105 protein-coding genes and 1 tRNA gene (2 of these 106 cut by a window edge) are annotated in these 113374 nt (G+C 60.8%); 53 read left to right on the top strand and 53 right to left on the bottom strand.

Translation table 11 applies throughout. From position 1 onward, the window contains the following. Window positions 1-640: the 3' portion of a patatin-like phospholipase family protein gene (locus tag ABTV87_RS07520; RefSeq protein WP_085605695.1), read on the top strand. Its footprint begins 1562 nt before the window's first position; the window shows 640 of its 2202 coding nt (coding positions 1563-2202); the start codon falls outside the window, past its left edge; it ends in the stop codon at window positions 638-640. Between the two features lie 6 nt (window positions 641-646). Here ABTV87_RS07520 and ABTV87_RS07515 read toward each other — a convergent pair whose 3' ends face one another. The 3 genes from ABTV87_RS07515 to recQ all read right to left on the bottom strand — a co-directional run bounded on the left by ABTV87_RS07515 (window position 647) and on the right by recQ (window position 5248). After that, the gene (locus ABTV87_RS07515; RefSeq protein ID WP_433899206.1) at window positions 647-2422 is read right to left on the bottom strand and encodes a FimV/HubP family polar landmark protein; all 1776 of its coding nucleotides are present in this window, start codon (window positions 2420-2422) and stop codon (window positions 647-649) included. Between the two features lie 127 nt (window positions 2423-2549). Continuing rightward, window positions 2550-2984, bottom strand: coding sequence for a MarR family transcriptional regulator (locus tag ABTV87_RS07510; RefSeq protein WP_039765478.1), 435 nt, complete (start codon window positions 2982-2984; stop codon window positions 2550-2552). Between the two features lie 134 nt (window positions 2985-3118). Then, window positions 3119-5248 (bottom strand): DNA helicase RecQ, encoded by a 2130-nt coding sequence (gene recQ / locus ABTV87_RS07505; protein ID WP_433899205.1) that lies wholly within the window; start codon window positions 5246-5248, stop codon window positions 3119-3121. A 277-nt stretch (window positions 5249-5525) separates the two neighbouring features. On the opposite strand from recQ, the gene ABTV87_RS07500 reads away from it, so the two are divergent. From ABTV87_RS07500 to ABTV87_RS07485, 4 genes are all read left to right on the top strand, one after another. Then, entirely contained in the window at window positions 5526-6113 is a 588-nt protein-coding gene (locus ABTV87_RS07500) for a YecA family protein (protein ID WP_007958400.1), read from the top strand. Window positions 6114-6123: 10 nt separating this feature from the next. Beyond that, window positions 6124-6519, top strand: a complete 396-nt coding sequence (locus ABTV87_RS07495; protein ID WP_064594260.1) for a YbaN family protein — start codon at window positions 6124-6126, stop codon at window positions 6517-6519. 146 nt (window positions 6520-6665) lie between these two features. Next, window positions 6666-9680, top strand: coding sequence for a hypothetical protein (locus ABTV87_RS07490; protein WP_433899204.1), 3015 nt, complete (start codon window positions 6666-6668; stop codon window positions 9678-9680). Window positions 9681-10128: 448 nt separating this feature from the next. Continuing rightward, window positions 10129-10506 (top strand): DUF6124 family protein, encoded by a 378-nt coding sequence (locus ABTV87_RS07485; RefSeq protein WP_433899203.1) that lies wholly within the window; start codon window positions 10129-10131, stop codon window positions 10504-10506. A gap of 63 nt (window positions 10507-10569) precedes the next feature. Here ABTV87_RS07485 and ABTV87_RS07480 read toward each other — a convergent pair whose 3' ends face one another. Beyond that, window positions 10570-18480 (bottom strand): retention module-containing protein, encoded by a 7911-nt coding sequence (locus ABTV87_RS07480; RefSeq protein ID WP_433899202.1) that lies wholly within the window; start codon window positions 18478-18480, stop codon window positions 10570-10572. Between the two features lie 531 nt (window positions 18481-19011). Between ABTV87_RS07480 and ABTV87_RS07475 the strand changes: the two genes are divergently transcribed. The 3 genes from ABTV87_RS07475 to ABTV87_RS07465 all read left to right on the top strand — a co-directional run bounded on the left by ABTV87_RS07475 (window position 19012) and on the right by ABTV87_RS07465 (window position 24082). Further along, window positions 19012-20370, top strand: coding sequence for a TolC family outer membrane protein (locus ABTV87_RS07475; protein ID WP_433899201.1), 1359 nt, complete (start codon window positions 19012-19014; stop codon window positions 20368-20370). A gap of 180 nt (window positions 20371-20550) precedes the next feature. Continuing rightward, window positions 20551-22710: a type I secretion system permease/ATPase gene (locus ABTV87_RS07470; protein ID WP_007956599.1), complete on the top strand. Its 2160-nt coding sequence runs from the start codon at window positions 20551-20553 to the stop codon at window positions 22708-22710. A gap of 10 nt (window positions 22711-22720) precedes the next feature. Next, a complete protein-coding gene (locus tag ABTV87_RS07465; RefSeq protein WP_085605682.1) occupies window positions 22721-24082 on the top strand; it encodes an HlyD family type I secretion periplasmic adaptor subunit in 1362 nt (453 codons plus the stop codon). A 147-nt stretch (window positions 24083-24229) separates the two neighbouring features. Here ABTV87_RS07465 and ABTV87_RS07460 read toward each other — a convergent pair whose 3' ends face one another. Further along, window positions 24230-24823, bottom strand: a complete 594-nt coding sequence (locus ABTV87_RS07460) for a tRNA-uridine aminocarboxypropyltransferase (protein WP_433899200.1) — start codon at window positions 24821-24823, stop codon at window positions 24230-24232. A gap of 4 nt (window positions 24824-24827) precedes the next feature. Next, on the bottom strand, window positions 24828-25721 hold the full coding sequence (locus ABTV87_RS07455) for a LysR family transcriptional regulator (RefSeq protein ID WP_007956593.1): 894 nt from the start codon (window positions 25719-25721) through the stop codon (window positions 24828-24830). A 327-nt stretch (window positions 25722-26048) separates the two neighbouring features. Between ABTV87_RS07455 and speB the strand changes: the two genes are divergently transcribed. From speB to ABTV87_RS07425, 6 genes are all read left to right on the top strand, one after another. Continuing rightward, window positions 26049-26999 carry an agmatinase gene (gene speB / locus ABTV87_RS07450; protein WP_003222717.1) on the top strand — a complete coding sequence of 317 codons (951 nt, stop codon included), beginning with the start codon at window positions 26049-26051 and terminating at the stop codon, window positions 26997-26999. A 10-nt stretch (window positions 27000-27009) separates the two neighbouring features. After that, complete coding sequence (locus tag ABTV87_RS07445; protein ID WP_433899199.1) at window positions 27010-27432, top strand: YybH family protein; 423 nt, start codon at window positions 27010-27012, stop codon at window positions 27430-27432. Between the two features lie 56 nt (window positions 27433-27488). Continuing rightward, window positions 27489-29000: a purine-cytosine permease family protein gene (locus tag ABTV87_RS07440; RefSeq protein ID WP_433899198.1), complete on the top strand. Its 1512-nt coding sequence runs from the start codon at window positions 27489-27491 to the stop codon at window positions 28998-29000. A 160-nt stretch (window positions 29001-29160) separates the two neighbouring features. Further along, the gene (locus ABTV87_RS07435; protein ID WP_433899197.1) at window positions 29161-30540 is read left to right on the top strand and encodes a sodium:solute symporter; all 1380 of its coding nucleotides are present in this window, start codon (window positions 29161-29163) and stop codon (window positions 30538-30540) included. A gap of 84 nt (window positions 30541-30624) precedes the next feature. Beyond that, window positions 30625-31350, top strand: a complete 726-nt coding sequence (locus ABTV87_RS07430) for an MBL fold metallo-hydrolase (RefSeq protein ID WP_433899196.1) — start codon at window positions 30625-30627, stop codon at window positions 31348-31350. A gap of 43 nt (window positions 31351-31393) precedes the next feature. Continuing rightward, complete coding sequence (locus ABTV87_RS07425; RefSeq protein WP_007956577.1) at window positions 31394-31642, top strand: hypothetical protein; 249 nt, start codon at window positions 31394-31396, stop codon at window positions 31640-31642. Window positions 31643-31736: 94 nt separating this feature from the next. Here ABTV87_RS07425 and ABTV87_RS07420 read toward each other — a convergent pair whose 3' ends face one another. Then, window positions 31737-31865 (bottom strand): PA1414 family protein, encoded by a 129-nt coding sequence (locus ABTV87_RS07420; protein WP_003184145.1) that lies wholly within the window; start codon window positions 31863-31865, stop codon window positions 31737-31739. A gap of 142 nt (window positions 31866-32007) precedes the next feature. Next, the gene (gene ptrR / locus ABTV87_RS07415) at window positions 32008-32901 is read right to left on the bottom strand and encodes a putrescine utilization regulator PtrR (RefSeq protein WP_007956575.1); all 894 of its coding nucleotides are present in this window, start codon (window positions 32899-32901) and stop codon (window positions 32008-32010) included. A gap of 104 nt (window positions 32902-33005) precedes the next feature. Here ptrR and ABTV87_RS07410 point away from each other — a divergent pair, with 104 nt between their 5' ends. Beyond that, window positions 33006-34187 (top strand): MFS transporter, encoded by a 1182-nt coding sequence (locus tag ABTV87_RS07410; protein WP_433899195.1) that lies wholly within the window; start codon window positions 33006-33008, stop codon window positions 34185-34187. Here ABTV87_RS07410 and ABTV87_RS07405 read toward each other — a convergent pair. The 3 genes from ABTV87_RS07405 to ABTV87_RS07395 form a co-directional block, all read right to left on the bottom strand. Beyond that, on the bottom strand, window positions 34132-35064 hold the full coding sequence (locus ABTV87_RS07405; RefSeq protein ID WP_221533374.1) for a DMT family transporter: 933 nt from the start codon (window positions 35062-35064) through the stop codon (window positions 34132-34134). The genes ABTV87_RS07410 and ABTV87_RS07405 overlap by 56 nt on opposite strands. A 163-nt stretch (window positions 35065-35227) precedes the next feature. After that, window positions 35228-35617, bottom strand: a complete 390-nt coding sequence (locus ABTV87_RS07400; RefSeq protein WP_433899194.1) for a DUF2177 family protein — start codon at window positions 35615-35617, stop codon at window positions 35228-35230. Between the two features lie 45 nt (window positions 35618-35662). Next, window positions 35663-36499: a CvfB family protein gene (locus ABTV87_RS07395; protein WP_007956570.1), complete on the bottom strand. Its 837-nt coding sequence runs from the start codon at window positions 36497-36499 to the stop codon at window positions 35663-35665. Between the two features lie 351 nt (window positions 36500-36850). Here ABTV87_RS07395 and ABTV87_RS07390 point away from each other — a divergent pair, with 351 nt between their 5' ends. The 3 genes from ABTV87_RS07390 to ABTV87_RS07380 all read left to right on the top strand — a co-directional run bounded on the left by ABTV87_RS07390 (window position 36851) and on the right by ABTV87_RS07380 (window position 38919). Continuing rightward, window positions 36851-37039: a hypothetical protein gene (locus ABTV87_RS07390; RefSeq protein ID WP_016985943.1), complete on the top strand. Its 189-nt coding sequence runs from the start codon at window positions 36851-36853 to the stop codon at window positions 37037-37039. A 216-nt stretch (window positions 37040-37255) separates the two neighbouring features. Continuing rightward, the gene (locus ABTV87_RS07385; RefSeq protein ID WP_007956569.1) at window positions 37256-37972 is read left to right on the top strand and encodes a TorF family putative porin; all 717 of its coding nucleotides are present in this window, start codon (window positions 37256-37258) and stop codon (window positions 37970-37972) included. 77 nt (window positions 37973-38049) lie between these two features. Beyond that, entirely contained in the window at window positions 38050-38919 is an 870-nt protein-coding gene (locus tag ABTV87_RS07380; RefSeq protein ID WP_433899193.1) for a DUF6279 family lipoprotein, read from the top strand. Window positions 38920-38980: 61 nt separating this feature from the next. Here ABTV87_RS07380 and ABTV87_RS07375 read toward each other — a convergent pair whose 3' ends face one another. Next, complete coding sequence (locus ABTV87_RS07375; RefSeq protein WP_007956567.1) at window positions 38981-39373, bottom strand: hypothetical protein; 393 nt, start codon at window positions 39371-39373, stop codon at window positions 38981-38983. Window positions 39374-39550: 177 nt separating this feature from the next. Here ABTV87_RS07375 and ABTV87_RS07370 point away from each other — a divergent pair, with 177 nt between their 5' ends. From ABTV87_RS07370 to ABTV87_RS07345, 6 genes are all read left to right on the top strand, one after another. Further along, entirely contained in the window at window positions 39551-40285 is a 735-nt protein-coding gene (locus ABTV87_RS07370) for a DUF899 domain-containing protein (protein ID WP_433899192.1), read from the top strand. A 113-nt stretch (window positions 40286-40398) separates the two neighbouring features. After that, the gene (locus ABTV87_RS07365) at window positions 40399-40569 is read left to right on the top strand and encodes a YhfG family protein (RefSeq protein ID WP_085605662.1); all 171 of its coding nucleotides are present in this window, start codon (window positions 40399-40401) and stop codon (window positions 40567-40569) included. Further along, window positions 40566-41177 (top strand): Fic/DOC family protein, encoded by a 612-nt coding sequence (locus tag ABTV87_RS07360; protein ID WP_433899191.1) that lies wholly within the window; start codon window positions 40566-40568, stop codon window positions 41175-41177. Before ABTV87_RS07365 ends, ABTV87_RS07360 begins: the two co-directional genes overlap by 4 nt. 96 nt (window positions 41178-41273) lie before the next feature. Next, window positions 41274-41549: a hypothetical protein gene (locus tag ABTV87_RS07355; RefSeq protein ID WP_007956561.1), complete on the top strand. Its 276-nt coding sequence runs from the start codon at window positions 41274-41276 to the stop codon at window positions 41547-41549. A 249-nt stretch (window positions 41550-41798) separates the two neighbouring features. Continuing rightward, window positions 41799-42383, top strand: coding sequence for a papain-like cysteine protease family protein (locus ABTV87_RS07350; RefSeq protein ID WP_207985355.1), 585 nt, complete (start codon window positions 41799-41801; stop codon window positions 42381-42383). A gap of 12 nt (window positions 42384-42395) precedes the next feature. After that, window positions 42396-42995 (top strand): hypothetical protein, encoded by a 600-nt coding sequence (locus ABTV87_RS07345; RefSeq protein WP_221533378.1) that lies wholly within the window; start codon window positions 42396-42398, stop codon window positions 42993-42995. Between the two features lie 63 nt (window positions 42996-43058). Here ABTV87_RS07345 and ABTV87_RS07340 read toward each other — a convergent pair whose 3' ends face one another. Further along, the gene (locus tag ABTV87_RS07340; protein ID WP_085605653.1) at window positions 43059-44399 is read right to left on the bottom strand and encodes a DEAD/DEAH box helicase; all 1341 of its coding nucleotides are present in this window, start codon (window positions 44397-44399) and stop codon (window positions 43059-43061) included. 191 nt (window positions 44400-44590) lie between these two features. Between ABTV87_RS07340 and ABTV87_RS07335 the strand changes: the two genes are divergently transcribed. Then, the gene (locus ABTV87_RS07335; protein WP_433899190.1) at window positions 44591-45889 is read left to right on the top strand and encodes a mechanosensitive ion channel family protein; all 1299 of its coding nucleotides are present in this window, start codon (window positions 44591-44593) and stop codon (window positions 45887-45889) included. A 65-nt stretch (window positions 45890-45954) separates the two neighbouring features. Here the strand turns inward: ABTV87_RS07335 and ABTV87_RS07330 are convergent, their stop codons facing one another. Beyond that, window positions 45955-46596, bottom strand: coding sequence for a hydrolase (locus ABTV87_RS07330; RefSeq protein ID WP_007956548.1), 642 nt, complete (start codon window positions 46594-46596; stop codon window positions 45955-45957). 170 nt (window positions 46597-46766) lie between these two features. Here ABTV87_RS07330 and ABTV87_RS07325 point away from each other — a divergent pair, with 170 nt between their 5' ends. Continuing rightward, complete coding sequence (locus ABTV87_RS07325; RefSeq protein ID WP_262161368.1) at window positions 46767-47672, top strand: LysR family transcriptional regulator; 906 nt, start codon at window positions 46767-46769, stop codon at window positions 47670-47672. Here ABTV87_RS07325 and ABTV87_RS07320 read toward each other — a convergent pair. The 3 genes from ABTV87_RS07320 to ABTV87_RS07310 all read right to left on the bottom strand — a co-directional run bounded on the left by ABTV87_RS07320 (window position 47617) and on the right by ABTV87_RS07310 (window position 49917). Continuing rightward, window positions 47617-48498 carry a carboxylate/amino acid/amine transporter gene (locus ABTV87_RS07320; protein ID WP_085605643.1) on the bottom strand — a complete coding sequence of 294 codons (882 nt, stop codon included), beginning with the start codon at window positions 48496-48498 and terminating at the stop codon, window positions 47617-47619. The genes ABTV87_RS07325 and ABTV87_RS07320 overlap by 56 nt on opposite strands. Window positions 48499-48843: 345 nt before the next feature. Continuing rightward, window positions 48844-49443: an FMN-dependent NADH-azoreductase gene (locus ABTV87_RS07315; protein WP_007956545.1), complete on the bottom strand. Its 600-nt coding sequence runs from the start codon at window positions 49441-49443 to the stop codon at window positions 48844-48846. A gap of 159 nt (window positions 49444-49602) precedes the next feature. After that, complete coding sequence (locus ABTV87_RS07310; RefSeq protein ID WP_011332961.1) at window positions 49603-49917, bottom strand: hypothetical protein; 315 nt, start codon at window positions 49915-49917, stop codon at window positions 49603-49605. A 49-nt stretch (window positions 49918-49966) separates the two neighbouring features. Between ABTV87_RS07310 and ABTV87_RS07305 the strand changes: the two genes are divergently transcribed. The 5 genes from ABTV87_RS07305 (at window position 49967) to aqpZ (ending at window position 55189) form a co-directional block, all read left to right on the top strand. Continuing rightward, window positions 49967-50890 carry a LysR family transcriptional regulator gene (locus ABTV87_RS07305; RefSeq protein WP_007956543.1) on the top strand — a complete coding sequence of 308 codons (924 nt, stop codon included), beginning with the start codon at window positions 49967-49969 and terminating at the stop codon, window positions 50888-50890. Window positions 50891-50904: 14 nt separating this feature from the next. Further along, entirely contained in the window at window positions 50905-51708 is an 804-nt protein-coding gene (locus tag ABTV87_RS07300) for an alpha/beta fold hydrolase (RefSeq protein ID WP_433899189.1), read from the top strand. 3 nt (window positions 51709-51711) lie between these two features. Next, window positions 51712-52275, top strand: coding sequence for a peptidylprolyl isomerase (locus ABTV87_RS07295; RefSeq protein ID WP_093103676.1), 564 nt, complete (start codon window positions 51712-51714; stop codon window positions 52273-52275). An 88-nt stretch (window positions 52276-52363) separates the two neighbouring features. Further along, window positions 52364-54196 carry an ABC transporter ATP-binding protein gene (locus tag ABTV87_RS07290; RefSeq protein WP_102685995.1) on the top strand — a complete coding sequence of 611 codons (1833 nt, stop codon included), beginning with the start codon at window positions 52364-52366 and terminating at the stop codon, window positions 54194-54196. A 297-nt stretch (window positions 54197-54493) separates the two neighbouring features. Then, window positions 54494-55189: an aquaporin Z gene (gene aqpZ, locus ABTV87_RS07285; RefSeq protein WP_064383176.1), complete on the top strand. Its 696-nt coding sequence runs from the start codon at window positions 54494-54496 to the stop codon at window positions 55187-55189. A 15-nt stretch (window positions 55190-55204) separates the two neighbouring features. On the opposite strand, the gene ABTV87_RS07280 is transcribed toward aqpZ, so the two are convergent. Next, window positions 55205-56329 carry a GNAT family N-acetyltransferase gene (locus ABTV87_RS07280; protein WP_085747187.1) on the bottom strand — a complete coding sequence of 375 codons (1125 nt, stop codon included), beginning with the start codon at window positions 56327-56329 and terminating at the stop codon, window positions 55205-55207. A gap of 281 nt (window positions 56330-56610) precedes the next feature. Between ABTV87_RS07280 and ABTV87_RS07275 the strand changes: the two genes are divergently transcribed. After that, window positions 56611-57933, top strand: a complete 1323-nt coding sequence (locus ABTV87_RS07275) for a putative porin (protein ID WP_085605637.1) — start codon at window positions 56611-56613, stop codon at window positions 57931-57933. 129 nt (window positions 57934-58062) lie between these two features. On the opposite strand, the gene ABTV87_RS07270 is transcribed toward ABTV87_RS07275, so the two are convergent. The 5 genes from ABTV87_RS07270 to aceK form a co-directional block, all read right to left on the bottom strand. Beyond that, a complete protein-coding gene (locus tag ABTV87_RS07270; protein WP_007956536.1) occupies window positions 58063-58299 on the bottom strand; it encodes an anti-sigma factor family protein in 237 nt (78 codons plus the stop codon). Continuing rightward, a complete protein-coding gene (locus tag ABTV87_RS07265) occupies window positions 58293-58904 on the bottom strand; it encodes an RNA polymerase sigma factor (protein WP_085605633.1) in 612 nt (203 codons plus the stop codon). Before ABTV87_RS07265 ends, ABTV87_RS07270 begins: the two co-directional genes overlap by 7 nt. A 135-nt stretch (window positions 58905-59039) precedes the next feature. After that, a complete protein-coding gene (locus ABTV87_RS07260; RefSeq protein ID WP_007956533.1) occupies window positions 59040-60161 on the bottom strand; it encodes a beta-ketoacyl-ACP synthase III in 1122 nt (373 codons plus the stop codon). A 321-nt stretch (window positions 60162-60482) separates the two neighbouring features. Then, window positions 60483-64394, bottom strand: a complete 3912-nt coding sequence (gene hrpA / locus ABTV87_RS07255; protein WP_433899188.1) for an ATP-dependent RNA helicase HrpA — start codon at window positions 64392-64394, stop codon at window positions 60483-60485. A gap of 188 nt (window positions 64395-64582) precedes the next feature. Beyond that, the gene (aceK, locus tag ABTV87_RS07250; RefSeq protein WP_007956529.1) at window positions 64583-66304 is read right to left on the bottom strand and encodes a bifunctional isocitrate dehydrogenase kinase/phosphatase; all 1722 of its coding nucleotides are present in this window, start codon (window positions 66302-66304) and stop codon (window positions 64583-64585) included. Between the two features lie 407 nt (window positions 66305-66711). Here aceK and ABTV87_RS07245 point away from each other — a divergent pair, with 407 nt between their 5' ends. Continuing rightward, window positions 66712-68337 carry a methyl-accepting chemotaxis protein gene (locus tag ABTV87_RS07245; protein ID WP_433899187.1) on the top strand — a complete coding sequence of 542 codons (1626 nt, stop codon included), beginning with the start codon at window positions 66712-66714 and terminating at the stop codon, window positions 68335-68337. Window positions 68338-68421: 84 nt separating this feature from the next. Continuing rightward, on the top strand, window positions 68422-69330 hold the full coding sequence (locus tag ABTV87_RS07240; RefSeq protein ID WP_433899186.1) for a DMT family transporter: 909 nt from the start codon (window positions 68422-68424) through the stop codon (window positions 69328-69330). Between the two features lie 57 nt (window positions 69331-69387). Here the strand turns inward: ABTV87_RS07240 and ABTV87_RS07235 are convergent, their stop codons facing one another. Continuing rightward, entirely contained in the window at window positions 69388-70251 is an 864-nt protein-coding gene (locus ABTV87_RS07235; RefSeq protein WP_221533387.1) for a DMT family transporter, read from the bottom strand. Window positions 70252-70700: 449 nt separating this feature from the next. On the opposite strand from ABTV87_RS07235, the gene ABTV87_RS07230 reads away from it, so the two are divergent. Together ABTV87_RS07230 and ABTV87_RS07225 are read left to right on the top strand one after the other, a co-directional pair. Then, window positions 70701-71246 (top strand): hypothetical protein, encoded by a 546-nt coding sequence (locus ABTV87_RS07230; RefSeq protein WP_433899837.1) that lies wholly within the window; start codon window positions 70701-70703, stop codon window positions 71244-71246. Next, window positions 71243-71443, top strand: a complete 201-nt coding sequence (locus ABTV87_RS07225; RefSeq protein ID WP_085605617.1) for a hypothetical protein — start codon at window positions 71243-71245, stop codon at window positions 71441-71443. The genes ABTV87_RS07230 and ABTV87_RS07225 overlap by 4 nt, the downstream gene beginning before the upstream one ends. Before the next feature lie 56 nt (window positions 71444-71499). Here the strand turns inward: ABTV87_RS07225 and ABTV87_RS07220 are convergent, their stop codons facing one another. Both ABTV87_RS07220 and cysK read right to left on the bottom strand, forming a co-directional pair. Then, window positions 71500-72438 (bottom strand): aspartyl/asparaginyl beta-hydroxylase domain-containing protein, encoded by a 939-nt coding sequence (locus tag ABTV87_RS07220; protein WP_433899185.1) that lies wholly within the window; start codon window positions 72436-72438, stop codon window positions 71500-71502. A gap of 187 nt (window positions 72439-72625) precedes the next feature. Continuing rightward, window positions 72626-73600, bottom strand: a complete 975-nt coding sequence (cysK, locus tag ABTV87_RS07215; RefSeq protein WP_007956517.1) for a cysteine synthase A — start codon at window positions 73598-73600, stop codon at window positions 72626-72628. A 128-nt stretch (window positions 73601-73728) separates the two neighbouring features. Between cysK and ABTV87_RS07210 the strand changes: the two genes are divergently transcribed. The 3 genes from ABTV87_RS07210 to ABTV87_RS07200 all read left to right on the top strand — a co-directional run bounded on the left by ABTV87_RS07210 (window position 73729) and on the right by ABTV87_RS07200 (window position 77018). Continuing rightward, window positions 73729-74805, top strand: coding sequence for a DUF748 domain-containing protein (locus tag ABTV87_RS07210; RefSeq protein WP_433899184.1), 1077 nt, complete (start codon window positions 73729-73731; stop codon window positions 74803-74805). A 176-nt stretch (window positions 74806-74981) separates the two neighbouring features. Continuing rightward, the gene (locus ABTV87_RS07205) at window positions 74982-75827 is read left to right on the top strand and encodes an AAA family ATPase (protein WP_007911294.1); all 846 of its coding nucleotides are present in this window, start codon (window positions 74982-74984) and stop codon (window positions 75825-75827) included. Between the two features lie 12 nt (window positions 75828-75839). Next, window positions 75840-77018: a vWA domain-containing protein gene (locus tag ABTV87_RS07200; protein ID WP_016771218.1), complete on the top strand. Its 1179-nt coding sequence runs from the start codon at window positions 75840-75842 to the stop codon at window positions 77016-77018. 119 nt (window positions 77019-77137) lie between these two features. Here ABTV87_RS07200 and ABTV87_RS07195 read toward each other — a convergent pair whose 3' ends face one another. From ABTV87_RS07195 to ABTV87_RS07180, 4 genes are all read right to left on the bottom strand, one after another. Beyond that, window positions 77138-78055 (bottom strand): biotin-dependent carboxyltransferase family protein, encoded by a 918-nt coding sequence (locus ABTV87_RS07195; protein WP_433899183.1) that lies wholly within the window; start codon window positions 78053-78055, stop codon window positions 77138-77140. Then, window positions 78052-78756, bottom strand: a complete 705-nt coding sequence (locus ABTV87_RS07190; RefSeq protein ID WP_221533390.1) for a 5-oxoprolinase subunit B family protein — start codon at window positions 78754-78756, stop codon at window positions 78052-78054. The genes ABTV87_RS07195 and ABTV87_RS07190 overlap by 4 nt, the downstream gene beginning before the upstream one ends. Continuing rightward, a complete protein-coding gene (locus tag ABTV87_RS07185) occupies window positions 78753-79505 on the bottom strand; it encodes a 5-oxoprolinase subunit PxpA (protein WP_433899182.1) in 753 nt (250 codons plus the stop codon). The genes ABTV87_RS07190 and ABTV87_RS07185 overlap by 4 nt, the downstream gene beginning before the upstream one ends. Window positions 79506-79566: 61 nt before the next feature. Then, window positions 79567-80853, bottom strand: coding sequence for an MFS transporter (locus ABTV87_RS07180; protein WP_179692340.1), 1287 nt, complete (start codon window positions 80851-80853; stop codon window positions 79567-79569). Window positions 80854-80999: 146 nt separating this feature from the next. Between ABTV87_RS07180 and ABTV87_RS07175 the strand changes: the two genes are divergently transcribed. After that, window positions 81000-81914 carry a LysR family transcriptional regulator gene (locus tag ABTV87_RS07175; protein WP_433899181.1) on the top strand — a complete coding sequence of 305 codons (915 nt, stop codon included), beginning with the start codon at window positions 81000-81002 and terminating at the stop codon, window positions 81912-81914. 81 nt (window positions 81915-81995) lie between these two features. Here ABTV87_RS07175 and ABTV87_RS07170 read toward each other — a convergent pair whose 3' ends face one another. The 3 genes from ABTV87_RS07170 to ABTV87_RS07160 are packed head-to-tail and all read right to left on the bottom strand — an operon-like array spanning window position 81996 to window position 83845. Continuing rightward, window positions 81996-82538: a DUF2937 family protein gene (locus ABTV87_RS07170; protein ID WP_007956487.1), complete on the bottom strand. Its 543-nt coding sequence runs from the start codon at window positions 82536-82538 to the stop codon at window positions 81996-81998. Window positions 82539-82551: 13 nt separating this feature from the next. Beyond that, window positions 82552-83328 (bottom strand): class II glutamine amidotransferase, encoded by a 777-nt coding sequence (locus ABTV87_RS07165; RefSeq protein WP_011332933.1) that lies wholly within the window; start codon window positions 83326-83328, stop codon window positions 82552-82554. A 16-nt stretch (window positions 83329-83344) separates the two neighbouring features. Further along, complete coding sequence (locus tag ABTV87_RS07160; RefSeq protein WP_039772625.1) at window positions 83345-83845, bottom strand: hypothetical protein; 501 nt, start codon at window positions 83843-83845, stop codon at window positions 83345-83347. Between the two features lie 99 nt (window positions 83846-83944). Between ABTV87_RS07160 and ABTV87_RS07155 the strand changes: the two genes are divergently transcribed. Next, complete coding sequence (locus ABTV87_RS07155) at window positions 83945-85999, top strand: S9 family peptidase (RefSeq protein ID WP_433899180.1); 2055 nt, start codon at window positions 83945-83947, stop codon at window positions 85997-85999. Between the two features lie 215 nt (window positions 86000-86214). Continuing rightward, a complete protein-coding gene (locus ABTV87_RS07150; RefSeq protein WP_007956482.1) occupies window positions 86215-86688 on the top strand; it encodes a cyclic nucleotide-binding domain-containing protein in 474 nt (157 codons plus the stop codon). On the opposite strand, the gene ABTV87_RS07145 is transcribed toward ABTV87_RS07150, so the two are convergent. Continuing rightward, a complete protein-coding gene (locus tag ABTV87_RS07145) occupies window positions 86685-86969 on the bottom strand; it encodes a hypothetical protein (RefSeq protein ID WP_039772629.1) in 285 nt (94 codons plus the stop codon). The genes ABTV87_RS07150 and ABTV87_RS07145 overlap by 4 nt on opposite strands. A gap of 80 nt (window positions 86970-87049) precedes the next feature. On the opposite strand from ABTV87_RS07145, the gene ABTV87_RS07140 reads away from it, so the two are divergent. The 4 genes from ABTV87_RS07140 to ABTV87_RS07125 all read left to right on the top strand — a co-directional run bounded on the left by ABTV87_RS07140 (window position 87050) and on the right by ABTV87_RS07125 (window position 89284). Then, window positions 87050-87736: a hypothetical protein gene (locus ABTV87_RS07140; RefSeq protein WP_085605596.1), complete on the top strand. Its 687-nt coding sequence runs from the start codon at window positions 87050-87052 to the stop codon at window positions 87734-87736. Window positions 87737-87785: 49 nt separating this feature from the next. Then, window positions 87786-88157, top strand: a complete 372-nt coding sequence (locus ABTV87_RS07135) for a YajD family HNH nuclease (RefSeq protein WP_007944009.1) — start codon at window positions 87786-87788, stop codon at window positions 88155-88157. A 197-nt stretch (window positions 88158-88354) separates the two neighbouring features. Continuing rightward, window positions 88355-88825: an RNA methyltransferase gene (locus tag ABTV87_RS07130; RefSeq protein ID WP_007958066.1), complete on the top strand. Its 471-nt coding sequence runs from the start codon at window positions 88355-88357 to the stop codon at window positions 88823-88825. Window positions 88826-88906: 81 nt separating this feature from the next. Beyond that, complete coding sequence (locus ABTV87_RS07125) at window positions 88907-89284, top strand: YgaP family membrane protein (RefSeq protein WP_007958064.1); 378 nt, start codon at window positions 88907-88909, stop codon at window positions 89282-89284. 3 nt (window positions 89285-89287) lie between these two features. Here the strand turns inward: ABTV87_RS07125 and ABTV87_RS07120 are convergent, their stop codons facing one another. Together ABTV87_RS07120 and ABTV87_RS07115 are read right to left on the bottom strand one after the other, a co-directional pair. Further along, a complete protein-coding gene (locus tag ABTV87_RS07120) occupies window positions 89288-90517 on the bottom strand; it encodes a hypothetical protein (RefSeq protein ID WP_433899179.1) in 1230 nt (409 codons plus the stop codon). Between the two features lie 20 nt (window positions 90518-90537). Next, window positions 90538-90987, bottom strand: coding sequence for a YcgN family cysteine cluster protein (locus tag ABTV87_RS07115; RefSeq protein ID WP_007958058.1), 450 nt, complete (start codon window positions 90985-90987; stop codon window positions 90538-90540). Between the two features lie 279 nt (window positions 90988-91266). On the opposite strand from ABTV87_RS07115, the gene ABTV87_RS07110 reads away from it, so the two are divergent. After that, window positions 91267-91860 carry a nitroreductase family protein gene (locus ABTV87_RS07110; protein ID WP_085605592.1) on the top strand — a complete coding sequence of 198 codons (594 nt, stop codon included), beginning with the start codon at window positions 91267-91269 and terminating at the stop codon, window positions 91858-91860. A 120-nt stretch (window positions 91861-91980) separates the two neighbouring features. Here ABTV87_RS07110 and ABTV87_RS07105 read toward each other — a convergent pair whose 3' ends face one another. From ABTV87_RS07105 to ABTV87_RS07090, 4 genes are all read right to left on the bottom strand, one after another. After that, a complete protein-coding gene (locus tag ABTV87_RS07105) occupies window positions 91981-92913 on the bottom strand; it encodes a D-2-hydroxyacid dehydrogenase (RefSeq protein ID WP_085605590.1) in 933 nt (310 codons plus the stop codon). Window positions 92914-93019: 106 nt separating this feature from the next. After that, the gene (locus tag ABTV87_RS07100; protein WP_007958052.1) at window positions 93020-93313 is read right to left on the bottom strand and encodes a YcgL domain-containing protein; all 294 of its coding nucleotides are present in this window, start codon (window positions 93311-93313) and stop codon (window positions 93020-93022) included. Continuing rightward, a complete protein-coding gene (gene rnd, locus ABTV87_RS07095; RefSeq protein ID WP_007958043.1) occupies window positions 93310-94443 on the bottom strand; it encodes a ribonuclease D in 1134 nt (377 codons plus the stop codon). The genes ABTV87_RS07100 and rnd overlap by 4 nt, the downstream gene beginning before the upstream one ends. Window positions 94444-94573: 130 nt before the next feature. Continuing rightward, the gene (locus ABTV87_RS07090; protein ID WP_433899178.1) at window positions 94574-96223 is read right to left on the bottom strand and encodes a phosphoethanolamine transferase; all 1650 of its coding nucleotides are present in this window, start codon (window positions 96221-96223) and stop codon (window positions 94574-94576) included. 297 nt (window positions 96224-96520) lie between these two features. Between ABTV87_RS07090 and ABTV87_RS07085 the strand changes: the two genes are divergently transcribed. Both ABTV87_RS07085 and ABTV87_RS07080 read left to right on the top strand, forming a co-directional pair. Then, window positions 96521-97705, top strand: a complete 1185-nt coding sequence (locus tag ABTV87_RS07085; protein WP_433899177.1) for a cyanate transporter — start codon at window positions 96521-96523, stop codon at window positions 97703-97705. Window positions 97706-97914: 209 nt separating this feature from the next. After that, complete coding sequence (locus ABTV87_RS07080) at window positions 97915-98850, top strand: LysR substrate-binding domain-containing protein (protein ID WP_433899176.1); 936 nt, start codon at window positions 97915-97917, stop codon at window positions 98848-98850. Window positions 98851-98853: 3 nt separating this feature from the next. On the opposite strand, the gene ABTV87_RS07075 is transcribed toward ABTV87_RS07080, so the two are convergent. The 6 genes from ABTV87_RS07075 to ABTV87_RS07050 all read right to left on the bottom strand — a co-directional run bounded on the left by ABTV87_RS07075 (window position 98854) and on the right by ABTV87_RS07050 (window position 104434). Next, a complete protein-coding gene (locus ABTV87_RS07075) occupies window positions 98854-99219 on the bottom strand; it encodes a 5-carboxymethyl-2-hydroxymuconate Delta-isomerase (protein ID WP_221535240.1) in 366 nt (121 codons plus the stop codon). A 57-nt stretch (window positions 99220-99276) separates the two neighbouring features. After that, window positions 99277-100203, bottom strand: a complete 927-nt coding sequence (locus ABTV87_RS07070; RefSeq protein ID WP_045121852.1) for a LysR substrate-binding domain-containing protein — start codon at window positions 100201-100203, stop codon at window positions 99277-99279. A 72-nt stretch (window positions 100204-100275) separates the two neighbouring features. Beyond that, the gene (locus ABTV87_RS07065) at window positions 100276-102372 is read right to left on the bottom strand and encodes a DUF6311 domain-containing protein (RefSeq protein WP_433899175.1); all 2097 of its coding nucleotides are present in this window, start codon (window positions 102370-102372) and stop codon (window positions 100276-100278) included. Beyond that, on the bottom strand, window positions 102369-102755 hold the full coding sequence (locus tag ABTV87_RS07060; RefSeq protein ID WP_221535242.1) for a GtrA family protein: 387 nt from the start codon (window positions 102753-102755) through the stop codon (window positions 102369-102371). The genes ABTV87_RS07065 and ABTV87_RS07060 overlap by 4 nt, the downstream gene beginning before the upstream one ends. Then, window positions 102752-103462, bottom strand: coding sequence for a class I SAM-dependent methyltransferase (locus ABTV87_RS07055; protein ID WP_433899174.1), 711 nt, complete (start codon window positions 103460-103462; stop codon window positions 102752-102754). The genes ABTV87_RS07060 and ABTV87_RS07055 overlap by 4 nt, the downstream gene beginning before the upstream one ends. A 3-nt stretch (window positions 103463-103465) precedes the next feature. Then, window positions 103466-104434, bottom strand: coding sequence for a glycosyltransferase family 2 protein (locus tag ABTV87_RS07050; RefSeq protein WP_433899173.1), 969 nt, complete (start codon window positions 104432-104434; stop codon window positions 103466-103468). Between the two features lie 277 nt (window positions 104435-104711). On the opposite strand from ABTV87_RS07050, the gene ABTV87_RS07045 reads away from it, so the two are divergent. Together ABTV87_RS07045 and ABTV87_RS07040 are read left to right on the top strand one after the other, a co-directional pair. Further along, on the top strand, window positions 104712-104903 hold the full coding sequence (locus ABTV87_RS07045; RefSeq protein ID WP_007958030.1) for a YegP family protein: 192 nt from the start codon (window positions 104712-104714) through the stop codon (window positions 104901-104903). Between the two features lie 241 nt (window positions 104904-105144). Then, window positions 105145-105906 (top strand): hypothetical protein, encoded by a 762-nt coding sequence (locus ABTV87_RS07040; protein WP_085605572.1) that lies wholly within the window; start codon window positions 105145-105147, stop codon window positions 105904-105906. Window positions 105907-106076: 170 nt separating this feature from the next. On the opposite strand, the gene ppk2 is transcribed toward ABTV87_RS07040, so the two are convergent. Beyond that, window positions 106077-106901, bottom strand: a complete 825-nt coding sequence (gene ppk2 / locus ABTV87_RS07035; RefSeq protein WP_039772662.1) for a polyphosphate kinase 2 — start codon at window positions 106899-106901, stop codon at window positions 106077-106079. Between the two features lie 257 nt (window positions 106902-107158). Here ppk2 and ABTV87_RS07030 point away from each other — a divergent pair, with 257 nt between their 5' ends. Next, the gene (locus ABTV87_RS07030; RefSeq protein WP_258713037.1) at window positions 107159-108559 is read left to right on the top strand and encodes a DUF3300 domain-containing protein; all 1401 of its coding nucleotides are present in this window, start codon (window positions 107159-107161) and stop codon (window positions 108557-108559) included. Further along, on the top strand, window positions 108556-109452 hold the full coding sequence (locus ABTV87_RS07025; RefSeq protein ID WP_433899172.1) for a DUF2950 domain-containing protein: 897 nt from the start codon (window positions 108556-108558) through the stop codon (window positions 109450-109452). The genes ABTV87_RS07030 and ABTV87_RS07025 overlap by 4 nt, the downstream gene beginning before the upstream one ends. A 78-nt stretch (window positions 109453-109530) precedes the next feature. On the opposite strand, the gene ABTV87_RS07020 is transcribed toward ABTV87_RS07025, so the two are convergent. From ABTV87_RS07020 to dapA, 6 genes are all read right to left on the bottom strand, one after another. After that, complete coding sequence (locus ABTV87_RS07020) at window positions 109531-109815, bottom strand: hypothetical protein (protein ID WP_045121851.1); 285 nt, start codon at window positions 109813-109815, stop codon at window positions 109531-109533. Between the two features lie 573 nt (window positions 109816-110388). Beyond that, window positions 110389-110478, bottom strand: a tRNA-Ser gene (locus ABTV87_RS07015). An 83-nt stretch (window positions 110479-110561) separates the two neighbouring features. Beyond that, window positions 110562-111275, bottom strand: a complete 714-nt coding sequence (purC, locus tag ABTV87_RS07010) for a phosphoribosylaminoimidazolesuccinocarboxamide synthase (RefSeq protein ID WP_007958019.1) — start codon at window positions 111273-111275, stop codon at window positions 110562-110564. 28 nt (window positions 111276-111303) lie between these two features. Continuing rightward, on the bottom strand, window positions 111304-112062 hold the full coding sequence (locus ABTV87_RS07005) for an MBL fold metallo-hydrolase (RefSeq protein ID WP_433899171.1): 759 nt from the start codon (window positions 112060-112062) through the stop codon (window positions 111304-111306). Window positions 112063-112066: 4 nt separating this feature from the next. After that, window positions 112067-113182, bottom strand: coding sequence for an outer membrane protein assembly factor BamC (bamC, locus tag ABTV87_RS07000; protein WP_011332910.1), 1116 nt, complete (start codon window positions 113180-113182; stop codon window positions 112067-112069). Window positions 113183-113199: 17 nt separating this feature from the next. After that, window positions 113200-113374: the 3' portion of a 4-hydroxy-tetrahydrodipicolinate synthase gene (gene dapA, locus ABTV87_RS06995; protein ID WP_007958015.1), read on the bottom strand. 704 nt of this gene lie beyond the right edge of the window; only the last 175 of its 879 coding nucleotides appear in the window; its start codon lies beyond the right edge, outside the window — the gene reads right to left on this strand; the stop codon is at window positions 113200-113202.

Below are 113374 nucleotides of genomic sequence, written 5' to 3'. Positions count from 1 at the left end.
AGTGCGTTTCGGCGTCGGCGAGGCCTGGGGCAAGGCGGATGTGCGAATCGGCGATCAGGATCTGCCGAGCGAAAACTTCAACGAAGGGTTCTATGCGCTGAAGTATTCCTTCGACTCGCTGGACAACGTCTACTACCCCCACGAAGGCGAAGACATTGGCCTGACGCTGGTGCAGTTCGAGCCGAGCCTGGGTTCCGACACGCGCTACCGGCAGTGGGAATTCAAACTGGACAAGGCCATGAGCAGTGGCCCGGATACGCTGATTCTGGGTGGCCGTTACGGCCGCACGCTGGACGATGCCAACGTGGTGACCTCCAGTTTCCTGCTCGGCGGCGCCCGGCAATTGTCCGGTTTCCGCGAGGACGCGATCTCTGGGCAGAACGTCAGTCTGATGCGCGCGGTGTATTACCGCCGCCTCACGCCGCGCTCTTACCTGCCGCTGGACTTCCCGCTGTACGCCGGCGCCTCGCTGGAACGCGGCCGGGCCTGGAACAACGACAATGAGTTCGACAGCGGCTACATCAACGCGGCCAGCGTGTTCATCGGCTTCGATACGCCGCTGGGGCCGTTGAATTTCAGCTATGGCCTGAACGATGCGGATGAACAGGCGGTGTACCTGAACCTCGGGCAGACCTTCTGACGGCAGTCAACGAATCCCCGCCAACAGCGTGCGCGCCGTTTGCCTGAGGGGTTCGTCGGCTTCCTTGAGCAGTTCGTTGAGCAAGGCAATGGCGCTGTCGATATCGCCGTCGTCGATGCAGGTCTGGGCCTGTTCGAGTTTGCCGGCGTTGGCGGTGTCCGAGGGTTCGGGTTCCGGGGCTTGTAGCTCCAGTGGTTCGAGCGAGAGCGACGTGCCGGGATCGCCAAACTCGTTGAGGAAGTCCTCGTCCAGCGGCTGCGTTTCCGGTTCGACGATCCATTCCAGCTCGGCGGTTTCGGCGTCGTCGGGCAGGGTTTCCGGCAATTCGAAATCCTGTGGCAATACCTGCAGATCTGAGCCGAGCGTTGATGGCGGCTGTTCAGGTGCTGTGGTGGCCGGGCGAGTTTCTTCAAGATCCCAACTGGAGGCCATCGAGAGTTGATCCAGATTCAGTTCGAAATTGTCTTCGGGTTCCGGCTCCACAGGGGGTTCGATCGGCAGCGCGGCAATCACCGGGGCCGCCGCCACCAAAGGCGCGGCGCTGACCAGTTTCGGGTAGCGGGCGCGAATCTCCTGCAAGCGCTGATCCTCGACCCCGAGCTGGCGCAGACGATTTTCCTGCTCGTCATAGGCCGGGGTGTCGCCCTGCCGCCCCAGCACTTCAAGCAATTGCACGCCGAGGTCGATGCGCTCCGGTTCCCGCTGCAACGCATCACGCAACAAACCGGCGGCCTCGCCCAAGCGTCCGTAGGCCAGATAAATACCGACCGCTTCCAGCACATCGCCGTTGGCGTGTTCCTCGCGATGTTCGAGCGCACTGTGAACGGCACTCGGCTGCATCGGTTCGGCGTCGTCGACCAGGGGTTCGTTTCGTACCGGCAGGAACGGTGTCGGCGACTCAGACCCTTGCGCCTGCTGGCGTTGCCGGCGCACATACAGCCCTGCCACCAACAATCCCAGTACCAGCAGCAGTCCGCCAAGCAGCGGCCAGTTGAGTGAATCCTCCTGAGACTCGACCGGGACAATGACCGGCGCTGGCGCAGGTGCCACGGGCGCTACCGGTGCCGGCGGCGCCTGTTGCACTTCAATCAGCCGGGCCTGCAAATCACCGAGCTGTTTCTTGCCGTCAGCGATCAGCACTTCCTGGGCCTGAAGCTTCACGTTCAATTCATCGATGGTTTTTTGCAGTTGCTGGTTCTGCACAAGGCTCGCCGCCAGTTGCTCGGCCTGGGCGTCGGCGACCGGAGCCGGCGGCTGCACCGGCGCAGCAGGTTTGGCCGGCGTGGTTGCGGAGGGCGCCTCGGGGGTCGGGAATTCCGACGATTGCGCACGCGCAGTTGGCTCATCGGTAGCCGGGACAATCCCCGGAGTACCCGGCGGATCGATCAGCACGGTGTATTCGCGCAGCAGGTGGCCATTGGGCTGATCGAGCTGCACGAGGAAATTCAGAAAGGGTTCGTTGACCGGTTTGCTGGACGTCACCCGAATCATGTTGCGATTGCCACGCAGGATCGGAGTGAACTTGAGGTCATTGAGAAAGAACACGCGCTCGATGCCGGCGCGGCCAAACTCGTCCGCCGAGGCCAGACGAACCGCCAGTTCGCTTTCGCCGACGCCCCCGACATCCACCAGAGCGATGTCAGCCTTGAGCGGCTGATTGAGGGCTGAATGCACGGTGATGTCACCGAGCCCCAGCGCCAATGACGCGGTGGACCAGGTGAGAACACCGGCCACCAACAGCGAGTTGGCGCAACGCAGTACCACGTGCCGACTTCCGAGCATGAGCATCCCTTAAATAAGCAAAACCGACTTCTATGCGTTCGCACATCCGGTACGAACACGATATTGCCCAGTAGTTCTTATAGTCTGCCCAGCGCGATCTCTCAAAAAAACGGCACGCGGTTGTGCCTCAAGACTTTTCCAGATTGGCCAGAATGTGCCCGTGTACCCGCATGCACACCTTCAGATCCGCCTCGTCGACGCCTTCGAACAATTCCTTGCGCAGTTGCGTGGCGATGGTTTCGATCTGTTCGATCAGCGGCAGGGCCGGTGCGCACAGCACGATTTTTTTCGCCCGGCGGTCTTCCATCACGGACTGGCGTTGCACCAGGCCCTGGCTTTCCAGGCTGTCGAGCAGACGGGCCAGGGTCGGCCCTTCGACGCCGACGCTTTGCGCCAGCTCCCGCTGGGTCGGCGCCTCTTCGAAGCGCGCCAGATGCAGCAGCACCAGCCAGCGTGCCTGGGACAAGCCCAGACCGGCCAGCCGGCGATCCAGTTCGGCACGCCAGCCACGCGACATCTGGGCCAATTGCATGCCAAAACGGTGTTGATCGGTTAACGGCATAAAACACTCATGATTAGACTGAACAAATAGAGAAAAACTAATTATTAGTCAGCTAAGCATGACATTTGGCTATAGGCAAGAGGCGTCCTGTACTGAATCGTTACAACCGTATAACGGTTGGCACAAACGCCCTCTTACATTTCAAACTCGGATTGCAGCGCAGCCCGCACGCAGTAAAGCACGCCCTCCGGTACGCGACCGGCAAACAGCTCGGCCACTTCGGCGACCGACGGCAACTCGCCTTCGCCGTCGAGGAACGCGTCCTGGATTTCCCCCATCAGGTCTTCCGGCAAATCCAGCGCTTGCTCGAGCGACAGCTGCTGCTTGCCGATGGCTTCGGCGAGCATGGTGTAGACGTTCTTTTCCGAGCACTGCAACTGACCGGAGATCTGCAACGGCGTCATGCCGGCGCGGGCCAGGGTGATCAGTTCGTGGCGCACGTCGGCCACCACTTTCGGCGCCTCGGCCTCGCCGCCGAGCACTTCGAGGAAGGCCTCGCCGTAACGCTCCAGCTTGCGCGCGCCGACGCCGCTGACCCGTGCCATATCCGCCAGCGAGGTCGGCTGGCTGCGGAGCATTTCCAGCAGGGTCGAGTCGGGGAAGATGACATACGGCGGCACGCCATGTTCTTCCGCCAGTTTGCGCCGCAGGGCACGCAACGCTTCCCACTGTTCGCGCTCTTCGCCGCGCACCAGTTGACTGGCCGGGCTCTTGCTGCCGCTCTTGGCGCTGACTTGCGGTTTGAGGTCGCGGCGCAGCTCCAAGCTCACTTCGCCCTTGAGCAGCGGCCGGCAGGTGTCGCTCAGGCGCAGCCCGCCATAACCTTCGTGATCGACATCGGCCAGACCGCGGGCAACCAGCTGACGGAACAGCGAGCGCCATTCGCTCTCGCTCAACGCCTTGCCGACGCCGTACACCGACAGGTGCTGATGGCCGAAGCTGCGGACCTTTTCGTTGTCCTTGCCCAGCAGCACGTCTACCAGATGGCCGACGCCATAACGCTGGCCGGTGCGATAGATCGCCGACAGCGCCTGACGCGCAGGCTCGGTGGCGTCCCAGGTCTGCACGCCGTCGGTGCAGTTGTCGCAGTGGCCGCATGGCTCCGGCATGTCCTCGTCGAAATACGCCAGCAGCGCCTGACGGCGGCAGCGGGTTTCTTCGCAGAGCGAGAGCATGGCGTCGAGCTTGTGCTGCTCCAGACGCTTGTGGCGCTCGTCGCCTTCGGAGTTCTGCAGCATCTGCTTGAGCATCACCACGTCTTGCAGACCGTAGGCCATCCACGCGTCCGCCGGCAGACCGTCACGGCCGCCACGTCCGGTTTCCTGGTAATACGCCTCAAGGGATTTCGGCAGGTCGAGGTGAGCGACGAAGCGCACGTTGGGTTTGTCGATGCCCATGCCGAACGCCACGGTGGCGACCATGATCAGGCCTTCCTCGTTGAGGAAGCGCTTCTGGTGATAGGCGCGCAGATCGTTGGGCAGACCGGCGTGGTACGGCAGCGCCGGGAAGCCCTGCTCAGTGAGAAACGCGGCCACCTCCTCCACCTTCTTGCGCGACAGGCAGTAGACGATGCCGGCGTCGCTGCGCCGCTCGGCCAGGAACGCCAGCAACTGCTTGCGCGGCTGCTCCTTGGGCACGATGCGGTAGAAGATGTTCGGCCGGTCGAAGCTCGACAGGAAACGCTCGGCGTTCTGCAGGTGCAGGCGGGTGACGATTTCTTCGCGGGTACGTTTGTCCGCGGTGGCGGTCAAGGCGATGCGCGGCACGTCGGGGAACATTTCCGCCAACTGCCCCAGTTGCAGGTATTCCGGGCGGAAGTCATGGCCCCATTGCGACACGCAGTGCGCTTCATCGATGGCGAACAGCGCGATGTTCAAGCCTTGCAGGAACGACAGCATGCGCGGCTGCACCAGACGCTCCGGCGCCAGATACAGCATCTTCACTTCGCCGCGCTTGATCCGGTTGGCGAGGTCGCGCTGTTGTTCGGCGCTCAGGGTGGAGTTCAACGCGGCGGCAGCCACGCCCAGCTCTTCGAGGGTGGCGACCTGATCGTCCATCAAAGCGATCAGCGGCGACACCACCACCGCCAGGCCGTCGCGCAACAGCGCCGGCACCTGGAAGCACAGGGACTTGCCGCCGCCGGTCGGCATCAGGACAAGGGCATCACCGCCACTGGCTACGCGCTCAATGATTGCACCCTGACGGCCACGGAAACTGTCGTAGCCGAAGATGTCCTTGAGGACGCGTTGAGCCTGTTCGAGCATAAAAACTCCAAAAATCCACCGAAACATCCCTGCACAGGCTGGTTCAAGACAGCCGAGGCTGCTTTAAACAAAACGTAAGCGCGCATTGCATCGCGCCCTACACAATCAGCCGCGACACCGGCAGGGATCGCAAAGCGCGGCAGTATACCCGAGCCCTCCCCGGCAAAGGGCACCGCCGATAAGAAGCTTGTGCGGGCAAATCTGCCGTGCGGCTGGCTTGAGGGCTCAAGAAGGCCTAGAATTCCCGCATTGTTTATTCCCCCAAGGTAGCCCTTTAATGTCCTTCGCCGAGCAACTAACCCGCCTGCAAGTCTTCCTCGACGCCGACGAGCTGCATGAAGAGGCGCTGGACTACGTGGCCGCTCACGGTTACCTGACTGCGCTGTCGATCTGCGCCGACGTGGTGCCGGATCGTGAGTGGATCGACGCCCTGTTCGCCGAAGAGCCGCATTACAGCAGCGAAGCCCAGCGCGAAGAGATCGAAGCCACGCTGATCGGCCTCAAAGCCCACATCGCCCGCCAACTGGCCTCCGATGAAGAATTCGAGCTGCCATGCGAACTGGACCTGGGCGACGACCCGGACGATTCCGAACTGCGCGGCTGGTGCATCGGCTTCATGGAAGGCGTGTTCCTGCGCGAAGCGGCCTGGTTCGAAACCGCCGAAGAAGAAGTCAGCGAGATGCTCCTGCCGATCATGGTCGGTTCGGGCCTGTTCGACGAACAGCCTGAGTTCGAAGACATCGCCAAGGACGCCAACCTGATGGACGACATGATCGTCCAGATCCCGGAAGCCCTGACCGCGCTGTACCTGCTGTGCCAGGCGCCCGACGAAAAACCGGCGATCCTCAAGCCACGTCACCACTAAGATCCGGCCTATGGACAACCCCATAGGCAACCGCCCCCTGATGTTGCGCTACATCCTGCTGGCCATCGGCTGGCTGAGCGTGGCATTGGGGGTGATCGGGATATTCCTGCCTGTTCTCCCCACCACCCCCTTCCTTCTGCTGGCAGCCGCGTGCTTCGCCCGCAGCTCTCCGCGTTTCTATCAATGGCTGGTCGAGCATCCCCGGCTCGGGCCATGGATCCGCGACTACCTCGACGGCAACGGCATTCCGCTCAAGGGCAAGGTCTACGCGATCGGGCTGATGTGGGCGAGCATCCTGTTCTCGTGCTACCTGGTGCCGCTGGTATGGGCGCGTGGGTTCATGCTGACCAGTGCGGTGTTGGTGACGGTTTATATCTTGCGGCAGAAGACGTTGCGTAAATCCTGAGCCGCTCCGCCCGGTGACCGCTCGTCGAAAACCCTCGTACCCCTGTCAGATCTGACAGTAGGCAGCTAAACGCTTCAGCGCTCTAATCCTTCGTCAATGGTGCCGGCATTCAGACATTCGGACACCCCTTGCGAAGGTGCGCGTACATGAACAGTCCTCTTACAGCGTCCGGTTCCACGCCCAACACGACCGTTGTTTTTCCACCCGACCGCAGCGGCATCGGTACACTCGCCGTCCCACGGCCCTATCCGGTCGGATACAAACTCCTGCCGAATGACGTCCTGGGCGTCAACATCAACATGGTGTATAGCGACCGCGACGGCTTGCTAATCTACATCCTCGCCTATCAGTACATGGCTCTCGGCGACTGGATCAAAGTCTACCTCGCAACGAAAAACAAGCCCGTGGTGGAATTTCCGGTTACCGAAGCACATTTCGAAAGCAACGGGGACGCAAAAAACATCCCCTGTTATATCCCGGCCGCTGACATGGAAAGCAATTTTGCTCCCCTGCTAGCGGAAACGAAGGATATCTGGGTCAAAGTTCGCCGTATCAGCGACAACTCTACGGAGGACTCGCCGCATGCCCAGCTGTGCTACAAACCTACCCGCCCGGGCGAGCCTGACACGGATGGCGGCAAGCCATTCAATCAGGGTCTGAAATTGCCGGTCGCCTCGGAAACGATCATCGATCAGACCGTAATCAACGACGGGATGTTCGTGACCGTACTGGCGTACTTCAATCAACAGATCGGCGACATCGTGGTGCTTGCTTTCGGTTCGCTGCTCCTCGAACAAGAAGTCACCGCACTGGGCGATGTCGTGTTCGAACTGACGCCGGAAATGCTCGCCACCCTCAAGCCCACCACCATAATTATCGTGCGCTGGGGGGGCTTCGATGTGGTGGAGAACTCCAGTGGCTGGTCGGATGCACTGGAGATTGTATTCAAGCCCGGCATCGTATTGCTGGTTGCCCCCATTTTCGAACTGGCCGATATCGACAACGTGGTGCACCACGATTGGCTCGCGGGCGGCCCTCTATGGATATTGATCACAGGCATTTTTGCGGCTGGCGATGAAGTGGAGCTTTTACTTGTGGGCGTCACCGAAGGGGGTGACACCGTCAGCCACAGTTACCTGATACCGGTGTCGGCCGCCACCCGCTCGCTGAGGCAGGATGTCGCAAACGACTTTGTGCGAAACCTGATCAGGGGCAGTTGCCGTGCGATCTACAAGCTGATCCGAGCCGGCAAGACTCATGATTCAAAGCCGGCCGATGTCACCTTTACCGGTGGACTCTTCAAGCTGGGTCCGCCTACTGTCACTCCACTAGTCAATAACGACACCTTACCGGTGGATACCCTCAAGGGCGTGGTGCAGTTCGCCAAATATTGGCCCCTGAAGAAGGGAGCGATAGTCCAGTTGCTCTGGCAAACCGTCGACGACGCCGGGGTTCCGGTACTTTTCATCTTCCAACAAATCGTCACCGACGAGACGCTGACCATCGCCTTCGAAATAATCGCCAAATATATCGGTAAGTACCCCAGCTCATCGCTGGTGGTGCAATGCGTGATCATCAATCCGAACAGAACAAGGGTCGTGTCCGAACCGTTGCAATTGAAGATCGGTGACGAAAAAGCCATCGTGCTTGATCCGCCGATGCTGGTGGGCACTCCCGCACCGATTGACCCTCTGGGCGCCGCTCGAACCATGCGGGTCGAATATCCAGCGAAGATTGCAGGCGACCGGGGACGATTGGTGCACGTGAAAGCACCCACTGGTTCCATGCCGTACGCGCTGACAGTTCTGAACCCGAACAACCGCGCCAACTGGATTCTCGACAATATCTTTCTGGTTGCATTCAACGGCCAGACCGTTCCGTTTCGCTGGATTCTGAATCGCAACAACCAGAAGATCGCTTCATCGAAAGGTGTAGACATTGAGATCATGCCTATCGCCCCGCAGGACGCCCGGCTGCCGCTGGTGAGGATCAGCGGAGTGGAAGGGGGGGTCGTGGACACTCAAAAACTTACGCCGGCAAACCGGTTGGTGGCACATCCCTGGATCGGTCAACGCAAGGGACAAGCACGGCATCTGCAGCTGCGAGGTACGGACAAAAGCGGAAAAGAAACGGTTTTCGACGTTCTCAAGGGTGAACTGACCGGAGACGAATCAGGCCTGGACGAAGACCTGCCAATCACTTGGCTTAAAACGCTGAAAGATCTCTCTACGGTGTATATGGCTCTGTGGGTGAACGTAGACGGCACTACTGACCTGACCTCGGCCCTGGAGTTTCCGAAAAACTCCAAGGTAGTCGATACGCTGGATGAGAAACAGACGGTCATCACCTCTGTAAGTGACCCTCAGGGGCGTGAGGTGACCCAGAATTCCGAAACCATTGCAGCCACCGTCACTGTTCACGTCAACGGCACACCGCTCGAAAACATCACGATTTCGCTGAACGGCGTGGCGCAAACAACGGTCACGACCGACGCCGCCGGCAACGCTTTCGTCAACATCAACGCAGGAAACTTCGACGCCAATAACACTGTCACCGCCAAGGCAGAGTACGGCCAAGGTCTGATCTCTCCGCCTCGGAGCTGGATCCGTCGCCGGCCTCTGCAAATCGATACAACGCGCAGAATCGTTGACGGATTTCGGATCTATACCGGTTGGCCGGAAACAGGCGCCAAATGGCCGGGTAACTGGCTACAACTAAATCCGCAATATGGTGTGGGCCGGCCTATCTTCAGCTCGAGCAATCCCTCTGTTATTTCCGTTGACGCCAATGGCGTGGTAACCGGCCTTCGCAGGGGGGCTGCCTACATTTATGTTCAGGACCAATTCACCACTTATGCGATCTATGTGGACTCAATCCATATTTATAGATTGGATGTCTATGCTGCAGGTGTGACGCATTATGAGGCCGTGAACTGGATGAACAGCGTTGCAGGTTCGATTCCCTTGACGCTTACCTGGCCCTCCATGTACGTGGTTTATGGTTACAACTGGCCACTGTCAGCAGGATGGATTACGTGGATGTGCGATACCACGGCGTGCCCCGCAGGCACCGTCGGCCACTATGTTCATGGAGGTGGCGGACATGTATGTACCACTGATGTAAATGCTCGTTATTGGGCATGGTGCCTGAGGCCGTATTGAGCAAAAAAAGAGAGAAGGCATTGCATCGTTCCCGCCCCTAAAAACCCGCGTTTCCTTTCAAACGGGAGCGCGGGTTTTGTCGCTGCAACGCCTTCGCGAGCTTTTGTTGAAGAGTGTTGAAGCTTATGTCCGCAAAGCCACGCAACCTTGCGCCTTTGCCTACGCATCCGCCAGAATCCGCCGGCTTGTGCGCCTTGGGGGCGGGTTCTATTGTTTGGCGGTCGCTGAAAAACAGCGATCGGGTTTAGCAGCCCGGATCTACTCTAGACGCACAATGCCGTTCGTTCGTGATCAGGCTCACGCCTGTCCGTTCACGTTATGACGGCTTTGCGTGGGGCACTTCGGTGCGCCGGGTTCTAGAGTCCTGGTCTGCTAACCCGCGTACGGCCGTCACCTCTTTTGTTTAGCAGCGAAGTGTGGCGCCTCCACTACTCTAGAGACTTTACCCATGATCAAACCCACGCCAAACCCGCCCGAAGTCGATTCGACTTCCCCCTACAAAACCCTCGACTCCAAGAAATTCCACGAAGCCGCCGAGCGTGCGCTCGACCATTACCTCAATCCCCTCCTCCCCCGAAAACCGCTGCTCAAACCCAACACCCGCTACCTCATCGCCCCCGGTATCGACAGCGAAGAACTGCTGGCCGACGCCTGCGAAACCCTGACTTCGGCCAAGACCATGGCCAATGACTTCGCCGGGCTGGTAGATGGCTCGCACCGGCATGTGTTGTTGGGGATTGCGCAACTGATCATGTTGGGGGAGCTGGCGGTGAATCGGGTGCTGGATAATCTGGAAGTGAAGGTTGAGGCGCCCGCTGTAGCCTGAGCAAAGAAAAACCCGCCGTCCCGTTTGATCGGGACGGCGGGTTTTGTCGTTTCAGCGTTCAGATCAAACCGTGTCCACCTTCAACGAATGATCATTCAACATCCCGTTGATGATCGTCGCCGTGTCATGCCCGCTGGCGATCAACCCACCCGCCCCCGGCGTTACACCGTAGTGGCTGGCCAGGTTGACGCCGGCCAGGTCGATGGTCTGGTTCGGGGTGGCGCCAGCCATGGCGCTGACGTCGATGCTGGTCATGACCGAGGCGCCGCTGCCGGTGACGGTGAAGTGCAGGTAGTCATCCAGTGACGCCGACGTGCCGTTTTCACCTTGCAGCAGTTGCGACAGGTCGAGCTTGTCGGTGCCGGGGGTGAAGTCGGTGACGAGGTCGTGACCGCTGTTGCCCTTGAGCCACTGGAAGGTGTCGGCGCCCGGTCCGCCGGTCAGGGTGTTGTTGCCCATCCCGCCGATCAGCAGGTCATCGCCCCCGCCGCCATTAAGGATGTCGTTGCCCAGGCCGCCGTTGATCACGTTGTTATTGTTGTCGCCGGTGAGGGTGTCGTTGAAGTTCGAACCGACGAGGTTTTCGATGCCGGTCAGGGTGTCTGTTCCGGCGCCAATGGTGTTTTGCGCACCGAGCAGGCCGAGGTTGACCGTCACCCCGGCGGTCGCATGGGCGTAGCTGGCGGTGTCGATGCCAGTGCCACCGTCGAGCAGGTCGTTGCCCGGGCCGCTGTAGAGCAAGTCGTTGCCGGCGCCGCCGTGCAGTTCGTTGTTACCGGAGCCTGCGGTGAGCACGTCGTTGCCGTCGCCGGCGTTGATGATGTTGTCGCCGGTGCCGGCCACGAGGACGTCATCGCCCGAGGTACCGGTGAGGGTGTGGCCGTCCTGATAACTGATGGTCACGTTCGCCGTGTCGCTGCCGCCGTGATTGTCGTTGGCGGTGTAGGTGCCGTGGTAGTCCGGGGTGATGTCGTGGGCCCCGGCGTAGTTGAGGGTCATGGTCAGCTGGTAGTTCTCCGCCGCGTTGACGTTGTTGCCCGTGGTGTTGCTGATGTTGGTGATGTGGATCTGGTAGACGCCGTCGGACGTGGCGGTCAGGGTCTGGCCGTCCGCGAGGGCGATGTACGCGCCGCCGTTGATCGAGTACTCCATGGTGATGTGACCGGCCGCCAGGTTGTGGTCCAGGTTGAGGGTTTCGCCCTGGCGCAGGTTGACGGTGATGCGGTCTTCATCGTTGGCGTTGGTGTTGGTCACCGCGCCGAGGTAGCCGCTGACCACCAGCACGGCGGTCATGGTCGCGGCGTTGGCGCTGAACGAATTACGCACGTTGGCCAGGTTCTGGTTGGCGGCGGTGTTGGCGTTGGTGCCAGTGAAGCTGATCGCGCCGGTGCCGGTGAAGTCCGCCGACTTGGAGATCCAGCCGGTGTTGAACGAGGTTGGCGTGGCGTTGAGGGTGTCGCCGTTCGGGTCGGTGTCGTTGGCCAGCAACAGCTCGCCCGGCACCACGATGTTGCCCGACAGCACGTTAGTGATGACGTGGTCGTCCGCCGCCACCGGAGGCGCGTTGGGGATCACTTTCACGGTCAGGGTCGAGCTGGCGAGGTCGCCGTCGTTGTCGCTGAGGGTGAAGCCGATGTTTTCGGTGATCACCACGGCGGTGGTTTTCTGCGAGGTGTAGCTGTAGTCACCGGTGTCGAGGTTGACCACCAGGGTGCCGCTGTTGTTGGTGGCGATGCTCAGGGTGTTGTTCACCGTGTTGAACGTGCCGTGGTTGGCGCCGCCGCTGGCGACCAGTGAGCCCTGACCGCCGTTGGCTTTCGGGTCATAGGTGTAGGTGGTGCCGTCGACCACGATGGATTTGATGAACCCGCCATCGGCGCCGAACGTGCCGCCCTCGCCCAGCAGCGAACCGGTAACCGGCGCGCCCTGCACAGTGCCGGACAGCACCGAGTTGAGCTGGTTGAGATCGGTGACCACCACCGCGTTGGTGTTGGTGTGCGTGATGCCGTCGTACGCCAGCGGATCGAGGTTGGCGTTGCTCACGCCGCTGCCCAGGCCGATCGCGTAGTTCTTGATGTTGTTGGCATCGAGGAACGCCTTGAGCGTCGCTTCGTCGGCGGTGCCGATGTCACCCTCGTTGGGTTTGCCGTCGGAGAAGAAGTAGCCGACGTTCTGCGCCCCGGTGAGTTTGCCCGAGGTGTTGAACGCGTTGTACATGGTCGCCACGGCCGCGTCGTAGTTGGTGCCGCCGCCCGCGCTGAGGCCGGCCAGTATCGTCTTGGCCGTGGCGACATCGACCCACACCGAAGTGCGGTCAGTGGCGTTGCTGCTGAAGGTGACGAGTTGCACTTTCACATCCCCCAGATCGTCGTACTTGTCGAGCAAGGCGCTGATCGCCTGCTTGGCCAGTTCCAGCCGCGACAGGCCCGGCACGCCGGAGGCGTCGGCCATGCTGCCGGAGATGTCGAGGACGATGAGGATGTTGGAGTCGATCTCCACCGCCGCCACCGAACGATCCGACGCCACCGCTTTTGGCACGTCGTCGACGATGTTGACCACGATGGTGCTGGTGATGCTGTTGCCCAGCGCATCGGTGGCCTTGTAGGTGAAGCTTTCGCTCAGGGTGTTCGGCCCGTCGTTGGCGTTCGGCGTGGTTTTCGGCGCCGAGGTCAGGGTGTAGGTGTAGGTGCCGTCGGCGTTGAGCTGGATCTGCCCGTAAGTGCCGGTGGCACTGCCGACCAGGGTGTAAGTGATCGCCCCGCTGCCGCCGCTGACCGAACCGACCAGTGTGCCGCTGGCAGTTTCGCCGGTGTTGGAAGGATCGCTGCCGGTGACCGTGCCGGGGGCCAGGTCTTGCCCGTCCTTGGTCAGGTCGAGGGCTTTTTCGTAGACGGTCACGTCCTGATCGGTCGAAGCCACGAGTTTGCTGTCGGCGACGTTGACGGTGATGGTGGTGGTGCTTTCGTCGCCGTCACTGTCGCGGATGGTGTAGGTGAAGGTGTCGGTGGCGCCCGGCGGGCTCACCGAGTTCGGATTGCTGTGATAGACCGCGTTGCCGGCCGCATCAAGGGTCAGGTAACCGTAGCTGCCGTTGATGTTGTTGCCGAGGCCACCGATGGCCGAGGTCGCAGTGTTACTGCCGGCGCGCACGCCGACCACGACCGCCGCGCCATCCGCGCCGCTGATGTCATTGCCCAGCACGCTGATGTTGACCGTGCCGCCCTCCGCCACCGAGCCGGTGTCGGCCTTGGCAGTCGGCAGGTCGTCGATGATGTTGACGTTGATCTGCCCGGTCGCCGTGCTGCCATCGGTGTCCGTCGCCACCACGTTGAAGTTCTCGGTGATGCTGTTGGCACCGTTGGCGTTCGGGTGGGTTTCGTTATCGACCAGGGTGTAGCTGTAACTCACCACGCCGGTGGTCGGGTTGTAACCGGTGATGGTCAGCGTGCTGCCCAGCGGAGTGACGGTCGATTGCGGGAAGCCGGCGGCCACGCCGTTGGTCATCACGGCGATGCCGCCCACGGTCAGGGTTTGCAGACCGTCGAGCACGGTGACGGTGAAGGTGCCGCTCTGGGTCAGCGCCGGGATGTTGGGGCTGGTGCCGTCGCTGAGGTTTTTCTCGTAGACGGTGAGTTCACCGCCGTTGACGTCGAGGCCGTTGAGGACCACCGGATCGTCGTTGTTGTGGATGTTCAGCACCAGGTTGGCGGTGCTGGTGTCGCCGTCGGCATCGGTCAGGGTGTAGGTGAAGGTCTCGGTGCCATTGCCACCGCCGTGCAGGTTTTTGAAGTCTGCATCGTTGGTGTTCAGCGTGTAGGTGTACGTGCCGTTGGCGTTCAGCACCAGGGTGCCGTAAGTACCGGTGAAGGTGCCGGGGGTGATCGGGCCGGCATTCGGGCCGGTCGCCACCACGTCGGCGCCTTGCACGTCGTTGGTCAGCACGTTGCCGTTGAGGGTCAACTGGGTTTCCGACGCGGTGCTGGCGTTGCTGTCGTTGATCGCCTTCGGCACGTCATCGACGATGTTGACCACGATGGTGCTGGTAACAACGTTGCCCAGCGAATCGGTGGCCTGGTAGGTGAAGGTTTCGGTCAGGGTGTTGGCGCCGTCATCGGCGTGCGGGGTGGTGCTGGCCGGTGAGGTCAGGGTGTAGGTGTACGTGCCGTTGGGGTTGAGCACGATCTGCCCGTAGTTGCCGGTGGCGCTGCCGACCAGCGCGTAGCTGATCGCACCGACCGCGCCGGTGACCGAGCCGACCAGCGTGCCGGACGCGGTTTCCCCGGTGCTGGTCGGATCGCTGCCGGTGACCGTGCCGGCGGCCAGATCTTGCCCGTCCTTGGTCAGGTCGAGGGCTTTTTCGTACACGGTGACGTCGGTGTCGCTGACCGCGCACAGTTTGCTGTTGTAGACGTCGATGGTGATGGTGGTGGTGCTTTCATCGCCGTCGGAATCGCGTACGGTGTACACGAACACGTCCACCGCACCCGGGCCGCTCACGGCATTCGGGTTGCTGTGATAGACCGCGTTGCCGTTGGCGTCGAGGGTCAGGTAGCCGTAGGTGCCGTTGATGTTGCTGTTGAGCCCGCCGATGGCCGAGGTCGAGGTGTCGGAGCCGGCGCGCACGCCCACTACCGCGCCACTGGCTGCCGGGCCGTCGGCGCCGCCGATGTCGTTGTCCAGCACGTTGCCGCTGACGGTGCCGCCCTCCTGCACCGACGTCGCGTCGGGTTTGGCGGTCGGCAGATCATCGATGATGTTGACGTTGATCTGCCCGGTGGCGGAGCTGCCATCGGTGTCGGTCGCCACCACGTTGAAGTTTTCGGTGATGCTGTTGGCGCCGTTGGCGGTCGGATGGGTTTCGTTATCCACCAGGGTGTAGCTGTAGCTGACAACGCCGGTGGCCGGGTCGTATCCGGTGATGGTCAGCGTACTGCCCAGCGGCGTGACCGCCGATTGCGGGAAGCCGGCCGCGACGCCGTTGGTGATCACGGCGATGCCACCCACGGTCAGGGTTTGCAGACCGTCGAGCGCGGTGACGGTGAAGGTGCCGCTCTGGGTCAGTGCCGGGGTGTTGGGACTGGTGCCGTCGCTGAGGTTTTTCTCGTAGACGGTGAGTTCGCCACCGTTGACGTCGAGGCCGTTGAGGTACACCTGGTCGTCGTTGTTGTGGATGTTCAGCACGAGGTTGGCGGTGCTGGTATCGCCGTCGGCATCAGTGATGGTGTAGGTGAAAGTTTCAGTGCCGTTGCCGCCGCCGTGCAGGTTTTTGAAGTCCGCATCGTTGGTGTTGAGGGTGTAGGTGTATGTGCCGTTGGCGTTCAGCACCAGAGTCCCGTAAGTCCCGGTGAAAGTGCCCGCCGTGATCGGGCCAGCATTCGGGCCGGTCGGTACGCGGTCGGCGCCTTGCACGTCGTTGGTCAGGACGTTGCCGCTCAGTGTGAGATTGGTTTCCGAAGCAGTACCGGCGTTGCTGTCGTCCACGCCTTTTGGCAGGTCGTCGACGATGTTCACGTCCAGCGTGGCATTGGCGGTGGTGCCGTTGTCATCGACCACGGTCACGGCGAATTGCTCGTTCAGTACGTTGGCACCGTTGGCAGTCGGGTGAGCTTCGTTGTCGACCAGGGTGTAGCTGTAGCTGACGACGCCGGTGGCGGCATTGAAACCGGTGATGGTCAGCGTGCTGCCCAACGGAGTGACGGTGGATTGCGGGAAGCCTGCTGCCACGCCATTGGTGACTACAGCGATGCCGCCGATGGTCAGGGTGGTGACACCGTCGAGTGCAGTGATGGTGAAGGTGCCGCTTTGGGTCAGCGCTGGGGCATCGGGGCTGCTGCCGTCACCGAGGTTTTTTTCGTAAACGGTGAGCTCGCCGCCGTTCACGTCGAGGCCATTGATGATCACCGGATCGTCGTTGTTGTGGATCTGCAGCACGAGGTTCGCGGTACTGGTGTCGCCGTCGGCATCGGTGATGGTGTAGGTGAAGGTTTCAGTGCCGTTGCCGCCGCCGTGCAGCGCTTTGAAATCGGCGTCGCTGGTGTTGAGGGTGTAGGTGTAAGTGCCGTTGGCGTTCAGCACCAATGTCCCGTAAGTCCCGGTGAAAGTGCCGGCGGTGATCGGGCCAGCGTTTTCGCCGACAGGTACGCGGTCGGCGCCTTGCACGTCGTTGGTCAGGACGTTGCCGCTCAATGTGAGGTTGGTTTCCGAAGCGGTGCCGGCGTTGCTGTCGTCCACGCCTTTTGGCAGGTCGTCGACGATGTTCACATCCAGGGTGGCATTGGCGGTGGTGCCGTTGTCATCGACCACGGTGACGGCGAACTGCTCGTTGAGCACGTTGGCGCCGTTGGCGGTTGAATGCGCTTCGTTGTCGACCAGGGTGTAGCTGTAGCTGACGACGCCGGTTGCAGCGTTGAACCCGGTAATTGTCAGCGTGCTGCCCAATGGGGTGACGGTGGATTGCGGGAAGCCTGCGGCAACACCATTGGTGACCACGGCAATGCCGCCGATGGTCAGGGTGGTGACACCATCGAGAGCTGTGATGGTGAAGGTGCCGCTTTGGGTCAGGGCTCCCGAATCCGGGGCGCTGCCGTCGCCGAGGTTTTTCTCGTAGACGGTGAGTTCACCGCCCTCGACGTTCAACCCGTTGATGACCACCGGGTCGTCGTTGTTGTGGATCTGCAAAACGAGGTTCGCGGTGCTGGTGTCGCCGTCGGCATCGCGCAGGGTGTAGGTGAAGGTCTCGGTGCCGCTGCCACCACCGTGCAAGGCTTTGAAGTCGGCATCGCTGGTGTTCAGGGTGTAGGTGTAAGTGCCGTTGGCATTCAGCACCAGGGTGCCGTAAGTACCGGTGAAGGTGCCGCCGACCACCGGACCACTGTTGGGGCCGACGGGGATCCGGTCGGCGCCCTGGGTGTCGTTCGGCAGCACGTTGCCGGTCAGGGTCAGCAGGGTTTCCGAGGCGGTGTTCGGATTGGTGTCATCGACAGCCTTGGGCACGTCGTCGGTAATGTTGACGTCCAGCGTGCCGGTGGCGGTGTCGCCATTGCTGTCGCCGGCGATCACGGTGAATTGTTCGCTGAGGTTATTGGCACCGTCGCCCGCCGCGTGGGTTTCGTTGCCGTTGAGGGTGTAGCTGTAGCTGACCGTGCCGGTGGCCGGGTTGTAGCCGGTGATGGTCAGGGTGTTGCCCAGTTGTGTGGTGATCGATTGCGGGAAACCGATCGGCACGCCACCGACGATCACGTTAATGCCGCCGATGCTCAGGCTGCTCAGGCCGTCCGGCGCCGACACCGTGAAGCTGCCGGTCTGGGTCAGCGCGCCAGGGTTGGCGGCGGAACCGTCGGGCAGATTGGCTTCGTTGAGGGTCAGTTCGCCGCCAGGTACGGACAGGCCGCCGAGGGTCACCGGGTTATTGACCGGTGGTGGTGGCGGAACAATCGGGGCGGCCTGGCCGTCACCGTTGTCGATTACAGCGTTATGCCGTTCTTCGGGAAACTCGGGGATGCCGTTGAAACCGGCTGTCGGGAAACCGATGACCGGATCGACCCGGCCCGCCACTTCGGTCAGCAACACAAAACTGTGGCCGCCGCCCAGGCCACCTGGCGCGCCACCGGTTGCTCCGGGGCCGGCCGCTGTCGCTTCGGCGGTTTTGGTCGGGTCATCGCCGGCGGCAATGGCTTTCTGGATCTGCTCGACGTCGGTCAGTTGCGACTCGCTCGGGGTCACCGCTTCCGGGGCATTGACGTGGGCGGCCTGATCGGCGAGCAACTGGCCGGTCATGGTCAGGCTGCTGTCGCGACCGAGGGTCAGCTCCTGGCCATTTTGCAGATGGACGGCAACCGCCCCCTCCGCCCCGGTGATCAATTGATCCCCTGCAAACAGCCGATCGCCTTCGACCAATGGGCGGCGAATGCCGTCTGCCGATTGAGCGAAAACCTGACCAATGACTTTAGTGACGATCCCGATGAGCGTTGCCATGTGCATTCCTCCGCTGCCGACCACCGTCGGCGCTGGTTCGCGAAGCAGCCCATGGCTCAAGCGGGTTGTCGGGGCGACGCTCGCACCTCGACAGTTCGTTTCGCAGGTTGCGCAAATCCAGAAACTCCAGCGCCATCAAGCACTTGGAATCTCTGTTCGATGCAGCAGGCCCACTAACGCTACGTAACGGTGGTGAATCACCCGAGTGACAAAAAAATGTCGCTCATCAGCCGCTACGCGTCCCTCCCCTTTAGCAGTACTTCGCCGTATGTCGCAAAGTGAGTGGAACTTTCCTCAAGCCTTTCTGTGCTCCCTAAAGCGCATAAAACAAAGGCTTTCGAGTGGAACAATGTGCTGGATTTGGCGAACCGCATAAGTTTTTTTTGGCATAACCCATATGAAAATTTTTTCTTAGCTACGCTTCAGGATGTTCTTAGCTCTGTTGTTACAGGCATGAAACGCTTTCTACTAAAAATATCGTCAATAAATTGGCGACAGCGGAACACCATCAGGACTCAGGGAGATGCACCCATGCGCGTACTAACCCCCCTCTGCAGCGCGGTTTTGCTGGCCATGGCTTGCACTTCCCAAGCCCAGGCCATGAACCTCACCGAAGCGATCCAGAGCACCATCGCCACCCACCCGGAACTTGCCTCGCGCGTGGACGCGCGCCTGTCAGCTGATGAACAAGTGAAAGTCGCCAAGGGCGGCTTCTATCCGTCGGTGGATCTGAACGCTGCTTACGGGCGCGGCTACAGCGACAACACCAACACCCGGGCCTTCGGTAATCACCACACCGAAATCCTCAATTACACCCAGTCCGAGTTGCGTCTGCGGCAGATGCTGTTCGACGGTTTCAACACTGCCAACGAAGTCGAGCGCACCAAGGGCGTTTCCAACTCGCGCGCCTACTACGCGCAAGGCACCGCCCAGGACCTGGCCCTGCGCACCATCGAGGTCTACCTCGAAGTGCTCAAGCGCCGTGAACTGGTGACCCTGGCCAGGAACAACCTGCAGGCGCACTTGCGCGTCAACGACCAGATCGGCCTGCGCACCGAGCGCGGCGTGGGCAGCACCGCCGACTCCGATCAATCGGTAGCCCGTAAGGCGCTGGCACAGAACAACCTCGACACCGCCGAAGTCGATCTGGCCGACGCCGAGTCGAACTTCTACAGCGTGGTCGGGCGTATGCCGGATGAACTGGAAACCCCCGCCTCGACCCGCGGCGAATTGCCCGCCACCCTGCCCGAAGCCCAGCAGAGCATGGTCGAGAACAACCCGTACCTGAAATCCGCCCAGGCTGACGTGCAGTCGGCCGAGAGCCAGTACGAAGTCGCCAAGTCGCCGTTCTATCCACGCTTCGATGCGGAGGCGGCAGTCGGCGCCAACAACAACGTGCAGGGCGACGAGGGCCACGACAACGAATGGCGGGTCGGCGTGGTGATGAACTACAACCTGTTCCGTGGCGGCAGCGACAAGGCGCGACTGGCCTCCGACGCGCACCAGATCAATCAGGCGATGGACATCCGCAACAACGCCCTGCGCCAGCTCAACGAGAACATTCACCTGGCCTGGAACGCCATGGTCAACGCCAAGAAACAGACCCCGACCGCCCGCGAATACGCCGAAACCACCAAGCGTGTGCGCGCCGCGTATCAGGATCAGTTCGGCCTCGGCCAGCGCACCCTGCTCGACCTGCTCGACAGTGAAAACGAGCTGTACAACGCCAACCGTCGCTACACCGAAATCCGCTACACCGAGGAATACTCGATGTACCGCGTGCTGGCGAACATGGGCCAGTTGTTGAACAAGCAGCGGATCGTGCTGCCGGCCGATGCGATTGCCGCGACCGAGGTGAAGAACGAAGCACGCTTGCCCGAGCTGAAATAACCACGCTGCCGGAGCTGTCGAAAGCTGTGATCTGATCGTTCCCACGCTCTGCGTGGGAATGCAGCCCGTGACGCTCCGCGTCACTGGACGCTGAGCGTCCCTAGAGGCATTCCCACGCGGACGGTTCGACGCCTCGACGTGGGAACGATCAACTGAAGTAGTGCCAGGGGAGCGATCAATATGACCAGCATGCAACCCGGTAACACCGGGATCGATCCGCGGCTGAGTTTCGATGACCCGTTGCTCGACGGTCTGTTGATCCTCTGCAAACTGCATGGCGCGACGGTCAGTCGCGCCAGCCTGAGCGCCGGGCTGCCCCTGGACAAACAACGCCTGAGCCTGGACCTGCTGCCCCGCGCCGCAGCCCGGGCCGGGTTGCAGGCGCGCTTGCTGCGCCGGGAACTCAAAGACATTTCTCCGCTGAACCTGCCGGTACTGTTGCTGCTGGGCAACGGGCGCACGGCGGTGCTGCGGCGGTTTGCCGAAGACGGCAAGGCGCTGATCCTGCCCAGTGAAGCCGACGGCGGCGAGCAATGGGTCAGCCGTGAAGAGCTCACCGAACACTACAGCGGTCAGGCCCTGTTCGCCCGGCCACGGCATGAACTGGAAGACCTGCGTTCACCGTTGGTGCCACGGGTGCAAGCTTGGTTTCGCGACACCCTGAAGCTGTCGAAATGGCTGTACAGCGACGCGATCCTCGCCAGTTTCCTGATCAACCTGCTGGGCCTGATGGTGCCGCTGTTTGTCATGCAGACCTACGACCGCGTGGTGCCCAATCAGGCCACGTCGACGCTGTGGGTGCTGTCGATCGGATTGTTGATCGGCACCGGTTTCGAACTGGTGCTGCGAGTGGTGCGCGCGCACTTGCTGGACACCGCCGGCAAGAAAACCGATGTGATCCTTTCCGCGACTTTATTCGAGCGCATCACCGGCATGTCGATGAAAGCCCGGCCGGCGACCATCGGCGGATTCGCCCAGAGCATTCACGACTTTCAGGGCCTGCGGGAATTTCTCACCGCCGTGACCCTGACCAGCCTGATCGACCTGCCTTTCGTGGTGTTGATGCTGGTGGTGATCGGCCTGCTCGGTGGCTGGCTGGTGGTGATTCCGCTGTTGGCGTTTCCGATCACGATCGTGTTCGCGATGATCATTCAGGCCCGTCTGCGCGACACCGTGCAGAAAAGCCTGAGCCTCGGCGCCGAGCGTCAGGCGTTGCTGATCGAAACCCTCGGCGGCCTGGAAACCCTCAAGGCGTGCAGCGCCGAAAGCGAGCGCCAGCACAAATGGGAAAGCACCCACGGCGCCCTCACCCGCCTCGACAGCCACGCCCGTAATCTCTCGGCGCTGGCCACCAACGGCACGCTGTTCATCCAGCAGTTTTCGGGGATGGCGACGATTGTGGCCGGGGTCTACAGCATCATCGCCGGCAACCTAAGTGTCGGCGCGCTGGTGGCCAGTTACATGCTCGGCAGCCGCGTGCTCGCGCCACTGGGCCAGATCGCCGGGCTGATCACCCGCTACCAGCAAGCGCAACTGACCATGAAAAGCACCGACGCGCTGATGTCCCTGCCTCAGGAGCGCGACGGTAAACAACGGCCGCTGGAACGCACGCAACTGCAAGGCGCGCTGGACGCCAACGCCGTGACCTTCCACTACAACGGCCAGAATGCGCCGGCCCTGAGCAACGTCAGTTTCAGCGTCAAACCCGGCGAGCGGATCGGCATCATCGGCCGCAGCGGCTCGGGCAAAAGTACGTTGGCGCGACTGGTGATGGGCTTCTACGAACCGGAAGAAGGCCAGTTGCTGCTCGACGGCCTCGACCTGCGGCAACTGGATGTCGCCGACCTGCGCCAGCAGATCGGCTACGTCGCCCACGACCTGCCGCTGCTGGCCGGCAGCCTGCGTGACAACCTGACCCTCGGCGCCCGCTACATCAGCGATTCGCGGATGCTTGAAGTGGCCGAACTGACCGGCGTCACCGAGCTTGCCCGACAGCATCCGCAAGGTTTCGACCGGCCGGTGGGCGAGCGCGGGCAACTGCTTTCCGGCGGCCAGCGCCAAGCCGTCTTGCTGGCCCGGGCGCTGTTGCTCGACCCGCCGATCATGCTGCTCGACGAACCCACCAGCGCCATGGACAACAGCAGCGAAGACGTCCTGCGCCAGAAGCTGCACGGCTGGGTGCAGGGCAAAACCTTGCTGCTGGTCACCCACCGCACCTCGATGCTGAGCCTGGTGGACAGGTTGCTGGTACTGGACAACGGCCGGATCGTCGCCGACGGTCCGAAAGAAGCGGTCATCGATGCACTGCGCAAGGGCCGGGTCGGCTCGGCAGCGGTCTAGGAGTTGCCCCATGTCTGCTTCCTCCTCTTCAAAACCGCGCGGCTACTTCGACAGTTTCGGTAAAAGCGCCGAAGCCGAATTCATGCCGGAAACCGCCGGCGCCTCGTTGCAGGATTCGCCGCGCTGGTCGCGCATCACCGTGTGGCTGGCGGCGGCGCTGCTGATCAGCGCGCTGGTCTGGGCCAAGTTCGCCGTGCTTCAGGAAGTGACCATGGGCGAAGGCAAGGCGATTCCGTCGAGCAAGGTTCAGGTGATCCAGAACCTCGAAGGCGGGATCGTCACCGAGATCTTCGTGCGTGAAGGGCAAATGGTCAGCAAGGGCGACACGTTGCTGCGCCTGGATGACACGCGGTTTCTGTCGAACAAGGGTGAGAGCGAGGCTGATCGCTATGCCCTGACCGCGCAGGTCGAACGCCTGTCCGCCGAAGCCGAAGGCCGGCCGTTCAAGCTCTCGGACGAGGTGATTGCCAAGGCTCCGCAAGTGGCCGAGGACGAGCGCTCGCTGTACGAGCAACGGCAACGGCGGCTGGCCAGCGAGCAACGCACCCTCAGCGAACAACTGCGGCAGAAGGCACAGGAACTGGCGGAGTTTCGCTCGAAACAGGGGCAATACAGTTCGAGCCTGGCGCTGCTGCAACAGGAAATGAACATGTCGGAACCGCTGGTGAAAACCGGTGCGGTATCGCCCGTGGAAATCCTCCGTCTACGTCGTAGCGCAGTGGAAATTCGTGGCTCGTTGAATGCCACGACCCTCGCCATTCCCCGGGCCGAATCGGCGATCAACGAGATCAAGAGCAAGATCGACGAATCGGAACAGACCTTCCGCTCCGAGGCGGCCAAAGAGCTCAACGAGAAACGCACCGACCTGTCGAAAATCACCGCGTCGAGCATCGCCATCGACGACCGCGTCAGCCGCACCACCGTGACTTCGCCGGTGCGTGGGGTGATCAAGCAGATGAAGGTCAACACCATCGGCGGCGTGGTGCAGCCGGGCAGCGACATGGTGGAAATCGTACCGCTGGAAGACAACCTGCTGATCGAAGCCAAGGTCCGGCCGCAGGACGTGGCGTTTCTGCATCCGGGTCAGAAAGCCATGGTCAAGTTCAGCGCCTACGACTACACGATCTACGGCGGACTCAGCGCCAAGCTTGAGCTGATTGGTGCCGACACCATCACCGACGACAAGGGCAACAGCTTCTACCTGATCCAGGTGCGAACCGACAAAAACCATTTGGGCGGGGATGTGAAACCGTTGCTGATCATTCCGGGGATGGTGGCGACGGTGGACATCATCACCGGGGAGAAAAGCGTGCTGGATTACCTGCTCAAACCGGTGCTGAAGGCCCGGACCGAGGCGATGCGCGAGCGCTAGCCTCATCTGATCGTTCCCACGCTCTGCGTGGGAATGCATACAGTGACGCTCTGCGTCACCGTCGCGAAGGGACGCGGAGCGTCCCGGGCGGCATTCCCACGCGGAGCGTGGGAACGATCAGGCTGAGTCTGGTCAGGCTGAGTCCGATCAGCCTCCGTGATTCTTCTGGAAAGTCTCTTCCCCCATCGCCGCAATCTGCCCTTCAATCAACGCCTCGAACGGCTTGAGCAGCGGTTCGAACGACGTCGGCGCTTCCAGCGTCTGCAACGCCTGAACAATCGCCTCGATCGTCGACAACGCCCCCGGCCCCGGTGCTTTGCGCAGCCGATACCGGGAAACCCCGCCCTCGGCCAAAGTCACCCGTGGCAACGCCGCCAGCAGCGGATTGAGGTGCAGCATCTTGCGCGCCTTGCGCCACGTGCCATCCGGCACCACCAGCAACAGCGGTTCATCGGACGCGGTGTAAGCCTGCATCGGCTGCGCATCCTCCGCCGGAAACAGCAATCGCGCCCGATACCCCGGCCGGTTCAGCAGCGCGGGCAGATCCTCGAACACTTCGCCGACAATCAGCTCGGCATTCTTCAACCCGAGCGCCGCCAACCGCGCCGTGTTGAGCGCGTGATTGACCTCGCTCGGGTGCTGCAACAGCAACACCCGGGTGCGGCTGTCGAGGCTGGGGATCAGCGGGCAAAGGCAGTGGGTTTGTGGGCGCAGGCAGCGCGGGCATTGGGGTCTGGACATTGTCTTATGCCTGATTGAGCTGCGCTTTGAGCAGGTCGCGGAAAGTCTGGATCAGCGGCTCACGGCTGCGGCCACGGCGCATGATCATGGAAAACGGCGCCTGATAGCCGAAGGTCGCCGGCAGCAGCACCCGCAAATCGCCCTTGTCGGCCCAGGCCTGGGCGTAGTGCTCCGGCAGGTAACCGATGTAGGCGCCGGACAGCACCAGAATCAGCTGCGCTTCCATACTTTCCACGGTCGCAGCGCTGTGTTTGAAACCGTGCCGGGCCAGTTCGGCCTGGCTCCAGTAACCGCGACCGACCATGCGTTGCTGGGTGATGACCTGCTCGGGAATCCGCCGCTCGTTGAACAACGGGTGACGGCTGCTGCAATACAGCCAGTGCTGCTCGCGGTACAGCGGCATGTACACCAGACCACTCATGCGCGTGGAGAATGCGCCGATGGCCAGATCGAGGCGGTTGTCCTGCACGCCGAGTTGCAGTTCATACGGGCTCATCACCGACAGATGCAAATGCACCGCCGGGTGTTCCTGGCTGTAGGCGCCGATGGCTTCGGCGAACGGCAGGGCCTTGTCGCTGACCGTGGAGTCGATCACCCCGAGATTGAGCGTGCCGCGCAATTCGCCCTTGAGCGCGGCGGCGTATTGCTCGAAACCTTCGAGTTCGGCCAGCAGGCGCAGGGTTTCCTGATGGAACAGCTCGCCCTTGCTGGTCAGGCTGAAACCACCGCGCCCGCGATGGCACAGCACCAGACCCAGCGCGGCTTCGAGCTGGCTCATGTAGGTGCTGATCGCCGAGGTCGACAGGTTGAGTTCCTGCTGCGCGTTGGCAAACCCCTGATGGCGCACGACGCTGACGAAGATGCGCAAAAGTTTCAGGTCGGGTAAAGCGTTGGCCATGTCTACTCCAGGATCGTTCCCCATAGATCGTTCCCACGCTCTGCGTGGGAATGCCGCCTTGGACGCTCTGCGTCCGCTTCACGGCTGTGACGCGGAGCGTCACGGGATGCATTCCCACGCGGACGGTTCGACGCCTCGACGTGGGAACGATCAGCGAGAAGTCTATCCATCTCCCTCTCATTAGTTTAGAAATTTCTGAACTAAGTATTTGCCCGTAGCGATTCTTCCCTGCCACTACATTTCGCAGAATCGGCCCACAGCGGTGCCCGTGATCTTGCGAATGCGGTGCGCCGACATAAATAAAACAAAGACGATGAGGCCCTACCCGTGGACAAGATTCTTCACCAACCACTGGGCGGCAACGAAATGCCGCGCTTCGGCGGCATCGCCACCATGCTCCGACTCCCCCATGTACCGACCGCTGCCGGCCTGGACGCTGCCTTCGTTGGCGTGCCACTGGACATCGGTACTTCGCTGCGCCCCGGCACCCGCTTCGGGCCGCGCGACATCCGCACCGAATCGGTGATGATCCGCCCGTACAACATGGCCACCGGCGCTGCGCCGTTCGACTCGCTGTCGGTTGCCGACATCGGTGACGTGGCGATCAACACCTTCAACCTGCTCGACGCCGTGCGCATCATCGAAGAAGCCTACGACAACATCCTCGAGCACAACGTGATCCCGATGACCCTGGGTGGCGACCACACCATCACCCTGCCGATCCTGCGTGCCATCCACAAAAAGCACGGCAAGGTCGGTCTGGTACACATCGACGCCCACGCTGACGTCAACGATCACATGTTCGGCGAGAAGATCGCCCACGGTACGACCTTCCGTCGCGCCGTCGAAGAAGGTCTTCTGGACTGCGACCGCGTGGTGCAGATTGGTCTGCGTGCGCAGGGCTACACCGCTGACGACTTCAACTGGAGCCGCGATCAGGGCTTCCGCGTGGTGCAGGCCGAAGAGTGCTGGCACAAGTCGCTGGCACCACTGATGGCCGAAGTGCGCGAGAAAGTCGGTGGCGGCCCGGTGTACCTGAGCTTCGACATCGACGGCATCGACCCGGCCTGGGCGCCTGGCACCGGCACCCCGGAAATCGGTGGTCTGACGACCATTCAGGCGATTGAAATCGTTCGCGGCTGCCAGGGCCTCGACCTGATCGGCTGCGATCTGGTAGAAGTCTCGCCCGCTTATGACACCACCGGCAACACCTCGCTGCTGGCCGCCAACCTGCTGTACGAAATGCTCTGCGTACTGCCGGGCGTGGTCCACCGCTGAGGGTCGGGTCATGAACGAACGTGATCAGGTTCTGAAAGCGGCCGCCGATCTGGTGTCCGCCTTCGCCCGCAACGATCGCGAAGCCTACTTCGGCGCGTTCAGCGCCGACGCGAGCTTCGTGTTCTACACCCTCGAACAGCCCCTGCTGTCGCGCGATGCCTATCAGGCGTTGTGGGACAGCTGGCGCGCCGAGGATGGCTTCGAGGTGCTGTCCTGCACTTCGAGCAACGCCTTCGTCAATCTGCAGGGTGACGTGGCGATTTTCATCCATGACGTGGCCACCGAGCTGCGCATGCAAGGGGAGCAACACTTCAGCCAGGAGCGCGAGACGATTGTTTTCAGAAAACAAGCGTCGAGCCTAGAACAACAAGGCCTTTGGCTGGCCTGTCACGAACATTTGTCCGCAATGCCGGAAGGGCTGCCATCCCCTTAGCCAAACAGGTGACGCCTCACACGCGATGAGGCGCGCCTTTATGATCGGAGCAGATCATGAATAACAACAACAACGACCAAAGCCTTACGCAGATTGAAACCCACGGGGTCGAACAGATCCCGGACAACGAACGCACCGCCGGTCCCGTGGACTTGTTCCGCATGATCTTTGGCGGCGCGAATACCTTTGCCACCGCCGTGCTCGGCAGTTTCCCGGTGCTGTTCGGCCTGTCCTTTCAGGCGGGCGTCTGGGCGATTGTCTCGGGCGTGCTGCTTGGCTCGCTGATCCTCGCACCGATGGGCCTGTTCGGTCCGCTCAACGGCACCAACAATGCCGTGTCGTCCGGTGCGCACTTCGGCGTGCACGGGCGGATCGTCGGTTCGTTCCTGTCGCTGTTGACCGCCATCGCCTTCTTCTCGCTCTCGGTGTGGAGCTCGGGGGATGCGCTGATCGGTGGTGCAAAACGCCTGATCGGCCTGCCGGAAACCGACCTGACCCTGGGCCTGGCCTACGGTCTGTTCGCGATTCTGGTCCTGACCGTGTGCATCTACGGCTTCCGCTTCCTGCTGTGGGTGAACAAGGTTGCCGTGTGGAGCGCAAGCCTGCTGTTCCTGCTGGGCATCTTCGCCTTCGCCGGTCCTTTCGATTCGCACTACGCCGGCACCGTCAGCCTCGGCCAGCCAGGCTTCTGGGCCGCGTTCATCGGCGCCGCGCTGGTGGCCATGAGCAACCCTATTTCCTTCGGCGCGTTCCTCGGCGACTGGGCCCGCTATATCCCGCGTGAAACTTCGCGCAAGCGGATCATGGCGGCGGTGGTGCTCTCGCAAGTCGCCACCTTCATCCCGTTCCTGTTCGGCCTGACCACCGCGACCATCGTCGCGATCCAGGCGCCAGACTACATCGCAGCCAACAACTACGTCGGCGGCCTGCTGGCGGTGTCGCCGAGCTGGTTCTTCCTGCCGGTGTGCCTGATTGCAGTGATTGGCGGCATGTCCACCGGCACCACCTCGCTGTATGGCACCGGGCTGGACATGTCGAGCGTGTTCCCTCGCCTGCTGTCGCGGGTCAAGGCGACGTTGCTGATCGGCGTGCTGTCGATTGCCTTCATCTTCATCGGGCGCTTTGCGGCGAACCTGGTGCAGAGCGTGTCGACCTTCGCCGTGCTGATCATCACCTGCACCACCCCGTGGATGGTGATCATGATCATCGGCCTGGTGGTGCGTCGCGGCTTCTACTGCCCGGACGACCTGCAAGTGTTCACTCGCGGCGAGCAAGGCGGACGCTACTGGTTCAGCCACGGCTGGAACTGGCGCGGCCTGGGCGCGTGGATCCCGAGCGCGGCGGTCGGCCTGTGCTTCGTCAACCTGCCGGGGCAGTTCGTCGGCCCGCTGGGTGAACTGGCCGGCGGCATCGACATCAGCCTGCTGGTGACCCTCGGTCTGGCCTCGGTGATGTACCTGATGTTGCTGAGCCTGTTCCCGGAACCGGCGCTGGTCTACGGCCCGAAGGATCCCCGGAGCAAAGGCGCGCATGCGCCGGCTGAAGCGGCGCTGCGTCAGGCTGCCTGATTAACCCTGTGGGAGCGAGCTTGCTCGCGAAAGCGATCTGTCAGTCACATCACTTTTGAATGTGCCGACGCCTTCGTCGGATCGCCGCCCGGAGCAAGCTCGCTCCCACAAGAAACCAAACTTGTTTCACCATAAAAAAGACAATCGGAGACACGCCATCATGGCTTTGGATTTATTCGTCGTCCTCATCTACGCCGCCGGCATGCTCTTGCTCGGCTACTTCGGCATGCGCAAGGCCAAGACCAACGAGGACTTCCTGGTCGCCGGGCGTAACCTCGGCCCGAGCCTGTACATGGGCACCATGGCCGCGACCGTTCTCGGTGGCGCGTCCACCGTCGGCACCGTTCGCCTGGGCTACGTGCACGGCATTTCCGGTTTCTGGCTGTGCGCGGCACTGGGTTGCGGCATCGTTGCGCTGAACCTGTTCCTGGCCAAGCCGCTGCTGAAACTGAAGATCTACACCGTTACCCAGGTCCTGGAAAAACGCTACAACCCGATGGCCCGCTCGGCGAGCGCGGCGATCATGCTGGCCTATGCGCTGATGATCGGCGTGACCTCGATCCTCGCCATCGGCACCGTGCTGCAAGTGCTGTTCGGCCTGCCGTTCTGGATCTCGGTACTGCTCGGCGGTGGCGTGGTCGTAGTGTATTCGGCCATCGGCGGCATGTGGTCGCTGACCCTGACCGACATCGTCCAGTTCATCATCAAGACCGTCGGCCTGATGTTCATCCTGTTGCCAATCTGCCTGTACCGCGTCGGCGGCTGGGACGAGCTGGTGCTGAAACTGCCGGCCACCGCCTTCAGCTTCACCACTATCGGCTGGGACACGATCATCACCTACTTCATGATCTACTTCTTCGGCATCCTGATCGGTCAGGACATCTGGCAACGGGTGTTCACCGTCAAGACCGCCAAAGTCGCTCAGTACGCCGGTAGCATCGCGGGCATCTACTGCATCCTCTACGGCCTGGCCTGTGCCCTGATCGGCATGGCGGCGCATGTGCTGATCCCGGATCTGGACAACGTCAACAACGCCTTCGCCGCCATCGTCAAACTGTCGCTGCCGGACGGCATCCGTGGTCTGGTGATCGCCGCTGCCCTGGCCGCGATGATGTCCACCGCCAGCGCCGGCCTGCTCGCCGCTGCCACCACCCTGACCGAAGACCTGCTGCCGAAACTGCGTGGCGGCAAACAGTCGAGCCTGGGTGTGAACCGTCTGTTCACCCTGCTGACCGGTGTCGTGGTGCTGGGTATTGCTCTGGTTGTGAACGACGTGATCAGCGCTCTGACCCTCGCTTACAACCTGTTGGTGGGCGGCATGCTGATCCCGCTGATCGGTGCGATCTTCTGGAAACGCGCGACCACTGCCGGCGCCATCGCCAGCATGGGCCTGGGTTTCGCCACCGCCCTGCTGTTCATGTTCAAGGACGGTCTGGATGCCAACACCCCGATCTACTACAGCCTGGCTGTGGGTCTGGTGAGTTTTGTGGTGGTCAGCCTGTTTTCCCATCGCCCTGCCCCGGTGGCCAGCGCGGTCTAAGCTCGCTATAACGACTTGATGCTTTCTTCGGCGGGTGTGGCGTCGGTTGCCACACCCGTTTTTTTCGTCTCAAGGAAAGTGCTTATGAAGATTGTTTCTCGCGATCAGTGGTTCGAAGTGCAAACCCTGAGCGACGGCATTCGGCTGATTCACGAGCCGTTCATCCGCCCCTTCTATCGCTGCAACCTGTGGCATGTTCAGGGGCGGGACAAGGATCTGCTGCTCGACAGCGGTTCCGGCCTGGTCAGCCTGCGCGAGCAACTGCCGTGGCTGACCGAACGGCCGCTGGTGGCGGTGGCCAGTCATTGCCATTTCGACCACATCGCCGGACATCACGAATTTGCCGAACGGCTGGTGCATCCCGCCGAGGCGGACATTCTGGCGACGCCGGATGGCGAGAATGATCTGAGCCGGGCCTTCGTCGGCGACGACATGTTCGAAGCGCACCCGGATTGCCCGTTGTGCTACGCCGAATACCGGGTCAAGGCCGCGCCGGCCACCGGATATGTCGAGGACGGCGATGTGCTGGACCTGGGCAATCGCACGTTGCAGGTGCTGCACACGCCGGGGCATTCACCTGGCGGGATCAGTCTCTACGAAGCGGCCACGGAGACACTGTTCAGCGGCGACATCATTTACGACGGGCCGTTGATCGAAGACGCCTACCATTCCAACCTCGATGATTACGCCGCCAGCCTGCGTCGATTGCAGGGATTGAAGATCCGCACGGTGCATGGCGGGCACTTCGGCAGTTTTTCCGGAGAGCATCTGCGCGGGATGATTGACGAATGGTTGCGCCGGCACGCCTGAGGCCTGCTGTACTTCAGTCAGACTAACAACACAAAGATCTGCCATGAGAAGAGCTGCCGTGCGTGCTGCCGTGCACCGGTTCATCCTGCGCCTGCTGGAAAATCGTGAATTCGACGACAACACCAGCCTCGCGCAACTGGGGCTGGAAAAAGCGGATATCGAGGATCTGATCTTCCATCTGGAAGATGAATTCGGACTGACGGCCTTCACCGCCGAAGAGGACCGGATGCTCAAGACCGCGAAAACCGCGAATGACCTGAGCCGGTTTCTGATGGAAATCGGGCGTCACTGAAAACAAAAGATCGCACCCGCCCGCCACTCCAATGGAGCGACGGTCGGGTGCGATCTTTTGTCGTTTAAATCCTTTGATCCTTCAAAGCGGGGCATTACCGCCGACGTGGCTGACGCCGACGCTGTTCGTCATCGGTGCGAATCGGGACCGGTTGCAGAGGCGGTTCGATCAAGCCGAGGGCAACACCCAAATCGTGCAGCCAGTTTTGAATTTTCTCTTTCATCGTCATGCCCCCTTCAGGGTGGTGCTGAGCGTCCGGAATTCTGAGGCCGCTTCGCACTGATAATAGTCCGAAGTCCTACGCAATGCTCGGCCAAATCCGCAATGATCTGTTACTGAATTGATCCAAATCCCTGACCGTTCGTTCAAGCCGTTTCCCGCACGTCTTCGCCAGCCACGGGATAGAGCGCCTGCTGCTGTTCAATCCAGGCATTGAGGTTGGCCCCGACCATGCCCCGGCGCCACATGAGCCATGTTGTCGCACTGGCAAAAGGCTCGGCCAGCGGGTGCACCGCCACGCTTTCGCGCCCCGGCAGGCTGGCGAGCATCGACTCCGACATCAGCGCCACGCCGCTGCCGGCAATCACGCAGGCGAGCATGCCCTGATAGGACTCGATCTCCATCGCCCTCCCCATCGCCGCCTGATAGTGGGCAAACCACGCTTCCAGCCGCGCACGATAGGCGCAGCCATGGCGGAAGGTAAATACCGCTCGCCCTTCGACATCCCTGGCGCTGCGTATCGGCGGGTGATCGGCCTCGCTGATCAGCACCAGCCGTTCGTTGCACAGCGGCACACCGTCGATCCCGGCCAGTTGCGGCGGGCCATCCACCAGCGCGGCGTCGAGACGACCGGTGAGCAGGCCTTCGAGCAATTCACCACTGGGACCGGACTGCACCTGAAGATTCACCGCCGGATATTGCTTGTGATAGCGCGCCAGCAGCGCCGGCAAATGGATCGCGGCGGTGCTGTACAGCGTACCGAGCACGAAATCCCCCGCCGGTTGCCCGCCCATCACCGCTGCACTGGCCTGATCGCGCAGGGCGAACAGTTTGCCGGTGTAGTCCAGCAGGACTTTTCCCGCAGGCGACAACTGCAAACGCTGACGCTCACGGACGAACAGTTCGACACCCAGTTGCTCCTCCAGCTGTTTGAGCCGGGTCGACAGGTTCGACGGCACGCGGTGCAAACGTTCGGCGGCGCGGGTAATCGAGCCCTCCTCCGCCACGGCCTGGAAGATCCGCAATTGGCTGAACTCCACAACCTTTCTCCTGAACTGAACAAGTTACTCACTATTATTCAATTTTAAAGAAAGTCAATCAGTCCTAGCCTGACGGTCGCTGAACCTCCAACGGAATCCAGACCATGTCGCCGCTGATTCGCTTATCCGCCTGTTTCATTGCCCTGATGATGGCCATGGGCATCGGGCGTTTCGCCCTCACGCCGCAACTTCCACATTTGATCAGCGAAGGGCAGATCGACCTGACCGCCGCTGGTCTGATTGCGGCGGCCAACTACCTCGGTTACCTGCTCGGCGCGGTGGATACGATGTTTTCCCGTCGGCCGGATCAGGTGCAGCGGCGCCTGCATGGCGGTCTGTGGTTGTGTGTGTTGCTGACGCTGGCGTCGTTCTGGGCCAACGGGTTCTGGTCGCATCTGCTACTGCGTTTCGGCACCGGTGTGGCGAGCGCCTGGGTGCTGGTGATGATTACTGCGCTGAGTCAGCCGCTGGCTGCGGCGGCGGGTCGTCCGAGATTGGGAGCGCTGGTGTTTGCCGGGCCGGGGCTGGGGATTTTTCTGACTGGGCTGTTGGCGCTGTTCTCACATCTGGCGCAGCAGACTTCCGCCACCCTGTGGCTGATCTACGCCGCCGTGGCGCTGGTGATGTTGCTGGGGATCGTACGGATCTTGCCGCAACCGGGCGTCGGTGTGCCGGTCGTGCCGGCTGCCGTGAGTTCATCGAATCGCGGAATTGGGCGTTTGGCGGTGGTGTATGCATTGTATGGCGTGGGCTACATCATCCCCGCCACGTTTCTGTCGCAGATGGCCAACGCGCAATTTCACGGGCAATGGCAGGCGGATCTGTTCTGGCCATGCTTCGGCCTCGGCGCCGCAATTGGCGTGTTGCTGGTGAGTTTGCGTCGGCACGATCCGCAAACCACCCGGCACTGGTTGATGGCGACGCTATGGTTGCAGGCTGCCGGGGTGTTCGCTTGCCTGTTGGGCAGCGGCCTCGGTCTGGCATTGGGCGTGATCCTGTGCGGCACGCCGTTCCTGGCCTGCATGCAACTGGTGATGCAACGCTCCCGGGAACTGGCACCCCACGCCACCCAGCGCAACGCTGGCCTGCTCACCGCATGCTTCGCCGTCGGTCAGCTCAGCGGGCCGTTGCTGGCGGCGGTCAGCAGCCACTTCAGCGGCGGCCTGCAACCGGCGCTGGTGATTGCCGGCAGCGGCCTGCTGATTGCCGGCGGTCTGGCGTGCAAATCGGTTACGGCTGACCGAGGGCTTTGCGCAAACGCCGACGCACCCACTGTTCCGCGCTGACGAAGGTGATGCCGAGCAACACCAGCACCGCGCCGATGATGAAGTTCAGGCTCAGTTCTTCGCCGAGCAGCACCACGCCGAAGGTCACGCCGAACAACGGCGTCATGAAGGAAAACACCGCGAGGTTGGCCGCCAGATAACGGCGCAGCAGCCAGAACCAGGTCAGGTAACTGAAGAACGACACCACCAGCCCCTGGAACAGCACGCTGCCCACGGCCACGACGGTCAGGCTGACGTGGGTGATCTGGCCGCTAAGCAGCGCGATCAGCAACAGGCCGATGAAACCGACAATCAACTGGTAGAACAGGGTCAGCGTCACCGGCGCTTCCGACAGACGCGAGGCGCGCACCACCACGGTGGTCGCGCCCCAACTGGCGCCGGCCAGCACGCCGAGGGCATCGCCCATCAACATCCGGCGGTCGAGGTTGTCCCACGACACGCCGCCGGCAAACGCCACGGCAATCCCGACGAACGCGAGAAAAATCCCCAGCCATTGCACCGGTCGCAGACGCTCGCTCGGCAACAGGAAATGCACGCCCAGCGCAGTGAAGATCGGCGCGGTGTAGAGGAACACCGACATGTGCGCCGCCGTGGTCAACTGCAAGCCTTCGGAGATGAACAGGAACTCGAGCCCGAACAAGGCACCGGCCAGCAAGCCGCCGCGCCAAGTGTTGCCGACCTGATCCCAGCCGCCCTTCCAGCAGATCAGCAGTCCTACCAGCAACGCGGAAATCCCCGACCGCCCCGCCGCCTGCATAACCGGCGCAATGTCGGTCGCCGCCCACTTGATCATCACCTGCTGCACGCCCCAGATCAGGCACAGGCCGATCATCACTTGCAGGGCAAACCCGTCGGCGCTGCGCCGACTGACGCTCACCTCGACACCTCTAACACACACAACATGGCAGTTTTTCCAATGGTCAAACAAAGCCCCGGCTCTTTGTCCGGGGCGAAAAAGGATGGCAGGGATTATCAACCAGTCGGACAGAAATTGCCGCCCGGCAAACACATGCAATTGCCCTGTTGCGTCATGCCCGCCGTCAGCTTCGGCGCGCGGCCCAAAACCCGACCGTACAGGCCAGCGCCGTGGCAAATGTCCCCCAGGCCCAATCCATCAGCGACACCTGCGCCGACCAGCCACGCAATGTCGCCCAATTGGTCAGGTCATAGGTGCCATAAGCGACCAGCCCGAGCAGTGCGCCCATGCGGGTGGCGCGTTGCCAGGTCAGCGACGGCAGCGCCACAAACACCACACAGCCGAAAACGTACAGGCAATAAAAAACCGCTGCTGGCACCAGCAACGGTTTTTCGAGCATCAGCGAACCGAGCAGTTCGCGATAGGTCGGCGCCATCAGCACACCGAGCCAGAGCCCGTCGAGCAGAAGAAACGTCAGCAGCGTGGCGACGTAGGCAATCAGTGCTTTTTTCATCTGCCCGACCTCGAGTGAGCCCATGCAACATGGGCCACGCGAGACTCAGGTTAGTTCAATGCGATCGGCGTGAATGACGATCTTGCCTTCCTTGTACAAGGAACCGATGGCCTTCTTGAAGTTGCCCTTGCTGACACCGAACAGGCTGCTGATCAATGCCGGATCGCTCTTGTCGCTGACGGCCAGGGAGCCATCGTTTTCACGCAACTTGGCGAGGATCTTCGAGTTCAGACTGCTGGCCGCTTCCTGCCCCACCGGTTGCAGGCTCAGGCTGATCTTGCCGTCGGCGCGCACTTCCTTGATGAAGCCTTTCTCGCGCATGCCGGAACGCATGAATTTGAAGATTTCATTCTTGTGAATCAGACCCCAGTGCTTGTTGTTGATGACGGCCTTGAAACCCATGTCGGTGGATTCGGCCACCAGCAGATCAACTTCCTGGCCCACGCTGTAGTTGGCCGGGGTCTTGTCCAGATAACGATCCAGGCGCGCGGTCGCGGTGATGCGGCGGGTGTGCTTGTCGAGGTAGACATGCACCACGCAGTACTCGCCGGCGGTCATCTGGCGTTTTTCTTCGGAGTAAGGGAGCAGCAGATCCTTCGGCAGGCCCCAGTCGAGGAACACGCCGATGCTGTTGACTTCAACAACTTTCAAACTGGCAAATTCACCGACCTGAACTTTTGGTTTTTCAGTGGTGGCAATAAGTTTGTCGTCACTGTCCAGATAAATGAAAACATTGAGCCAGTCTTCATCTTCGCTGGGAATATCTTTAGGAATATAACGGTTGGGCAAAAGAATTTCGCCGTCGGCACCGCCGTCCAGATATAAACCGAAGTTAGTGTGTTTAACCACTTGCAAACTGTTGTAACGCCCGACTAAAGCCATTTCCAATACCCTCATTGCGTGGGCGGCATTCTACCCGGTTTTGCCGGGTTCGTCGGTCGCCAGATCGGACGGCCGAGTGAAAATCTGCGGGAGGCCTTGATTTTCCTGGATTTCGCGCCGCACGCGCGCCACTCGTCAGGCCAGCGTGACGGCTTTCGCCTGATCCCGACACAGGCCGGCATCCTCAAATCGAATAAATGTTGTTATTTAAAACAGCAGGTTAGCGGGATATTTCGAATAATTAATCGAGAATAATCCACCTGCACGCTGGGTTATTCCGGGGGATATTTACCAAGCAATTGTCAAGTTATTCCTGTACGATGCCTGGCCGAGTTACTTTTCTACAGGTTAATGGCCGCCATGCGTGTAAAAGCATCCACCAGCAAAGCAAAGCCAGCTCCAGCCGTTGAAACCAGCGAATCGATCAACGATCAGATCGCGGCATTCCTCAAGTCCGGCGGCGAGATCCAGCAAATTGCCAAGGGCGTCAGCGGCCAGACGTTCGGCCCGTCCAAGCAGATCAGCCTGGGCAAGAAGTAACACCCCGCAGCACACCTGTCCAAAGGCGCTTTGAGCTTCGAAGCGTCTGGACCGGATCCCTCGCAAGACCTCTCTTACGTTTAATCAAAGATTCAAAACAGCAGAAATCGACGAACGGCCTTCGATGCCGATCATTCGCCGGTATCCTTGCACGCGTCTGGATCAAGCGTTTCAGCAGGTTTGTCGCACCTGCGCTCGCTGCTCAAGGAGTGACGCATGCTCAAATCTTCCTGTTTATTGCTTGTAGGCCTGCTGGCGAGCCCGGCGGCGCACGCGCAGATTTTCCAGCGTGAACTCGGCGATTTCGACCTCAAGCTCGGCACCACGCCCAGCCGCAGCATGGCCCAGGGGCTGGTCAAACCTTCGGCGGTCGGCTCGTTCCACGGCGGGCTGGACCTGAGTCACGACAGCGGCCTCTATGTCGGTCAGTACGCACCGAGCATGGGCCTCACGCCGGGGAAGAATCTCGAAATCGATTCCTACGTCGGCTTTAAACAACCTTTCGATCAAACCCTCGGCTACGAAGTCGGGATGATCCATTACAGCTATCCCAAGGTCGACACCCTCGACAGCCAGGAACTGTTTGGTGGCCTGACCCTGCTCGGCAGCCGGATCGGCATCGCCCTGAGCAACGATCCGGATAAACAGAACAACACCCTGTTTGCCGACCTGGGCGGCAATCAGCCGTTCGGCATCGGGATCAGCATGAAATACACCACCCATCAGCTCAACACGCCGGTCTCGGTGGACGGGGGTTATGTCAGCAGTTTTACCGATTGGTCGGTGAAATTTTCCCGGCCGTTCATGGGCATCGACCTCGACCTGATCTACAGCAATTCAAGCCTTAGCGGCAGCGATTGCTCGGCCTATTCCGGGCATAACAGTCAGTGCGACGGGCTGGTCACGCTCAAGGCCGAACGCGCGTTCTATTGATTGGCTGAACTGCCGGGGCCATCCTGCGTTCACATGAGCATCAGACCCTCAAGGCTGGCTTTCGCAAGGACTCGCCCATGTCTAGCTGGTTCAAACGCCTCGCCGTTCTACTGATCCTGACCCTCGCCCTCGGCGCCTGCAGCCGTGTCGGCCTGGCCTATCGCAATCTCGACGTGATCATTCCGTGGACGCTCAGCGACTACCTGGACATGAACGGCGAGCAGAAAGGCTGGTTCAACGAACGCCTTAAGGAACACCTGAGCTGGCACTGCACCACGCAGTTGCCGGGTTATCTCGACTGGCTCGATCGCCTGCAAACCATGGTCGAGACCAATCAGGTCACCGACGTCGCGCTCCAGGCCCGCACCGCAGAAGCCAAGCAGGCGATCGCCGAAACCGCTCGGGAAATCACCCCGTCGGCGATTGAATTGCTGCAAGGGCTGGATGACAAACAGGTCGCCGAAATGAACGACGCCTTTGCCAAAGATTTGCAAAAGCGCCAGCAGGAATACCTTAAGCCACCGCTGTCGCAGCAGATTGCCGAACGTGGCGCGCGCATGGACAAGCGTCTCAACGACTGGCTCGGCCCGTTGAGCGCCAAGCAGGAACAGCGGGTGATGGCCTGGTCGACTGCCTTGGGCGATCAGAACACCCAGTGGATCGCCAACCGCGCCCACTGGCAGAAGCAGTTCAGCGCGGCGGTGGCGCAACGCAACAGTCCCGAATTCCCACAACGGATCGAGACGCTTCTGGTCAATCGCGAACGTTTATGGACAGCGGATTACCAAAACGCCTACGCCAATACCGAGGCGCAGGCCCGTTCGCTGTTTGTCGATCTGATGGCCGACAGTACGCCGCAGCAACGCCAGCGCCTGTTGAAAAAGATCGAGGGGGTGCGCAAGGACTTCAATGATTTGAAGTGCCTGAAGGCCGCACAAAAAAGCTGAGACCACTGCAAAACCCATGTGGGAGCGAGCACGTTCGCTCCCACATTTTTTTGTGCAAACCTCAGGCGATCTGCGCTTTGGAAGCTACCTCATCGAACGTCAGCTCATCCAGCGCGTCCTCCTGATCATCCAGCACTTCGCGCGGATGATCATTGCCGGGAATGCTGCTGTCGATAAGGCTCAACAAGCTGGATCCGCGCGGGGTCAGGCTGAAGTTGTTGCCGGTGCTGCCCTCGTCTTCGCCACGGGGCTGGATGTAACCGCGCAACAGCAACAATTGCTCATAGTCGCAGGCGAGCGTTTTCAGGTGATCCAGATTCTCGATCGGCTCGCCCGCCGCCGCCTTCTCCGCCGCATAGTCTTCGGCAAAAGACCGTGGCGCAAAGCTGTGGCCCGCGCCGTTCTGCACTTCATGCAGCAGGCGTTCAATCAAATCCCAGTTATAAGTCGTCATCCTGATTCAACCTCCGGTGCGCGTGATTTTTTGGCGCGTTCACAGGTTGTGACCGGAGCGCTGCGCCACCGTTCAGGATTATTCGGCGCCCCCACCGACCGGCGGTCTGTCGATTTCCCGGGTGGTTGAACGACTAGTCTGAGACAGACGGTTTCAACCCCCGCAGGAGAAATCATCATGAACGTTGAGAATCATCCGGTGGTGTCGCGCGAAGAATGGCTCACCGCCCGTAAGCAGCATCTGGCCGATGAAAAGGCCTTCACCAAGGAACGCGACCGCCTCAGCGCCAAACGCCGCGCCCTGCCCTGGGTGAAGGTCGACAAGGATTACCGCTTCATGGGGCCGAACGGCGAGTTGAAACTCGCCGATCTATTCGGCCAGCACAGCCAACTCGTCGTTTACCACTTCATGTTCGCCAAGGGCTGGGAGGAAGGCTGCCCGGGCTGTTCATTCCTCAGCGACCACATCGACGGTGCCAACCTGCACCTGGCCCATCACGACATTGCGCTGGTGGCGGTGTCCCACGCACCATTCGCCGAATTCCAGGCCTTCAAGCGGCGGATGGGCTGGACATTCGACTGGGTATCGTCGGACGGCTGCGATTTCAACTACGACTTCGGCGTGTGCGCCCGTGCTGAGGATGTCGAAGCAGGCAAGGCTACGTACAACTACGAAAAGACCGACAGCGGCGAGGAAGAAATGCCCGGGCTCAGCGTGTTTTATCGCGCCGACAACGGCGACATTTTCCACACCTACTCAACCTATGCTCGCGGCCTCGACCTGCTGGTCGGCGCCTACAACTACCTCGACCTCACGCCCAAGGGCCGGAACGAGGATGAGATCATGGAATGGGTGCGGCACCATGACCGCTACGACGGGGCAGCAAAATCCAGTTGCTGCCATGATGGGTAACCCGTCAGCGTGAACGGGTTCAATGGTGCCGCAGGATGTGCGATGCTAGGTCGAACGAGCCGTCACGGCTTCGTTCGACTATAATTGGCACATTCCCGCATCAAGAGGCCGATATGGAAAAGCTGAGTCTGCAAACCAAGAAAGCCTGGTTCGCGAAGCAACGCAGAGCCAATTTCGCGGCCAGTCTGCGCCTGGAAGGCTTTGTTCCATCTCCGACTGATGGCGATATCAAACTTCCCACCAGGGCCGCTGCCTTGAGAGCGATCCAGCTCTTGAAAGCTTGAGCAACGATAAATACGGTTCTGACCAAGCCCCGGATTGTTATCCGGGCACTGACGTTCTTGTCAATTTGCTCGGCTTACGCAATGCCGAAGACCTGGATGAAGCAGAACGCTACATCAACGAAGTCGCCTCTGCGCGTTTGGAATTCATTCCTCCTCCCTACAGTCTTGCAACTTTAAAACGGGTGCACCGCACCTTGTTTGAAGCGATCTATCCATGGGCTGGCGAAATCCGGACACTGGCGATCAGTAAAGGCAGTACGCGATTTTGCAGCCCGGAATACATTGAGCGTGAAGTCGCTAGAGAACTTTCGAAAATGGCGGACGCTGGGTGGTTTGAAGGGTTTTCCCGTCAACAGCTGGTTTCAGCAGTCGCCGCTTCGTATGGCACTCTCAATGTGGCTCACCCGTTCAGGGAAGGAAATGGCCGAACCCAGCGCATCCTGTTTGAATACATCATTTTCAACGCCGGTTATCTCATCGACTGGGGGATGGTCGATCAAGAGGAATGGATCAAGGCATGTATTCACTCCTACCACGGTGATGACGATCTTCTTGTCGATGTATTCAACCGATGCATAGGCATTTCAATTGCCGAGGTCGACTTTTGAACAAGGCATCCCCCTAACGCCAGTCGCAGTGAACTTTTCGCTAGCCAGAACCCTCAACCGGTTAACCCGCCTTAACCGGAACTGAGGCCTGCCCCCATGAAAACCCTGCTCAAGCTCACCCTCGCCGCCACGCTCGCCTGCGCCCTGCCCGTTTGGGCCTGTACGCCGGAGGAAGCCACCGCCAAACGTGAGCAACTGGCCAAGGAAGTCGCGAAGCTCACCGAGCAAAACCCGACCAAGGCCAAAGAGATCAACGCCGAGTTACAGAAAATGGACCTGGGCACTGCCTCCGCCGATCTGCCGGACAAATGCCAGTTGATCGATCAGCGATTGAAGGAACTGGGTTCGGCGGAGAAAAAAACCGAGGGATAACACCCGCTCAGACAACGGCAGGCTTTGGCATCGATCAGGCTAAATCGATACCAAAGCCTGCTTCCTTTTGTCCGGAAATTTGCACTAGTGCATTTTGTTATTTGCACAAATGCATATTCACACCTAGGGTTACCCCGAGCCTGATCGGAACTGGCCATCGGAGATGGCAACCCTTTAGCACCGATCGCTCGGCAATACCGTTACCCCGCAAACGCGGAACGATTGTTTTCATTCATGGAGGATTGAAAAATGTTAACCACTGAAACAACGGCATTCACCGGCAACACCCTGCCCGAATGTCTGATCGGCCATCTGCTCGACCCGCAACTGGTCGAGGTCGAGGCAGCTGTTCAACAGCGCGCCCTGGCTGCTGCCAGCCTGAACTTCACGATGCAGCAACAGACCCAGACCAACTGGTGCTGGGCCGCCGCTTCCGCCTCGGTCGGCAATTATTACGGCACCGGGTCCTGGACCCAATGCGCCGTTGCCAGCGCCGCGCTGGATCGCAACTGCTGCAATCAACCGGGGCCGTGCAACGTGTACGGCTATCTGGACGTTGCGCTGAAGATCACCCGCAGTTTCAACGGCATGAATTCGGGCTCGTTGCAGATGTCGGCCATCCAGAACCAGATCAACATGGGCCGCCCGATCGGCCTGCGTTGCGCCTGGTACGGCGGCGGTGCGCACTTTCTGGCGATCTACGGCACCAACGGCAATTACGTGCTGGTTGCGGACTCGATTTACGGCTATTCGACCCGCGCGCTGAGTTCCTTCCCCGGTTCCTACAACGGCGGCGGCAACTGGACCCACACTTACTTCACGGCGAAAAACTAGGAGGGCGACATCATGCAACTGACTTATCCAAAGGCGCCTTCCAACGGCGTACAGACTTTGCGTCCGGCCCTGCAGGCCGCGTTGCAAACCCAGGGTTTTGGCGTCAATCGCCAGTTCGCCAGTGCTGCGCCCGCCGGGATCAGCCTCAGCGAAGCCTATCGTGGCTACTCGCTCAGTCTGGACGACCTGAGCCAGGGCAAAGGCCTGAAAAACGCCCGAGTGGGCGATTGGCATTACCTGGTGTTCTCAGGCGGGGTGTCGATTGCCGATGCGCAATTGGCCGAAGTACGCGGTCACGTCGAGTTCGCCTCGTTGAACCATGGCAATCTGGCGGCCGCCACGGTCGATGCGCTGAGGCTGGCGGAGCAATCGCCGCAACTGAAGGGTAAAACCGTTGAGCTGCGGATGCTGTTTGTGTCGGCGCTGCACCTTGTAGCGATCTGGCTGCATGCGGCCGGCGAAGACGTACTGATCCCGATCGAGCCAACCCCAAAAGAACTGGCGCTGACCGGGCTGTACAGCGAGGCCGCCCTGCTCGCACAGCTCAAACCGGCAGCCGATCAGGCCAAGCGGCGCTTTGATGCCGACACCACTGGCCTGCTGGGCAGTTGATAAACCCTGGCGATAAAAAAACCCGGACCATGTCCGGGTTTTTCTTTGCCTGCCTGAAACGACTTATTCAGCCGCTGGTGCTGCCGGCTTGCGGCGTTTCAGCGGGGCCATGCCATCGCTGCTCACCAGAGCGTCCGGCTTCGGACGGTTGGCGCTCTTGCGCTTGGTCGGGGTCTTGGCGGCGGTTTTCTTCTTGTCGCCCTTGGCGTCGGTCTTTTTCTTCTTCACGCCGACGGCTTTGCCCGAGGCCTTGACCTTTTTCGGTCCGCCGTAGGTGCCTTTGACTTCCTTGATGGTGCGGCGCTCGAAGCTCTGCTTCAGATAACGCTCGATGCTCGACATCAGGTTCCAGTCGCCGTGGCAGATCAGCGAGATCGCCAGACCGTCGTTGCCGGCACGGCCGGTACGACCGATGCGGTGAACGTATTCGTCGCCGCTGCGTGGCATGTCGAAGTTGATCACCAGATCCAGACCATCAACGTCCAGACCACGGGCCGCCACGTCGGTGGCCACCAGGATTTTCACGCCGCCCTGCTTCAGACGGTCGATCGCCAGCTTGCGATCCTTCTGGTCTTTCTCGCCGTGCAGCACGAACGCCTTGTATTCCTGAGCAACGAGACGACCGTAGATGCGGTCGGCCATGGCCCGGGTGTTGGTGAAGACGATGGCCTTCTGATAGGTCTCGTTGGCCAGCAGCCAGTTCACAATCTGTTCTTTGTGCTGGTTGTGGTCGGCAGTGATGATCTGCTGACGGGTGGTGTCGTTCAGCTGGCTGACCGCGTTGAGCTGCAAGTGCTCAGGGTTGTTCAGCACCTTGGCGATCATCTCGCGCAGGCCGGAACCGCCGGTGGTGGCGGAGAACAGCATGGTCTGCTGACGGTTCGGGCATTCGTCGACCAGACGCTGCACGTCTTCGGCAAAACCCATGTCGAGCATGCGGTCGGCTTCGTCGAGCACCAGCACTTCGACTTCTTTCAAATCGAGGTTGCCGGCGTTCAGTTGCTCGATCATCCGGCCAGGGGTGCCGATCAGGATGTCCGGCACCTTGCGCAGCATGGCGGCCTGGACCTTGAAGTCTTCACCGCCGGTGATCAGGCCGGACTTGATGAAAGTGAACTGCGAAAAGCGCTCGACTTCCTTCAGGGTCTGCTGGGCCAGCTCGCGGGTCGGCAGCAGGATCAGGGTCTTGATGCTGACGCGGATCTTGGCCGGGCCGATCAGGCGGTTGAGGATCGGCAGGACGAAAGCGGCGGTCTTGCCGCTACCGGTTTGCGCCGTCACCCGCAGGTCACGCCCCTGAAGCGCCAGCGGAATGGCCGCGGCTTGCACAGGCGTTGGCTCGACAAATTTCAGCTCGGCCACGGCTTTGAGCAGGCGTTCGTGCAGGGCGAATTGGGAAAACACGGGTGCTACCTCGAAGATATGCAAAAAATCAGCTGCATAGGTTACCGGTTTCGAGCGCTCAGGCCGAGTTTCTTTATGAAATACGCCGTAATCAGTGGCTTTTTTGTTGCTCGATTTGTCTTCAACGGTAATACACAGCGTCTTAAATGCTCTAATCGCCCGTCGCGTCTTACAGAAGAATCGTCTCGCTCATGGATTTCAAACAGCTCTGGCTCAACGCCCAAGACCTCTGGGGTACCCTCGAACAGCACCCGCTCCTGCACGCCGGCCTGGCTTTGGTCCTGCTGCTGGTGATCGCGCTGGTCCTCGGACGAGTGGCGCGTTACCTGATCCTGCATGCCAGCCGCATGCTCGGTCGCCAGCCCGCCCTGCACTGGATCAACGACTTTCGGCATAACAAGGTGTTTCAGCGTCTGGCGCAGATGACGCCGTCGCTGGTGATCCAGTTCGGCCTGCACCTGGTGCCGGAACTGAGCAAGACCGCCACGGTGTTCCTCGGCAACGTGGCGCTGGCGTTCACCATTCTGTTCCTGCTGCTGTCGGTCAGCGCCCTGCTCAATGCCCTGCTGGACATCTACGCCCGCACCGAACACGCCCGCACCCGCTCGATCAAGGGTTATGTGCAACTGGCGAAAATGGTTCTGTACGTGTTCGGCGCGATCATCATCGTCGCCACCCTGATCGACCGATCGCCACTGTTACTGCTGTCCGGTCTGGGTGCGATGTCGGCGGTGATCCTGTTGGTCTACAAGGACACCCTGCTGTCGTTCGTCGCCAGCGTGCAACTGACCAGCAACGACATGCTGCGGGTCGGCGACTGGATCGAAATGCCACAAGTCGGCGCCGATGGCGACGTGGTCGACATCACCCTGCACACGGTCAAGGTGCAGAACTTCGACAAGACCATCGTCTCGATCCCGACCTGGCGCCTGATGTCCGAGTCGTTCAGAAACTGGCGCGGTATGCAGCAGTCCGGCGGGCGACGGATCAAGCGCAGCCTGTTCATCGACGCCAGCGGTGTGCGGTTCATCCGCGACGATGAAGAAGAAAAACTTTCCCAAGTGCACCTGCTGACAGCGTACATGGGCCGCAAGAAAGCCGAGCTCAAGGCCTGGAACGAAGCCCAGGGCAACGTCGCGGCGATGTCAGCCAACCGCCGGCGCATGACCAACATCGGTACGTTCCGCGCTTATGCCTTGGCTTACTTGAAGAGTCACCCGGAGATCCAGCCGAACATGACCTGCATGGTCCGCCAGATGCAGACCACCGCCCAAGGCATTCCGCTGGAAATCTACTGCTTTACCACGACCACGGTGTGGGCCGATTACGAGCGGATCCAGGGGGATATTTTCGATTACCTGCTGGCGGTACTGCCGGAGTTTGGCCTGAGCCTGTATCAGCAGCCGAGTGGTGGGGATTTGCGCTCCGGGATATTGCCGGCAGTCCTTGGCGCGAGCCACATTCCAGAAGCCGAAAAACGTCTGATGTAGAGCTTTCTTTCAGGCAATAAAAAAGACGCAACCCAGGTTGCGTCTTTTTTTGTCCCGCCGATTTATCAGGCCTGCCGCTGCGGTGCCTTGTGCACCATGGTGTAGGCGTAATCGACGCCCATGCCGTATGCGCCGCTGTGTTCCAGCACCAAGTCCATTACCGCCTGATACGTGTCTTTGTGCGCCCAGTCACGCTGGTATTCGAGCAGCACTTGCTGCCAGGTCACCGGCACTGCGCCCGCCTGAATCATCCGTTGTACCGACATGTCGTGGGCTTCTTTGGTAGTGCCGCCGGAAGCGTCGGTAACGATGTACACCTCGTAGCCTTCAGCCAGGGCTTCCAGCGCCGGGAAGGTCAGGCAGACCTCGGTCCAGAGCGCGGCGATGATCAGTTTCTTGCGGCCGGTGGCCTTCACTGCGTCAACCAGCGCCTTGTCTTCCCAGGAGTTCATCGAGGTGCGCTCGATCGGCTTCTGCTCAGGGTGTACCGCCAGCAGCTCCGGCCAGATGTAGCCGCTGAAGCTTTCGGTTTCGACCGAGGTGTAGATGGTCGGCACGTTGAAGATCTTGGCAGCCTTGGCCAGGCCGACGGTGTTGTTCTTCAGGGTCTGACGGTCGATCGACTGTACGCCGAAAGCCATTTGCGGCTGGTGGTCGATCAGGATCAGGGCGGAGTTGGTTGGGTTCAGCAGTTCACGGATAGACATGGCGCGTTCCTTTTGATGTCGATTCAGAAATTTCGATTGGGTAATGGGTGAGTCGAGTGGCTTGCCGTCTTCGGCGTTGTTGTCTCGGCTTGGATGTCACTTTAGGGGCTAGCCGATAAAGGGACAATTCCCTAAAATCGAGAATCATTGATTCTAAAAAAGGGACAATCATGGATCGCATCGAATGCATGCGCGCCTTCGTGGTGACGGTCGGCGAAAACGGCTTCGCAGCTGCTGCCCGGGCCATGGACGTGCCCCGCTCGAAAGTCAGCAAACAGATTCAGGCGCTGGAAGAAGCCATCGGCGTGCAGCTGCTGCAACGCACCACCCGCAGCCTGCACCTGACCGAGGCCGGCGCCGAGTATTTCGATGCGGCGCGGGAAGTGATTGCGGCACTGGACGAGGCCGAGCAGCGAGCGCGGGACGGGGTGGGCGAATTGCGCGGGGTGTTGCGGGTCAACGCACCGATGTCGTTCGGCCTGCGGCGCTTGGGCAAGCTGATTCCGCTGTTCCACGAGCAGCACCCGAACATCGAGCTGCAACTGGTGCTCAGCGACCAGCAGGTCGATCCGGTGCGCGGCGGGTTCGACGTGACGATCCGCATCGCCAGCCTGCCCGACTCGACCATGATCGCCCGGCAACTGGCGCCGGCGCCAAGAATCATGGTCGCCTCCCCTGCTTACCTCGAACGCGCGGGCACACCGCAAACCCCGCAGGATCTGCGCTCACATCAATGCTTGAACTACGGCTATCTGCAGAGCGGGGTCAGCCTGCAACTGTGCAACGGCAAGGAGACCCAGCGCGTCAACGTCACCGGGCCGTTGCACGCCAACAACGGCGACCTGCTGGCGCAAGCGGCCGAGGCCGGCATGGGCATTGCGCTGCTGCCGGACTTCATCGTCGAAGAAGCGTTGGCCGCCGGGCGACTGGTGCCGGTGCTGTGCGAATGGCAAGCCCCGGCAATCACCATCAACGCGGTGTATTCGTCAGCCCGGCGGGTGCCGCAGAAGACCCGGGCGTTTATCGAGTTTCTGGTGGGGCAACTGGCGCCGGCCTGCGAATCCCCAACCGGCTGATCCACACCGCCGCCAGGATCACGCTGCCACCGAGGAACAACCGCCCGAGCTCTTCATGCTGATTCCAGATCAGCAGGTTCAGCAGCAAGCCCACCGGCACGTGCAGGTTGTTCATCACCGCCAGGGTGCCGCCGTTGACCAGGCACGCGCCCTTGTTCCACCAGTACAGACCGAGTGCGGTCGAGACCAAACCGAGGAACACCAGCACGCCCCATTGCAGCGGTGCTTCGGGCAGGAAGTTGGATTTGCCGAACAGCAGGAACGCCGGCAACGCCACCGCCAATGCGCCGAGGTAGAAGAAACCGAAACGCCGGTAGTGCGGCAGATCACTCGGGTGTTTCGCCACTAGGTGTTTGTACAGAACCTGCCCGGCGGCGTAGGTGAAGTTGGCCAGTTGCAGCAGCAAAAAGCCCATGAAGAAGTCCGGGTTGATCCGGTCGTAGCGAATCACCGCCGCGCCGGCGACCGCCACCAGTGCGGCGATCAGCGCCCATGGGTTGAAGCGTCGGTTGAGCGCATCTTCGATCAGCGTCACATGCAACGGCGTGAGGATGGTGAACAGCAGCACTTCCGGCACCGTCAGCACGCGGAAGCTCAAGTACAGGCAGACGTAGGTCACGCCGAACTGCAACGCGCCGATCAGCAGCATGCCGCGCATGAACGCCGGTTCCACCGAACGCCAGCGGGTCAGCGGGATAAACACCAGCCCGGCCAGCACCACCCGCACCAGCACCGCGAAGTAGCTGTCGACATGACCGGCCAGGTATTCGCCGATCAGACTGAAGGAAAACGCCTGGATCAGCGTGACAAAAAGTAGATAGCCCATGCTCGCCTCGATTTCGAATGGCGGCGACGATAGCGTTTTTTGCTTCTGATCGCGAACCCTCCAACAACACAGATCCATGTGGGAGCGGGCTTGCTCGCGAAGGCGGTGTGTCAGGCGATATCAATCTTGATTGAAACATCGCTTTCGCGAGCAAGCCCGCTCCCACAGGGGAGGTGCTGCGTTGCAAAAATCGCAGGCAAAAAAAAGCCCGATCTCGCTAAAGCGTTCAATCGGGCTACAGCACTCAGGAGCAACAAGTGCAAAGGGAGGTTCGATGCGCGTAGAGCCTTGAAGGGGTTGCGCCAGGTCACTAGAACAATCGGCGATTATCTGGCGATTAACATATCAAGCGACCTGGGACAGTTTGGCGTTGGCCTGGTTGAGGCCTTTCTCCTGGAAGTCGCCGCCCAGGTTCATGCCTTCGGCGTGGATGAAGGTCACGTCGTGGATACCGATGAAACCCATCACCTGACGCAGGTACGGTTCCTGATGATCCGCCGGGCCGCCGGCGTAGATCCCGCCGCGAGCGGTCAGCACGTAGGCACGCTTGCCGCTGAGCAGGCCTTGCGGGCCGGTTTCGGTGTACTTGAAGGTCACGCCGGCACGCAGTACGTGGTCGAGCCAGGCTTTCAGGGTGCTCGGGATCGCGAAGTTGTACATCGGCGCAGCCATCACCAGCACGTCGGCCGCCAGCAACTCATCGGTCAATTCGTTGGAACGGTCCAGCGAGGACTGCTCGCTGTCGTTGCGCTGCTCGGCGGATTTCATCCAGCCGCCCAGCAGGTTGATGTCCAGGTGCGGCACCGGGTTCACGGCGAGGTCACGTACGGTGATCTGATCGGCCGGATGCGCCGCTTTCCACTGACTGATAAAGGTCTGGGTCAGTTGACGGGAAACCGAGTCTTGCTGGCGGGCGCTGCTTTCGATGATCAGAACGCGGGACATGTTGTGTAGCCTCCATCCGAGAATGTTGTAAGTCGATGGAGTGAAGGTTAAACAGAGTCGTATCGATGAAAAAGCGCAAATAATTGCTGCAAAGCATCGAAAAATTCGTTTAGATGCAAGCCATACCCTGTGGGAGCCCACCCCCACAGGGCCGTGACGCTATTTCGGGGTGCAGCTCAGCTTGATGCGCAGCTTGATGATGGTCCGGGTGAACTTGGCCGTGGCGTTCTTATGCTTGCCCGCGGCCACTTCGATGTTGCGGGTGCGCGGCGCTTCCGGGCCGTTGGTGAACACCACCTTGCAGGTCGCGTCGACGTCGCCGTAGTTGTTGACCTGGATGGAGCCGATGTCGTTATCGGTGTCGAACGCGTTGTAGTCGATCTTCAGGCCGTTGAGGTCCTTTTCCACATCGATCGGGTACGCAAACGCAGTCAGCGGAAGCAGCGCCAGCAACACACAACAGAATTTTTTCATTCGGCAGTCTCCATGAGGGACCGCCAGCTTAGGACAAGAGGAGCTATTGATGAAAGCGCCCCGCGTGACCCTTGATCAATGGCGAACGTTGCAGGCCGTGGTCGACCACGGCGGATTCGCCCAGGCCGCCGAGGCCCTGCATCGCTCGCAATCGTCGGTGAGTTACACCGTCGCCCGCATGCAGGATCAGCTCGGCGTGCCGCTGTTGCGCATCGACGGCCGCAAGGCTGTGCTGACCGAAGCCGGCGGCGTGTTGCTGCGCCGTTCGCGACAACTGGTGAAACAGGCCAGCCAGCTGGAAGACCTCGCCCATCATATGGAGCAGGGTTGGGAAGCCGAAGTGCGGCTGGTGGTCGACGCCGCCTACCCGAGCGCCCGCCTCGTCCGCGCCCTGACCGCGTTCATGCCGCAAAGCCGTGGCTGCCGCGTGCGTCTGCGTGAGGAAGTGCTGTCGGGCGTCGAAGAAGTGCTGCTCGAAGGCGTGGCCGACCTGGCCATCACCGGCCTGAGCATTCCCGGTTACCTCGGCGCGGAATTGAGCGACGTGGAATTCGTCGCCGTCGCCCACCCGGAACACGCGCTGCACCGGCTGAACCGCGAGCTGAATTTCCAGGACCTGGAAACCCAGATGCAAGTGGTGATCCGCGACTCCGGCCGCCAGCAACCCCGGGACGTCGGCTGGCTCGGCGCCGAACAGCGCTGGACTGTCGGCAGCCTCGCCACCGCCGCCAACTTTGTCTCCAGCGGCCTGGGTTTCGCCTGGCTGCCACGGCACATGATCGAACGGGAATTGAAAGAAGGCCTGCTCAAGCTGCTACCGTTGGATCAGGGCGGCAGCCGCAATCCGAGCTTCTATCTGTACTCGAACAAGGACAAACCCCTGGGCCCGGCTTCGCAGATCCTCGTCGAACTGCTGCGCACCTTCGACACCCTGCCGCTGGACGCACCGTTCGCCGCCCCCGAACAAGCCTGACACGGAGTTCACCGATGGCGTATTTCGAGCATGAAGGTTGCAACCTGCACTACGAGGAATATGGCCACGGCGATCCGTTGCTGCTGGTTCACGGTCTGGGCTCCAGCACCCTGGACTGGGAAATGCAGATTCCCGCATTGGCCGCACATTACCGGGTGATCGTCCCGGACGTGCGCGGTCACGGCCGCTCCGACAAGCCCCGCGAGCGCTACAGCATCGCCGGGTTCAGCGCCGACATCGTTGCCCTGATCGAGCATTTGAAGCTGGGCCCGGTGCACTACGCCGGGCTGTCCATGGGCGGCATGATCGGCTTCCAGTTCGCCGTCGATCAGCCGTGGATGCTCAAGAGCCTGACCATCGTCAACAGCGCGCCCGAGGTCAAGGTGCGCAGCCGCGACGATTACTGGCAGTGGTTCAAGCGCTGGAGCCTGATGCGCCTGCTCAGTCTCGCCACCATCGGCAAGGCCCTTGGCGCCAAGCTGTTCCCCAAACCGGAGCAGGCCGATTTGCGTCAGAAGATGGCCGAACGCTGGGCAAAAAACGACAAACGTGCTTATCTCGCCAGCTTCGATGCGATTGTTGGCTGGGGGGTTCAGGAACGACTTTCCCGGGTCACCTGTCCAACCCTCGTCGTCAGCGCCGACCGGGACTACACCCCCGTTTCGCTGAAAGAAACCTATGTCAGACTGCTGCCCGATGCGCGGCTGGTGGTGATCGCCGATTCGCGCCACGCCACCCCGCTCGATCAGCCCGAACGCTTCAATCAAACGCTGCTGGAGTTCCTTGCCACAGCCGATAATCACCCTCAGGATCACTGACCCATGCTGAAAAAACTCGCCCTCGCCGCCGGCACCGTGCTGTTCGCTGCCAACCTGATGGCTGCCACGCCGGCAAAAGCGCCGCACGTGCTGCTGGACACCACCAACGGCCAGATCGAAATCGAACTGGACCCGGTCAAGGCGCCGATCAGTACCAAGAACTTCCTTGAATACGTCGACAGCGGTTTCTACACCAACACCATTTTCCACCGCGTGATCCCGGGCTTCATGGCCCAGGGCGGCGGCTTCACCCAGCAGATGCAGCAAAAAGACACCAAGGCCCCGATCAAGAACGAAGCCAGCAACGGTCTGCATAACGTTCGTGGCACTTTGTCGATGGCCCGTACTTCCAACCCGGATTCGGCCACCAGCCAGTTCTTCATCAACGTGGCCGACAACGCTTTCCTCGATCCGGGCCGTGACGCCGGTTACGCGGTGTTCGCCAAAGTGGTCAAGGGCATGGACGTGGTCGACATCATCGTCAACTCCCAGACCACTACCAAACAGGGCATGCAAAACGTGCCGGTCGACCCTGTGATCATCAAGTCGGCCAAGCGCATCGACTAAGCTTTACAGGGCATATCGAGCGGCGCTGACCTGATGTCACGCCGCTCACACTGATAAAAGGAGAGCCCGTGCTCCGGGCGGTTATCTGATGCTCTATCGCCGTTTCGAACAACTGATCGACATATTCCGCGACGCCCCGACGGCGTCTCCGCCGGACCGCGTTCTGCCCTTCTATACCTATTACCTGAAGCAGGTCTGGCCGAGCTTCGCCGCCCTGCTGATCGTCGGCCTGTTCGGTGCCTTGATCGAAGTGGCGCTGTTCAGTTACCTGAGCCGCATCATCGACCTCGCCCAGGGCACGCCGAACGCAGACTTCTTCAAAGTGCACGGCGCCGAACTGGCGTGGATGGCCGTCGTGGCATTGCTGCTGCGCCCCCTCTTCCTGGCCCTGCACGACATGCTGGTGCACCAGACCCTGAGCCCGAGCATGACCAGCATGATTCGCTGGCAGAACCACAGTTACGTGCTCAAGCAGAGCCTGAATTTCTTCCAGAACGACTTCGCCGGGCGCATTGCCCAGCGCATCATGCAGACCGGCAACTCACTGCGCGATTCCGCCGTGCAAGCGGTGGATGCGTTGTGGCATGTGCTGATCTACGCGATCAGTTCGCTGGTGCTGTTCGCCGAGGCCGACTGGCGCCTGATGATCCCGCTGCTGACGTGGATCGCGGCCTACGTTGGCGCGCTCTATTACTTCGTGCCACGGGTCAAGGACCGCTCGGTGGAAGCCTCCGATGCGCGCTCGAAGCTGATGGGCCGGATCGTCGATGGCTACACCAACATCGCCACCCTGAAGCTGTTCGCCCACACCAACTTCGAACAGCATTACGCCCGTGAGGCAATCCAGGAACAGACCGAAAAAGCCCAACTGGCCGGCCGCGTAGTCACCAGCATGGACGTGGCGATCACCACCATGAACGGCCTGCTGATCGTCGGCACCACCGCGCTGGCCCTGTGGCTGTGGACGCAGTCGCTGATCAGCGTCGGCGCGATCGCCCTGGCCACCGGCCTTGTCATCCGCATCGTCAACATGTCCGGCTGGATCATGTGGGTGGTCACCGGCATTTTCGAAAACATCGGCATGGTCCAGGACGGTCTGCAGACCATCTCGCAACCGGTCAGCGTCACCGACCGGGAGCAGGCCAAACCGCTGGCCGTGGCCCGTGGTGAAGTGCGTTTCGAGCACGTGGATTTTCACTACGGCAAGAAGAAAGGCATCATCGGCGACCTCAACCTGACCATCAAACCGGGCGAAAAAATTGGTCTGATCGGCCCGTCCGGCGCCGGCAAATCGACGCTGGTCAACCTGCTGCTGCGTCTGTACGACGTCGAGGGTGGGCGGATCCTGATCGACGGCCAGAACATCGCCGAAGTCGGCCAGGAAAGTCTGCGCGCGCGGATCGGCATGATCACCCAGGACACTTCGCTGCTGCACCGTTCGATCCGAGATAACTTGCTTTACGGCAAGCCTGACGCTACCGACGCCGAACTCTGGGAAGCGGTGCGCAAGGCCCGTGCCGATGAGTTCATTCCGCTGCTGTCGGACGCCGAGGGGCGCACCGGATTTGATGCGCATGTCGGCGAACGCGGGGTGAAACTGTCCGGTGGCCAGCGTCAGCGGATCGCCATTGCGCGGGTACTGCTCAAGGACGCACCGATCCTGATCATGGACGAAGCGACCTCGGCGCTGGACTCGGAAGTCGAAGCGGCGATTCAGGAAAGCCTGGAAACCCTGATGCAGGGCAAGACCGTGATCGCCATCGCTCACCGCCTCTCGACCATTGCCCGCATGGACCGGCTGGTGGTGCTGGAGAACGGCAAGATCGCCGAAAGCGGCAACCATGCCGAACTGCTGGCCCATGGCGGATTGTATGCGCGGCTGTGGGCGCACCAGACCGGAGGGTTTGTCGGCATCGATTGAACCGCGCTACTGATCGTTCCCACGCTCCGCGTGGGAATGCAGCCCATGACGCTCTGCGTCACTGGACGCGGAGCGTCCCCTGAGGCGTTCCCACGCAGAGCGTGGGAACGATCAACAGGAAGAAAAAAAACCGCCAGAGCCCTTTAGCCACGGGCTCTGGCGGTTTTTTATCGCCTGCTGGAAATCCACAAAATCCCTGCTGTACTGTGCCAAGGCTCCGGAACGGAACCTGTCGTAAGTCTGCAGGGACGCACCACTCGATGCAGTCTCGATAGCACGTCTATCAAGGACTCTCTCATGTCTCTGTTCAAACGTTCAGTCACTGAGTTGCTGGGTACGTTCTGGCTGGTTTTGGGCGGTTGCGGCAGTGCGGTCATCGCCGCGTCTTCACCTTTGGGTATCGGCGTGCTGGGGGTGGCCCTGGCGTTTGGTCTGACGGTGCTGACCATGGCGTTTGCCATCGGCCACATCAGCGGCTGTCACCTCAACCCGGCCGTGTCGGTCGGTCTGGTCGTCGGCGGTCGGTTCCCGGCCAAGGAACTGCCTGCCTACGTCATCGCCCAGGTAATCGGCGGGATTCTGGCAGCGGCACTGCTCTACCACATCGCCAGCGGCAAGGAAGGCTTCGACATCGCTGCCGGCCTGGCCTCAAACGGTTATGGCGAGCACTCGCCGGGCAAATACTCGATGGCTTCCGGCTTCGTCACCGAGCTGGTGATGACCGCCATGTTCGTGGTGATCATCCTCGGCGCCACCGACAAACGCGCCCCGGCAGGGCTGGCACCGATCGCCATCGGCCTGGCCCTGACGCTGATCCACCTGATCTCGATCCCGGTGACCAACACCTCAGTCAACCCGGCCCGCAGCACCGGCCCGGCGCTGATGGTCGGCGGCTGGGCCATCGCGCAGTTGTGGATGTTCTGGGTCGCGCCGCTGCTCGGTGCGGTGGTCGGCGGCGTGCTCTATCGCTGGCTGGGCAAGGAAGACAGCTGAGGGTGCCGGCGAGGATCAGGCTTGCCGATACGGCAAGGCGCTCCTCGCCTCTTCGGCATAGGCCAGGACACCGGCGCGCTCCTGGTGCAGGAAGTCTTTGACCGCGGCTTTCAAACCGGGATGACGCAGGTAATGCCAGGAATGGGTGATTACCGGTTCGAAGCCGCGAATCAGTTTGTGCTCCCCTTGGGCACCGGCATCGAAACGTTGAAATCCATTGGCAATCGCATAGTCCATGCCCTGATAGAAACAAGTCTCGAAGTGCAGCCGGTCGAACTCGGCCAGGCATCCCCAATAGCGTCCGTAAAAACTGTCGCCGCCCACCAGGCTGAACGCCATCGCCACCGGCCGTGAGCCCTGCCGTGCCAGGACCACGCGGATCGATTCCGGCATGCGCTCGGCCAGCAGGCTGAAGAATTCCCGGGTCAGGTACGGTGCCTGCCGGCGTACCGCGTAGGTGTTGGCGTAACAGGCGTAGACAAAATCCCACTGCGCCTCGTCCAGCTCGCGGCCTTCCAGCCATTCGAACTCGAAGCCCTGCCCCGCCACTTGCTCGCGCTCCTTGCGCATCTGTTTGCGCTTGCGCGAGGCAAGTACGTCGAGGAAATCCTGAAAGTCGCGGTAGCCGCGATTCTGCCAGTGGTACTGACAGCCGATGCGTTGCAGCCAGCCCGGCTGCTCCGCCATGGCGGCATCGGTAAACGCGTCGGTGAAGTTGATGTGGGCGCTGGAGAGCTCTTCGATTTCCAGATACCCCGGCAGGCTCTTGAGCAGTTCGAATCCGTCTTCGACATTCGCTGCCAGCAACCGAGGGCCGCTGACCGGACTGAACGGCACCGCGCTCAAAAACTTGGGGTAGTAATCGATTCCGGCCCGGGCGCAGGCATCGGCCCAGCCATGATCGAACACGTATTCGCCGTAGGAATGCCACTTGCGATATCCGGGCAATGCGGCGATTACGCGCCCCGCTTCGACGTGCAGCAAATGCTCCGCTTGCCAGCCGGTGTGCGGGCCGACACTGCCGCTGTCCTCCAGCGAAGCCAGGAAGGCGTGGCGCAGAAACGGCTGGTTTTGCGGGACCAGAACATCCCAGTCGGACGCTGGAATTTCCGACAGTTTGTGCAGACGTTGCAGCGGCATTTTCCTCTCCACTTTCGGGCGTGAACGCCCGACGAGTATCGCTGATCGGCCCGGCGTTGCCCACGCCAGAATGCGCGACAGCGCTCTAGATCAATAGTTCACGGCAGTTTTGTATCGTCATCAACCTGCCATCATCGTGCCACTGCTCTGTCATAAACCATCGCGATACTGGCGCCTGTTTTTAGAGCGCCGGGTTCTACCCCGGACACTGTTTTCCGACCGTCAAACCGTCGGTTGTGCCCAGGATGGTTCAGCCATCCCCTTCATCTTCGGAGATTGCTATGCGTCTTGCTTCCACAAAAACTGCGGCGGCCCTGTGCGGTGGCCTGTTGCTGGCCATGAGTGTTCCGGCCAGTGCCGCAGTCGACGCCAAACTGCTCGACATGCTCAAGGCTAACGGTTCGATTTCCCAGGCGCAGTACGTTGAACTGCAAACTGAACTGGCCAAGGATCAGAAGGCCCAGCAAATCGCGCAGCAGGCGCAGCAAGAGACCAACGAGCAAATCGCGGCGACCGCGAAGAAAACCAACGAGCTCAGCAGTTTCGACCAGAAACTGGCCTGGGCCGCCAAAACCCAGTTCAAGGGCGACGTGCGTATCCGTCAGGAAACCATCAAGATCGACGGCGAACCGAACAACGGCGGCCGCGACAAGGATCGCCAGCGCATCCGTGCCCGTCTGGGTGCGTACACCGAGATCAACCCGCAAGTCGACACCGGCATCCGTATCGCCACCGGCGGCGGCGACGACGCCCGTTCGACCAACCAGGACCAGGACAACTACTTCGACAAGAAGCAGATCTGGCTCGACCTGGGCTACATCGACTACCACCCGGACCAGATCAAGAACCTGCACATTATCGGCGGCAAGATGCTGCAACCGTGGGTGAGCATGGGCGACGTCATCTGGGACAGCGACATCAACCCGGAAGGTCTGGCCGTTACCTACAAGTATCCATTGGGCAGCAGCGTCGAACTGTTCGGCAGCCTGGGTAACTACAACCTCAAGGACAACGTCGACGGCGACGGCGTGCAGTTCCGTCACGACCTGCGCCTGACCGCCGGCCAGCTGGGCAGCCGCTTCACCATCACCGACAACCTGAAACTGACCCTGGGCGGCAGCGTCTACGCCTACCAGAACGACGAAGACAGCCGTTGCACCGGCACCTCCACGCCGTGCGCCCTGGCCGTCAACGGCAACTCGGCAAACAACGAATTCCGTCTGTACGAAGGCTTCAGCCAGGTCGATATCGGCGGCCTGCCAATGCCGCTGTCGTTCTACGGTCAGTACGTGAAGAACAACGATGCAGTGACCGATCAGGACACCGCCTGGCTGGTGGGTGCCAAGTCGAAAGTCTTCGGTCTGAACCTCGACTACAACTATCGTGACGTGCAGCGCAACGCGGTGGTCGGCGCCTTCACCGATTCGGACTTCGCCAACGGCACCACCGGTTCCCGTGGCCACAAGTTCAAGGTCGGTTACGACATCGACAAGAACTTCGCCATCGGTGCGACTTACTTCCTGACCAAGGCCGACTTCTCCAGCCGTACCCAGCGTGATGCAGACACCAACACCCTGCAGCTGGATGCGGAAGCGAAGTTCTAAGCAACCCGGCAACAGACTTCAAACGATGGATTGGACATCCGGCTCCATCGTTTGAAGAGGCTTCAACAGACTGGCGCGGCCGCAGCGATCCCCATCATCCGTTCGCTGCGGCCGCGCCAGTCTGTGTTTTCAGGATCGATCCTTGCGCCGCAGCTGTGCCAACTGCTCGGCCAACGCGTCCACGCCCTCTTCAGGCTTTTGCGGCATCGCCCGCAACGTCGCCTGCATCAAACGCATCTGGCGAATGAAACGCCGGCAATTGCGGCAGAACATCAGGTGATGACGCACCATCAGTTTCTCGCGAAAGCTCAACTGGCCATCGAGATAATCGCTGGATCGCGCCACTTGCTCCTTGCAGGTCAACATTCTCCCGTCTCCTCAAAATGCTCCACGGTCGCGAAGACCTTCAAACGTGCCCGATGCAGCAGCACGCGGACATTGGAGAGCGAGATCTCCAGAAGATTACAGATCTCCTCCAGCTCCAGACCCTGGCGCTCGCGCAGCAACAGAACGCTGCTTTGCAGTTCCGACAGGCTCAACAACGTGTGTTCGAGGCATTCACGCAGCTCGCCTTCTGTCAGCAACGCTTCGGGCGTGTCCTGGTGCCAGGCGAAGGGTGCGACCAGCCAGTGGCCGTCGCCGGGAGAAAAACGATCGTCGTCGATGGTGCCGTGCGGTGACGGCAGATCATCCAGCAACACTTCGCGACGATTGAGTTTATAGCGGCTCTTGGCCGAGTTGGCGGTGATGGTCAGCAGCCAGGTCTTGAGACTGGAGCGCCCCTCGAAACGGCCGATATTGCGCACCACCGACAGCCAGGCATCCTGCACCACTTCCTCGACATTGCGCTGACCGACAATCGCGTAGGCCACCGCGCGCATGGGGCTTTGATAGGTGCTGACCAGTTCCTTGAAGGCTTTCTGTTCGCCTGCCAACAACCGTTCGAGCAGTTGTGTGTCGTCAACCGCCATCCATCAATCCCCTTTTCCTGACTCCGAAAATGATAGCGGCAGGATCTCTCCTGCCGCCAGTTTCGAAAATTACAGCGTTCGCGCCGATTCGGATGTAGGAAACGTCAGCGCGATTAAGAGGAAATGAACTGGCTCTTAGCGTTTACGCAGAATCACGCTACCAATCGAGTAACCGGCACCGAACGAACTCAACACCGCCAGCGAACCGGCTGCCAGATCGTCCTGATACTTGTGGAACGCGATCACGGAACCGGCGGAGCTGGTGTTGGCGTAGGTGTCGAGAATCACCGGGGCTTCTTCTTCGGTGGCTTCGCGGCCCAGCAGCTTGCGCACGATCAGGTGGTTCATGCTCAGGTTGGCCTGGTGCAGCCAGAAGCGCTTCACGTCGCCGACGTTGAGCTTGTTCTCTTCCAGATGTTCGCCGATCAGCTCGGCGACCATTGGGCAGACATCCTTGAACACCTTGCGGCCTTCCTGCACGAACAGTTTGTCGCGGGCGCCGATGCCCTCTTCCGCTGCGCGGTTGAGGAAGCCGAAGTTGTTGCGGATGTTGTTGGAGAACTTGGTCAGCAGTTTGGTGCTGACCACGTCGAACTGGTGCTTCGACGTCGCCGTATCGGCACGCTCGATGATCACCGCAGTAGCCGCGTCACCGAAAATGAAGTGGCTGTCACGGTCACGGAAGTTCAAGTGACCGGTGCAGACTTCCGGGTTGACCATCAGGATCGCCCGGGCCTGGCCCAGTTGCACGGTGTTGGCCGCTTGCTGGATGCCGAAGGTCGCCGACGAGCAGGCAACGTTCATGTCGAAACCGAAACCCTGGATGCCCAGTGCTTCCTGGACTTCGATGGCGATGGCCGGATAGGCGCGCTGCAGGTTGGAGCAGGCGACGATCACGCCGTCGATATCGGCGGCAGTCTTGCCGGCACGCTGCAGGGCTTGTTCGGCAGCACCGATGGCCATCTGGCAGAGCACCGACCATTCGTCGTTGGAACGCTCTGGCAGACGTGGTGCCATGCGTTGCGGATCGAGGATGCCGTCCTTGTCCATGACAAAGCGGCTCTTGATGCCGGAGGCTTTTTCGATGAACGCGGCGCTGGACTCGGTCAGGGCCTGCACTTCGCCGCTGGCGATGGCTTCGGCGTTGTCCGCATTGAACTGGGCGACGTAGGTATTGAAAGACTGCACCAGCTCTTCGTTGGAGATGCTGTTGGCCGGGGTGTACAGGCCGGTGCCGCTGATGACGACGTTATGCATGGTCGTTTCTCTAATCTGTTCAGGCAGAAAGTGCTGGCACCGACGTGCCAACACGCAAAGGGTCCATTCCCGTATAAGGGACGCAAAAACCTGGCATCGCTTTATTCCGTTGCGCGGCCCGGCAAAGGCTCTGGGACGCGAAAACGGCATTTATGGTGGCGAAGTTTGCCATAACCGTGGCCATTTGGCGTCTTTCTCAAGATCGACGCGCAATGATCGTTCCCACGCTCCTGCGTGGGAATGCAGCCCGTGACGCTCTGCGTCACTGGACGCGGAGCGTCCCCGGAGGCATTCCCACGCGGAGCGTGGGAACGATCAGCGTCACTGTTCTACCTGGCTCCACTGTTTGTTCAGGCGCTTGTCGGAGATCGGCACTTTCGTCCCCAACTGTTGGGCGAACAGCGAAACCCGATACTCCTCCAGCCACCAGCGATACAGCTCGAGCTGCGGATCGCGTTTGCCTTCCTGGGCATGTTTGGCGGCGCGGGTCTGGTATTGCGTCCAGAGCCCGGCGAGTTCGCCGCTCCACACCCGATCCTTCTGCACCTGCGCGCCCAGCTTCTCGAAACGCTGCTCGACGGCCTTCAGATAGCGCGGCAACTCCTTGAGCCAGAGCATCGGCGTTTCCCGCACGAAGCCCGGATACACCAGATGACTGAGCTGCTGCTTGATGTCGTTGAGCGCCACCGCCTGAGCCAGGTCGATCTTGCCCTTGAAGCGCTTTTGCAGACCGTGCCAGAGCTTGAGGATTTCCAGCGTCAGACGTGCCACGCGCTCGGCGTGCTCGGTCCAGCTGCCACGCTTGCGCTCGGCCAGTGCCGCCAGACCTGCGCCGTCACGCGGCAACGGGTCTTCGCCCTCGAGAATGCAGCTGTCGAGGCTGGCCAGCAGAATGTCTTCCACCAGCGCATCGACGCGACCCAGTTCGCGGTACAGCAACCCCATTTCGGTCAGGCCCGGCAACTTGCCGCGCAGGAACTTCGCCGGTTCGGCCAGTTGCTGCATCAGCAGGCGTTGCAAGGCGCGGCGGTGCTGAAATTCGGCTTCGGCCGGGGTCGAGAAGCGCCCTTCCTTGACCGTACCGCCCTCTTCCACCAGCGCCGGATAGACCGTCATCGACAGCCCGGCGATCTTCTGCTGCGTCTTTTCCGCCACCGGCGCGAAGACCTTGGCCTCCACCGGCTGCTGGCTTTTCGCGCTCTGCGGCACGGCCAAAGCAGCCTGGCTGGCTTCGGCGAAACGTGCGGTCAGCTCGGCCAGATCCCGTCCTTCGCCAAGGAACTTGCCCTGGCCGTCGACGATTTCCAGGTTCATCCGCAGGTGGCTTTCAACCTGCTGCGCCGCTTCGGCCCAGGCTTCATCGCTGACCCGCGCACCGGTCATGCGCAGCAGTTCACGGCCCAACGCTTGCGGTAACGAACCTTCGGCAAAGGTCATGCGTTGCAGCGCGGCCTTGATGAAGTCCGGCACCGGCACGAAGTTCTTGCGCAGGGCCTTGGGCAGGTTGCGCACCAGCGCAATGCACTTGGCCTCGATCAGCCCCGGCACCAGCCACTCCAGGCGCTCCGGCGGCAGCATCGGCAACAGCGGCGCCGGCACTCGCAGGGTCACGCCGTCGCGCGGGTGATTCGGTTCGAAGTGGTAACTCAGGGCCAGTTCCAGATCGCCGATGTGCAGCGTGTCCGGGTAATGCTGCGCGGTGACTTCGCTGGCTTCGCGGGCCAGTACGTCTTCCTCGCGCATGATCAGCAGCTGCGGGTCTTTCTGGCTGTTGACGCGATACCAGCTGTCGAAGGTCGCGGTCTGGTGGATCTCCGCCGGCAGCCGCGCGTCGTAGAACGCGTAGAGGGTTTCCTCGTCGGCCAGAATGTCCCGGCGACGGGCCTTGGCTTCCAGTTCGTCGAGCTGTTCGAGCAATTGCTTGTTGGCCGTCAGGCACTTGGCCCGGGACTGAATTTCGCCACGCACCAGGCCTTCGCGGATGAACAGTTCACGCGAGACCACCGGATCTACCGGGCCGTAGTGCACCGGTCGACGGCCGACCACGATCAGGCCGAACAGGGTGATCTGTTCGAACGCGACGACCTGGCCGCGCTTCTTCTCCCAGTGCGGTTCGAAGTGGTTCTTCTTGATCAGGTGCCCGGCCAGCGGTTCGATCCAGTCGGCGTCGATCTTCGCCACCATCCGCGCGTAGAGCTTGGTGGTTTCCACCAGTTCGGCGGTCATCACCCACTGCGGGCGTTTCTTGCCGATACCCGACGACGGGTGAATCCAGAACCGCCGCTGACGGGCGCCAAGATAGTCGCCGTCCTCGGTTTTCTGGCCGATCTGGCTGAGCAGGCCGACCAGCACCGCTTTGTGCAGCGTCGGATAATCCGCCGGTTCTTTGTTCAGGCTCAGCTGCAAGTCGCGGCAGATCAGGCTCAACTGACGGTGGGAATCACGCCACTCGCGCAGACGCAGATAGTTGAGGAAATTCTTGCGGCACCAGTTGCGCAGCGGGCTCGCCGTCAGCGCCTGGCGCTGCTCTTCAAAACCGCGCCACAGATTGACCAGCCCGGCGAAGTCGGAGTCAGCGTCCTTCCATTGGGCGTGCGCCTGGTCAGCGGCTTGCTGACGCTCCGGCGGACGCTCGCGCGGGTCCTGAATCGACATGGCGCTGGCGACGATCAGCACTTCCTGCAGGCTGCCGAGTTTCGCCGCTTCAAGCAGCATGCGGCCCATACGCGGGTCCACCGGCAGACGCGCCAGCTGACGGCCGAGCGGGGTTAGCTGACTGTTGCGATCCACCGCCGAGAGTTCTTGCAGCAGGTTGAAACCGTCGCTGATCGCCTTGCCGTCCGGCGGCTCGATGAACGGGAAATCGGTGATCTCGCCGAGGCGCAGATGGAGCATCTGCAGGATTACCGCCGCAAGGTTGGTGCGCAGGATTTCCGGATCGGTGAATTCCGGGCGACCGAGGAAATCCTCTTCGCTGTACAAGCGCACGCAGATACCCGGCTCGACCCGGCCGCAGCGACCTTTACGCTGGTTGGCGCTGGCCTGGGAAATCGCTTCGATCGGCAACCGCTGGACCTTGGCGCGGTAGCTGTAGCGGCTGATGCGCGCAGTGCCGCTGTCGATCACGTAACGGATGCCCGGCACGGTCAGCGAGGTTTCGGCGACGTTGGTCGCCAGCACCACACGACGGCCCGGATGCGACTGGAAAATCCGCTGCTGCTCGGCCGGCGACAGGCGCGCGTACAACGGCAGGATCTCGGTGTGTTTGAGCTGGGCCTTGCGCAGCATGTCGGCGGCGTCGCGGATCTCGCGCTCGCCCGGCAGGAACACCAGCACATCGCCGGGGCTGCGGCGTTCGCTACGCTCGTACGCGGCGATTTCATCGAGGGTGGCGAGGATCGCCTGATCGACGGTCAGGTCGTCCTCGACGCGGTTGCCCTCTTCGTCCTGCTCAAGCGTCAGCGGGCGATACCAGGTTTCCACCGGAAAGGTACGCCCGGACACTTCGACAATCGGCGCGTCATCGAAATGCTTGGAGAAACGCTCCAGATCGATGGTCGCCGAAGTAATGATGACTTTCAGGTCCGGACGACGCGGCAGCAGGGTTTTCAGGTAACCGAGCAGGAAATCGATGTTGAGGCTGCGCTCGTGGGCTTCGTCGACGATGATCGTGTCGTAGCGTTCGAGGTAGCGGTCGTTCTGGGTTTCCGCCAGCAGGATACCGTCGGTCATCAGTTTGATCAGGGTGTTCGAATCGCTCTGATCCTCGAACCGCACCTGATAACCGACCAGCGCGCCCAGCGGCGTGCCGAGTTCTTCGGCAACCCGACTGGCCACGCTGCGCGCTGCGATCCGACGAGGCTGGGTGTGGCCAATCAGACCATGCTGGCCGCGACCGATCTCCAGGCAGATTTTCGGCAACTGAGTGGTTTTACCCGAGCCGGTTTCGCCGGCGATGATCAGCACCTGGTGCTTTTCCAGGGCCTTTTTGATTTCGTCACGCTTGGCCGCAATCGGCAGGCTGTCGTCGTAACGGATCACCGGCAGGCTGGCCTTGCGCGCCAGCACCTGATCGCAGGACGCCTGCATGCGCGCCACCCACTGGGCCAGCTTGGCCTCGTCGGGTTTCTTGCGCAGCTCAAGCAACTGCCGCCGCAGCCGGTGGCGGTCAGCGAGCATGGCGTGATCGAGGTTTTTCAGCAGTTTGTCGATGGAGGGCGATTCGTCGGTCATCGGGTACGCAATTCGGTCGTCTAGTGGCGCAAGGACGCGATTGTCGCAGATTTTACGACCGCTGCGCGGCCGATCGCGAGCAGGCTCGCTCCCACCCTGAATCTCCAGCGGCCATAAAACCGCTGCACAGCGCGATCAAATGTGGGAGCGAGCCTGCTCGCGATGAATTGCGCAGCAATTCCAGAAAGTCACTCGTTATCGAGGCCCTTTCGCCGATACGGAAAGACGTCGATGACTTTCCCCGCCCGAATCGCCTCCTGTAACCCCTTCCAGTAATCAGCGTTATACAACTCGCCATGCAACTGATCGAACAGTTTGCGCTGCGCCGAATCGGCAAACAGAAACGGCGGAAACTCCTCGGGAAACACGTCCAGCGGCCCGATCGAATACCAAGGTTCGGAGGCCATTTCGTCCTCCGGAGTACGCGGTGCCGGAATGTGGCGGAAATTCGCTTCAGTGAGGAAGCAGATCTCGTCGTAATCGTAGAACACCACCCGGCCATGGCGGGTGACGCCAAAGTTCTTCAGCAGCATATCGCCGGGAAAGATGTTGGCCGCCGCCAGTTGCTTGATCGCCAGCCCGTAATCCTCCAGCGCCTCGCGCACCTGGGCTTCGTTAGCGTTATCCAGATAGAGGTTGAGCGGCGTCATCCGCCGTTCGGTCCAGCAGTGGCGGATCAACACCGTTTCGCCTTCCAGCGACACCGTAGACGGCGCAACTTCCAGCAATTCCGCCAGACATGCCGGCTCGAACTTGCTCAGGGGAAAACGGAAGTCGGCGAATTCCTGGGTATCGGCCATGCGTCCGACGCGGTCGACGCTTTTCACCAATCGATACTTCTCGATCACCGTGGCGCGGTCGACGTTTTTCGACGGGGAGAATCGATCCTTGATGATCTTGAACACGGTGTTGAAGCCCGGCAGCGTGAACACGCTCATGACCATGCCGCGTACGCCCGGCGCCATGATGAACTGGTCGTCGGTGTTGGCCAGATGATTGATCAGGGCGCGGTAGAACTCGGATTTGCCGTGCTTGTAGAAACCGATTGAGGTGTACAGCTCGGCGATGTGCTTGCCCGGCAAAATGCGTTTGAGAAAGCCGATGAATTCCGCCGGCACCGGCACATCCACCATGAAATACGAACGGGTGAACGAGAAGATGATCGACACATCGGCTTCGTCGGTGATCAGCGCATCGATCTGAATCCCCCGCCCTTCACGGTGCAGCAGCGGAATCACCAGCGGCCATTGATCGTCGTTGGTGTAGATGCGCCCGACCAGGTACGCGCCCTTGTTGCGATACAGCACCGAGGAAAACAGCTCGACGCTCAGTTCAGGGTCTTTGCACACCCAGTCCGGCAGGTTCTCGCGCAGCTGCGCTTCCAGGCGATGCAAGTCACCGGGCAGATCGGCGTAGGCCTCGTTGAACCGGTAATCGGCAAAGATGCTCGCGAGCATGCCCGAGATCTGCCCTTGCGGTTTATAGGTGCGGGTTTGCGCGGCCCGGGCCCGACGCAGGCTCGGCCGGGTGGTGTGGATGAACATGCAGCCGTCGCTGATCAGGTCGTGGCTGAACAGGCCGCAGAAAATCGAGTTGTACCAGGTCTCGGACAGCTCATCGTCAAAGCGCAGGTCGATGATGCTGATGTAGGCGCTTTTCACCAGCGGCCAACAGGTGACGTCCATCAAGGTGTCCGGCTCGAAATACTCGCGCAGCCGGGCAACGGTTTCACCGACCTTTTCTTCGTAGAGGTTGATCCGCGCCGCCGACGCGGTTTGCGTGTCCTGCCAGCGGGCCTGCTCGAAGCGCTCCCGGGCGCCGTCGGTGATCCGCCGGAAATGCTCGCGGTAATCGTCAAAGCCATCGAGGATCAGGCGGGCGATGTCGGTGGCTGGCCATTGCTGCGGCATAGATGAGACCTCTGCGGGAATTGGAGAATCTGTGCTCGAAGGCCTGAGCTTAGCCACGGAAGCGGGCGCAGGAGAAGCGCAATTTCTGCCAAATCCTCTTGCGGCTTGTACAGCGACACAGTTTTTATCAAATTTTTTTTAATCGACCGTTCGGTCAATAAACGTCCACTTCGGTTCTCCCCACCACTGGGCGCCAGCCCGCGTTTTCTGTGGGTTTCGGATCCAATTCAGCGGCGACATCTCTAGCCTGCGCTTTTGCCCGAGTTGTTCATGCCTGTCCATTCCCGTCAGCGACTGGTCTTACCAAGATAGTGGCACTTTGATATACAGCCCGCCATCACCCGCCTCACAACAAGATCCTCGGCTCACGAGGACGACCTCTCCCCAAACGCCCAAGGAGCACATTGATGTCTATCCGGAATCTGCGCATCGGTTTGCGCGCCAGTTTGTGTTTTGCCGTTCTGGCCAGTCTGCTGGTGGTGGTCGGCCTGTTCGGTCTGGGCCAGATGAAAACCCTGCGCGAGAGCGCGGCGGTGATCGAGGAATCGTGGATGCCCAGCATCGAAAGCATCCATGACGCGGCGGCAAACATCGCCAGCATCCGCCTCGAGTCCCTGCGCCTGATCACCAGTACTCAGGCTGCCGTTCGCGAGCGCAGCAAAGGCCTTCTCACCGCGCAACGCCAGGAATTGCTCAAGCGCCTCGACGATCACAAGGCCCTGATTGCCAACGATCAGGAACGGGCAATGCTGGAAGGCCTGAGTTCCGACACCGCCAAGTACCTGAGCATCCTCGACCAGATCATCAAACAGATCGACGCCGGACAAAACGACCAAGCCTACGCACGCCTGACCAACGAACTGGCGCCCCAGGGCACGGTGCTCGACAAAACCCTGGAGCAAATGATCAGCCTCAATCAGCAAGGCGCGGATGTCGCGGCCAAGTCCGCGGCGGCGATGTACCAGCAGGCGCTGTGGATCGTCGCCACGATCATCGTCATCGCCCTGATTGCCACGTTGTTGCTGGCCTGGTTGCTGACCCGCAGCATCACCGCGCCGATCAATCAGGCGCTGAATGTGGCACGGCGGATCGCTTCGGGAGACCTCAGCGGTCGCATCGACAGCGACGGCAAGGACGAAGCGGCGCAGTTGCTCACGGCGCTGTCCGAGATGCAGGGCAATCTGCGCTCGACCATTCGTGGCATCAGCGAGTCGGCCCAGCAACTGGCCTCCGCTGCCGAGGAAATGAGCTCGGTTATGGAGCAGAGCACCCGCGGCCTGCAACAGCAGAATGACCAGATCGAGCAGGCTGCCACGGCGGTCACCGAAATGAGCACGGCGGTCGATGAAGTGGCCGCCAATGCGGTGTCCAGCGCCGAAGCCTCCGAAGCCTCGAACGAGGACAGCAAGCACGGGCATGTGCAGGTCAGCGAGACCATCAGTTCGATTCAGGAGCTGGTCAGTGCGGTGCTCGGCGCGTCCGAACAGGCCGAGGGCCTTGCGACCCAGGCCCAGGACATCAGCAAGGTGCTGGAAGTGATTCGCGGCATCGCCGGGCAGACCAACCTGCTCGCCCTGAACGCTGCGATTGAAGCCGCGCGCGCCGGTGAGGCCGGGCGTGGGTTTGCAGTGGTTGCCGACGAAGTCCGCTCGCTGGCCCAGCGCACACAGAACTCCACCGAAGAAATCGAGCTGATGATCAGCAGCATCCAGCAAGGCACCGGTGCCACCGTCGACGCGTTGCAAAGCAGTGCCGAACAGGCCAGCCATACCCTGCGTCGGGCCAACAGCGCCGGCCATGCACTGGAGAAAATCACCGCATCGATTTCGCAGATCAACCAGCGCAACCTGGTGATCGCCAGCGCCGCCGAACAGCAAGCGCTGGTGGCCCGGGAAGTCGATGAAAATCTGGTGACTATCCGTGACCTGTCGACCCAGACCGCTGCCGGTGCCACCCAGACGTCTGCCGCCAGTCAGGAACTGTCGCGGCTGGCAGTCGACCTGAACGGGCTGGTGACGCGCTTCGTGATCTGATCAGACAATTAAATGCCCGATTAGCGGTTGCCATCGCCGGGGCCCTCGGCAACACTCTCGTCCCGATCAAGGAAGGAGTGGCCCGTGAGCCCTGTCGATATTTTCCGCATGTTGTCGCTGGCTGCCATCTGGGGCGCGAGCTTCCTGTTCATGCGCATCATCGCTCCCGCGATCGGTACGGTTCCGACCGGGTTCTTCCGCGTTTCGATTGCCGCCGTCGGCCTGCTGGTGATCCTCGGGCTGATGCGCATCAGCTGGGATTTCAAAGGCAAGCTCAAGACCGTGATGATGCTCGGTGTGATCAACTCCGGCGTGCCGGCGACGCTGTATTCGGTCGCCGCCCAGGTGTTACCCGCCGGTTATTCGGCAATCTTCAACGCCACCACCCCGTTGATGGGCGTGTTGATCGGCGGTTTGTTCTTCAGTGAAAAACTCACGCTGGCCAAACTGGCCGGGGTGTTCCTCGGCCTGCTCGGGGTGGGCGTGCTGACTCGCGCCGGGCCGGTCGCGTTCGATCTGCAGCTGCTGATGGGCGCGGTTGCCTGTCTGCTCGCAACCACCTGCTACGGCTTCGCCGGGTTCCTCGCCCGACGCTGGCTGGATCAGGCCGGCGGGCTCGACAGCCGTCTGTCGGCGCTGGGGAGCATGCTCGGAGCGACCCTGTTTCTGTTGCCGCTGTTCGGTTACAGCGTCATCACTGCGCCGCCGGTGAGCTGGGGCGGCTGGAGTGTCTGGTTGTCGCTGCTGGGCCTGGGTCTGGGCTGCACCGCGTTTGCCTACATCATTTACTTCCGCCTGCTGAGCTCCATCGGGCCGGTGAAGTCGATGACGGTGACCTTCATGATTCCGCCGTTCGGCGTGTTGTGGGGGGCGCTGTTTCTCGATGAGCCGCTGTCGATGGCCCACGTGTATGGCGGGGTGTTGATCGCCATTGCGCTGTGGCTGGTGCTGAAACCGGCGGCGGTGAAACCGGCAGAAATCGCCACTCGCTGATTTGCAGATGCACGAAGGCCCGGGAGTTTCCTCCCGGGCCTTTTTCATGCGCGGCGGTTACGCCGATTTACGGAACACAAATACCAGACCGACGATGATCAACAGCATCCCCAGCACGCTCAACGCCGCCAGGCGATTGCCGAAGATCAGGTAGTCCATCACCGCCGTCACGGCCGGCACCAGATAGAACAGACTGGTGACATTGACCAGATTGCCCCGCGCGATCAGTCGGTACAGCAGCAACGTCGCCAGCACGGAAACCACCAGTCCCATCCACAGCACCGGCACGATGAAACCGGCGCTGTGCTCGAAGTGAAACGGCTGGAACGGCACGAAAATCCCGCACAGCAGCAGACCGGCCAAGTACTGCACCGGCAGCGTGCCGAGGGGATTGTCGGTGATGCGCTTCTGCATGATCGAGCCGAAGGTCATGCTCGCCAACGCCAGCAGACCGAACAGCATCCCCGCCAGCGACATCCCGGCCAGACCGATGCCTTGGTAAACCACCATGATCAACCCGGCCAATCCCAGCGCCAGACCAAACATCCGGCTCGCCGAGCGCTGCCGCTCCATGATCACCACCGTGAGGATCGGCTGCACGCCCATGATGGTCGCCATCACGCCGGGCGTGACCTTCAGGTCCAGCGCCAGTAGATAAAAAATCTGATAGGCCCCCAACAGCACCACGCCAGTGGCCATCGCATACAGCATCGGCCTGCCGCCCTTGGGCAGTTTCAACTTGAGCAACGGCACCAGCAGCACCAGCCCGCACAAGGCAATCACAAAACGGATCAGCAGAAAGGCAAAGGGCGAAGCGTGGGCCAGCCCCCACTTGGAGAAGATCGCCCCGCTGCTCCACAGCAGAACGAACAGGCTCGTGGACGCCGCCGCGAGCGCGGACTTTTTCGAAAGGACAAACATGAATACCACCTGTAGTCAGGCAAATAGCCAACTCAGCCGAAGCTGAAATTCAGTAGGTTTTTTCAGGCGGGCAAAGGGGTCAGCAGAAAACGCCGATCAGCCCGAAACACCAACGCCCGGCGGTGATACGACTGCGCACACCGGCGTGCTACTGACAGGTGGAGGGTAATGACTGATCTGCACAGGCTGCTGATTCCCGCACGGCACGACGCCAGCGTTGACCGCTGAATCGACTACCGCGTTGATAAGGGATGCAGGCATCTGGGCTGATCTTTTTTGAAGGGTTGAAAGGTGAGTCATACGACTCACGAGCGCCGACTATAACCAGCCCGCGACATGGATTGCAATGACTTGGACAAAGGGCCAGTAGCGACAGGCAGGAGGCAGGCGCATAGGCTCGTTTGCAATTGCAACGACCATTGATGGGGATATGGAATGCGCGAGATCACATGCCAAGGGAACGGAATCATCTGCGGTATCAGTTGTACAAATCGCAAGCCAGGAAGCTTGCCCGCCTTGCCACGACTCAACTCCAGATTGACCTGGAGATGGCTGGCCCCACAACGCTTGACCTTTCGAAAGTACGTTTCGAACCCATCGACTCGTTGGCACTGAGTGCTTTTGAGTGTTGGGAGAGCCCGCATTTTTCATGTGAAGAAGTCATTGGATGGAAAGCGCGCGAACCTCTCGCACTCGATATCGCAATCTGGTTTGAATCTGAACTGTGCGGACTTTGCTTTGCCAACCCGAATAAAAGTCGACAACGCATCCGAATCGTACGACTGGAGGGGCGGCCAAGAGAAACACATCCATTGAAGAACCGTGTTGCACCGCTATCCGTTCTGGCAATTGAGCAATACGCCCGCATCATTGGCAGTAGCTTGATCGAGGCTCAAGAACCATTCCAGGGAGCAATACCAATTTACGAACAACTCGGCTTCGGTTTGGATAACGAGGGTCGCCTTGTCAAAACAGTAGGGAGCCTAGTATTGTGAAAAACGCTCAAATATTGATCAACCAAGGTGGGAATATGCGCAAAGAAATAAAAAAATCCCCCAGAAAGAAAAAAGCGCATGCAATAAGGGGTGAATCTGATCCAACGGTTCTGACAGCCAGTCAACGACGGCTCTTACAGATCATTGCAACCGGCACCGCTATCGATGAACCAAGCTTACTGGCTGGCCGTCCCTGATTCTGAAAACAAAAAACCGCTCAAACGAGCGGTTTTTTTTACTTCGAAATCCAGCCTCAACCAAACAGCCAATACCCCAGCAACGTCAACACCACCACCGCCAGCACCGGTCGCATCACACGGTAGGCCTTTGGATTGCGGCGTTTCCACTGCTTGACCCCACCGCTGAACTTGTCGCTGAAGTTCTTGCTCCACGCGTAAGCCTGGTTGATCCCGCCGACGCGCTCGTCGTCGAGGTTCTGCGGTGCCGTGGCACGGCCCAGCCAGGCGCTGATGAAGCGGTTGATGCGAGTCATCAGGCGATTGCTCAGCGGACGCTCGATGTCGCAGAACAAGATGACGCGGGTCTTGTCGGTTTCGTTCTTGACCCAGTGCACGTAGGTTTCGTCGAACATCACGTCTTCACCGTCGCGCCAGGCGTAGACCTGACCGTCGACGAAGATTCGGCAATCGTCGGAGTTCGGCGTCGACAGACCGAGGTGATAACGCAGGGAACCGGCGAACGGATCGCGGTGCGGGTTCAAATGGCTCCCGCCCGGCAACAGGGCGAACATTGCGCCTTTGACGTTGGGGATGGCACTGACCAGCGCCACGGTTTTCGGGCACAGGGTTTCGGCCGAAGGCAGCGGTTTGTCATACCACTTGAGGTAGAAACGCTTCCAGCCTTTCTTGAAGAACGAGCCGAAACCGGCGTCGTTGTTCTTCTCGGCGGCGCGAATATAACCCTCGTCGAACAGGTGCATCGCCTCGTCGCGAATGGTTTCCCAGTTATCGCGCAGCACATCCAGTTCCGGAAACTTGCTGCGATCCAGATACGGCTTGGACGGCACGCCAGAGAACAGGTACATCAAGGCGTTATACGGAGCGAACAGCGCCGAATGGTTGACGAACTGACGCAGCACCGGCAAACGCGCCTTGCCGCGCAAATGCACATAGAGCGTGCTGCCCAGAAACAGCAACAACACCAACGCCTTGGCGACAAACGGAAAGGTCATCAACAACTCCTTGAAAAAAGACAACACTGCGCAATGTCATTTACCCGACATGGCGGCCGGCCATGATAAACACTACCGGCTCCAGGAAAAACCCGCCCGATTCAGGATTCAGTGTTAAAGATTGCGCAACAAAGCACTTCTTAACATAACGATCCTGAACCTTGGCTGACCTGAATCAACACGCCACTTACTGCTGGTTCTCCTGATCGGTGAACAGATCGCTGAAGAGCATGCTCGACAGGTAACGCTCACCGGAATCCGGCAACACCACGACGATGGTCTTGCCCTGCATTTCCGGAGTTTCCGCCAGGCGCACCGCTACCGACATGGCCGCACCACAGGAAATCCCGCACAGGATCCCCTCTTCCTGCATCAGGCGCAGGGCCATGGCCTTGGACTCGTCATCCGTCACCAGCTCGACCCGGTCAACCATCGACAGATCCAGGTTCTTCGGCACGAAACCGGCGCCGATGCCCTGAATCTTGTGCGGGCTCGGCTTGATCTCTTCGCCCGCCAGCGCCTGGGTAATCACCGGCGAGGACACCGGTTCCACTGCCACCGACAGAATCGGTTTGCCCGCCGTATTCTTGATATACCGCGACACGCCGGTAATGGTTCCGCCGGTGCCGACGCCTGCGACCAGCACATCAATGGCGCCATCGGTGTCGTTCCAGATTTCCGGGCCGGTGGTTTTTTCGTGGATGGCCGGGTTGGCCGGGTTATCGAACTGGGCCGGCATGAAATATTTGCCCGCATCGCTGGCGACGATCTCCGCGGCCTTTTCGATCGCGCCTTTCATGCCCTTGGCAGGCTCGGTCAGCACCAGCTCGGCACCCAGCGCCTTGAGCACCTTGCGCCGCTCGATGCTCATCGAGGCCGGCATGGTCAGCAGCAGTTTGTAACCGCGAGCGGCAGCGACAAAGGCCAGGCCGATGCCGGTGTTGCCCGAGGTCGGCTCGACGATGGTCATGCCCGGCTTGAGTTTGCCGCTGCTTTCGGCGTCCCAGATCATGTTGGCGCCAATCCGGCACTTGACCGAGTAGCCCGGGTTGCGACCTTCGATCTTGGCCAGAATGGTCACGCCACGGGGCGCGATGCGGTTGATCTGCACCAGCGGCGTGTTGCCGATGGAGTGGGCGTTGTCAGCAAAAATACGGCTCATGGCTGGGTCCTTGTGCAGCGTTGAATTCAGCTCTCCAAGGTAAGCCTGTTGCCCCTCTCAGTCCAGTCGGGCCGAACGTCTGCGGCAGGCGGCAGTCAATCGCTTTACACCGTTCGGGATTTGCTGCCATGAAGCGTCGCTACCGCTGGCCGTTGTGGATTCTCGCCACTGTTGTGGTGTTGCTGGTCGCCCTGCACATCGCCCTGCCCTACCTCGTGCGTGACTATCTGAATGACAAACTGGCCAACATGGGCGACTACCGCGGCCAGATCACCGACGTTGACCTGGCGCTCTGGCGCGGGGCCTACAAGATCAACGGCCTGAAGATCGTCAAGGTCGACGGCAAGGTGCCGGTGCCGTTCGTCGATGCGCCGCTGATCGACCTGTCCGTCAGCTGGCACTCGTTGTGGTACGACCATGCGGTGGTGGCGCAGGTGAAGTTCTTCAAACCGCAGGTGAACTTCGTCGATGGTGGGGCCAACAAGCAGAACTCCCAGACCGGTCAGGGCACCGACTGGCGCGCGCAGTTGGGCAAACTGCTGCCGATCACCCTCGACGAAGTTCAGATCAACGATGGCCGCATCAGCTTTCGCAACTTCAACTCAAAACCACCGGTGAACATGAATGCGACCAATGTCGACGCCAGCATCTACAACCTGACCAACGTGGTCGACACCAAGGGCAAACGCGACGCCCGCTTCGAAGGCAAAGCCCTGCTGCTGGGCCATGCGCCGCTGGAAACCAGCGCCACCTTCGACCCGCTGAGCAACTTCGAAGACTTCGAATTTCGCCTGCGGGCCCGGGATATCGAACTCAAACGCATGAACGACTTCGCCTCGGCCTACGGCAAATTCGACTTCAACGCCGGCCACGGCGACGTGGTCATCGAAGCCGCAGCGAACAAGGGCCAACTCAAGGGCTACATCAAACCGCTGCTGCGCGACGTCGACGTATTCAACTGGCAGCAGGATGTCGAGAACAAGAACAAGGGCATCTTCCGCTCGATCTGGGAAGCGCTGGTCGGCGGCACTGAAACCGTGCTGAAAAACCAGGGCAAGAACCAGTTCGCGACCAAGGTCGAACTCAGCGGCAACGTGCACCAGCAAGATATCAGCGCGTTCGAAGCGTTTTTGCAGATTTTGCGCAACGGATTCATCCAGGCCTTCAATGCCCGGTATGAACGGCCGAAGCCGGATGCGGGTTAGCGCACTTGCTCAACTCGCTCTCGGCCGAAACTGAGTCAACATGTGACGCCCCATTCAGAGACTGAATAAGCCGTCTGCGTTCACAGTCGACCGGGCCGCGCGTTATAGTCGGGCATCCGATTATTTCGCCCCCGCCCTGCCCGTTCAGGTCGGCGTTACCGTTCGAGGATTAGCAGATGAAGTTCGAAGGCACCCAGGCCTACGTCGCCACCGATGACCTGAAGCTGGCGGTCAACGCCGCCATCACCCTGGAGCGGCCGCTGCTGGTCAAGGGCGAACCGGGCACCGGCAAGACCATGCTCGCCGAGCAACTGGCCGAATCGTTCGGCGCCAAGCTGATCACCTGGCACATCAAGTCCACCACCAAGGCCCATCAGGGCCTGTACGAGTACGATGCGGTCAGCCGTCTGCGCGACTCGCAACTGGGCAATGAAAAAGTCCACGACGTGCGCAACTACCTGAAGAAGGGCAAGCTCTGGGAAGCGTTCGAGTCTGAAGAACGCGTCATTCTGCTGATCGACGAAATCGACAAGGCCGACATCGAGTTCCCCAACGACCTGCTGCAAGAACTCGACAAGATGGAGTTCTACGTTTACGAGATCGACGAGACCATCAAGGCCAAGAAGCGTCCGATCATCATCATTACCTCCAACAACGAGAAAGAGCTGCCGGACGCTTTCCTGCGCCGCTGCTTCTTCCACTACATCGCCTTCCCCGACCGCACCACCCTGCAGAAAATCGTCGACGTTCACTACCCGGACATCAAAAAAGATCTGGTCAGCGAAGCGCTGGACGTGTTCTTCGACGTGCGAAAGGTGCCGGGCCTGAAGAAGAAGCCTTCGACCTCCGAGCTGGTGGACTGGCTGAAATTGCTGATGGCCGACAACATCGGCGAAGCGGTGCTGCGCGAGCGCGATCCGACCAAAGCCATCCCGCCGCTGGCCGGTGCGCTGGTGAAGAACGAACAGGACGTGCAACTGCTTGAGCGCCTGGCGTTCATGAGCCGTCGTGGCACCCGCTAAGAGGCTGACGCCATGTTGCTCAACCTGTTCAATGAAATGCGTGCAGCCAAGGTGCCGGTGTCGGTGCGCGAGCTGCTCGACCTGATCAACGCGCTGAAACAGCGCGTGACCTTCGCCGACATGGACGAGTTCTACTACTTGTCGCGCGCGATTCTGGTGAAGGACGAACGGCATTTCGACAAGTTCGACCGTGCGTTCGGCGCCTACTTCAATGGCCTGGAAAAGCTCGACGATCACTTGCAGGCGCTGATTCCCGAAGACTGGCTGCGCAAGGAGTTCGAACGCTCGCTGAGCGACGAGGAACGCGCGCAGATCCAGTCCCTCGGCGGTCTGGACAAGCTGATCGAAGAGTTCAAGAAACGCCTGGAAGAACAGAAGGAACGCCACGCCGGCGGCAACAAATGGATCGGCACCGGCGGCACCAGCCCGTTCGGCTCCGGCGGTTTCAACCCGGAAGGCATCCGGGTCGGCGATGCCGGCAAGCGCCAGGGTAAAGCGGTGAAAGTCTGGGATCAGCGCGAGTACAAGAACCTCGACGACTCCGTGGAGCTGGGCACCCGCAACATCAAGGTCGCCCTGCGCCGCCTGCGCAAATTCGCTCGTCAGGGCGCGGCGGAAGAACTGGATATCGATGGCACCATCGACCACACCGCCAAGGACGCCGGCCTGCTGAACATCCAGATGCGCCCGGAACGGCGCAACACGGTGAAGCTGTTGCTGCTGTTCGACATCGGCGGCTCGATGGACGCCCACGTGAAGATCTGCGAGGAACTGTTCTCGGCCTGCAAGACCGAGTTCAAGCATCTGGAGTACTTCTACTTCCACAACTTCATTTATGAATCCGTGTGGAAGAACAACATGCGCCGCACCTCCGAGCGCACGTCGACCCAGGACCTGCTGCACAAGTACGGCGCCGACTACAAAGTGATCTTCATCGGTGACGCGGCGATGGCGCCCTATGAAATCACCCAGGCTGGCGGCAGCGTCGAGCACTGGAATGAAGAGCCGGGTTACGTGTGGATGCAGCGCTTCATGGAGAAGTACAAGAAGCTCATCTGGATCAATCCGTACCCGAAAGATACGTGGGGCTACACCTCGTCGACCAACATCGTGCGGGACTTGATCGAGGATCAGATGTATCCGTTGACCCTGCGCGGGCTGGAAGAAGGGATGCGGTTTCTGTCCAAGTAAGCGGATCGTTCCCATGTCGAGGCGTCGAACCGTCTGCGTGGGAATGCATCAAGTGACGCTCTGCGTCACTGGGACGCGGAGCGTCCCGGGCGGCATTCCCACGCGGAGCGTGGGAACGATCAAGTAAAGCGCTTCAGATATTCGACATGCTCCCGGTATGCAACTTCTTGCACCACCGGGCGCAATCTGACCTTCGCTCCCGGCAGACACTGTGCCAACCGGGCCAGCGCCAACGGCGTCAACGCTCCCAATCGCGGATAACCGCCAATCGTCTGCCGATCATTGAGCAACACGATTGGCTGTCCGTCCGGTGGCACCTGCACCGCGCCCAGCGGAATGCCCTCGGAAATCATCGGTTTGCCCTGATACTGCAACGCCGTGCCCAACAGACGAATACCCATGCGATCGGCACGACTGTCCAGCGTCCAGGCGCTGTTGAATGCATCGAACAGGCTCTGCCCGCTGAACTGACCGATCTGCGCGCCCAACACCAGATCGAGCGGCGCGTCGAGGCGCAGGTCCGGTCGATGCTCCGCCGGGACCTCACGCACCAATAAGGTTTCGCCCTGATAACTCAGCGAAGCGCCCTTGGCCAATGGCAAGCCAAAACCATCGAGGCCACCGAGCTCCTCGCGTACCACCGTGGCACTGCTGCCCAGCACTTTCGGCGCACTGAAACCGCCGGGCGCTGCCAGATAGGCCCGAGCCCCGAGCAACGGCTGGGTGAACTTCAAGGTCTGTCCTTTGCGCAGTTTGAAACTGCGCCACGGTGCCAGCACTTCACCGTCGAGCTGCGCGCCAAGATCGGCGCCAGCCAATGCCAGCAAGCAATCTTCTTCAGCCACCACTGTGAACCCGCCGAGGGTGATTTCGATCACCGGCAAGTCCAGGCCATTGCCCAGCAGCCAGTTGGCCCAGGCCATCGACCGCCAGTCCGCCGCGCCGCCCTGGGTCACGCCCAGATGGCGCACCCCAAACCGCCCGGCATCCTGCAACAGGCACAGCGGCGTGCTTGCTTCAATCGTCAGTCGGCTCATGCCAGGGCCTCCAGAGGCGTGTCGTCACCGCCGAGACGGATGAATTCGGCATGGCTCACCGCTTCGAAACGCACGGTATCGCCGGGCTGCATGAGGCTGTAGCCATCGCGTTCACGGTCGAAAAGTTTTGCCGGCGTGCGGCCGATCAGGTTCCAGCCACCGGGAGACACCACCGGATACGCCGCTGTCTGCCGCTCAGCGATGCCGACGCTGCCGGCGGCGACTTTCTTGCGTGGCGTATTCAGACGCGGTGCTGCCAGGACTTCTTCCACCAAGCCCATGAAGGCAAACCCCGGTGCGAATCCGAGCGCGAACACCTGATATTCACGGGCGCTGTGACGGCGGATCACTTCTTCCACCGACAAACCGCTGCGTTGCGACAGCAGGCTCAATTCCGGTCCGACGCTAAGGTCGTACCACACCGGTAGCACATGACACTGGCCGCCGGTGCGCGCATTCGGCGACAGGTCGATCAAGGCTTCGGCGATCAATTCCCGAGCCTGATTCGGGTTCAACGCGGTCAGGTCGTAATGCACCATCAACGTGGTGTACGACGGCACCAGATCGATCAGATGTGCGCCGAACACCGCGCGCAGCCGCTCGCTGGCGGCGAGCATCCACGGCATGTTGGTTTCGGCGATTTCATCAAACAGGCGCAGCATCAGGCAATCCAGCGCCACCACTTCCACCCGCGGATTCATGGCGCGCTCTGCTCGTTCAGGGCCTGACGAATGCGCTGCACGGCCGCCACTGAACTGGCGTTGTCACCGTGCACGCACAGCGTGTTGGCTTGCAGGTGCAGCGCGCTGCCGTCGCTGGCGGTGAGGTTGTCGCCACGGGCGATGGTCAGCGCTTGCCCGATGATGGTTTCGGAATCGTGGTGCACCGCGCCGGGGAGTTGTCGCGAAACCAGTCGGCCGGCGCTGTCGTAGGCGCGATCGGCGAAGGCTTCGAACCACAGGGTCACGCCGTATTCGTCACCGAGTTGTTGCGCGGCAGTGTTGTCGCGGGTAGCCATCAGCATCAGTGGCAAGGTCCGGTCGTAAGCGGCGACTGCCTGGATCACGGCCCGCAACTGCGCCGGGTTGGCCATCATGTCGTTGTACATCGCGCCGTGGGGTTTGACGTAACTGACTTTGCCACCCTGGGCACGGCAAATGCCGTCGAGGGCGCCGATCTGGTAATGCAGGATGTCTTGCAGTTCCTGTGCGGTGTAAGCCATGGAGCGACGGCCGAACCCGACCAGATCCTGATAGGCCGGATGCGCGCCGATCTGCACGCCGTGGCTCAGGGCCAGGCTGACGGTCTTGCGCATGATGCCCGGGTCGCCGGCGTGAAAACCGCAGGCAATGTTGGCGCAATCGATGAAGGGCATGACTTCCGCGTCCAGACCCATGGTCCAGCTGCCGAAGCTCTCGCCGATGTCACAGTTCAATAGCAGGCGGCTCACGGTGAACACTCCTGTAGCTGATGTCTTTTTATGCTGTAGGACAGTTGTCGCAGGTTATCAGTTACTGCGCGTCCAGTTGCTTGCCACGGGTTTCCGGCAGGCTCAACGCCGCGAGGATCACTACGCCGTAGGACACCGCCGCAAAGGCACCGATGCCTACGCTCAGCGGCACTTTCTGGCTGAGCAGCCCGATCAGCAGCGGGAACAATGCCGCCAGCGCCCGGCCGATGTTGTAGCAGAAGCCCTGCCCCGAGCCACGAATCCGGGTTGGAAACAGCTCGGTGAGAAACGCCCCCATGCCACTGAAAATTCCCGAGGCGAAAAAGCCCAGCGGGAAACCCAGCCACAACATCACGCCGTTGCTGACCGGCAATTGGGTGTAGAGCAGAACGATGGTGAACGAGCCGACCGCGAACAGGATGAAGTTCTTCTTGCGGCCCAACAGGTCGGTCAAATAGGCGCTGATCACATAACCGACGTAGGAACCGATGATCACCATCGCCAGATAACCGCCGGTGCCGAGTACGCTCAAGCCGCGTTCGTTCTTCAGAAAAGTCGGCAGCCAGGAGGTGATCGCGTAGTAACCGCCGAGGGCGCCGGTGGTCAGCAACGAGGCACGGATCGTGGTGAAGAGCATGCCGGGGGCGAAGATCTCGTAGAACTTCGACTGACTGTCCGGAGTTTGCTTGGCTTTGGCTTCGCGGTAGATCTCCGGATCTTTCACCAGACGGCGGACGAAAATCACGAATACCGCCGGCACTATGCCAAGGATGAACAGTGCGCGCCAGGCGTCTTCCGGTGGCAATACCGAGAACAGCAGCGCATAGAGAATCGCCGTCAGGCCCCAACCCAAGGCCCAGCCGGATTGCACCATGCCCACCGCTTTACCGCGGTCTTTGGCCCGGATCACTTCACCGATCAGCACCGCGCCGGCGGTCCATTCACCGCCGAAACCGAAGCCCATCAGGGTTCGGGCGATCAGCAGTTGTTCGTAGTTTTGGGCGAAGCCGCAAAGGAAAGTGAAGAAGGCAAACCACAGCACCGTCAATTGCAGGGTGCGCACGCGGCCGATGCGGTCGGAGAGAATCCCCGCCACCCAACCGCCGATGGCCGAGGCGATCAAGGTGCTGGTGTGAATCAGGCCGGCTTCGCCGGTGGTGATGCCCCACATCGCGATCAGGGTCGGCACCACGAAGCTGAGCATCTGGGTGTCCATGCCGTCCAGACCGTAGCCGATCTTGCAGCTCCAGAAGGTCCGGCGCTCCTGCTGATTGATGTTGCGATACCAGTCGAACGGGCCGGGACGGGCCGCAGTCTTGGGGAGGTCGAGGGTGTCGGGCGCACTCATGGCATGTCTCCGCAGGCTTTTATTGGTCTTGTTCGAAGCTCCGACGACGCCTATCGTGGGAACCGGATGCGTCGATTCTTGGGTGCGTCACCCGGTCGCGTCCAACGAATAAAAACCCGCCCAAGACATAAGAAAAATTTGTTGCCATGAACCTGAAGTTTCTCGAAACCTTCGTCTGGGTCGCCCGGCTGAAAAGTTTTCGCCTGACCGCCGACAAGCTGTTCACCACCCAGGCCTCGATCTCCAGCCGGATCGCGGTGCTCGAAGGCGAGCTCGGGGTGAAGCTGTTTCTGCGTGATTCACGCGGCGTCAGCCTGACGCCCGAAGGTTTGAAAGTGCTGGACTATGCCGAGCAGATGCTCGACACGATGCAGGCGCTGAAGCAGTCGATCGAGACCCGTTCGAGCAAGGTCGGCCGGGTACGGATCGGGGTGATGGACACGGTGATCCACACCTGGCTCAGCCCGTTGGTGGCACAGATGACCGATCTGTACCCACGGGTAGAAATCGAGCTGGTGGCGGATACCTCGCTGAACCTCTGCGATCAGCTGCAAAAAGGCTTTCTCGATCTGATCCTGCAAACCGATCTGGTGCGCCAGGAAAGCGTGCGCAGCCTGGAGCTGGCCAGCCACCCCATCGGCTGGATCGTCGCCAGCAATTCGATCTACAACCGCGACTACCAAAGCCTCGCCGACCTGGCGCAGGAACGGATCATCACCTACTCGAAAAACTCCCGGCCGCACCAGGACATAATGACGCTGATGCAGGCCCAGGGCGTGCTGGCGCCACGGTTGAACTGTGTGAATTCGGTGTCGGCGATCACCCGGCTGTTGCGCGACGGGTTCGGCATTGGCGCGTTGCCGCCAGTGTTGGTGGCCGAGGAGCTGGCGCGGGGCGAACTGACCCTGCTCGACATCGAACAGCGCCCGCCGAATCTGCAGGTGGTGGTGTCGTGGCGGGTCGGTGTGGAATGGGTCGAGGAGATCGTGACGCTGTGTCAGCAGGTGCTGGAGGGGTATGCGCGCAAGGTGGGCGAGAACTACGTCGTGCTCGCCCCTTGATCGTTCCCACGCTCTGCGTGGGAATGCAGCCCGGGACGCTCCGCGTCCCTCGCAAGCCCAGCGCGGAGTATCCGTTGAGGCTCAGAGCCCGCGCACATCCCGGTCTTCGATCGGCCGGCTCTGGCGCAGGCGCTTGCCGCCCAGCACCACCCAGTCGATCAGACGGAACAGGCATTCAAGACCGAACGACAACAGCAGCGCGCCGCTCATCCCCCAGATCATCGCTTCCGGCGTCAGCAGGATCTGGTAGCTGTAGCCATTCCAGGTTTCCTTGCGGATGTCCGGGTCGGCGGCCAGCACCACTTGCAGGAAGCGGATGTACCAAGGGCCCTGCATCGCCTGGAATTGCTTGTCCAGCGCCAGCTGACGGTTGAGCAAGGTGCTCAGGCTGTCGGCATCGCTGCGAAACACCGGGTCTTCGCTGGCACGGTAATGGGCGACCAGTGCCTGGATGTCACCCTTGAAAAACTGCTCGGCGGTGCCCTGGAAGCCGCGCAGACCGGTCTGCGCCTCAATCAGGTGCGCTTCGACCCGCTTGGCGTAATCGTTGATGAAGCCCGGCACCTGGACACCGATCAACAGGCCCGCCGCAAACAACACCAGCCGTAGATAACTGAGCAACATGGGGGTGCAATCCTTATTCGGTCGTGCCCTGGCTTACGCATTCGCCGCGTCGCCACAGGCTCCATTGGCCCGGTTCGTAGCGGGTCCAGGTTTCGTTTTCAGTCAAAGGTTCGGTGGCAATCACCGTCACCACGTCGTTGGGCGTGGTTTCGGCCTGGAAGTCGACAATCACATCGACGTCCTTGAGCCGTGCCGGACCAAACGGTGCGCGTCGGGTGATCTGCGCCAGTTTGGTCGAGCAATAGCAGAACAGCCAGTCGCCGTCGCTGAGCAGGCAGTTGAACACGCCTTTGCTGCGATATTCGGCGCAGGCCGCGACCAGATCCGGCAGCAGCACTTCTATATCGACCGGTTCCGGAAACGCTGCACGTACGCGGTTGAGCAAATCGCAGAACGCCGCTTCGCTGTCGGTATCGCCGACCGGGCGGTAGAAACTCTTGATCGGCGAGAAGTCGGCGAGCTGGCCGTTGTGCGCGAAGCACCAGTTGCGGCCCCACAGTTCGCGGACGAACGGGTGGGTGTTGGACAGGCAGACCTTGCCGACGTTGGCCTGACGGATATGACCGATGACCACTTCACTTTTGATCGGATAGCGCTGCACCAGATTGGCCACTTCCGACTCGCTGCTGGCCGCCGGGTCCTGGAACAGGCGCAGCCCACGACCTTCGTAGAAGGCAATGCCCCAGCCGTCGCGGTGCGGGCCGGTGCGACCACCGCGCTGCATCAGCCCGGTGAAGCTGAACACGATGTCGGTCGGCACGTTGGCACTCATGCCCAGTAATTCACACATGTGCGGACTCTCGTGATTACAGACGCGGCTCGACCCGCATGCGCTGCGGATTGCTCGGCACCGGCGGGCGACCGTAGCGGTCATCGCCCGCGCCGCCGAATGGTTGATCGGCGTCCCGCTCGTCATCGGCCCGGGCCGCTGCGCGGGCGGCTTCAGCCTGCTCTCGGCGGGCCTTGGAGGCGCGCTCGATCGGCAGGCGGATCAGCACGAAAATCAAGTACAGGCCGAACGCGATCATGGCGTACATGAGCAATTCGGAAATCGCGCGCCAGGCGTTGTTGCCGACCTTGAACGCCAGATCCAGCGCGGTAATGGCGATGGCCGGGGCGAATTTTTCCTTCACCGGGTCAATGATGGTCGGGCTGAACAGCAACACCGCCATCAATACACGCAGCGGCTCGCGCAGCCAGCGCCACATCCAGCGGGTCATGCGCATCCACACCAGCAGGCAGCCCACGGCGGCAAAGGCGTAAAGGCCCCAGGCGATCAGATAGTCGTTCTCGGTCATGGTGTCCATGGCAAGGCAGGCAAAGAGGCGCTTATAGTAACGACTTTTCGCACGTCAGGCTTCCCCGCCGTCCGTGCGGCCCTTATTTGTCATGTCCGAGAGCTTTCCATGCCCGTATCCGCCAACGTCATCAGCGCCCCGATTGCCCACAAGGCCGCCGGTCACGACCCGTACGCCTGGCTGCAGGAACGCGACACCGACGCGGTGCTCGACTACCTCAAGGCTGAAAACGACTACCAGCAGGCGCAGACCGCCGATCAAACCGAGCTGCGCGAAACACTGTTCGAAGAAATCAAGGGCCGGATCCTCGAAACCGACCTGTCCCTCCCCTCGCCATGGGGCCCGTACCTGTATTACACCCGCACCACAGCGGGTGACGAATACGCCCGTCACTACCGCTGCCCGCGCCCGGCCGACGACAGCCTGACCCTCGATGAAAGCCGCGAACAATTGCTGCTTGATCCGAACGCACTGGCCAACGGCGGCTTTTTCTCCCTCGGTGCCTTCAGTATTAGCCCCGATCACCAGCGTCTGGCCTACAGCGTCGATGCCTCGGGCGACGAGATTTACACGCTGTTCGTGAAGGAATTATCCAGCGAACGCGTCAGCGAACTGGAATTCCAGGACTGCGACGGCAGCATGACCTGGGCCAATGACAGCCTCACGCTGTTCTTCGGCGTGCTCGACGACACCCATCGTCCGCACAAACTGTTCCGCTATCGTCTGGACGGCACCGCCGCCGAAGAGGTCTTCCACGAGCCGGACGGGCGTTTCTTCCTGCATTGCTACCGCGCCAGCTCCGAGCAGCAATTGCTGTTGTCCCTGGGCAGCAAGACCACCAGTGAAGTCTGGGCGCTGGACGCCAATCAGCCGCAGCAGCCGTTCACTTGCCTGGCGCCACGGGTCGAGGATCACGAATACGACGTCGATCACGGCAAGCTCGATGGCGAATGGACCTGGTTCATCCGCACCAACCGCGACGGCATCAACTTCGCCCTGTACCAGGCGCCGGACACCGGCATCGCACCCAGCGAAGCCGACTGGCAGAACCTGATTCCGCACAGCGATTCGGTGATGCTCGATGGCGTGACCCTCAACGCCGAAGCCCTGACCCTGAGCCTGCGCGAAGGCGGGCTGCCGATCATCGAAGTTCGCCCACACGGTCTGGCGCCTTATCGCGTGCAATTACCGGACGCGGCCTACAGCCTCTATGTGCAAAACAGCCTTGAATTCGAAAGCGACCGCATTCGCCTGCGCTATGAAGCGCTGAATCGTCCGGCTCAGGTTCGGCAACTGATCCTCGCCACCGGCGAACAGACCGTCCTCAAGGAAACCCCGGTGCTCGGCCCGTTCGACGCCGACGCCTACGTCAGCCAGCGCCTGTGGGCGACTGCGCCGGACGGCACCCAGGTGCCGATCAGTCTGGTGATGAAACGGGAAATGGTCGGCAAAGCGGTGCCGCTGTACCTGTACGGTTACGGCGCCTACGGTTCGAGCCTCGACCCGTGGTTCTCCCACGCCCGCCTGAGCCTGCTGGATCGCGGCATGGCGTTCGCCATCGCCCACGTGCGGGGCGGCGGCGAGCTGGGCGAAGCCTGGTATCGCGCCGGCAAGCAGGAACACAAGCACAACACCTTCAGCGACTTCATTGCCTGCGCCGAATTCCTGATCCTCAACGGCATTACCACCGCGCCACAACTGGCGATCAGCGGTGGCAGCGCCGGTGGACTGCTGATTGGCGCAGTGCTCAACCAGCGTCCGGATCTGTTCGGCGTGGCGATTGCCGAAGTGCCGTTCGTCGATGTGCTCAACACCATGCTCGACCCGGATCTGCCGCTGACCGTCACTGAGTACGACGAGTGGGGCAATCCGGAAGAGCCGGAGGTTTACGAGCGGATCAAGGCCTACGCGCCGTACGAAAACGTCACCGCGCAGGCCTATCCCGCAACACTGGTGATCGCCGGCTACAACGACAGCCGCGTGCAGTATTGGGAAGCGGCCAAGTGGGTGGCGAAGTTGCGCGCGACCAAGACCGATAACAATCCATTGCTGCTCAAGACCGAACTGGGCGCCGGCCACGGCGGCATGAGCGGGCGTTATCAGGGATTACGTGACGTAGCGCTCGAATATGCATTTGTTTTCAAGGTTCTGGGCATTGCCTGAGGAACTCCGCCGGTCACTTGGGTCTTAATTCCAGACATTAAGAGCCGATACACATAGAACCCTGTGGGAGCGGGCTTGCTCCGGGCGGCGATCCGACGAAGAGGCCGTCAGCTTCAACATTTTTGCTGACTGACACTACGTCTTCGCGGGCAAGCCCGCTCCCACAAGGAATGTGCAACGCGCGGAAACCGTGAAAACAAAAAGACTGTGACGACATGTCAGAACCGACCTTACTGAACAACGAAATCCGCGACTGGCTGATGGACTGCGGCCTGTTCGATCAATTGCAGCTGGCGGATTTTGCCGCTGCCTCGGGCTACTTCAGCATCAGCACCGTGGCTGAAGGCGAAGCGATCTTTCGCGAAGGCGATGCCGGCAGTTTCATGTGCATCATCCACACCGGCCAGGTGGCCGTGCAGAAAACCGGTGGCGACGGCCAGGTCGTGACCATGGCCACCCTGCGCAGCGGCCGGGCATTCGGTGAAATGGCCGTGCTCGACGGCGAGCGCCGCTCGGCGACTTGCGTGGCGGCGAGCAACTGTCAGTTGCTCAACCTCGGCAAGGATTCGCTGGAAAAAATGCTCAACGACGCACCGAAGATCGCCGCCAAGATCATCCGCGCCCTCGCCGTTTCCCTGTCCAAACGCCTGCGCATGGCTGACGGTCAACTCGCCGCCCAGCAGATCTAGCCTCCCGGGGATTTGGGTTTGCTGTCGTTCTGTTCGAGGCCCGGCAATGGCTGATCCTTGGTCGGCGGGCTGGGCATTTCGATCGGCACCAGCGGCGGGCCGCCACTGCCGGGACCTGCCTTGGGAATCGGCACCGGGCTGATCTGCGGATACGGGGTTGGCGTCGCCGTACCGGGCGAACCCGGCTGCGGTGTCGGGCTGACGGGAATCGTCTGTTGCGCCTGTACGGCAGTTATCGAGAGCGCGGCCAGGGTAATGACCGTTAGAATGGTGCGCTTCATCAAGGGCTCCGTTGGCCTGAAGTCTGCCTTCAGGCTACTCCCAACGCGCCGGCTTGCCTTCCCCCCCTGTAGAGATTTCCATGAAACGTTTCGTTCTGCTCGACACCACGCCGATCCCTGACAACGGCGGCGCCCTGTGCCTGTTCGAGTATGGCGAGGATTTCGTCATCAAGATCCAGGGCGGCGACGGCGGCCAATTGATGAACACCCGCATGCACGGTTCCGAAGACGCGCTGGCCGAGATCCCGTGCCGCAAGGTCGCCGGCCGGCCGGACTCGCGGGTGCTGATCGGCGGCCTGGGCATGGGCTTCACCCTCGCCTCCGCACTCAAGCATCTGGGCAAGAGCGCCGAAGTGGTGGTCGCCGAGCTGGTGCCCGGTGTGGTCGAGTGGAATCGCGGCCCGCTCGGTGAAAAGTCCGGGCGCCCGCTGCTCGATCCGCGCACGGTGATCCGTCAGGAAGACGTGGCCAAGGTGCTGCAAAGCGAGCCGAACGGTTTCGACGCGATCATGCTCGACGTCGACAATGGCCCCGAAGGCCTGACCCAGAAGGCCAACAGCTGGCTGTATTCCGCCGCAGGCCTGGCCGCGTGCGCCAAGGCGATGCGGCCCAAAGGCGTGCTGGCGGTGTGGTCGGCCAGCGCCGACCGGCAGTTTTCCGACAAATTGAAGAAGGCCGGTTTCAAGGCCGAGGAAGTGCAGGTCTTCGCCCACGGCAACAAGGGCACGCGCCACACGATCTGGATTGCCGAGAAGCTCAAGGGCTGAGCTAAACTTGCCTCATAACCGTCATTAGTCTTTTTACAAAGGTGAACCCATGAGTTCGTCCACCCCGACCAACACTTCGAAGCTGGATCGCATCCTCGCCGACAACCAGCGCGACAAGGAAATGGGCTACCGCGACAAGGCCCTGAAGATGTACCCGCACGTGTGCGGCCGCTGCGCCCGTGAGTTTTCCGGCAAGCGCCTGAGCGAGCTGACCGTGCACCACCGCGACCACAACCACGACAACAACCCGCAGGACGGTTCCAACTGGGAACTGCTGTGCCTGTACTGCCACGACAACGAGCACTCGCGCTATACCGACCAGCAGTACTTCGGCGAAGGCTCGCTGAGCACGCCGAAAATCGCCAAGGCCACGCACAACCCGTTTGCTGCCCTGGCCGGCCTCATGAAAAAAGAAGACTGATCCCCCAACTCTGATCGTTCCCACGCTCTGCGTGGGAATGCAGCCCGGGACGCTCCGCGTCCCAAAGCGGACGCAGAGCGTCCATTGAGGCATTCCCACGTAGAGCGTGGGAACGATCAGCACCGCAGATCCTGAATCTGCCCGCCCTCCCCCAATCCCCGTATAATCGCCCTCTTTTTCCCGAAGGCACCCCGCTCGTGGCAGACAAACGGTACAGCTGCATTGGTTTGTATAACCCCAAATCACCGGAAAACGTCGGTTCGGTGATGCGCGCCGCTGGCTGCTACGGCGTGTCGACCGTGTTCTACACCGGCAAGCGCTATGAGCGCGCCGCCGACTTCGTCACCGACACCAAGCGCGTGCACTACGACATCCCGCTGATCGGCATCGATGACCTGAAAAAGATCCTGCCGCTCAACTGCGTCCCGGTCGCCGTGGAACTGGTCGACGGCGCCCGCCCGCTGCCGGAATACACCCACCCCGATCGCGCCCTGTACATCTTCGGCCCCGAAGACGGTTCGCTGGATCAAGAGATCCGCGACTGGTGCGAAGACGTCGTGTACATCCCGACCACCGGCTGCATGAACCTCGCCGCCACGGTCAACGTCGTGCTTTACGACCGGATGGCCAAAGGCCTCAACACCCGCTCCGGGCCGAAATTCCGCTGAAACGCCGCACATTAGATGGAACGAGCTGACCGCCTGCGCAGTCAGCTTGTTTATCGATTACTCATTGCCTGGAGAAAGATCATGACCGAGCTCAAACGCGTCGAGCGTATCGAATCCACCCCGTTCCAGAGCCGTTCCGAGCAGAACGTCGAAGGCTGGGAGCGCATCGGCTCGCTGGCCGGCGGCGTGATCATGGTCGGCAAGGGCCTGCGCCGTGGCGGCGTATTCGGACTGATTCAGGTGGCGATTGGCGGCGTGGCCATGGCCCGCGGCATCACTGGTCATAGCTCGGTGAAAAGCCTGCTGGAGAAAAGCCGTCAGGACATGAACAACGTCCGGGCGAAGATCGAGCGCGCCGGTGAGGAGCTGAGCAAGCTCAAGGCCAATGCCGAAGCGGCAACCAAAACCGCCACCGTGACCGGCAATGACTCGGTGAAATCGCCGAAAGCCGGGGTTTGACCGCTACCGAAGCAACCCGGTATCAAGGACTTTGGACGACTCGCCGAGAATGCTTTCGGCGAGTTGCACGAACTCTTTGGTGTCCACCGTCCCCAGATGCATCGCCCCGCGCAGCACGTCATCCAGCGAGCGCTTGTTGCGGGTCTTCAGGCGAATCTCGCCGTCCAGCTCCTGTAACAACAGCACCGCTTTCGATAGCTGCGCCGGGCTGATCTGCTCGCCGCGCAGGGTCGTGACCTTCTGGCTGTCCTTGGCCAGTTTCGCCTGTAACGCCTGATAACGCTCGTCGCTCATCCCCCCGGCACGGCGCACCAGTTCGATCGAGTAATACTCGGCAAACCCCTCGCTGATCCAGTCGCTGCGCTGCTCGTCGTTGATCCGTCCGAACACCTGCGCCAACTCGCGCACCAGTGCGCTGCTGCCGCTTTCGCTGACCAGCGGCAAGCGCGTGTTGAGGTAGATCGACTCCCGTGCCGCCAGGCTGCCGCGCCACATCGGGTCGTTGGCACCGACAATCAACAGTTTGCTCGGATGCCGCGGAAACACCGCCTGCACCTGCGGCCAGACGAACGTCAGCAGCGTCAGCACGTCCATCCGGCGCATGCCCTGCCCTTGCGGCGAGGCCACGGTGACTTCGGTTTCCCCCAGTCGGGTGCGACGGCTGCCGAGGTGGCCGGCGAGCATCCAGCCGGTCGGGCGGTCGAACAGGCGTGACGGATTGTCGATGCGGAATTTGTTCTTGCCGATGCGCGGCCAGGCGGTTTCGACGCTTTTCCAGCCGTCGGGCAATTCGAAGTGCAGGCGCGCGACCAGTTCGATGCCGTCCTGCTGATCGAGCCTGGCCGGCGGCACCAGTTCATCACCGCGCATCAGCGCCCAGGTCGGGGTCATGCGCGTGTCGAAGCTGCCGTTCTTGCGGCCGTGGCTGATGCGTACGCGGTAGGTCAGGCTGGCCTTGTCCGCCGTCGGGCGCCAGACCCCTCGCGCCGGTTTGCCCGGCGTCAGTTGCCATTGGCCGTCGGCCTTGAAGTCGCTGTAATGGCTGCCATCGCCGAGATCGAAATCCAGGCTGCGCACTGCTTCGCCCTTGGCGAGGGTCAGGCGCACTTCGGCCTGATCGCTCTGCGGCAGCAGGCGTACCTGATAATCCAGATCGACTTTCTTTGCCGCCCACACCGGCGCACTCAGCGCCAGCAACGTGACGATCAGCGCCCGGCGCAATCCCGTCGCCATACCTGCTCCTTGGTCAATCGTTAACCTGCGCGGAAAATCAGGTGATCTTCCCAGTCGTCTTCCGGCACGCTGCCTTCGGCGAGCATGCGCCCGGACTGGGAAATCCGTTCGTGGTGCACCGCGTCGCGATCACCGCAGACCAGGTGATGCCACAGCGGCAGATCCTTGCCTTCGCTGACCAGTCGATAACCGCAGGTCGGCGGCAGCCATTTGAATTCTTCGGCCTGGCCCGGGGTGAGCTGGATGCAGTCCGGGACAAACTTCATGCGGTTCGGGTAATCGCTGCACTGGCAGGTTTTCAGGTCCAGCAGTTTGCAGGCGATGCGCGTGTAATAGACGCTGTTGTCTTCTTCATCCTCGAGCTTCTGCAGGCAGCACAGGCCGCAACCGTCGCACAGCGATTCCCATTCCTCGTGATCGAGTTGATCGAGGGTTTTGCGTATCCAGAACGGTTCGACTTTGGCGGCCATGGCTCAAGCATCAACATCAGGTGGTGAAAAGGCCGCCAGTCTAGTGCCCAAGGCCCCGTGATCCAAGCGCTGGCGACTGCCGGTTGTGCAGGGCTTGTCAGTTTTTGCGCGGCCAAGTAGCTTTGCCAGTCTCACCAGGCCTTTACCGGATGCCATTAACGCTCGACCGCGTTGCCTCCGGTGAACTGCAGGCTTGCGCCACGACCCCATCGTTCAGCCCAACTGATCCCGCCGGGTTTCGCTTCCAACCTGTCCTCAAACGTAGCAAGGAATCTCTCGATGAGTGCCAACCCTCGCGTTGCCGAATACGCCATTCACCCGCAGTTCACCGATCGCTGGTCGCCCCGCGCCTTCACCGGCGAAGCGATTTCCGAGGAAACCCTGCTGAGCTTCTTCGAAGCCGCGCGCTGGGCGCCGTCGGCGTACAACTCGCAGCCGTGGCGTTTTCTCTACGCCCGTCGCGACACCCCGAACTGGGAGCGTTACCTGGGCCTGCTCAATGAATTCAACCGCAGCTGGGCACAACACGCTTCGGCACTGGTGATCGTGATTTCGAAAACCACCTTCACCGCACCGGGCGCGACCGAGGAAACGCCAGCGCTGTGGCACACCTTCGACACCGGTTCCGCGTGGGGCCATCTGGCGCTGCAAGCGAGCCTGAGCGGCTGGCACACCCACGGCATGGCCGGCTTCGATCAGGAGCTAACCCGCAAGGAGCTGAACATTCCGGAGGGTTATGCGCTGCACGCCGCCGTGGCGGTGGGCAAGCTGGGTGACAAGGCAACCCTGGCGGACTACCTGCAAGCACGGGAAACACCGAGCCCGCGTCGTCCGCTGAGCGAACTGGCGGCTGAAGGCGATTTCACCCTCTAAGCCCCGCTTGATCGTTCCCACGCTCCGCGTGGGAATGCAGCCCGTGACGCTCCGCGTCACTGGACGCTCCGCGTCCCTTGAGGCGTTCCCACGCGGAGCGTGGGAACGATCTCTCTGGACTCAGTAACCGCGTGCGAAATCCACTTCCCCACGCAACGCCTCGCCCGCCTGATACGCCCGCAAGTTATCCAGAAACAACTGCACCATCATCGGCGGCGAGGTCGGCGCCGAGCTGTGCCCGGTCAGCAGCAAGCCCCATGCGGTCCAGAACGGATGCCGTTGCGGCAGCGGTTCCTGGCGGCAGACGTCGATCACCGCGCCCGCCAGATGGCCTTCCTTCAACGCTTCGACCAGATCAGCATCGACCACCGCCACACCGCGCCCGGCGTTGATGAACAAACCGGTCGGCTTGAATTGCTTGAACAGCGCAGCGTCGTAGATATCGTGGGTGTGCTCGGTGTTGGGCAGCAGATTGACCACATAATCCACCTCGCCCACCAGCCGTGGCAGATCCGCCATCGAACCGACTTCGACAAACGGCGCCTGCTCGCGGGCGCTGCTGGCGATGCCGTACAACTCGACGCCGAACGGCAGCAGGAACTGCGCCACGCTCTGGCCGATGTCACCGGTGCCAACGATCAACACCTTGCGCCCGACCAGACTCTGACCGGTGCGGTTGTCCCACTTGCGCTCGACCTGGCTGACCAGCCGCGCCAGCACTTCACGCTCGTGGCCGAGCATGTAGGTCAGCACGTATTCAGCCATAACCTGGCCGAAAATGCCGACTGCCCGGGTCAGGCGGTAATCCCGGCGCAGGCCGTCGGCCAGTAGCGGCGTGATCCCGGCCCAGGTCGATTGCAGCCATTGCGGCTGGTGGCCCTGACGCAACAGGGTCGCCAGCAGATCCGGCTGCCCCAGCCACACCGGGCAATCGACGGCCTGGCGGGCCAGTTCGGCGGAGTCGCCGCTGGTCAGCACTTCCAGCTCCGGAGCCGCCTGACGCAGCAGTCGGGCGTATATCGCGTGGTCGTGTTCAGCAATCAGAACGCGCATCTTCAAACCTTTCGCAAACCGTGCAGGCGGCCGTCCACTTCGTGGCAGCCGTCGCCGTAAAAACCGTTCCAGGGGTTACAAGAGGCCCAGGACAGGGCCTCGCGGATCAGACCGGGTCGTTGCGTCGCAGCAACTCTTCGGGCAAGTGCTCGATGTACTCTTCCTCGGCCGGTGGCATTTGCAGGTGATAGCCCTGCTTTTCGAGGTTTTCCAGGACCACGGCGATGTCTTCGCTGGCCAGCTTGCGCTCGGGGGTCAACACCAGGTCGAAGGAATGCTTGGCCTTGCCGAACGCCGCCATCAGACCTTCCGGCACGCGCTCCAGCGCATCGCTCTTGAGCACGTAAAGGTACATGCCGCTTTTCTTCGAACTTTGATAAATGGAACAAATACGTTTCAAGGCTGTTCTCCGGCGGTGGCCAGGCTGTCGAGCAGCTTCTGGCCCATCAATTCGCGGCGCCAGCCACGCAGCGAATCAGGCAATTGGTAAGGACCCTCGGGGAAGCCGCTTTTGACCAGCGCTTCGAGGGTTTTCTTGCGCAGCATCAGTTCCGGCGCGATGCCCAGACGTTCAGCTTCGGCCTGACCGAGCGCCCGCAGCTGTTTGATCAGCGCAGCGGCTTCGATCGGCAACGGCTCCGGCACGGCTGGCGGCCATTGATCAGGCCCCACACTGCCAGAGCGCTTGATCAGATCAAGCAGAAACTCGCCGTCCTGACGCACGGTACGCGGGTGCATGTCTTCGATCTTGCCCAGCGCGCTCAGGTTGTCCGGTTGGGTCCGGGCCAGCGGCCACAGCGAGTGCTCACGCACGATGCGGTTGCGCGGCAGGTCGCGGGCGCGGGCCTCGCGTTCACGCCAGGCGCACAGCTCACGCAGCACGGCCAGTTGGGCGCGGGACAGTTTCCACGCCAGTTTGGCCTCGCGATACACCTCGTACGGATCGGTCTCGCGGCGCAGGTTGGCGACCAGTTCGGCGCCATCCTCCAGTACCCAGGCGAATTTGTCGTCAGACAGCTTCGGACGAAGTTGTACGAAAACCTCCGCCAGATGCACGGCGTCTTCGGCGGCATAGCTGATTTGCGTGTCGGACAACGGACGCTGCAACCAGTCGGAACGGGTTTCGCCCTTCGGCAGTTCGATGCCGAGCACTTCCTGCACCAGACGCGAATAGCCCATCGAGAACCCGAGGTTCAGGTAGGCAGCGGCCAGTTGGGTGTCGAACAGCGGCGCCGGCAGGCTGCCGGTCAGGCGCAGCAGGACTTCGAGGTCTTCGCTGCAGGCGTGCAGGACTTTGAGCACCGCCGGGTTTTCCAGCAACGCGGCCAAGGGTTGCCAGGCGTTGATGGTCAGCGGGTCGATCAGGTAGGCGCGTTTGCCGTCGCCGACCTGCAACAGGCCGGCAATCGGGTAGAAGGTGTCGACCCGCATGAATTCGGTGTCGAGGGCAACGAACGGCAGCTGCTGCCACTCGGCGCAAAACTGCGCGAGGCTATCGTTGTCGCGAATCCAGTGAATATCGATGGCCACACGGCTCTCCCTTCAAGAATGGCGCGCAGTATATATCGCCACCGGCGCTTTCCGCGCCTTTACAGGGCAAGAGCTTGATGAAATCTCCTGCCTGAGGGAAAGAATAGTCTTACAGAGTGAGTCTGCCGGCTCAGTCCTTGGCCAGCACCCCGTCGATCACCGCCCCCCGGCAGCCGGCAAACATGTCCAGATCCGGCTGGTAGACCTTGCTCTGCACTTCCAGCAGGCCGAGCATCGAGTGGAACAGGTTGTCCTGGCTCAGCGGTTTGTCGCGGCTCATTTGCAGGCAATGGGTGTCGACCGAGTAGGACTTCTGATAGCTATCGGAGAACCACGCCAGCATCGCCACGTGTTTCTGCTGCTCCGGCGCCAGCATGTACGGCGTGCCGTGGAGGAACAGGTTGTACTCGCCCAGGGATTCGCCGTGGTCGGACAGGTACAGCATGGCGGTATCGACCTTGTCCTGATTGCTGCGCAGCACATCGATCAGGCTCGACAGCACATGGTCGGTGTACACCAGCGTGTTGTCGTAGCCGTTGACGATGCTCTCGCGGCTGCAATTGTTCAGCGCATTGCTTTCACACACCGGGGTGAAGCGCTCGTATTCCTTCGGATAGCGTTTGAAGTATTCCGGGCCGTGGCTGCCCATCTGATGCAGGACCAGCACGGTGTCCTTGTCCAGGTGATCGATGAAGCTTTGCAGGCCTTGCAACAGGATTTCGTCGCGGCATTCGCTGTTGGCGCACAGCGCCGGGTCTTTCAGATTGCTGACGTCCTGCAAGGTGACGCGATCGCAGGTGCCCTTGCAGCCGGACTGGTTGTCGCGCCAGATCACATCGATCCCGGCACGCTTGAGCACGTCCAGCAGCCCTTCCTCATTCTTCGCCTTGCTGGCGTCGTAATCCTTGCGGCCCATGTTGGAGAACATGCACGGCACCGACACGGCGGTTTCCGTGCCACAGGAATGCACATCGGTGAAGGCGATCAGGCCGGCTTCCTTGTCCAGTTTCGGCGTGGTGTCGCGGTCATAACCGAGGATGCCGAAGTTTTCCGCCCGGGCACTTTCCCCCACCACCAGCACCGTCAGGGATTTGCGCGGATGGTTCTGCACGGCGGCATTGCGCTGGGCGTCTTCGCCGATCGTGACGAACGGTTGCTGCGCCGAAGCCACCTGCTCACGCAGATAACCGGCCGAGGCGCCGATGTAGTTGCTCGGCACCAGCATCAGGCGAATTTCGTGGTGATTGCGAAACAGCGACGACAGCCCTTGATAATTGGCCAGCGCGACGCCGCCAATGACCGCGACCGACGCGACACTCACAATAACTTTGCTTAATAACTCGCGATGCCAGCGACGATAGTTGACTGGAACTTTCCACAACAACCAGGACGGCAAGACACCCAGAAAAACGATATAAGCCAGTAACTTCAAAGACAGCAGATCGCGCACTTCAGTGGCATTGGTTTCGGCAAAGTTTCTAAACATGCCGGCATCGATCATTACACCGTATTGGCTCATGAAATAAGCCACGCCGGCGCTGACCATAAACAACAACGTCAACACGGGTTTCAACACGGGTCGAAACGCCAGCAACGTCAGCACGATGTTATACGCCGCGAAGATCATCACCCCGAACGCAATGCGCATGGCAATGCCTTTGCCGTCCGCAGTGGTGATGTCGAACAGGTGCTGCCAGAGAACGAAATTGAATCCGGTCAAAAGAAAGGCGCTGGCAAACAACGTCACCCATTCCGGGCGCACGGCTTTTAACTTGAACATGGCGAGGGGCTATTTCCTTGAAAGAAGTGCCGTCGTCAATTGTGAAAATTTCATTGACTCAGACAACACAAACTTTAAGCAGGCAACCATCAATTTTTTGTGAAAAAGAAGCCAACGATTAGTTGGCCCATGAAATAACCATGAAAGTTTCGGAGTATTTGAGAATGGTTCAGCTGTGGTTCAGTCGCGGGCGACGAGGTGCCGTATCGAATTTCTCGATAGCGCTCCCGACTTTCTGATTTGCCGCCCCGCTCGCCTGCCCGCCTAATCGACCGCCTCTGGTTCAAAGGTCTGAAGATGGAAAAAGTTCGCGCCACTGCCCGCCCCGCTGCCTGGCTGATGCTCGGCATCATCCTGGTCGCCCTCAACCTGCGCCCGTCGATGGCGGCGGTCGGGCCCTTGCTCTCGGCCATTCGCGGCGATATGGCGCTGAGTTTCAGTCTCGCAGCGTTGCTGACCCTGCTGCCGGTGATGGCGATGGGGCTGGCGATGTTTTTCGGTATGGCGGTCAGTCAGCGCCTCGGTGAACAGCGCACGGTGCTGCTGTCGTTGTTGATCATTGGCGGGGCGACGCTGTCGCGGCTGTTTCTCGATTCGGCGGGCGGATTGATCGCCAGCGCCGTGCTGGCCGGGATCGGCATTGCACTGATCCAAGCCTTGATGCCCGCGCTGATCAAATCGCGGTTTCCCGACAACGTGGCGCTGTGCATGGGCCTTTACGTCACTTCGATCATGGGCGGCGCGGCGCTGGCCGCTTCGTTCGCTCCGTGGGTCCTGATGCAGACCGGCAACTGGCGGGCGGGACTGGCCGTCTGGGCAGTTTTGGCATTGCTCGCCATTCCTGTGTGGTGGGCAACCCGAACTACGTCACCGGACGTCACCCGATCTGTTATCAGAAAAGAATCCTTCTTCACGAATTCCCGCGCCTGGCTGCTCGCGATCTTCTTCGGTCTCGGCACTGCGTCCTACACCTGCGTGCTCGCCTGGCTGGCGCCGTACTACGTGGAAAAGGGCTGGAGCGAACAAAACGCCGGCCTGATGTTGGGTTTTCTGACGGCCATGGAGGTTATTTCCGGGCTGGTGGTGCCCGCCATCGCCAATCGCAGCCGTGACCGACGCCTGGTGCTCGGCACCCTGCTCGGCCTGATCATCGCCGGATTTCTGGGTCTGATCCTCAGCCCTCAGCACCTGAGCCTGCTGTGGCCCTGCCTGCTCGGACTAGGCATTGGCGGACTGTTCCCGATGAGCCTGATCGTATCCCTCGATCATCTCGACGAACCGCAACGTGCCGGCGGGCTCACAGCCTTCGTACAAGGCATCGGCTACCTGATTGCCGGACTATCGCCCCTGATGGCCGGCGCAGTTCGCGATCAACTGGGCAGCTTCGAGTGGGCCTGGTGGTCACTGACGGCAGTGATGGCGCTCATGCTGCTGATGGTGCTGCGCTTCAACCCACGATATTACGCCCGGCACATGGGTTGATCGGGCGAATGGCAGGCCGACCCGTCTGGATAAAGGCTTCTGGCCACCTTTTCCGGGTTTGATTGTGTACGTCGTGTTACTAAAACTTTCTGTCCCACAACTGACCGTGAAAAGTCCTACAGGGCTTTCTCCTGGCACCATCGTTCCGTTACGATCATGCGCACACGTTTGCGCGGATTCGGCGCAAGGAGCACAGCGAGACAGAACGGATGCTGAACAGTAACTTGCTTAGAAAGCTCGACATGCAGGATCTCATGGTGTTTGTCGCCGTGTATGAGCAAAGCAGCGTCACCGACGTGTCGGAGGCGCTGTTCGTCAGCCAGTCCACCGTCAGTTACTGCCTGAAAAAACTGCGCACCAGCTTCGAAGACGATTTGTTCGTCAACACCCGCACCGGCATGCGCCCGACCTACAAGGCCAGCAGCATGTACGGTCATGTGCAGAAAATCCTCGAAAGCATCAACCTCTGCCACGCCGGCGCCCCGACTTTCGATCCGATGGCGCAACCGGTGACCTTCAACATCTGCGCCCCGGAATACTTCGAGCAACTGATCCTGCCACGGATGTTGAAGCGCTTTGACTTCGATGACTTGCCGGTGATGGTCAACATGCACAAGTTCGAAACCGACGTGCCGGTCGAAGAATTGCGCGACGGCAGCCTCGATCTGGTGATCTGCTTCGGCCCGCACTTCCATCGCAGCCACGCCGACCTGAAATCACGGATGTTGCTGGAAGATGACCTGGTCTGCGTCTTCGACAAACGCGCCACGCCGCTGGAGCCGCGCCTGAGTCTGCAAGCTTTCACCGAACGCCGGCATGTGTTCCCGACACCGTGGACGTCGACCACCAACATGGTCGATGGCTGGCTGGCGCGGCAGGCGCAGAAACGCCAGATCGTCGCCCGTTCCAACAGCTACAGCGCGGCGTTGAAGATGATCACCGGCACCGATTTCATCCTGACCCTGCCCCGGCGGATCCAGCGTTTGCTGACCAACGACGCCGTGTTCAATCACTGCGAGGCGCCGAACGGTCTGCCGGGGTTCACCCTCGACATGCAATGGAGCCACAGCGTCGATCAGGACAGCGCCAACCTCTGGCTGCGCGAGCAGGTCATCAAGACCTGCGCGGAGCTGGAAGCGGCCTGAGTCTTACACGCCGATGGCGGTCTTGTTGTAGGACTCGCGGTCGATGTCGAGCAGTTCCACACTCAACTGCACCTCGACCCCGGCCGGCCATTCGCACAGATCCTGCAACACCGCCAACAGGCTCTGCGACAGCTGCTTCTTGATCTCCGGGGAACGCCCGCTGAGCAGCGCCAGTCTTACCGCGACAAAGGCGCGCTCGTTCATGGCGGTGCCGACCTTGAAGGTTTCAACCTTGATCGCACGGCTCTTGATGTCGAATTCCGCCGCGAACTGACCGGAACCCACCAGCGTGTTGTTGAGCCGGATCAACGCCACGTCGGCGTTCAGTTGCGGCAGGTTGGCGGTGTATTCCAGGTGCAGGTGTGGCATCTCGGTGCTCCAGTGGTTCGGCGGAAAGGTCGTACATATAACACAGCAACGCCTGACTCACGCCAACGACGACATCACCGGCCGCTCACTCATGAACTGCTCCAGCCGCGAACGCAACCAGCGCTCGGCCGGGTCGCTGTCGACGTGGCTGAGCCAGACCATCGACAGGTCGAGGGTCGGGGTCTTGAACGGAAACGGCTCCTTGAACAAGAACCCGGAAGCGGCCATGGCGTCGGCGGTGTAATCCGGCAGGCTGGCGATCAGGTCGGTGCCGGCCAGCAGCGCCGGCAACGAACTGTATTGCGGCACCGACAGCACCACCTGACGGGTGCGACCGATGTCCGCCAGCCACTCATCGGCGTAGCCACTGACATTGGCGGTGTGGGAAACCAGCACGTGCGGGCGTGCGCAATATTCATCGAGGGTCAGCGGCGTGTCGGACTTGTCGGCACGCAGGATGCTCGGCTGGATGTGCCGCAGCAGTTTGCGTTTGGCGTTGGCCGGCAGGCCGCGGGTCTGGCTGATGCCGACGGTAATGTCGCCCGCCGCCAGCAGATCGGGAATCCGCCAGTAATCGACGTGCTGCACCACGAACACCACGCTCGGCGCTTCCTGGCGCAAGGCACGCAACAACGGTGGCAGCAGGCCGAATTCGACGTCATCCGACAGACCGATTCGGAAGGTCATGGTGCTGACGGCAGGATCGAAATCCCGGGTCAGGCTGAGCGCCACCGACAGCGAGTCGAGCGCGGGCTTCAGATGGCGATAAATATCTTCGGCGCGGGCGGTCGGCTCCATGCGATGGCCGACGCGGATGAACAACGGATCGTTAAGCATGGTGCGCAGACGGTTGAGCGCCGAGCTGATGGTCGGCTGGCCGAGAAACAGTTTCTCGGCAGCACGGGTCACGTTGCGTTCGAGCATCAAGGTCTCGAACACCACCATCAGGTTGATGTCGGCCTTGCGTAGTTCATTGCGGTTCATCCATTGCCCCCCGATCCCCAGATTGCGGCAGTGTAGAAAGGCCGTGGGGGCGGCGTCCATCGAAACGGTGCGTCATTGCACCGTCAACGTCTTCAGCCCCAGGCCCATGATCCGCGAATCGTCGTTGATACCCAGCTGTCGGGGGCTGACGGCATCCGGCAGCTGCAATTCGATATCGAGCCGGTCATCGTTCCCGAGGCGCTGGCTGAGCGCGGCGCTGATCGGGATTTCCAGGCGATTGCCTTGAAACTGCATCAATCGGGTATCCAGTACCTGTTGGCCATTCAGACTGACGATCACCCGCTGGTCGGGGTGCCCGGGCGAGATGAAAGCCAGCGCGTCGATCACGATCGAACGCACCGGCGGCTGCACCCGCAATTGGATTTTCGCCTGTCGCCCTTCTGTCCATGTCCCCCAGCTTTCCGGCCTCGACCAACCCTTGGCCAATTGCCGATTGCGATAATTGAAGGTCAGCGTTTGCCCTGGACGAGTGAGGGGCGCGAGCAAAATCTGTTGCCCTTCATCAGGCACCTGCAGGCATTCGCCGCAGCGTTTCCAGCCCGGCGCCAGCACCGCCACCCCGTCCACGCGCGTCAGCAGATCGGTTTCACTGTTGATGCTCCGTGCGGCATCGACCAGAGCATCGTCATCAAGAAGGTACAAAGAGTCCGCGTCGTACTGCCCCGACTCGAGCATCGCGCGTGCTTTCTGCTGTGCTTGCGCCAGCGCCGAAGTGCTCATGCGTCCCAGATACACCGCATCGGTTTTCATCCCGTGGGTCGCTGCGAAACCGGCGATCATCTGCCAGCGATCGCTCTGATTCTGCGGCATCAGGCTGCGCACATTGGCGTAACGCGCAGCAGCACTGGCCCAGAAGGGATCCGTCATCGGACTGCTCCAGACCGATGACGGCGTCAGCATTTTCCCCTGCCTGATGGCCATCCAGCCATCGCGGGTGTCGGCCACCTGGATCAACAATGCGACGGCCAGCAGACCGATGGCGATGCGTGGCCGATAACCGCGAACCACCAGAAAAATCATGGTCATGACGCAGGCGTACAACACCGGCCAGAACATCCGCCCCGAGGCGCGAAAAATACTGGCCAGGGCGATGATTCGATCGGGTAGCGGATACTCGAACGTCAACGTGCCTATGCCTATTCGGTTCGACAGCGCGAACAGCCATAAACCGAGCATGGCCACCAGCAGCCATGGACGAGCACGCAATTCATCCTTCAAGAGTCGCCGGTTTCGCAGCCAGGCCAAAAAAGCCGGCGGCACCAGCAACAGAACACCCAGGCCAAAGTAGTTGAAACCTTCGTAATCCCCCTCTTCTTTCGGCAGACCGGGAAGGAGACGGGACCAGCCTGCCGGATCGGCGGGCGACAGCAGATTCATCCGGTACAAACCGAAACCACCGGATGCCGCGCCATCGGCAATGCTGAAGTAACCGGCCTGCCAGCAACACACGCTCACCAGCGCGAAAAGCACGCCGCCCTCGATCAGTCCCTGACCCCGGGTCAATGACCGACTCAATGTCTTGCCCAGCAGGTCCGCCAGCCAGATCAGCGCAACCATGGCCAGCAGGTAGGCGTGCACCCCGGCCGTCACCGTCAGCAACGTGCCCCACGCCAGGCGACGACGTTGCAGATCCGGCAGCAACGCCAGGTACAGCGCCGCCAGAACCAGGAAATGGCCCGCCAGGGAAAGGTGCCCCACAAGGCGAAAAAACATCACCGGCGAGAACGCCAGCAACCCTGCACCCAGAAGGCGAATCACGGGATGGGGCGTCATCAGCCCCAGCAGTTTCCAGCCAAACCAGGCTTGCAGGACACAACAGGCCAGCAGCCACAAACCGAAATACTGGAAGGTATCCGGCAACCAGCCACTGAACGGTTTGAACAACAGCGCGAGCAGTGGATTGGAGTCGGAAAAAATGATCGCGCTGCCCAGTTCCAGGCCGTAGGACGGATTGAGCCCGAGCGGGAATGTCCAGGGACCATGCCGGAAAAACGCCCAGCCCAGATAATGCGTGGCCGGATCGCCCTGCTCCAGCCAGGCGATGTTCTGCGGGTTCAGCGCTTGCGGTCCGACCACCAGAAAAAACACCAGAACACCCAAGAACAATGGCAGCAGGGAAAGTGCCGGGTGCTCCCGTGAATCCGTCATCGATATGTCCAGAAGTTGTGCAGTACGAAAGTGAATGCCGGAATCGTCAGCGCCACGGCAACGATTCCGGCGAGATAGTGCAGCCCGGCCATCTGTGCCGCCCAGGCCACGAACATCGCCAACAGAAAACCGCCCACCGAAACCAGCATGAAACGCAGCAGGGTTTTCCCGTGCAGTCGGGCTGAAAAACTCCAGGTGGTGTTGATCACATAGGACACCACCGTCGCCACGATAAAGGCCACGCCGTTGGCCAGGGGTGGCTGGTGGCTGACGAAGTTGATGAACAGCACCGCCACCAGCGCATGCAGCGCGGTGACGAACAATCCGGTCACGGCGAAACGCAGACCGCGCTGGATCAATGCGGACTTTTCGGCGGACGTCACGGTTTGCGCGCCAGCACGAACACGCTCAAACCGGCGAGGCGATTCATGCCCATCAACGGCAGCTCGAGACTGCACAGGGTTTTCAGCAGCGTATTGACCAGCGGATGATGTTTTTTCAGCTGCGAACGCGGTGCCGAACCCCGAGCACCGCCGGGTATCAGCCGCGATGCCAGCGCAATCGGGAAGACCGCTCCGAAGTAATAGGCGCCCCGCTCTACCTTCAATCCGGCGTTACCCGCCAGAGCCTCGAATCGCCCCAGCGTGTAGCGACGTTTGTGTTCGAGAAAATCATCGTGCCCGCTCCACATGAACTGGAACGCCGGCACGGTCATCAGGAAACGACTGCCGGACGGCACCTTGTCAACGTACGACTTGAGCAGGCCGAGGTCGTCATCAACGTGTTCCAGCACATCCATCAGCAACACCAGATCCGCGTCCACGCTGTCGATGGAACGACGGTAATGCACCGGCTTTCCGGCGGTGGTGGCGCTGGAGTCGGCCGGGTAACTGATGTCCACGCACCACGCTTCGCGTGCCGCCGTGTGGGTCAATAAATGGTGGGAAAAGAAACCTGAACCGGCACCGACATCGAGAATTCGCTTGATCGGCGCTTCACCCAGCAAGCGCCGGGTGGCGGCCGCTTTGGAGCAGTAATACCAATGCTCGCCGATGCTGTCGCCGAGGATGTCGGTTTCCTTGAGGTCCATCGGTCAGTCCTTGGGATCGTAAACGCGGCGTACCAGAAAGACCGGTCGGCGCTTGGCTTCAATGTAAGTGCGCCCCAGGTATTCACCGAGTACGCCAATGCCGATCAGTTGCAGGCCACCGAGGAATGTCACGGCCACCATCAGCGACGCATAACCCGGCAGATCGACACCGTACAACAGCGTGCGCACCACGATGAACATGGCAAAGGCGAACGACACCAGCGACACCATCGCTCCCAGATATGTCCAGATCCGCAGCGGCTCGGTGCTGAAACTGGTGATGCCTTCCAGCGCAAAATTCCACAGTCGCCAGCCATTGAACTTGCTGCGTCCAGACGCCCGCTCCGGGCGCTCGTATTCGACTTGCGTGGTGCGAAATCCAACCCAGGCGAACAGGCCTTTCATGAAGCGTCGGGATTCGGGCAGCGTCAGCAGCGCGTCGACCACGCAGCGATCCATCAGCCGGAAATCACCGACGTTTTCCGGCAATGACTGTTCGGCAATTCTGTTGTGCAGGCGATAGAACCAGCTGGCGGAAGTCTGCTTGGCCCAGGAGTCGCTGCGCCGGCTGATGCGGTGGCCAAGCACCACTTCAAAACCTTCGCGCCAGCGCTCGATCATTTGCAGAATGACCTCGGGCGGATCCTGCAGATCAACGTCGATCGGCACCACGATCTGCCCGGTGGCGATCTGCAAACCGGCGGACAGCGCCGCTTCCTTGCCGAAATTGCGGCTCAGATCAACGATGCGGATGCGTGAGTCGCTCTGCTGGCAGTTCAGGAGACGTTCCAGCGTCGTATCGGAACTGCCGTCGTTGACGAACACCAGTTCGAGGCTGATCCGGGAATCACCCTCGAACACCTGACGAATGCGCAGGAGAAAACCGTCGAGGCTGTCCTCTTCGTTGAACACGGGAACCACCAGCGACAACTTCACCGGGCCCGCGTGCTGCGTTCCATTCGGATGGGTCAATGGACTGCTCTTTTTTTATAGTGATTGTCGGTCGCCGAACGCTGTTCGACGCCATGAGCCGCACCGTATTAAGCAGCAGCCCGAAATGTCATGCAAGGGTGAAACGACGGCGTTCCGGCCAATCCAAAGGCCGATTCCTGCGCTCTGGCCCGCGCCTTTCAGAAACATCCACGAACGATTGGAAACAAATCCCCGATAGCCAAAAATCCGCGCTCCGCTAGGCTTGCGTCGAGGCGTCACACAGGTTGTCGCACATAAATCGCATGGAGCGAACTGAATGTATTTCGAGATTTACAGGCAATCCAAAGGCACCCCGAGCACCGGCAAGGGCCAATGGCGCTGGAGATTAAGGGCGGGGAATCACGAGACGGTCGCCAGTGGCGAATCGTATGTGAACAAGGCGGATTGTCTGCATGTGATCGAGCTGATCAAAGGTGTGCAGGGAGAGACCCCGGTCAAGGAGATCTGAGGTAAAAATGCTGCCTATGCCCATAGGCAGCATTCAATTGAAATGCCCGTCCGCAAAGCAATCAGTTGATCCCGGTTACGATCAATTCAAGCGGAATCAGGCTTTACCCGGATCACTGCAGATGGATAATGGCAAGCTGCCACAATCCATGATTCCCTGATACGAGGGATTCTTCTCCAATCGGCCCGACATTCACCATCACGGACACATGATCAGGCTACGAAACAAGGAGTTCGTAACTTTGCTCTCCCATCAGGATTTACCGGTTCCTCTCTCTCGTACCCAGAAGCTCACATCTCTGATCACGCGAGGCATGGCCGGGCTCGGTGTTTTGTTAGGTGCCATGTGGGCACTGATTACCTACGTAGTGCCAGATCCAAGCGTATTCGGGTTCAGCTTCATCAGCTGGAAGAACGTGGTATTGCTTGTCAGCACCTTCATGTTCTTGGGTGCAGTTTCCATTGGATGGCAAATTCGCAACTACACACCGCTGCTGAGAGGCTGCTTGCAGTTCGTCATAATTTCCGGCGTGTCATTTGGGTTCTTCATCTTGGGAACCGAGTACGCAAAACCCTCATTCGAGTTTGCAAAACTACAGGCAAAAATCGTAGAGAACGAAGGTAGCAACCTGCTCGGCAAGCGCATGGAAGTTTTGGACAATGTTCGTTTTGAGCTTGTTGGTTGCGAAAATATCGGCAGATTGCCCACATGCACCTTCGATTTGACGAACTTGAATGTGGACCGCAGCTTCCGCTTTGATGACAGCACGCGCCTGTTCGACGAATCAGGAGGCCCACTAAAGTTTGAATCGATTCGGGTTGGTCAGGTGGAAGATCGCTACTGGCTGAGATTTCAGTTAATCCGCAATGTCCCTACTCGGGTCACGCTGATTTTCCAGCAGAGCAATAGCAAGCTGAACAAAACACCTGCTATCAAGCTCGTCTTCAATGATTCGAATGATGAATCCCTCACACTGAAGTTCAGTGAAGTTGACATGCGCTAGCCTGGCCTGACGTCGCTCCAAAACGATACCAAACGAGATTTCGCCCCCACCCTATCTCTTTTGCCTAAAACAACTTTCCAGATACCTGCACCGATTTACGTAAAAGCCTCGTAGTTTTTCAACGACGAGGCTTTTAACTGCCAGCGGAAATGGCGTGAGCTAGTACCCCCTCAGAATCTCTCAGGTATATGCCGGAACGGATAATCCGACTCCTTGTACCCCCCAGGTTTCTGCCGCTTGGGCAATGTCACCTTCTCTCGCGGCACCTCTTTATAGGGGATGCGACTGAGCAGGTCAGAGATGATATTGAGCCGCGCCCGACGCTTGTCGTTCGAGTTGGCCACAAGCCACGGTGCGTAATCGGTGTCGGTCGCTTCGATCATGTCGTCCCGTGCCCGGGAGTAGTCATACCAGCGACTGTAGGACTTGAGATCCATCGGCGACAGTTTCCAGATCTTGCGCCCGTCGACAATGCGCGCCTCCAGGCGCCGGGTCTGTTCTTCCTGGCTGACATTCAGCCAGTACTTGAGCAGGATCACTCCCGAACCGACGACTGCGCGCTCCACAAGCGGCACGGTCTTGAGAAACTTGTCGACCTGTTTGTCCGTGCAAAAACCCATCACCCGCTCGACGCCGGCGCGGTTGTACCAACTGCGATCGAAGATCACCACTTCGCCGGCCGCCGGCAAATGGGGCAGATAGCGCTGCATGTACATCTGGCTCTTCTCGCGATCGGTCGGGGCCGGCAACGCGATGACGCGAAAGACTCGCGGGCTGACCCGTTCGGTGAGCGCCTTGATGGTGCCGCCCTTGCCCGCACCGTCACGGCCTTCGAAGATGATGCAGATCTTGATGCCTTCGGCCTTCACCCATTCCTGCATTTTCACCAGTTCGATATGCAAACGGCGCAGCTCGGCAAGGTAGTCCTTGTTTGACAGTTTTGTATGTTCGTCAGGTTTTTCTCTGGGCGAGTCTTTCTTCTTTCCCTTTGCCATGACCAGACCTCTCGGGTTGGAACGACAGCCAGGCTCGTTGGCAATGCATGACCTGGAACCGGAAAGTTTAGTCATTTATCGCAAAACGCAAGGAAACGTGCAGTAAGTCACAGACAACGTGCTTATTTCGAAAAAGCCTGTGCAGTTTTTGACGGAACGCCAATCGCCAACCATCCTCCTTCACGGCGCAGCGTCCGATGTTGGCCGTGGATGCCTCGCGTGTTGCAAACCTGCCATTTGGATGTGGGGAAAAGGTCATGCACAGTTCGCTCTTGCGTGCCGCGTCGCTCCTGCTCGCCTTGAGCGCTGCACCGCTCTTGTTGCAGGCCGCCGATGCGCCTGCGGCCCCGGCAGCTGCCAGCGCTGCGACCAAAGATGCCGTGTTTACCACGGAACAGCTCGATCAGATGCTCGCGTCGATTGCCCTGTATCCCGACCCACTGCTTGCTCAAGTACTGATGGCCACCACCTATCCGGGAGAAGTCGCCGAAGCCGTGACCTGGTCCAAGGCTCATCCGGACGCCAAGGGCGATGACGCGGTCAAGCAGGTAGCCAGCCAGACGTGGGATCCGAGCGTGCAGGCGTTGGTGGCGTTTCCGCAGGTCTTGGCGACTCTGGGGCAGGACCCGGTCTGGATGCAACGTCTGGGGGATGCCTTTCTGGCCCAGCCTGACGAACTCATGGCGGGCGTTCAGCGCTTGCGGCGTCAGGCCCAGGCGGCGGGCAATCTGCAGAGCAATCAATATCAGAATGTGACAGTGCAGAACGTAACGCCGCCCATCTCTGCCGGGACAACCAAGGCGGCCGACAACACGACCATCATCATTCAGCCCGCCGATCCGCAGGTGGTCTACGTCCCGACCTATAACCCGACGACCACCTACGGCACCTGGCCTTATCCGGCCTCGCCGCCGGTGTATTACCCGCCGCCACCCGCTTACTACCCGGGTCAGGCACTGGTGGCAGGATTGGCTTTCGGTACGGGCGTGGCGGTCGTTGCGTCGTTGTGGGGCGACTGCGACTGGGGCAATAACGACATCGACATCGATGTGAACCGTTACAACAATATCAACGGCAATAACCGCATCACCAACAACCAGAACAAGTGGCAGCACAACACCGTGCATCGCGATGGCGTGCCCTATCGTGACAACCGCAGCCGCGCGCAGTATGGCCGGCAGCTGGACGGTGCGGCTCAGCGTGACGCCTATCGCGGAGACAACGCGCAGCGGGCGCAGGCCCGGGAGCGGGCGCGCAGTTCGATGGACAGGGCCGGTTTCGAACGCCCCGCCACCAGCAATCGGGAAGCTCGCAATCAAGTCCGCGAAGCGCAATCCGCCAATGTCGGCAATCGCATGCAAGGCGGCGCGGACAGACCCAGAGCCGCCGACCGCGCTCAAGCCAACACGCGGGAGGCGCGCCAGCCGGGCGCCAATCAACGTGACAACCGTGCGTCCCAAGCCCGACCCGCAGCGGGCAGCGCGCGCAACAACGCCTTCGCCGGCGCGCGCTCTCCGTCACAGACCCGCGTCCAGGCTGATCGCGGCCGGGCCAGCCAGATTTCCGCGCAACGTCCCAACACCTCACGCGCCGCCGGACATCAGATCAGCCGGCCATCCGGCGGGGGCATGCGTCAGAGAGGAGGTGGCCGTCGATGAACATTCATTCTCTGTTCAGGACCTGCCTGACCCTCGCGGCGAGCCTCGCATTTTCGAGCCTTGCTTTAGCACAGCAAGTATTTCCAACCCCGGAAAAAGCCGCTGACGCCTTCGTCGAAGCCCTCGGTACGCAACACGCCGATCAGAAACGCCTGACCGAACTGCTGGGCGAGGAATGGCACAGCTTCATTCCCCGCGAAGGCGTACAGCGCAGCGATGTCGATGCCTTCCTGCAGCAATACCGCGAACAGCACACCCTGGAAAAGACCGGCGACAGCAAGGCCGTGCTCTCCGTCGGGCCCGATCACTGGACGCTGCCCATCCCGCTGATCAAAGACAAAACCGGCTGGCGCTTCGACATGAAAGCCGCCCAAGTCGAAATCCGCGCCCGCCGCATCGGTCGCAACGAACTGGCGGCAGTGCAATCGGCGCTGGCCTACCACGACGCCCAAATGGACTACGCCTCGGAAGACCGCGACGGCGACGGCGCCCTCGAATACGCACAGAAAATCTTCAGCTCCCCCGGCAAACACGACGGCCTCTATTGGCCAGAAGACGACACCAACCAGATCAGCCCCCTCGGCCCCGCCTTCGGCCAGGCCATCAACGACGAAGACTGGCACGGCTACCACTTCCGCATCCTCGACGCCCAAGGCCCGTCAGCACCGGGCGGCGCTTACAGCTATCTGATTGGAGACAAGATGAGTCGCGGGTTCGCCTTGATCGCTTGGCCAGCGAAGTATGACGACACCGGGGTGATGAGCTTCATGATCAGCCATGAGGGCCAGGTGTTTCAGAAGGATCTCGGGCCGGATGGGGAGAAAGTGGCGAAGGCGATGAAGCGGTTTGATCCGGATGATAGTTGGGAAGTGGTGGATTTGGGGCAGAAGTAGTTGGGGTAGCGAATTGCGCTGGATCGGAAACGAAAAAGCCCCGCAGCTTCTCAGCTACGGGGCCGTTTTGGTGAGCGGTCATTCGTCATCGTCGCTTTCTTCATCGCCATCATCGTCCGTTGAAACAACGCCTGCGCCTCCTTCGATAAACGACTGACAGCCTTCGTTAAAGGACTCAGATGGGGTACTACAGGAATTTTCATCGTAAATTCCCTTTTCCTCGGCCCATTCATAACCGGCCTGATGCCCTGAGCAATCATCCGTACATTCATAGCCATCAAATGTAGCTGCGAAAGTTGTTGTGCTCCCCAGCATCAAGACAAACAGCGCAATTGAATAAAATGCCTTCTCTGGCAGCCTCATAACTACATGCCATCACGAGGTTTAGTGCCGAATTTTCCTGTGTACGGATTCACATTACCTTTGGTGCTGTAGTTATTGTTCCTGGTGAAGTCTGGGTTTGTAGCATGAGAGGGTCGAACATACGTTCCATTGCTTCGCGTATATCCACTAACCGAATGGTCGGAACGACTTCCGTAGGAGTAGCTGGACTTGACCGAGGAATGACTGCCGAAGCCGCTCCCGCGTGCGTGAACACTCCCTGATAGCGCCACGGTGATTGCTATAACCGCTACAGAAAAAACCTTTTTCATACAGCCCTCCATTTTTCCAACGATGATAGCTCAATGGAATCACTTCGAAAGCTCAGGCGACAAAGGGTCTTGGCACTATCGACGCCAACTCAACCTCTCTGGAAAGGATCACGCCTACGTAGGGTTATCTCTCAGAGTGCGCGAATGACTGGGTCGCTAGGTTTTTACCATTCAGAATTGAGCTAGAGATTCAGTTCTGATGCGTAAATAAACGATCCAAGTAAAAAACCCTCAGAAACGAAAAAGCCCCGTAGATTTTCATCTACGGGGCTTTTTCTATGTATGGCGGAGAGATAGGGATTCGAACCCTAGGTACCGGTGAAGGTACAACGGATTTCGAATCCGTCCCATTCGGCCACTCTGGCATCTCTCCAACGGCGCGCATCATAACAACACTTTTACCGAAAGCAAACCCTCTTTCGAAAATTTCTCCGTGCTATCAGATGCTTGCGTCGATTAAAGCGGTACGCCCAGACGGTTGGCGACTTCTTCGTAGGCTTCGATGACGTCACCGAGGCCCTGGCGGAAGCGGTCCTTGTCCATCTTCTTCTTGGTGTCCTTGTCCCACAGACGGCAGCCGTCCGGGCTGAACTCGTCGCCCAGGACGATGGAGCCGTCGCTGAACACGCCGAATTCAAGCTTGAAGTCCACCAGCAAGAGGCCTGCGTCGTCGAACAGTTTGCTCAGGACTTCGTTGACCTTGAGCGACAGTTCTTTCATGCGCGCCAGTTGCTCGGCGGTGCCCCAACCGAAGGCAACGACGTGGGATTCGTTGATGAACGGGTCGCCCTTGGCGTCGTCCTTCAGGAACAGTTCGAAGGTGTACGGGTTGAGCTTCATGCCCTCCTCGACGCCCAGACGCTTGACCAGGCTGCCGGCGGCGTAGTTACGCACGACGCACTCGACCGGGATCATGTCGAGTTTTTTCACCAGCACTTCGTTGTCGGCCAGCAGTTTGTCGAACTGGGTCGGAATGCCGGCCGCTTCGAGTTTCTGCATGATGAAGGCGTTGAACTTGTTGTTCACCATGCCTTTGCGGTCGAGCTGCTCGATGCGCTTGCCGTCGAACGCCGAAGTGTCGTTGCGAAACAGCAGGATCAAGCGGTCAGCGTCGTCGGTCTTGTAAACCGATTTGGCTTTGCCGCGGTAGAGTTCTTCACGTTTTTCCATGATGGGCTCCGCTTGCTAAGTAGATGGGCTAGGCGATGTGGCGCCAGTCGAGCCCTGAATCTTGATCGGCCAGTTGCAGCCAGTCCGGGTCGCACCCGAGGGTGTCGACAAAACATTGCCGGGCCAGCTGCGGCATGTTGTTCTTGCTGCTCAGATGGGCCAGGACCAGGTGTTGCAGGCCTTGCCAGCCCAACTCGGCCACCAGGAATGCCGCCTGATGGTTGTTCAAATGTCCCAGCTCGCCGCCCACCCGCTGCTTGAGAAAGTAAGGGTAATGACCACGGGCCAGCATGTCGCGACAATGGTTGGACTCGATCATCAACGCATCGAGGTCCCGATAGCCGTCCAGCACCCGCTCGCAGTAAGAGCCCAGGTCAGTCAGCAGGCCGAAGCGCCGCTCACCGTCACTGAATACGTACTGGGTCGGTTCCTGCGCATCATGGGCCACGGCAATGACCCCGATGTTCAGAGCACCGATCTGCAGTTGCTCGCCACCGGTCACGAAACCGGCAGGTTCAATCGGTTTGCGCATCCCGCGCAGTGTGCCGCGACTGAGGTAGACAGGCAGATTGTAGCGCCGAGACAGCAAACCCACGCCATGCACGTGGTCGGCATGTTCGTGGGTTACGAGTATCGCGCTCAGTTGCGCCGGGTTCACACCCAGGCGCAACAGGCGTTTTTCGGTTTCCCGCAGGGAAAAACCACAATCCACCAGCACATACGTATCAGCACTGGCGATCAGCGTGCCGTTCCCTTGGCTACCGCTGCCGAGAACGGCAAAACGCATTGGATCAGCCCAGGTTGTCCTGAATCACGCTCAACACTTTGCGGGCCACATCGGCCGGCGCAACGGTGTTGATGTTTTTCTCGACGGTCACCTGCACGTTCTCGCCGACCTTGCTCAGGCGAACCTGATAGCGCTCGGCGCGGGCTTCAACTTCTTCCTTGGTCGGCGCGCTGCCGAACAGGCTGCTGAAGAAACCAGGCTTCTCGTCTTTCTTCTCGGCCTTTTCGGACAAGTTGATGTAGTAGAGACCCAGGCTGCGGTTGATGTCTTCAACGCGCCATTCGCCCTGTTCCAGCGCACGACCGACGCTCGACCAGGCACGATCCAGGTCCGTACCGACGTTCAGTACCGGGTTGCCGCTGCCGTCTTCGCTCAGGCTGACACGGCTCGGGGTATCGAAATCACGCGAAGCCAGCATCGACACCGAACCACCCTTCTCGGAGGTACGGCTCATGCTTGCGAGCATGTCGTCGACCAGCGCAGCGTCCAGGCCAGTGTTGACCGAACGGTTGGTGAAATCGACATTGGCGGTGCTGCCGGCAGGACGCTCGGCGCTGACCACATAGACTTCACTGGTGTTGCGCTGCACGCCTGGCTCGATGCGCACCCGCACGCGGGTTTCGCTGTCGGTGCTGACGCCGGCGGCGCTCAGGCGCTTGGCCATGGCGGCGGACAGTTCGTCGGAATGCTGCCAGGTGGTGGTGAATTCGCCGGTTTGCGGGCGCTGTTCATCCAGACGGAAACCGTTGTCCTGGAAGTACTGCACCGCCACTGGCCAGACTTCGGCCGGTGGGTGCTGGGCCATGACCCAACGCGAATCACCGCTTTTCTGCAGCGAGTAATCGCTGGCATCGGCAACGGTCGACAGCGGTTGAGGACGCGGAACGATGTATTCACCCTTGGCGGTGTCGTCGGCCACGTTGCGCGGGATCGGCAGCAGCGGATCCAGGCGCTTGGAGGTGCTGACATCCGGTGGCAGTTGCATCGGTGCAGTCTGTTGCGCTTCCAGGTAATCGCTACCACGGTCACGGAAATAACCTTCCGGGCCCCAGATCCATCCGCAGCCACTGGTGCTGGAGATAATCAAGGCAAGTGCGGAAAGTCCGGCCATTCGCTTCATGCGTTGTACTTCCTCAATTAAACCAGGACGTTGCACTGGCGCAGGGCCGAGCGCAGCGTTTCATGACAAGGAGCGCTCAGCCAGGTCAGCGGCAGGCGGATGCCTTGGTGCATCAGGCCCATTTCGACCAAAGCCCACTTCACCGGAATCGGGTTGGCTTCGATGAACAGGTCCTTGTGCAGCGGCATCAGT

The organism is Pseudomonas sp. PSE1(2024), from assembly GCF_050990555.1.
In the GTDB taxonomy this organism is placed as follows: Bacteria; Pseudomonadota; Gammaproteobacteria; order Pseudomonadales; family Pseudomonadaceae; genus Aquipseudomonas; species Aquipseudomonas aphyarum.
The sequence above is the reverse complement of the archived record's forward strand: the minus strand, read 5'-3'. Positions and strand labels throughout refer to the sequence as shown.

What these genes read in the sequence shown, in the direction of transcription:
- ABTV87_RS07515 (WP_433899206.1), bottom strand. Translation starts at nt 2,422, where the DNA reads ATGCTCGGAAGTCGGCACGTGGTACTGCGTTGCGCCAACTCGCTGTTG.
- ABTV87_RS07510 (WP_039765478.1), bottom strand. Translation starts at nt 2,984, where the DNA reads ATGCCGTTAACCGATCAACACCGTTTTGGCATGCAATTGGCCCAGATG.
- recQ (WP_433899205.1), bottom strand. Translation starts at nt 5,248, where the DNA reads ATGCTCGAACAGGCTCAACGCGTCCTCAAGGACATCTTCGGCTACGAC.
- ABTV87_RS07500 (WP_007958400.1), top strand. Translation starts at nt 5,526, where the DNA reads ATGTCCTTCGCCGAGCAACTAACCCGCCTGCAAGTCTTCCTCGACGCC.
- ABTV87_RS07495 (WP_064594260.1), top strand. Translation starts at nt 6,124, where the DNA reads ATGGACAACCCCATAGGCAACCGCCCCCTGATGTTGCGCTACATCCTG.
- ABTV87_RS07490 (WP_433899204.1), top strand. Translation starts at nt 6,666, where the DNA reads ATGAACAGTCCTCTTACAGCGTCCGGTTCCACGCCCAACACGACCGTT.
- ABTV87_RS07485 (WP_433899203.1), top strand. Translation starts at nt 10,129, where the DNA reads ATGATCAAACCCACGCCAAACCCGCCCGAAGTCGATTCGACTTCCCCC.
- ABTV87_RS07480 (WP_433899202.1), bottom strand. Translation starts at nt 18,480, where the DNA reads ATGGCAACGCTCATCGGGATCGTCACTAAAGTCATTGGTCAGGTTTTC.
- ABTV87_RS07475 (WP_433899201.1), top strand. Translation starts at nt 19,012, where the DNA reads ATGCGCGTACTAACCCCCCTCTGCAGCGCGGTTTTGCTGGCCATGGCT.
- ABTV87_RS07470 (WP_007956599.1), top strand. Translation starts at nt 20,551, where the DNA reads ATGACCAGCATGCAACCCGGTAACACCGGGATCGATCCGCGGCTGAGT.
- ABTV87_RS07465 (WP_085605682.1), top strand. Translation starts at nt 22,721, where the DNA reads ATGTCTGCTTCCTCCTCTTCAAAACCGCGCGGCTACTTCGACAGTTTC.
- ABTV87_RS07460 (WP_433899200.1), bottom strand. Translation starts at nt 24,823, where the DNA reads ATGTCCAGACCCCAATGCCCGCGCTGCCTGCGCCCACAAACCCACTGC.
- ABTV87_RS07455 (WP_007956593.1), bottom strand. Translation starts at nt 25,721, where the DNA reads ATGGCCAACGCTTTACCCGACCTGAAACTTTTGCGCATCTTCGTCAGC.
- ABTV87_RS07445 (WP_433899199.1), top strand. Translation starts at nt 27,010, where the DNA reads ATGAACGAACGTGATCAGGTTCTGAAAGCGGCCGCCGATCTGGTGTCC.
- ABTV87_RS07440 (WP_433899198.1), top strand. Translation starts at nt 27,489, where the DNA reads ATGAATAACAACAACAACGACCAAAGCCTTACGCAGATTGAAACCCAC.
- ABTV87_RS07435 (WP_433899197.1), top strand. Translation starts at nt 29,161, where the DNA reads ATGGCTTTGGATTTATTCGTCGTCCTCATCTACGCCGCCGGCATGCTC.
- ABTV87_RS07430 (WP_433899196.1), top strand. Translation starts at nt 30,625, where the DNA reads ATGAAGATTGTTTCTCGCGATCAGTGGTTCGAAGTGCAAACCCTGAGC.
- ABTV87_RS07425 (WP_007956577.1), top strand. Translation starts at nt 31,394, where the DNA reads ATGAGAAGAGCTGCCGTGCGTGCTGCCGTGCACCGGTTCATCCTGCGC.
- ABTV87_RS07420 (WP_003184145.1), bottom strand. Translation starts at nt 31,865, where the DNA reads ATGAAAGAGAAAATTCAAAACTGGCTGCACGATTTGGGTGTTGCCCTC.
- ABTV87_RS07410 (WP_433899195.1), top strand. Translation starts at nt 33,006, where the DNA reads ATGTCGCCGCTGATTCGCTTATCCGCCTGTTTCATTGCCCTGATGATG.
- ABTV87_RS07400 (WP_433899194.1), bottom strand. Translation starts at nt 35,617, where the DNA reads ATGAAAAAAGCACTGATTGCCTACGTCGCCACGCTGCTGACGTTTCTT.
- ABTV87_RS07395 (WP_007956570.1), bottom strand. Translation starts at nt 36,499, where the DNA reads ATGGCTTTAGTCGGGCGTTACAACAGTTTGCAAGTGGTTAAACACACT.
- ABTV87_RS07390 (WP_016985943.1), top strand. Translation starts at nt 36,851, where the DNA reads ATGGCCGCCATGCGTGTAAAAGCATCCACCAGCAAAGCAAAGCCAGCT.
- ABTV87_RS07385 (WP_007956569.1), top strand. Translation starts at nt 37,256, where the DNA reads ATGCTCAAATCTTCCTGTTTATTGCTTGTAGGCCTGCTGGCGAGCCCG.
- ABTV87_RS07380 (WP_433899193.1), top strand. Translation starts at nt 38,050, where the DNA reads ATGTCTAGCTGGTTCAAACGCCTCGCCGTTCTACTGATCCTGACCCTC.
- ABTV87_RS07375 (WP_007956567.1), bottom strand. Translation starts at nt 39,373, where the DNA reads ATGACGACTTATAACTGGGATTTGATTGAACGCCTGCTGCATGAAGTG.
- ABTV87_RS07370 (WP_433899192.1), top strand. Translation starts at nt 39,551, where the DNA reads ATGAACGTTGAGAATCATCCGGTGGTGTCGCGCGAAGAATGGCTCACC.
- ABTV87_RS07365 (WP_085605662.1), top strand. Translation starts at nt 40,399, where the DNA reads ATGGAAAAGCTGAGTCTGCAAACCAAGAAAGCCTGGTTCGCGAAGCAA.
- ABTV87_RS07355 (WP_007956561.1), top strand. Translation starts at nt 41,274, where the DNA reads ATGAAAACCCTGCTCAAGCTCACCCTCGCCGCCACGCTCGCCTGCGCC.
- ABTV87_RS07350 (WP_207985355.1), top strand. Translation starts at nt 41,799, where the DNA reads ATGTTAACCACTGAAACAACGGCATTCACCGGCAACACCCTGCCCGAA.
- ABTV87_RS07345 (WP_221533378.1), top strand. Translation starts at nt 42,396, where the DNA reads ATGCAACTGACTTATCCAAAGGCGCCTTCCAACGGCGTACAGACTTTG.
- ABTV87_RS07335 (WP_433899190.1), top strand. Translation starts at nt 44,591, where the DNA reads ATGGATTTCAAACAGCTCTGGCTCAACGCCCAAGACCTCTGGGGTACC.
- ABTV87_RS07330 (WP_007956548.1), bottom strand. Translation starts at nt 46,596, where the DNA reads ATGTCTATCCGTGAACTGCTGAACCCAACCAACTCCGCCCTGATCCTG.
- ABTV87_RS07325 (WP_262161368.1), top strand. Translation starts at nt 46,767, where the DNA reads ATGGATCGCATCGAATGCATGCGCGCCTTCGTGGTGACGGTCGGCGAA.
- ABTV87_RS07320 (WP_085605643.1), bottom strand. Translation starts at nt 48,498, where the DNA reads ATGGGCTATCTACTTTTTGTCACGCTGATCCAGGCGTTTTCCTTCAGT.
- ABTV87_RS07315 (WP_007956545.1), bottom strand. Translation starts at nt 49,443, where the DNA reads ATGTCCCGCGTTCTGATCATCGAAAGCAGCGCCCGCCAGCAAGACTCG.
- ABTV87_RS07310 (WP_011332961.1), bottom strand. Translation starts at nt 49,917, where the DNA reads ATGAAAAAATTCTGTTGTGTGTTGCTGGCGCTGCTTCCGCTGACTGCG.
- ABTV87_RS07305 (WP_007956543.1), top strand. Translation starts at nt 49,967, where the DNA reads ATGAAAGCGCCCCGCGTGACCCTTGATCAATGGCGAACGTTGCAGGCC.
- ABTV87_RS07300 (WP_433899189.1), top strand. Translation starts at nt 50,905, where the DNA reads ATGGCGTATTTCGAGCATGAAGGTTGCAACCTGCACTACGAGGAATAT.
- ABTV87_RS07295 (WP_093103676.1), top strand. Translation starts at nt 51,712, where the DNA reads ATGCTGAAAAAACTCGCCCTCGCCGCCGGCACCGTGCTGTTCGCTGCC.
- ABTV87_RS07290 (WP_102685995.1), top strand. Translation starts at nt 52,364, where the DNA reads ATGCTCTATCGCCGTTTCGAACAACTGATCGACATATTCCGCGACGCC.
- aqpZ (WP_064383176.1), top strand. Translation starts at nt 54,494, where the DNA reads ATGTCTCTGTTCAAACGTTCAGTCACTGAGTTGCTGGGTACGTTCTGG.
- ABTV87_RS07280 (WP_085747187.1), bottom strand. Translation starts at nt 56,329, where the DNA reads ATGCCGCTGCAACGTCTGCACAAACTGTCGGAAATTCCAGCGTCCGAC.
- ABTV87_RS07275 (WP_085605637.1), top strand. Translation starts at nt 56,611, where the DNA reads ATGCGTCTTGCTTCCACAAAAACTGCGGCGGCCCTGTGCGGTGGCCTG.
- ABTV87_RS07270 (WP_007956536.1), bottom strand. Translation starts at nt 58,299, where the DNA reads ATGTTGACCTGCAAGGAGCAAGTGGCGCGATCCAGCGATTATCTCGAT.
- ABTV87_RS07265 (WP_085605633.1), bottom strand. Translation starts at nt 58,904, where the DNA reads ATGGCGGTTGACGACACACAACTGCTCGAACGGTTGTTGGCAGGCGAA.
- ABTV87_RS07260 (WP_007956533.1), bottom strand. Translation starts at nt 60,161, where the DNA reads ATGCATAACGTCGTCATCAGCGGCACCGGCCTGTACACCCCGGCCAAC.
- hrpA (WP_433899188.1), bottom strand. Translation starts at nt 64,394, where the DNA reads ATGACCGACGAATCGCCCTCCATCGACAAACTGCTGAAAAACCTCGAT.
- aceK (WP_007956529.1), bottom strand. Translation starts at nt 66,304, where the DNA reads ATGCCGCAGCAATGGCCAGCCACCGACATCGCCCGCCTGATCCTCGAT.
- ABTV87_RS07245 (WP_433899187.1), top strand. Translation starts at nt 66,712, where the DNA reads ATGTCTATCCGGAATCTGCGCATCGGTTTGCGCGCCAGTTTGTGTTTT.
- ABTV87_RS07235 (WP_221533387.1), bottom strand. Translation starts at nt 70,251, where the DNA reads ATGTTTGTCCTTTCGAAAAAGTCCGCGCTCGCGGCGGCGTCCACGAGC.
- ABTV87_RS07230 (WP_433899837.1), top strand. Translation starts at nt 70,701, where the DNA reads ATGCCAAGGGAACGGAATCATCTGCGGTATCAGTTGTACAAATCGCAA.
- ABTV87_RS07220 (WP_433899185.1), bottom strand. Translation starts at nt 72,438, where the DNA reads ATGACCTTTCCGTTTGTCGCCAAGGCGTTGGTGTTGTTGCTGTTTCTG.
- cysK (WP_007956517.1), bottom strand. Translation starts at nt 73,600, where the DNA reads ATGAGCCGTATTTTTGCTGACAACGCCCACTCCATCGGCAACACGCCG.
- ABTV87_RS07210 (WP_433899184.1), top strand. Translation starts at nt 73,729, where the DNA reads ATGAAGCGTCGCTACCGCTGGCCGTTGTGGATTCTCGCCACTGTTGTG.
- ABTV87_RS07205 (WP_007911294.1), top strand. Translation starts at nt 74,982, where the DNA reads ATGAAGTTCGAAGGCACCCAGGCCTACGTCGCCACCGATGACCTGAAG.
- ABTV87_RS07200 (WP_016771218.1), top strand. Translation starts at nt 75,840, where the DNA reads ATGTTGCTCAACCTGTTCAATGAAATGCGTGCAGCCAAGGTGCCGGTG.
- ABTV87_RS07195 (WP_433899183.1), bottom strand. Translation starts at nt 78,055, where the DNA reads ATGAGCCGACTGACGATTGAAGCAAGCACGCCGCTGTGCCTGTTGCAG.
- ABTV87_RS07190 (WP_221533390.1), bottom strand. Translation starts at nt 78,756, where the DNA reads ATGAATCCGCGGGTGGAAGTGGTGGCGCTGGATTGCCTGATGCTGCGC.
- ABTV87_RS07180 (WP_179692340.1), bottom strand. Translation starts at nt 80,853, where the DNA reads ATGAGTGCGCCCGACACCCTCGACCTCCCCAAGACTGCGGCCCGTCCC.
- ABTV87_RS07175 (WP_433899181.1), top strand. Translation starts at nt 81,000, where the DNA reads ATGAACCTGAAGTTTCTCGAAACCTTCGTCTGGGTCGCCCGGCTGAAA.
- ABTV87_RS07170 (WP_007956487.1), bottom strand. Translation starts at nt 82,538, where the DNA reads ATGTTGCTCAGTTATCTACGGCTGGTGTTGTTTGCGGCGGGCCTGTTG.
- ABTV87_RS07165 (WP_011332933.1), bottom strand. Translation starts at nt 83,328, where the DNA reads ATGTGTGAATTACTGGGCATGAGTGCCAACGTGCCGACCGACATCGTG.
- ABTV87_RS07160 (WP_039772625.1), bottom strand. Translation starts at nt 83,845, where the DNA reads ATGGACACCATGACCGAGAACGACTATCTGATCGCCTGGGGCCTTTAC.
- ABTV87_RS07155 (WP_433899180.1), top strand. Translation starts at nt 83,945, where the DNA reads ATGCCCGTATCCGCCAACGTCATCAGCGCCCCGATTGCCCACAAGGCC.
- ABTV87_RS07150 (WP_007956482.1), top strand. Translation starts at nt 86,215, where the DNA reads ATGTCAGAACCGACCTTACTGAACAACGAAATCCGCGACTGGCTGATG.
- ABTV87_RS07145 (WP_039772629.1), bottom strand. Translation starts at nt 86,969, where the DNA reads ATGAAGCGCACCATTCTAACGGTCATTACCCTGGCCGCGCTCTCGATA.
- ABTV87_RS07140 (WP_085605596.1), top strand. Translation starts at nt 87,050, where the DNA reads ATGAAACGTTTCGTTCTGCTCGACACCACGCCGATCCCTGACAACGGC.
- ABTV87_RS07135 (WP_007944009.1), top strand. Translation starts at nt 87,786, where the DNA reads ATGAGTTCGTCCACCCCGACCAACACTTCGAAGCTGGATCGCATCCTC.
- ABTV87_RS07125 (WP_007958064.1), top strand. Translation starts at nt 88,907, where the DNA reads ATGACCGAGCTCAAACGCGTCGAGCGTATCGAATCCACCCCGTTCCAG.
- ABTV87_RS07120 (WP_433899179.1), bottom strand. Translation starts at nt 90,517, where the DNA reads ATGGCGACGGGATTGCGCCGGGCGCTGATCGTCACGTTGCTGGCGCTG.
- ABTV87_RS07115 (WP_007958058.1), bottom strand. Translation starts at nt 90,987, where the DNA reads ATGGCCGCCAAAGTCGAACCGTTCTGGATACGCAAAACCCTCGATCAA.
- ABTV87_RS07110 (WP_085605592.1), top strand. Translation starts at nt 91,267, where the DNA reads ATGAGTGCCAACCCTCGCGTTGCCGAATACGCCATTCACCCGCAGTTC.
- ABTV87_RS07105 (WP_085605590.1), bottom strand. Translation starts at nt 92,913, where the DNA reads ATGCGCGTTCTGATTGCTGAACACGACCACGCGATATACGCCCGACTG.
- ABTV87_RS07090 (WP_433899178.1), bottom strand. Translation starts at nt 96,223, where the DNA reads ATGTTCAAGTTAAAAGCCGTGCGCCCGGAATGGGTGACGTTGTTTGCC.
- ABTV87_RS07085 (WP_433899177.1), top strand. Translation starts at nt 96,521, where the DNA reads ATGGAAAAAGTTCGCGCCACTGCCCGCCCCGCTGCCTGGCTGATGCTC.
- ABTV87_RS07080 (WP_433899176.1), top strand. Translation starts at nt 97,915, where the DNA reads ATGCTGAACAGTAACTTGCTTAGAAAGCTCGACATGCAGGATCTCATG.
- ABTV87_RS07075 (WP_221535240.1), bottom strand. Translation starts at nt 99,219, where the DNA reads ATGCCACACCTGCACCTGGAATACACCGCCAACCTGCCGCAACTGAAC.
- ABTV87_RS07070 (WP_045121852.1), bottom strand. Translation starts at nt 100,203, where the DNA reads ATGAACCGCAATGAACTACGCAAGGCCGACATCAACCTGATGGTGGTG.
- ABTV87_RS07065 (WP_433899175.1), bottom strand. Translation starts at nt 102,372, where the DNA reads ATGACGGATTCACGGGAGCACCCGGCACTTTCCCTGCTGCCATTGTTC.
- ABTV87_RS07055 (WP_433899174.1), bottom strand. Translation starts at nt 103,462, where the DNA reads ATGGACCTCAAGGAAACCGACATCCTCGGCGACAGCATCGGCGAGCAT.
- ABTV87_RS07045 (WP_007958030.1), top strand. Translation starts at nt 104,712, where the DNA reads ATGTATTTCGAGATTTACAGGCAATCCAAAGGCACCCCGAGCACCGGC.
- ppk2 (WP_039772662.1), bottom strand. Translation starts at nt 106,901, where the DNA reads ATGGCAAAGGGAAAGAAGAAAGACTCGCCCAGAGAAAAACCTGACGAA.
- ABTV87_RS07030 (WP_258713037.1), top strand. Translation starts at nt 107,159, where the DNA reads ATGCACAGTTCGCTCTTGCGTGCCGCGTCGCTCCTGCTCGCCTTGAGC.
- ABTV87_RS07025 (WP_433899172.1), top strand. Translation starts at nt 108,556, where the DNA reads ATGAACATTCATTCTCTGTTCAGGACCTGCCTGACCCTCGCGGCGAGC.
- ABTV87_RS07020 (WP_045121851.1), bottom strand. Translation starts at nt 109,815, where the DNA reads ATGAGGCTGCCAGAGAAGGCATTTTATTCAATTGCGCTGTTTGTCTTG.
- purC (WP_007958019.1), bottom strand. Translation starts at nt 111,275, where the DNA reads ATGGAAAAACGTGAAGAACTCTACCGCGGCAAAGCCAAATCGGTTTAC.
- ABTV87_RS07005 (WP_433899171.1), bottom strand. Translation starts at nt 112,062, where the DNA reads ATGCGTTTTGCCGTTCTCGGCAGCGGTAGCCAAGGGAACGGCACGCTG.
- bamC (WP_011332910.1), bottom strand. Translation starts at nt 113,182, where the DNA reads ATGAAGCGAATGGCCGGACTTTCCGCACTTGCCTTGATTATCTCCAGC.